The 114,828-nt window shown below is 71.7% G+C and carries 98 protein-coding genes and 5 pseudogenes (2 of these 103 running past the window's edge); 77 read left to right on the plus strand and 26 right to left on the minus strand.

The genetic code is table 11. The annotated features are described in order from the left end of the window. Positions 1-415, minus strand: partial view of a CAP domain-containing protein gene (locus ACWDD7_RS04140; RefSeq protein WP_450456228.1) — the start only. Its footprint begins 449 nt before the window's first position; 415 of the gene's 864 nt are visible here — the first part of the coding sequence; its start codon is at positions 413-415; its stop codon lies off the left edge, out of view. A 514-nt stretch (positions 416-929) separates the two neighbouring features. On the opposite strand from ACWDD7_RS04140, the gene ACWDD7_RS04145 reads away from it, so the two are divergent. From ACWDD7_RS04145 to ACWDD7_RS04175, 7 genes and pseudogenes are all read left to right on the plus strand, one after another. Further along, complete coding sequence (locus ACWDD7_RS04145; RefSeq protein ID WP_351868671.1) at positions 930-1,637, plus strand: response regulator transcription factor; 708 nt, start codon at positions 930-932, stop codon at positions 1,635-1,637. A 249-nt stretch (positions 1,638-1,886) separates the two neighbouring features. After that, positions 1,887-4,007, plus strand: a complete 2,121-nt coding sequence (locus ACWDD7_RS04150; RefSeq protein WP_450456230.1) for a glycosyltransferase — start codon at positions 1,887-1,889, stop codon at positions 4,005-4,007. A gap of 76 nt (positions 4,008-4,083) precedes the next feature. Continuing rightward, positions 4,084-6,180, plus strand: a complete 2,097-nt coding sequence (gene malQ / locus ACWDD7_RS04155) for a 4-alpha-glucanotransferase (RefSeq protein WP_450456232.1) — start codon at positions 4,084-4,086, stop codon at positions 6,178-6,180. Continuing rightward, the gene (locus ACWDD7_RS04160; protein ID WP_450456234.1) at positions 6,177-7,325 is read left to right on the plus strand and encodes a glucose-1-phosphate thymidylyltransferase; all 1,149 of its coding nucleotides are present in this window, start codon (positions 6,177-6,179) and stop codon (positions 7,323-7,325) included. Before malQ ends, ACWDD7_RS04160 begins: the two co-directional genes overlap by 4 nt. Beyond that, positions 7,322-8,296: pseudogene (gene rfbB / locus ACWDD7_RS04165) on the plus strand (dTDP-glucose 4,6-dehydratase); the annotation flags it as partial. The gene ACWDD7_RS04160 and the pseudogene rfbB, both read left to right, overlap by 4 nt. A gap of 159 nt (positions 8,297-8,455) precedes the next feature. Continuing rightward, a pseudogene (galT, locus tag ACWDD7_RS04170) lies at positions 8,456-9,403 on the plus strand (galactose-1-phosphate uridylyltransferase); the annotation flags it as partial. Then, complete coding sequence (locus ACWDD7_RS04175; protein WP_450456236.1) at positions 9,400-10,449, plus strand: GHMP family kinase ATP-binding protein; 1,050 nt, start codon at positions 9,400-9,402, stop codon at positions 10,447-10,449. The pseudogene galT and the gene ACWDD7_RS04175, both read left to right, overlap by 4 nt. A gap of 29 nt (positions 10,450-10,478) precedes the next feature. Here the strand turns inward: ACWDD7_RS04175 and ACWDD7_RS04180 are convergent, their stop codons facing one another. Further along, the gene (locus ACWDD7_RS04180; RefSeq protein WP_450456237.1) at positions 10,479-11,234 is read right to left on the minus strand and encodes an NAD-dependent epimerase/dehydratase family protein; all 756 of its coding nucleotides are present in this window, start codon (positions 11,232-11,234) and stop codon (positions 10,479-10,481) included. Between the two features lie 246 nt (positions 11,235-11,480). On the opposite strand from ACWDD7_RS04180, the gene ACWDD7_RS04185 reads away from it, so the two are divergent. Then, the gene (locus ACWDD7_RS04185; protein ID WP_450456239.1) at positions 11,481-12,152 is read left to right on the plus strand and encodes a D-glycero-alpha-D-manno-heptose-1,7-bisphosphate 7-phosphatase; all 672 of its coding nucleotides are present in this window, start codon (positions 11,481-11,483) and stop codon (positions 12,150-12,152) included. An 88-nt stretch (positions 12,153-12,240) separates the two neighbouring features. Further along, a complete protein-coding gene (locus tag ACWDD7_RS04190; RefSeq protein WP_392213812.1) occupies positions 12,241-13,155 on the plus strand; it encodes a HipA family kinase in 915 nt (304 codons plus the stop codon). A 72-nt stretch (positions 13,156-13,227) separates the two neighbouring features. On the opposite strand, the gene aceB is transcribed toward ACWDD7_RS04190, so the two are convergent. Beyond that, positions 13,228-14,853 carry a malate synthase A gene (gene aceB / locus ACWDD7_RS04195; protein ID WP_450456241.1) on the minus strand — a complete coding sequence of 542 codons (1,626 nt, stop codon included), beginning with the start codon at positions 14,851-14,853 and terminating at the stop codon, positions 13,228-13,230. 263 nt (positions 14,854-15,116) lie between these two features. Then, complete coding sequence (locus ACWDD7_RS04200; RefSeq protein ID WP_450456243.1) at positions 15,117-15,725, minus strand: nucleotidyltransferase family protein; 609 nt, start codon at positions 15,723-15,725, stop codon at positions 15,117-15,119. Between the two features lie 146 nt (positions 15,726-15,871). Here ACWDD7_RS04200 and ACWDD7_RS04205 point away from each other — a divergent pair. Beyond that, a pseudogene (locus ACWDD7_RS04205) lies at positions 15,872-16,156 on the plus strand (DUF5955 family protein); the annotation flags it as partial. Between the two features lie 126 nt (positions 16,157-16,282). Here ACWDD7_RS04205 and ACWDD7_RS04210 read toward each other — a convergent pair. After that, positions 16,283-17,077: an IclR family transcriptional regulator gene (locus tag ACWDD7_RS04210; RefSeq protein WP_351874335.1), complete on the minus strand. Its 795-nt coding sequence runs from the start codon at positions 17,075-17,077 to the stop codon at positions 16,283-16,285. 283 nt (positions 17,078-17,360) lie between these two features. On the opposite strand from ACWDD7_RS04210, the gene allB reads away from it, so the two are divergent. The 6 genes from allB to ACWDD7_RS04240 all read left to right on the plus strand — a co-directional run bounded on the left by allB (position 17,361) and on the right by ACWDD7_RS04240 (position 24,565). After that, on the plus strand, positions 17,361-18,698 hold the full coding sequence (allB, locus tag ACWDD7_RS04215) for an allantoinase AllB (protein ID WP_450456244.1): 1,338 nt from the start codon (positions 17,361-17,363) through the stop codon (positions 18,696-18,698). Positions 18,699-18,768: 70 nt separating this feature from the next. Then, a complete protein-coding gene (gene alc, locus ACWDD7_RS04220; protein WP_450456246.1) occupies positions 18,769-19,884 on the plus strand; it encodes an allantoicase in 1,116 nt (371 codons plus the stop codon). 424 nt (positions 19,885-20,308) lie between these two features. Next, positions 20,309-21,637, plus strand: coding sequence for a globin domain-containing protein (locus ACWDD7_RS04225; protein WP_351874327.1), 1,329 nt, complete (start codon positions 20,309-20,311; stop codon positions 21,635-21,637). A 94-nt stretch (positions 21,638-21,731) separates the two neighbouring features. Next, positions 21,732-22,547, plus strand: a complete 816-nt coding sequence (locus ACWDD7_RS04230; protein ID WP_392213807.1) for an AIM24 family protein — start codon at positions 21,732-21,734, stop codon at positions 22,545-22,547. A 164-nt stretch (positions 22,548-22,711) separates the two neighbouring features. Next, positions 22,712-23,125, plus strand: coding sequence for a ribonuclease domain-containing protein (locus ACWDD7_RS04235; RefSeq protein ID WP_450456249.1), 414 nt, complete (start codon positions 22,712-22,714; stop codon positions 23,123-23,125). 234 nt (positions 23,126-23,359) lie between these two features. Beyond that, positions 23,360-24,565, plus strand: coding sequence for a cytochrome P450 family protein (locus ACWDD7_RS04240; RefSeq protein WP_450456251.1), 1,206 nt, complete (start codon positions 23,360-23,362; stop codon positions 24,563-24,565). 79 nt (positions 24,566-24,644) lie between these two features. On the opposite strand, the gene ACWDD7_RS04245 is transcribed toward ACWDD7_RS04240, so the two are convergent. Continuing rightward, positions 24,645-25,667, minus strand: coding sequence for a Gfo/Idh/MocA family protein (locus ACWDD7_RS04245; protein ID WP_450456253.1), 1,023 nt, complete (start codon positions 25,665-25,667; stop codon positions 24,645-24,647). Positions 25,668-25,785: 118 nt separating this feature from the next. Here ACWDD7_RS04245 and ACWDD7_RS04250 point away from each other — a divergent pair, with 118 nt between their 5' ends. The 8 genes from ACWDD7_RS04250 (at position 25,786) to ACWDD7_RS04285 (ending at position 37,022) form a co-directional block, all read left to right on the plus strand. Further along, the gene (locus tag ACWDD7_RS04250; protein ID WP_450456353.1) at positions 25,786-26,535 is read left to right on the plus strand and encodes a GntR family transcriptional regulator; all 750 of its coding nucleotides are present in this window, start codon (positions 25,786-25,788) and stop codon (positions 26,533-26,535) included. A gap of 227 nt (positions 26,536-26,762) precedes the next feature. Beyond that, positions 26,763-27,767, plus strand: a complete 1,005-nt coding sequence (locus ACWDD7_RS04255) for a sugar ABC transporter substrate-binding protein (RefSeq protein WP_450456255.1) — start codon at positions 26,763-26,765, stop codon at positions 27,765-27,767. Next, complete coding sequence (locus tag ACWDD7_RS04260) at positions 27,764-28,849, plus strand: ABC transporter permease (RefSeq protein WP_450456257.1); 1,086 nt, start codon at positions 27,764-27,766, stop codon at positions 28,847-28,849. Before ACWDD7_RS04255 ends, ACWDD7_RS04260 begins: the two co-directional genes overlap by 4 nt. A 5-nt stretch (positions 28,850-28,854) precedes the next feature. Continuing rightward, the gene (locus tag ACWDD7_RS04265; RefSeq protein ID WP_450456354.1) at positions 28,855-29,655 is read left to right on the plus strand and encodes an ATP-binding cassette domain-containing protein; all 801 of its coding nucleotides are present in this window, start codon (positions 28,855-28,857) and stop codon (positions 29,653-29,655) included. 107 nt (positions 29,656-29,762) lie between these two features. Continuing rightward, positions 29,763-30,908: an ROK family glucokinase gene (locus ACWDD7_RS04270; protein WP_351874311.1), complete on the plus strand. Its 1,146-nt coding sequence runs from the start codon at positions 29,763-29,765 to the stop codon at positions 30,906-30,908. Continuing rightward, positions 30,905-31,486 (plus strand): sugar kinase, encoded by a 582-nt coding sequence (locus ACWDD7_RS04275; RefSeq protein ID WP_450456259.1) that lies wholly within the window; start codon positions 30,905-30,907, stop codon positions 31,484-31,486. Before ACWDD7_RS04270 ends, ACWDD7_RS04275 begins: the two co-directional genes overlap by 4 nt. An 83-nt stretch (positions 31,487-31,569) precedes the next feature. Next, a complete protein-coding gene (locus tag ACWDD7_RS04280; protein WP_450456261.1) occupies positions 31,570-34,407 on the plus strand; it encodes an SNF2-related protein in 2,838 nt (945 codons plus the stop codon). Positions 34,408-35,084: 677 nt separating this feature from the next. Next, positions 35,085-37,022 (plus strand): SWIM zinc finger family protein, encoded by a 1,938-nt coding sequence (locus ACWDD7_RS04285; protein ID WP_450456355.1) that lies wholly within the window; start codon positions 35,085-35,087, stop codon positions 37,020-37,022. Positions 37,023-37,114: 92 nt separating this feature from the next. Here ACWDD7_RS04285 and ACWDD7_RS04290 read toward each other — a convergent pair whose 3' ends face one another. Beyond that, on the minus strand, positions 37,115-37,621 hold the full coding sequence (locus ACWDD7_RS04290) for a transglycosylase SLT domain-containing protein (protein WP_351869442.1): 507 nt from the start codon (positions 37,619-37,621) through the stop codon (positions 37,115-37,117). 574 nt (positions 37,622-38,195) lie between these two features. Between ACWDD7_RS04290 and ACWDD7_RS04295 the strand changes: the two genes are divergently transcribed. Further along, a complete protein-coding gene (locus tag ACWDD7_RS04295) occupies positions 38,196-39,125 on the plus strand; it encodes a ketopantoate reductase family protein (RefSeq protein WP_450456264.1) in 930 nt (309 codons plus the stop codon). A gap of 25 nt (positions 39,126-39,150) precedes the next feature. Here the strand turns inward: ACWDD7_RS04295 and ACWDD7_RS04300 are convergent, their stop codons facing one another. The 3 genes from ACWDD7_RS04300 to ACWDD7_RS04310 all read right to left on the minus strand — a co-directional run bounded on the left by ACWDD7_RS04300 (position 39,151) and on the right by ACWDD7_RS04310 (position 42,417). Beyond that, a complete protein-coding gene (locus tag ACWDD7_RS04300; RefSeq protein ID WP_351869437.1) occupies positions 39,151-40,050 on the minus strand; it encodes a LysR family transcriptional regulator in 900 nt (299 codons plus the stop codon). Between the two features lie 118 nt (positions 40,051-40,168). Further along, the gene (locus ACWDD7_RS04305; RefSeq protein ID WP_450456266.1) at positions 40,169-41,425 is read right to left on the minus strand and encodes a glutamate synthase-related protein; all 1,257 of its coding nucleotides are present in this window, start codon (positions 41,423-41,425) and stop codon (positions 40,169-40,171) included. Next, on the minus strand, positions 41,422-42,417 hold the full coding sequence (locus tag ACWDD7_RS04310) for an asparagine synthetase A (RefSeq protein ID WP_392213796.1): 996 nt from the start codon (positions 42,415-42,417) through the stop codon (positions 41,422-41,424). The genes ACWDD7_RS04305 and ACWDD7_RS04310 overlap by 4 nt, the downstream gene beginning before the upstream one ends. Before the next feature lie 453 nt (positions 42,418-42,870). On the opposite strand from ACWDD7_RS04310, the gene ACWDD7_RS04315 reads away from it, so the two are divergent. The 21 genes from ACWDD7_RS04315 (at position 42,871) to ACWDD7_RS04415 (ending at position 66,723) form a co-directional block, all read left to right on the plus strand. Beyond that, positions 42,871-43,938 (plus strand): LLM class flavin-dependent oxidoreductase, encoded by a 1,068-nt coding sequence (locus tag ACWDD7_RS04315; RefSeq protein WP_351869428.1) that lies wholly within the window; start codon positions 42,871-42,873, stop codon positions 43,936-43,938. Continuing rightward, a complete protein-coding gene (locus ACWDD7_RS04320; protein ID WP_450456269.1) occupies positions 43,935-45,176 on the plus strand; it encodes an MFS transporter in 1,242 nt (413 codons plus the stop codon). Before ACWDD7_RS04315 ends, ACWDD7_RS04320 begins: the two co-directional genes overlap by 4 nt. Continuing rightward, on the plus strand, positions 45,173-45,661 hold the full coding sequence (locus tag ACWDD7_RS04325) for a cobalamin B12-binding domain-containing protein (RefSeq protein WP_450456270.1): 489 nt from the start codon (positions 45,173-45,175) through the stop codon (positions 45,659-45,661). The genes ACWDD7_RS04320 and ACWDD7_RS04325 overlap by 4 nt, the downstream gene beginning before the upstream one ends. After that, entirely contained in the window at positions 45,662-46,900 is a 1,239-nt protein-coding gene (locus ACWDD7_RS04330) for an ATP-grasp domain-containing protein (protein WP_450456272.1), read from the plus strand. It begins immediately after the preceding gene. Beyond that, positions 46,897-48,402 carry a PqqD family protein gene (locus tag ACWDD7_RS04335; RefSeq protein ID WP_450456274.1) on the plus strand — a complete coding sequence of 502 codons (1,506 nt, stop codon included), beginning with the start codon at positions 46,897-46,899 and terminating at the stop codon, positions 48,400-48,402. Before ACWDD7_RS04330 ends, ACWDD7_RS04335 begins: the two co-directional genes overlap by 4 nt. Beyond that, positions 48,399-49,664, plus strand: a complete 1,266-nt coding sequence (locus ACWDD7_RS04340) for a methylaspartate mutase (RefSeq protein WP_450456276.1) — start codon at positions 48,399-48,401, stop codon at positions 49,662-49,664. Before ACWDD7_RS04335 ends, ACWDD7_RS04340 begins: the two co-directional genes overlap by 4 nt. After that, the gene (locus ACWDD7_RS04345; RefSeq protein WP_450456278.1) at positions 49,661-50,917 is read left to right on the plus strand and encodes an ATP-grasp domain-containing protein; all 1,257 of its coding nucleotides are present in this window, start codon (positions 49,661-49,663) and stop codon (positions 50,915-50,917) included. Before ACWDD7_RS04340 ends, ACWDD7_RS04345 begins: the two co-directional genes overlap by 4 nt. A gap of 24 nt (positions 50,918-50,941) precedes the next feature. Next, positions 50,942-51,442, plus strand: coding sequence for a flavin reductase family protein (locus ACWDD7_RS04350; RefSeq protein WP_392213790.1), 501 nt, complete (start codon positions 50,942-50,944; stop codon positions 51,440-51,442). Between the two features lie 361 nt (positions 51,443-51,803). After that, a complete protein-coding gene (locus tag ACWDD7_RS04355) occupies positions 51,804-53,321 on the plus strand; it encodes an ATP-binding protein (protein ID WP_450456280.1) in 1,518 nt (505 codons plus the stop codon). Beyond that, positions 53,321-53,743 carry a roadblock/LC7 domain-containing protein gene (locus tag ACWDD7_RS04360; RefSeq protein ID WP_285552599.1) on the plus strand — a complete coding sequence of 141 codons (423 nt, stop codon included), beginning with the start codon at positions 53,321-53,323 and terminating at the stop codon, positions 53,741-53,743. Before ACWDD7_RS04355 ends, ACWDD7_RS04360 begins: the two co-directional genes overlap by 1 nt. Beyond that, complete coding sequence (locus ACWDD7_RS04365; RefSeq protein WP_285552597.1) at positions 53,740-54,099, plus strand: DUF742 domain-containing protein; 360 nt, start codon at positions 53,740-53,742, stop codon at positions 54,097-54,099. Before ACWDD7_RS04360 ends, ACWDD7_RS04365 begins: the two co-directional genes overlap by 4 nt. Beyond that, positions 54,074-54,739, plus strand: a complete 666-nt coding sequence (locus ACWDD7_RS04370) for a GTP-binding protein (protein WP_351869397.1) — start codon at positions 54,074-54,076, stop codon at positions 54,737-54,739. Before ACWDD7_RS04365 ends, ACWDD7_RS04370 begins: the two co-directional genes overlap by 26 nt. Then, positions 54,736-56,004 carry a cytochrome P450 family protein gene (locus tag ACWDD7_RS04375; protein WP_351869394.1) on the plus strand — a complete coding sequence of 423 codons (1,269 nt, stop codon included), beginning with the start codon at positions 54,736-54,738 and terminating at the stop codon, positions 56,002-56,004. The genes ACWDD7_RS04370 and ACWDD7_RS04375 overlap by 4 nt, the downstream gene beginning before the upstream one ends. Positions 56,005-56,006: 2 nt before the next feature. Then, entirely contained in the window at positions 56,007-57,242 is a 1,236-nt protein-coding gene (locus ACWDD7_RS04380; protein ID WP_450456282.1) for a cytochrome P450 family protein, read from the plus strand. 147 nt (positions 57,243-57,389) lie between these two features. Further along, positions 57,390-57,878 (plus strand): GNAT family N-acetyltransferase, encoded by a 489-nt coding sequence (locus ACWDD7_RS04385; RefSeq protein WP_351869388.1) that lies wholly within the window; start codon positions 57,390-57,392, stop codon positions 57,876-57,878. Positions 57,879-58,343: 465 nt separating this feature from the next. Next, on the plus strand, positions 58,344-60,044 hold the full coding sequence (locus tag ACWDD7_RS04390) for a carbohydrate-binding module family 20 domain-containing protein (RefSeq protein WP_450456285.1): 1,701 nt from the start codon (positions 58,344-58,346) through the stop codon (positions 60,042-60,044). A gap of 494 nt (positions 60,045-60,538) precedes the next feature. Continuing rightward, positions 60,539-61,831, plus strand: a complete 1,293-nt coding sequence (locus ACWDD7_RS04395; RefSeq protein ID WP_351869382.1) for an extracellular solute-binding protein — start codon at positions 60,539-60,541, stop codon at positions 61,829-61,831. Positions 61,832-61,959: 128 nt separating this feature from the next. After that, on the plus strand, positions 61,960-62,964 hold the full coding sequence (locus ACWDD7_RS04400) for a carbohydrate ABC transporter permease (RefSeq protein WP_351869378.1): 1,005 nt from the start codon (positions 61,960-61,962) through the stop codon (positions 62,962-62,964). Between the two features lie 12 nt (positions 62,965-62,976). Beyond that, positions 62,977-63,894 (plus strand): sugar ABC transporter permease, encoded by a 918-nt coding sequence (locus ACWDD7_RS04405; RefSeq protein WP_450456288.1) that lies wholly within the window; start codon positions 62,977-62,979, stop codon positions 63,892-63,894. Positions 63,895-63,977: 83 nt separating this feature from the next. Further along, complete coding sequence (locus ACWDD7_RS04410) at positions 63,978-65,642, plus strand: glycoside hydrolase family 13 protein (protein ID WP_450456290.1); 1,665 nt, start codon at positions 63,978-63,980, stop codon at positions 65,640-65,642. 25 nt (positions 65,643-65,667) lie between these two features. Next, on the plus strand, positions 65,668-66,723 hold the full coding sequence (locus ACWDD7_RS04415; protein WP_450456356.1) for a LacI family DNA-binding transcriptional regulator: 1,056 nt from the start codon (positions 65,668-65,670) through the stop codon (positions 66,721-66,723). Positions 66,724-67,547: 824 nt separating this feature from the next. Here ACWDD7_RS04415 and ACWDD7_RS04420 read toward each other — a convergent pair. After that, positions 67,548-68,600, minus strand: a complete 1,053-nt coding sequence (locus tag ACWDD7_RS04420) for a fatty acid desaturase family protein (protein ID WP_450456291.1) — start codon at positions 68,598-68,600, stop codon at positions 67,548-67,550. Positions 68,601-68,848: 248 nt separating this feature from the next. Between ACWDD7_RS04420 and ACWDD7_RS04425 the strand changes: the two genes are divergently transcribed. The 4 genes from ACWDD7_RS04425 to ACWDD7_RS04440 all read left to right on the plus strand — a co-directional run bounded on the left by ACWDD7_RS04425 (position 68,849) and on the right by ACWDD7_RS04440 (position 71,856). Then, on the plus strand, positions 68,849-69,826 hold the full coding sequence (locus ACWDD7_RS04425; RefSeq protein WP_450456293.1) for a magnesium transporter CorA family protein: 978 nt from the start codon (positions 68,849-68,851) through the stop codon (positions 69,824-69,826). 189 nt (positions 69,827-70,015) lie between these two features. Next, positions 70,016-70,552, plus strand: coding sequence for a DUF5994 family protein (locus ACWDD7_RS04430; protein WP_450456295.1), 537 nt, complete (start codon positions 70,016-70,018; stop codon positions 70,550-70,552). Between the two features lie 261 nt (positions 70,553-70,813). After that, entirely contained in the window at positions 70,814-71,086 is a 273-nt protein-coding gene (locus tag ACWDD7_RS04435; protein ID WP_388767786.1) for a hypothetical protein, read from the plus strand. A gap of 284 nt (positions 71,087-71,370) precedes the next feature. Then, on the plus strand, positions 71,371-71,856 hold the full coding sequence (locus tag ACWDD7_RS04440; protein WP_450456296.1) for a DUF5994 family protein: 486 nt from the start codon (positions 71,371-71,373) through the stop codon (positions 71,854-71,856). Positions 71,857-71,894: 38 nt separating this feature from the next. Here ACWDD7_RS04440 and ACWDD7_RS04445 read toward each other — a convergent pair whose 3' ends face one another. From ACWDD7_RS04445 to ACWDD7_RS04455, 3 genes are all read right to left on the minus strand, one after another. Next, positions 71,895-73,163, minus strand: coding sequence for an ATP-binding protein (locus ACWDD7_RS04445; RefSeq protein WP_450456298.1), 1,269 nt, complete (start codon positions 73,161-73,163; stop codon positions 71,895-71,897). A 119-nt stretch (positions 73,164-73,282) separates the two neighbouring features. Then, on the minus strand, positions 73,283-74,146 hold the full coding sequence (locus ACWDD7_RS04450) for a slipin family protein (RefSeq protein WP_385167944.1): 864 nt from the start codon (positions 74,144-74,146) through the stop codon (positions 73,283-73,285). A 123-nt stretch (positions 74,147-74,269) separates the two neighbouring features. Next, positions 74,270-74,962, minus strand: a complete 693-nt coding sequence (locus tag ACWDD7_RS04455) for a DUF5994 family protein (RefSeq protein WP_450456300.1) — start codon at positions 74,960-74,962, stop codon at positions 74,270-74,272. Between the two features lie 230 nt (positions 74,963-75,192). On the opposite strand from ACWDD7_RS04455, the pseudogene ACWDD7_RS04460 reads away from it, so the two are divergent. Beyond that, positions 75,193-75,336, plus strand: a pseudogene (locus tag ACWDD7_RS04460) (DUF5994 family protein); the annotation flags it as partial. Positions 75,337-75,457: 121 nt separating this feature from the next. Here the strand turns inward: ACWDD7_RS04460 and ACWDD7_RS04465 are convergent. The 6 genes from ACWDD7_RS04465 to ACWDD7_RS04490 form a co-directional block, all read right to left on the minus strand. Beyond that, entirely contained in the window at positions 75,458-75,613 is a 156-nt protein-coding gene (locus ACWDD7_RS04465; RefSeq protein ID WP_099054839.1) for a DUF6131 family protein, read from the minus strand. 85 nt (positions 75,614-75,698) lie between these two features. Continuing rightward, complete coding sequence (locus ACWDD7_RS04470) at positions 75,699-76,304, minus strand: alkaline shock response membrane anchor protein AmaP (protein WP_450456302.1); 606 nt, start codon at positions 76,302-76,304, stop codon at positions 75,699-75,701. Between the two features lie 29 nt (positions 76,305-76,333). Then, positions 76,334-76,960 carry a DUF6286 domain-containing protein gene (locus tag ACWDD7_RS04475; protein ID WP_450456304.1) on the minus strand — a complete coding sequence of 209 codons (627 nt, stop codon included), beginning with the start codon at positions 76,958-76,960 and terminating at the stop codon, positions 76,334-76,336. Positions 76,961-77,072: 112 nt separating this feature from the next. Beyond that, positions 77,073-77,480, minus strand: coding sequence for an Asp23/Gls24 family envelope stress response protein (locus tag ACWDD7_RS04480; protein WP_450456306.1), 408 nt, complete (start codon positions 77,478-77,480; stop codon positions 77,073-77,075). Continuing rightward, entirely contained in the window at positions 77,477-77,647 is a 171-nt protein-coding gene (locus ACWDD7_RS04485; protein WP_356679429.1) for a hypothetical protein, read from the minus strand. Before ACWDD7_RS04485 ends, ACWDD7_RS04480 begins: the two co-directional genes overlap by 4 nt. 73 nt (positions 77,648-77,720) lie before the next feature. Next, the gene (locus tag ACWDD7_RS04490) at positions 77,721-78,209 is read right to left on the minus strand and encodes an Asp23/Gls24 family envelope stress response protein (RefSeq protein ID WP_450456357.1); all 489 of its coding nucleotides are present in this window, start codon (positions 78,207-78,209) and stop codon (positions 77,721-77,723) included. A 154-nt stretch (positions 78,210-78,363) separates the two neighbouring features. Between ACWDD7_RS04490 and ACWDD7_RS04495 the strand changes: the two genes are divergently transcribed. The 5 genes and pseudogenes from ACWDD7_RS04495 (at position 78,364) to ACWDD7_RS04515 (ending at position 82,293) form a co-directional block, all read left to right on the plus strand. Then, the gene (locus ACWDD7_RS04495; protein ID WP_450456308.1) at positions 78,364-78,939 is read left to right on the plus strand and encodes an RNA polymerase sigma factor; all 576 of its coding nucleotides are present in this window, start codon (positions 78,364-78,366) and stop codon (positions 78,937-78,939) included. Beyond that, the gene (locus ACWDD7_RS04500; protein ID WP_450456310.1) at positions 78,930-79,571 is read left to right on the plus strand and encodes a hypothetical protein; all 642 of its coding nucleotides are present in this window, start codon (positions 78,930-78,932) and stop codon (positions 79,569-79,571) included. The genes ACWDD7_RS04495 and ACWDD7_RS04500 overlap by 10 nt, the downstream gene beginning before the upstream one ends. Further along, positions 79,571-79,933 (plus strand): hypothetical protein, encoded by a 363-nt coding sequence (locus tag ACWDD7_RS04505; RefSeq protein ID WP_450456312.1) that lies wholly within the window; start codon positions 79,571-79,573, stop codon positions 79,931-79,933. The genes ACWDD7_RS04500 and ACWDD7_RS04505 overlap by 1 nt, the downstream gene beginning before the upstream one ends. A 259-nt stretch (positions 79,934-80,192) precedes the next feature. After that, positions 80,193-80,779, plus strand: a pseudogene (locus ACWDD7_RS04510) (DUF5994 family protein). Positions 80,780-81,627: 848 nt separating this feature from the next. Continuing rightward, positions 81,628-82,293 (plus strand): hypothetical protein, encoded by a 666-nt coding sequence (locus tag ACWDD7_RS04515; protein WP_450456313.1) that lies wholly within the window; start codon positions 81,628-81,630, stop codon positions 82,291-82,293. Here ACWDD7_RS04515 and ACWDD7_RS04520 read toward each other — a convergent pair. After that, positions 82,290-83,864, minus strand: a complete 1,575-nt coding sequence (locus ACWDD7_RS04520; protein ID WP_450456315.1) for a Na+/H+ antiporter — start codon at positions 83,862-83,864, stop codon at positions 82,290-82,292. The genes ACWDD7_RS04515 and ACWDD7_RS04520 overlap by 4 nt on opposite strands. A 234-nt stretch (positions 83,865-84,098) precedes the next feature. Between ACWDD7_RS04520 and ACWDD7_RS04525 the strand changes: the two genes are divergently transcribed. Next, entirely contained in the window at positions 84,099-86,597 is a 2,499-nt protein-coding gene (locus tag ACWDD7_RS04525; RefSeq protein ID WP_351869367.1) for a sensor histidine kinase, read from the plus strand. Next, positions 86,594-87,391: a DUF4118 domain-containing protein gene (locus tag ACWDD7_RS04530; RefSeq protein ID WP_450456318.1), complete on the plus strand. Its 798-nt coding sequence runs from the start codon at positions 86,594-86,596 to the stop codon at positions 87,389-87,391. Before ACWDD7_RS04525 ends, ACWDD7_RS04530 begins: the two co-directional genes overlap by 4 nt. A gap of 284 nt (positions 87,392-87,675) precedes the next feature. Here ACWDD7_RS04530 and ACWDD7_RS04535 read toward each other — a convergent pair whose 3' ends face one another. Next, the gene (locus ACWDD7_RS04535; RefSeq protein ID WP_450456320.1) at positions 87,676-88,140 is read right to left on the minus strand and encodes a hypothetical protein; all 465 of its coding nucleotides are present in this window, start codon (positions 88,138-88,140) and stop codon (positions 87,676-87,678) included. Between the two features lie 304 nt (positions 88,141-88,444). Here ACWDD7_RS04535 and ACWDD7_RS04540 point away from each other — a divergent pair, with 304 nt between their 5' ends. The 7 genes from ACWDD7_RS04540 to ACWDD7_RS04570 all read left to right on the plus strand — a co-directional run bounded on the left by ACWDD7_RS04540 (position 88,445) and on the right by ACWDD7_RS04570 (position 98,460). Next, positions 88,445-90,286, plus strand: a complete 1,842-nt coding sequence (locus ACWDD7_RS04540; protein WP_450456322.1) for an APC family permease — start codon at positions 88,445-88,447, stop codon at positions 90,284-90,286. Positions 90,287-90,533: 247 nt separating this feature from the next. After that, on the plus strand, positions 90,534-90,623 hold the full coding sequence (gene kdpF, locus ACWDD7_RS04545) for a K(+)-transporting ATPase subunit F (RefSeq protein ID WP_037770757.1): 90 nt from the start codon (positions 90,534-90,536) through the stop codon (positions 90,621-90,623). A gap of 8 nt (positions 90,624-90,631) precedes the next feature. Next, positions 90,632-92,293, plus strand: a complete 1,662-nt coding sequence (gene kdpA / locus ACWDD7_RS04550; RefSeq protein WP_450456324.1) for a potassium-transporting ATPase subunit KdpA — start codon at positions 90,632-90,634, stop codon at positions 92,291-92,293. A gap of 32 nt (positions 92,294-92,325) precedes the next feature. Next, complete coding sequence (gene kdpB, locus ACWDD7_RS04555; protein ID WP_450456326.1) at positions 92,326-94,425, plus strand: potassium-transporting ATPase subunit KdpB; 2,100 nt, start codon at positions 92,326-92,328, stop codon at positions 94,423-94,425. 5 nt (positions 94,426-94,430) lie between these two features. Further along, entirely contained in the window at positions 94,431-95,099 is a 669-nt protein-coding gene (locus ACWDD7_RS04560; protein WP_351869354.1) for a potassium-transporting ATPase subunit C, read from the plus strand. 132 nt (positions 95,100-95,231) lie between these two features. Then, complete coding sequence (locus ACWDD7_RS04565; protein ID WP_450456328.1) at positions 95,232-95,915, plus strand: response regulator; 684 nt, start codon at positions 95,232-95,234, stop codon at positions 95,913-95,915. A gap of 1 nt (position 95,916) precedes the next feature. Continuing rightward, positions 95,917-98,460 (plus strand): DUF4118 domain-containing protein, encoded by a 2,544-nt coding sequence (locus ACWDD7_RS04570; RefSeq protein WP_450456330.1) that lies wholly within the window; start codon positions 95,917-95,919, stop codon positions 98,458-98,460. Positions 98,461-98,465: 5 nt separating this feature from the next. Here the strand turns inward: ACWDD7_RS04570 and ACWDD7_RS04575 are convergent, their stop codons facing one another. Further along, positions 98,466-99,032, minus strand: coding sequence for a universal stress protein (locus tag ACWDD7_RS04575; RefSeq protein WP_450456332.1), 567 nt, complete (start codon positions 99,030-99,032; stop codon positions 98,466-98,468). A gap of 320 nt (positions 99,033-99,352) precedes the next feature. On the opposite strand from ACWDD7_RS04575, the gene ACWDD7_RS04580 reads away from it, so the two are divergent. From ACWDD7_RS04580 to ACWDD7_RS04610, 7 genes are all read left to right on the plus strand, one after another. After that, the gene (locus ACWDD7_RS04580; RefSeq protein WP_450456334.1) at positions 99,353-99,679 is read left to right on the plus strand and encodes an SAV_915 family protein; all 327 of its coding nucleotides are present in this window, start codon (positions 99,353-99,355) and stop codon (positions 99,677-99,679) included. A gap of 14 nt (positions 99,680-99,693) precedes the next feature. After that, positions 99,694-101,022, plus strand: coding sequence for a diaminopimelate decarboxylase (gene lysA, locus ACWDD7_RS04585; RefSeq protein ID WP_450456335.1), 1,329 nt, complete (start codon positions 99,694-99,696; stop codon positions 101,020-101,022). Between the two features lie 171 nt (positions 101,023-101,193). Continuing rightward, the gene (locus ACWDD7_RS04590; protein WP_450456336.1) at positions 101,194-101,403 is read left to right on the plus strand and encodes a hypothetical protein; all 210 of its coding nucleotides are present in this window, start codon (positions 101,194-101,196) and stop codon (positions 101,401-101,403) included. Positions 101,404-101,747: 344 nt separating this feature from the next. After that, on the plus strand, positions 101,748-103,043 hold the full coding sequence (gene pcaDC / locus ACWDD7_RS04595) for a bifunctional 3-oxoadipate enol-lactonase/4-carboxymuconolactone decarboxylase PcaDC (protein WP_392211836.1): 1,296 nt from the start codon (positions 101,748-101,750) through the stop codon (positions 103,041-103,043). A 68-nt stretch (positions 103,044-103,111) separates the two neighbouring features. After that, a complete protein-coding gene (locus tag ACWDD7_RS04600) occupies positions 103,112-103,747 on the plus strand; it encodes an MBL fold metallo-hydrolase (RefSeq protein ID WP_392211837.1) in 636 nt (211 codons plus the stop codon). Positions 103,748-103,793: 46 nt separating this feature from the next. Beyond that, positions 103,794-104,573 (plus strand): exodeoxyribonuclease III, encoded by a 780-nt coding sequence (locus ACWDD7_RS04605; protein WP_450456337.1) that lies wholly within the window; start codon positions 103,794-103,796, stop codon positions 104,571-104,573. Between the two features lie 15 nt (positions 104,574-104,588). After that, positions 104,589-105,002: a DUF6278 family protein gene (locus tag ACWDD7_RS04610; protein ID WP_351881431.1), complete on the plus strand. Its 414-nt coding sequence runs from the start codon at positions 104,589-104,591 to the stop codon at positions 105,000-105,002. A 594-nt stretch (positions 105,003-105,596) separates the two neighbouring features. Here ACWDD7_RS04610 and ACWDD7_RS04615 read toward each other — a convergent pair. Beyond that, positions 105,597-106,337 carry a hypothetical protein gene (locus tag ACWDD7_RS04615; protein ID WP_450456338.1) on the minus strand — a complete coding sequence of 247 codons (741 nt, stop codon included), beginning with the start codon at positions 106,335-106,337 and terminating at the stop codon, positions 105,597-105,599. A gap of 142 nt (positions 106,338-106,479) precedes the next feature. Here ACWDD7_RS04615 and ggt point away from each other — a divergent pair, with 142 nt between their 5' ends. Further along, positions 106,480-108,285, plus strand: a complete 1,806-nt coding sequence (gene ggt, locus ACWDD7_RS04620) for a gamma-glutamyltransferase (RefSeq protein ID WP_450456339.1) — start codon at positions 106,480-106,482, stop codon at positions 108,283-108,285. 62 nt (positions 108,286-108,347) lie between these two features. Here the strand turns inward: ggt and ACWDD7_RS04625 are convergent, their stop codons facing one another. Further along, on the minus strand, positions 108,348-110,900 hold the full coding sequence (locus ACWDD7_RS04625) for an ATP-dependent Clp protease ATP-binding subunit (protein ID WP_450456340.1): 2,553 nt from the start codon (positions 110,898-110,900) through the stop codon (positions 108,348-108,350). 223 nt (positions 110,901-111,123) lie between these two features. Next, positions 111,124-111,900 (minus strand): type I methionyl aminopeptidase, encoded by a 777-nt coding sequence (gene map, locus ACWDD7_RS04630; protein ID WP_351878955.1) that lies wholly within the window; start codon positions 111,898-111,900, stop codon positions 111,124-111,126. Positions 111,901-111,979: 79 nt separating this feature from the next. Here map and ACWDD7_RS04635 point away from each other — a divergent pair, with 79 nt between their 5' ends. The 4 genes from ACWDD7_RS04635 to ACWDD7_RS04650 all read left to right on the plus strand — a co-directional run. After that, positions 111,980-112,231: a helix-turn-helix domain-containing protein gene (locus ACWDD7_RS04635; protein ID WP_450456341.1), complete on the plus strand. Its 252-nt coding sequence runs from the start codon at positions 111,980-111,982 to the stop codon at positions 112,229-112,231. A gap of 151 nt (positions 112,232-112,382) precedes the next feature. Next, complete coding sequence (locus ACWDD7_RS04640; RefSeq protein ID WP_450456342.1) at positions 112,383-113,225, plus strand: nitrilase-related carbon-nitrogen hydrolase; 843 nt, start codon at positions 112,383-112,385, stop codon at positions 113,223-113,225. A gap of 29 nt (positions 113,226-113,254) precedes the next feature. Next, positions 113,255-114,508, plus strand: coding sequence for an aspartate aminotransferase family protein (locus ACWDD7_RS04645; RefSeq protein WP_450456358.1), 1,254 nt, complete (start codon positions 113,255-113,257; stop codon positions 114,506-114,508). A gap of 59 nt (positions 114,509-114,567) precedes the next feature. Beyond that, a protein-coding gene (locus ACWDD7_RS04650) for a PucR family transcriptional regulator (RefSeq protein ID WP_450456343.1) crosses the window boundary here: on the plus strand, positions 114,568-114,828 show its beginning. The gene runs 1,317 nt beyond the window's last position; only the first 261 of its 1,578 coding nucleotides appear in the window; it begins with the start codon at positions 114,568-114,570; the stop codon falls past the right edge of the window.

Raw genomic sequence — 114,828 nt, forward strand, 5'->3', positions numbered from 1 at the left:
GCCGGGCGGCCGCGGTCGGACGCGCGGTGCCCGGGGTGTCGGCGGCCGCCTGGGGCGCGGACGGCGCGGACGGCGCGGTGCGCGGTGCGCCGGCGGCGCGGGCCTTCTGGAGGTGACGGAGGTGCGGGTGGTGCACCCGCTGCCGGGGGACCTCCTGCGGTATGCCCGGCTGCTGGGGTATCCCCTGCGGTATGCCCGCCTGCTGGGGTACGGCCGTCCCCAGGGGCGCGCCCGTGGGCGCGGGCGTGCCCGTCCGCGCGAGTGTGGCCGCGACGGTGGCGGCGGTGCCCTGGTCCGCCGTGCCGGACGGCCAGTCGGTGCAGGCCAGCGCGACGGACGGCACGCCCACGGCGCCGATCGCGACGGCGCCGATGACCATGCGCCGGAAGTGCTGCGTCTTGCGATGCTTGCCCATGTGTGAACCTCGCTCGGTGATCGCCGAGCGCCCAGTCTTCGCACGGGCTCATGAGGACCGCAAAGGGCCTTTCTACTACCGCGCCTCGTAGACGCGCGAGGCTCTTGCCAGGCGTGCCCGGAGATGCCGCCTTCGCGGACGCGACGTTTGCAATTGCTCGGTGCGCCGTCAGGAGGCCGTGCGTGCGGGGGAGTAGGCGCGGGTGTCGCGCGCGGCGAAAGCGGCCGCTCCCGGAGCGGCTCGCGCCCTCACCAAGACGGATAAATCCCATATGTCATCGGAGGGCGATCTACTATCCGGCATGCCTAGTGGCCGATTTCCGTGTGAGGGATATCACGTGGGTGGCCGGAATCTGCGCGGCGCCAATGGTTCGCGGACCCATTCCCGGCATTTCCGGGGAGCTACTGCAATTTTCTGCAAGGTCTTGCATCTAGATCACCTCGATGCTTGACTCGGGGACCGCCGAAAGCGTGCCGTTCAGGGACGGCGGGACATCGGAACAGGGGGCAGGGACATGGTGGTCGCCGAGACGGGAATCGCCCCGGAGGAAGGACCCGGAGCGACTCTCGATGTGGCCCTTCTTGTCGCGAGCGAAGTCGTCTGCGCGGGACTCGACGCTTTGCTGAGCAGAGTTCCGGCGGTCGGCGCGGTGCGGATCGTCGTGCCGGCGGTCGACGACCTGCCCGAGCGGATCGGGCCCGCCGACGTGCTGATCGTGGCCGCGGAGCAGTGGGGACTGCTGGACGGGTGCAAGGAGGTCCCGGGCCTGCCCCCGACCCTGGTACTGGGTGACGACCTGTACGAATGGTGGAACGGGGATCTCTCCACGCTGCCGGTGGACGGATTCCTCTCCCTCAAGGAACTGTCGGCGCAGACGCTCGACGACGCGTTGAGGCGGGTGATCGCGGGAGAAATGCCGATTCCGGCTTCGCTCGCCAAACGCCTGCTGACCGGCGGACGCAGCCGCGGAACGGCAACCACCCAAGGCGTCATTCCGCTGACTTCCCGTGAGAGCCAGGCCTTCGCACTGCTCGCCGACGGCATGAGCAACAAGCAGATCGCCCGATGCCTCGGCATATCCGTGCACGGAGCGAAGCGACTGGTCGGCTCCATTCTGCTCAAACTGGGCGCCTCCAACAGAACCTCGGCCGTGATCACCGGAATCAAATCCGGCCTTCTGGGACCGCCTTCTCCCGCGCCCTCGGACGCCGCGGGTGAGTGACCTCTGGGGACGCGCGGGACCGCGCCGGGGGCGGGCACGATGTCCTGCCGGTCATCGTGCCCGCCCCCGCCGGCGGCCGACAGGGCTCGTTGATCGCGCTCCCGGCGCGCTGGTCAGGCATGCTCCAAAGGGGAGGTCTACATCGGCGGCGCCGCGGCCCAGAATGTGAGGGCCCCGCCGGCCGCGGTGCCTGACGGCCCGCGGTCCCGGATCACCAGGACACGTAAGGCTGCGTAGACGATGCATGTGGTGACCTTCGCCTTCGAGTGCGGGGCCTTCGATCCGCGACTGATGCGGAGCGGTACCGCCACCCTGGTGTGGAACACCGCCACCGAACTCGCGGCACGCGGCCACACCGTCTCGATCGTCACCCCGGCCCACGGCCGCGGCGGCTATCTGTGCGAACGCTACGGAGCCAAGAGCACCGGATTCTCCGACGAGTTCCGGATGCCGCTGCTCCTCGACGCGTCCCGCTGGCCCGGATTCCCCGCCCGCGCCGACCTCTCCCTGCGCACCACGGCCCTGCACATGCGACGCCGGGGAGTGGACCTCTACTTCCTCTCCAACAGCCAGCTCGACCTGCTGGAGCGCACGTTCGTGCCGGAGGCCGGGATGGAGGGGCGGGACCTCGCGTACTTCAAGGAGCAGGTGTTCCAGGTCGCGGGGGTCAGATTCATCCGGCGGGCGCTGGCCGACGCCGACCTCGTCCAGGCGTACGAGCCCCACCAGCACTACCTGCTGCCGGCCGCCCTGCGCGCCGCGCCGGGTGTCCCGGTGGTGAGCACGGTCGCCACCAACGTGCCGATCAACCTCAAGGTCCACCGCCCCCAGCTGGAGGAGCTGCTGACCTTCCTCGGCGCGGAGACCGACCTCGACGGGTACGCGGACCCGCCCGAGGAACCCGGCGCGCTGCCCGAGGTCCTGCGCCGCTACCTGCCCGCCACCCTGCTGGAGCCGCCCGAACGACCCGGCGGCGTCGGCTGCCACTCCCTCGCCTTCGCGCACGCGGCGGCCGTCGACTTCCTGTCGCCGGGCCAGCGCGACCACTGCACCACCTTCGCGGACACCCCGTTCGAGGAGCGGTTCGGGCGGCTGACCGTCTCCCGGGTGCTCCGACGGGGCGCCGACAAGCTGTTCGTCGGCGGCTGCGGCATCTCCGACAGCTGGCTGCGCCGCGAGGTGCCGCAGGGGCACCGCCGGGAGTTCCTGACGGGCCTCGGTCTCGACCCCGAACTGCCGACCTTCTACCACGGCGCGCGCTACGCCCCGGACCACAAGGGCCAGTGGGAGCTGTTCCAGGCCCTCGCCCAGGTGCTCGGCGAGGGCCTGGAGGCCAACTTCCTCATCCGCTGCGCCCGGCCCGACGGCATGGAACTCCCGCCCGACCTCGCCGAGCTCGCGGACAAGTACCAGGACCGGGTGCGCGCCGACACGGAGTTGGTGGACGAGTCCACCCTGTTCGCCTACGCTGCCGCGGCCGACTTCTGTGTCTTCCCGTCCAAGTTCGAGATGGACACCTTCCTGATCGCCCAGGGCGAGGCCATGGCGTGCGGGGCGGTGCCGATCGCCACCGAGCAGGCCGGCACCCGCCACTTCGGGCACGCCTTCGACTGGCGCGAGCGGGCGGACGCCACCGGCTTCGCCCTGCCCCGCTCGTTCCGGCCCGACGACGACCTCCTCCAGGACCGGCTCGCCGGGCAACTCCGCGCGGCCGCCGACCTGTTCCGGCATGACGCCGACGCCTACGCGCGGTTGGCCGACCGCGCCCGCCGTACCGCGCGGAGCTTCACCTGGGGGGCCAGCGCCCGGCTGCGCGAGGAGCGGTTTTGCGACGTCCTGTCCGGCACGGTCGTCCCCACCGATGCCGAGACCCTGATCCACCGGGGCTGGTACGACGGCCTCGACGACGCGGCATGGGCGGAGCATCGCGAACGGATCGCCCTCACCGCCGCGGCGCGGGGCCGACCGCAGGAGTGCGTGCGCGCCTGCGCCGGCCGCCCCGACCTCGCGGCGGCCGCCTTCGGCACGGCGTACCGCGCCGCACGGTTCCGGGTCTGCGAGGCGCTGGACGGCGAACTCGCGTCGGCCACCCCGGACTTCCGGCGCAGGCTGCGCGTCCGGAACCGGTCGGACCGGGTCGAGGTCACCTACCACTTCCCGCACGCCGAGCGGGTCGAGCTGTTCGACCCCGAGGCCGACGGCCCCGCGGACGGCTTCGGACAACCGCTGCGCCGCTCCGGCGACACGTTCCGGGGCAGCCTTCCCGGCCCGCTCCGCGGCGACCGTCCCGACCGCCCGCTGGTGCTGCTGATCACCTTGCCCCGCGGACGCTTCGTCTGGGACGAGGTCCGCCCCTTCCCGGAGCACTGAGCCTGAGCCCCCTGCGCGCGCGGCTCCCCACGGGTGAGCCCGCCGTGCCGCGCAGGACCGAGAGGAGAAGACTCCCGTGACAGCAACCGACCGGCCGGAGCCCGCACCGGAAGCGCTCGCCGAACTCGCCCGCGCCAAAGGGGTGGACACCTGGTACCGCGCCGCGGACGGCACGGTCACACCCGTCTCCCGGACCACGCTCACCCGGGTGCTGGCCGCCCTCGACGTCGACGCCTCGACCCCCGACCAGGCCCGGACCGCGCTCGAAGAGCACCGGCGCGACCAGGCCGCACGTCCGCTGCCGCCCTGTGTGATCGCCCGCGCGGGCCGCCCGGTGCGGTTGGACGCGGCGGCGGACACCCGGCTCGTCGTGGACCTGGAGGACGGCGGCACCCGTGACATCCCCGCAGGCCAGGAGCTGCCCGCCGACCTCCCGCTCGGCTACCACACCCTGCGCGCCGCCACGGCCGACGGCTGGGCGAGCGCACCGCTGATCGTCGCCCCGGACCGCATCCCCGCACCGGAGCGCCGCGGCTGGGGCTTCGCCGCCCAGCTGTACTCGGTCCTCTCCGACGACTCCTGGGGCATGGGCGACCTGGGCGACCTCACCACTCTCGTCCAGTGGTCCGGCCGGACACTCGGCGCCGACTTCGCCCTGATCAACCCCCTGCACGCCATGCTCCCGGCCGCCCACGCCGACCACTCCCCGTACTGGCCCTCCAGCCGGCACTTCCCCGACCCGGTGCACCTGAGGGTCGACGCCCTGCCCGAGTACGCGGCGCTGACGGACGCGGACCGGGCGACCGTCCGTGAACTGCGCGCACGGGCCGACCGGTTGCGCACCCGGGTCCTGGACGGCGGGGCGCTGATCGACCGCGACACCGTATGGGCACTCAAACGCGCGGCCCTCGAACTCCTCCACCGGGTACCGCCGGCCCCCGAACGCCTGCGTTCCTACCGGGACTTCACCGTCCGAGAGGGCCAGGAACTGACCGACTTCGCGACCGCGCGCGCCCTCGCCGAGGCCCACGGTCCCGACTGGCGCGCCTGGCCCGCCGAACTGCGCCACCCCGCGTCCCCCGCCGTCCGCGAGGAGCGCGAACGGCTGGCCGCGGAGGTCGAGTTCCACCGCTGGCTCGCCTGGCTGGTCGACGGCCAGCTCGCGGACGCCCAGGCGGCGGCCGAGGAAGCCGGGATGGCGATCGGCGTCGTACACGATCTCGCGGTCGGGGTGCACCCGGGCGGCGCGGAGGCATGGGCCCTCCAGGACTGCCTGGCGACCGGGGTCGCCGCGGGCGCCCCGCCGGACGCGTTCAGCGCCCAGGGGCAGAACTGGCGGATACCCCCGTGGCGGCCGGACGCGCTGGCCGGGACCGGGTACGCGCCGTACGCCGCACTCCTGCGCCGCCTCTTCCGGCACGCGGGCGCCGTACGCCTCGACCACGTGATGGGCCTGTTCCGGCTGTGGTGGATCCCCGAGGGCTCGGGCATCGGCGAGGGGACGTACGTCCGGTACGACCGTGAGGCGATGCTCGGCGTGCTCGCCCTGGAGGCCCTGCGAGCGGGCGTGTACGTGATCGGCGAGGATCTCGGCACCGTCGAGTCCGGCGTGCGCGACGAACTCGCCGCCCGGGGCGTCCTCGGCACCTCCGTCCTCTGGCTGACCCGGGAGACCACGCCCTTCGGCGAGGAGGACCCGGGCGGCGCGATCGTGCCCGCCCACCGCTGGCGGCGCCCGTGCCTGGCCACCCTCACCACCCACGACCTGCCCAGCACCGCCTCCTGGCTCACCGGCGACCACGTCGAACCGCGCCACCGGCACGGCCTGTTGCCCGGGTCCCTCGCCGAAGAGCGGAAGGCGGCGGACGAGTTGCGCGCCACCTGGCTGGCCGAGGTCGCCCGCGCCGGATGCGCCACCGGTGACGACCTGTCCGCCCAACTGGTCGCACTGCACCGCTACTTGGCGCGTAGCCCGGCCCTGCTGCTCGCGGCCTGGCTGCCGGACCTCGTCGGCGACCTGCGCTCCCCGAACCTGCCCGGTACCTCGGACGCCCAGCCGAACTGGCAGCTGCCCGTCGCGGACGCCGACGGCAAGCCCGTCACCCTCGCCCGGTTGAGCACGGCACCCCTGGCCCGCGAAGTGGCCACCGCCCTCGCCGGTGGCCCCCGGTGAAGGCGCTCGTCCTGGCGGGCGGCACCGGCAGCCGGCTGCGGCCCCTCACCCACACCCTGGCCAAGCAGCTGATCCCGCTGGCGAACAAGCCCGTGGTCCGCTACGGCATCGAGGCGATCGTCGCCGCCGGGATCGGCGAGATCGGCGTGGTGGTCGGGGGAACGGCCCGCGAACTCAGGGACGCCCTCGGCGACGGATCGGGGCTCGGCGCCCGGCTCACCTACCTCGTCCAGGAACAGCCGCTGGGCCTCGCGCACGCCGTACGGGTGGCGCGCGACTGGCTCGGCGACGAGGACTTCCTGATGTACCTCGGGGACAACTACCTGTCGAACGGTGTCACGGACCTCATGGCCCGCTACCGGGCCGAGCGCCCCGACCGGCTCGCCGACGCCTGGCTGCTGCTGGCCAAGGTCGCCGACCCCACGGCGTTCGGCATCGCCGAGGTCGCCCCGGACGGCACGGTCGTACGGCTCGCGGAGAAACCGGCGAGGCCCCGCAGCGACCTGGCCGTGGCGGGCGTCTACCTGTTCACGCCCGCCGTGCACGAGGCCGTCGCGGCCATCGGGGTGTCCGCGCGCGGCGAGCTGGAGATCACCGACGCCGTGCAGCATCTGATCGACTCCGGCCGGACGGTGCGCGGTTCGCTGCTCACCGGCTACTGGAAGGACACCGGCACCCCCGACGACCTCCTGGAGGCCAACAACGCCGTCCTGGAGGACATCGAGCACTCGGTGCGCGGCGAGGTGGACGCGGACAGCGAGATCGTCGGACCGGTGCGGATCGCCGAGGGCGCCTCGGTCGTACGGTCACGGATCGTGGGCCCCGCCGTCATCGGCGCCGGCGCCCTCGTACGGGACTCGGTCGTCGGCCCGTTCGCCTCGGTGGCCGACGGCTGCCGGATCACCGGCAGCGCCGTACGCTCCTCCATTCTCCTGGACGGGGTACGACTCGACGGCGCGGGCCCGGTGGAGGGCTCGCTGCTCGGGCGGCACGCGAGCGTGACGGGGCCGGGCCCCGACGCGCGGGCGCGGCGGCTGGTGCTGGGTGACCACAGCGGCGTCACCGAGGCGCCCCGCCCGCCGGGCGACCGTCCCCGTCCCTCCCCCAAGGACCGACCTCAGGAAGGCCCGGTGGGCACCTCATGAGAATCCTCGTCACGGGCGGAGCCGGTTTCATCGGCTCGCACTTCGTCCGCTCCCTGCTCGCCCCGGACGACGACACGCACATACCGCCGGACAAGGTCACGGTCCTGGACGCCCTGACCTATGCGGGCAACCGGGCCAACCTCCGTTCGGTGGCGGACGATTCGCGCTTCACGTTCGTCCACGGGGACATCCTCGACGCGGGCCTGGCCGACCGGCTCGTGGCCGACCACGACGCCGTGGTGCACTTCGCCGCCGAGTCGCACGTGGACCGCTCGATCGCCGCGGGCCACGCCTTCGCCGCCACCAACGTCCTCGGCCCGCAGACCCTGTTGCAGGCCGCCGTGCAGCACGGGCCGCGCACCTTCGTGCACGTCTCGACCGACGAGGTGTACGGCACGATCCCCGCCGGGTCCTGGACGGAGGAGCAGCCCCTCGCTCCCAACTCCCCGTATTCCGCGTCGAAAGCGGGCGCCGACCTGCTCGCACTGGCGTACCACCGCACCCACGGCCTCGACGTGCGGATCACCCGCTGCTCCAACAACTACGGGACCCACCAGTACCCGGAGAAGCTGATCCCCCGCTTCATCACCCGCCTCCTCGACGGACGGAAGGTCCCGCTCTACGGCGACGGCCGCCATGTGCGCGACTGGCTGCACGTCGAGGACCACTGCCGTGCCGTCCGCCTCGTCCTGGAGGGCGGACGCCCGGGCGGCGTCTACAACGTCGGCGGCGGCCTCGAACTGTCCAACAGGCAGCTCACCGAACGGCTGCTGGAGCTGTGCGGCGCCGACTGGGACAGCGTGGAGCACGTGGCCGACCGCCTGGGCCACGACGCCCGCTACAGCGTCGACTGGTCGCGGATCCGGGACGAACTGGGGTACGCGCCACGGCGTTCCTTCGCCGAGGGGCTGGCCGAGACGGTGACCTGGTACCGGGAGAACCGCGACTGGTGGGAGCGGCCGCGGCCCCGGCGGACGACGGCGCCGCCGACCGCCGTCCACCGCACCAGCGCCACCCTCGGGGACGGACGGCACGTGCACTACTACGACGAACACCCCGGGCGCGCCCGAGCGGACGTACCGGCGGAGCCCGTACCGGCGGCCCCGGCCCCCGCGTCGTCGCTGCGCCGGGACCCGACGACGGGGGAGTGGGTCCTGATGGCCCCGCACCGGCGCCGCCGCTCCGCCACCGGGCCGCACTGCCCCCTGTGCCCCGACGCGCCGCACGAGGCGGCGGAGATCCCGGGCGGCGCCTACGACGTGGCGGTCTTCGACAACCGCTACCCCGCGCTCGGCGGTCCGGCCGCACCCGGGCCGGCGCACCACTTCGGGACGCTCGCCGACGCCCCGGCGCCCGGACGCTGCGAGGTGATCGCGTACAGCGGCGACCACCACACCCCGCTGGCCCGGCTGCCGCGCTCCCGGGTGCGCACCGTGATCGAGGCCTGGGCGGACCGCACGCGGGAACTCAACCGGCTCGCCGGCGTCGAACAGGTGGTGTGCTTCGAGAACCGGGGCGCGGAGGTCGGCGCCAGCCTCGACCACCCGCACGGGCAGATCTACGCCTACCCGTGGATCCCCGACCGGTTCGCCCGCATGCAGGAGACGGCCCGCCAGGCCCGGCTGCGCGGGGTGGACTGCCTGTTCTGCGCGGTCCTGGCGGCCGAGGAGCGCGCGGGGAGCCGGATCGTGACGCGCTCGGCGCACTGGTCGGCGTTCGTGCCGTTCGCCGCGCGCTGGCCCTTCGAGGTGCACCTGTACGCACGGCGGCACGTCCCGGACCTCGCCGCGCTCACCGAGGAGGAGCGCGCGGATCTCGCCGGGGTCTACCGGTCGGTGCTGCGGCGCTTCGAGACGGTGGCCGACCGGCCGTTGCCCTACATGGCGGTGTGGGTGCAGGCACCGGCCCGCGACGGCCGCGAACTCGCCCATCTGCGGGCCCAGGTGTTCTCCGACCACTGGGGCTCGGGCGCGGTCAAACGGATGGCCGCGGGCGAGCTGGGAGCGGGCGCGTTCGTGAGCGAGACGGAACCCGAACGGGCGGCCGAGGCGCTGCGACGGGCGGCGGTGCGGGTATGAGCGAAGGGATCGGGACGGCCGTGGAGACCCGCACGCAATCCGACACCGGCACAGGGACGAGCGGCGGCATGTGGGTGAGCAGCGCCCCGTTGCGCGTCTCCCTCGCCGGCGGCGGCACCGACCTGCCGGGATACGCCGCCCGCTTCGGCGGGGCGGTGTTCGGGGCCGGCACGGACCTGCGGGTCACGGTCGTCGGCCGACGCGCCCGCAGGGCGACCGGGATACGGGTGTGCCTGGACTCCTGCGGACACGCCGAGTCGGCCGAGGAGCTGGCCAACCCGTTCGCACGGGAGGCGATGCGCCGCCACTGGGACGGCACCCCGCTGGACCTCTTCTCCTCCGGGGACGTGCCGGGGGCCACCGGCATGGGCAGCTCGGCCGCGTTCTGCGTCTCCCTCGTCGCCGGGCTGTCCGCGGAGCCGCTGGACGCCCGTTCGCTGGCGTGGGCGGCGAGCGACATCGAGATCGAGGGCCTCGGGCGGCCCGTCGGCCGGCAGGACCACTACCTCTCCGCCCTGGGCGGCTTCCGGCTGCTCCACTTCCACCGGGACGGAAGCGTGGAGGTGGAGGACGTCGACGTGCCGGCCGAGCACGCGCGCGGCCTCGGCGCGGAACTCCTGCTCTTCCACACCGGCACCAGCCGCGACGCGGGCGCCGTCCTCAGCGACCAGGCCGGCGGCACCGAGCGCGGCGACCGGGACACCACCCGGCGGCTGCACGAGATCAAGGACCTCACCGCACCCCTCAAAGAGGCCGTGCTCCAGGGACGGTTCGGCGAGGTGGGGCGGCTGCTCGGCCGCCACTGGGAACTCAAACGCGGCCTCGGCGCCCGCGTCTCGCTGCCCCGGATCGACCGCGCCTACGACGACGCCCTCGCGGCCGGGGCCACCGGCGGCAAGCTGCTCGGCGCGGGCGGCGGCGGGTTCCTGCTGCTGCACGTCCCGCTCGCGGGGCAGGCTCGGGTGCGCGAGGTCCTGGCGGCCCACGGCATGCGGGAGCAGCCGTTCGCCTTCGACACGCGCGGAGCCGAACTGCACACGCTCTGATCCGGGGAGGGCGCGGAACCTGCCGCGGGTCAGAGAGCTGCCCGCACCCGCAGCAGGTCGCCGACGGACCGGTCCAGCACGCCCTTGTAGTAGTCCTCGGCGAACGTCCAGGGCCGGGACGACAGGGAGCGCAGCCGGTCGATCGAGACCGTGTGCCTGCTGCTCTCCTCGACGTAGTGCCGTACCGGATCCGTCCCGGTCAGCGCGGCGACATGGTCGACGATCGCGTCGACCTCCGTGGAGCGGCCGGACGCCACATTGACCGTCTCGCCCTCGACCCCGGCCCCGAGCAGCAGGTCCGTCATCGTCACGAAGTCGGTCACGTCGAGCAGATCGCGGCTCGCCGGGCGCAGGACCCGCACCCGCCCGTCGAGCGCCTGCGCCACCAGGGCCGGGACCAGTTGGTGGGGCCGCTGCCCCGGGCCCACGAGATGGGCGAGCCGCAGGATCAGCCAGCGGCAGCCGGAGCGCTTCACCAACCGCTCCATGGCCAGCTTGTGCCGGCCGTACGACGTGCGCGGGGCGTGCCGGCACTCTTCCGTGCCCGAACAGCCCGGGGCGCCGTACAGCGCGGCGGAAGCCGTCGAGAAGTAGAGGAGCGTGGCGCCGCGGGACGCGCAGCGGTGCGCCTGCTCGGTCACCAGGGCGGCCTCGCGGGCCAGATCATGGCGCGCGTACTCCGGGCGTATCCGGGACACCCCGGCCGCCAGCGCGACGACACCGGGATGGCGCGGGGCGATCGTCCGCAAGGCGCCGGCGATGAAGCCGCTTCCCACGATCTCCACGACGTGACTCCTCCGCTGAACCGGCCGCCCGCCGACCGGCCGTGCCCCGGGGCCCGACGCTAGGCGGGCGGGGGGCGCGGGGGAGGCGTCATCGGCGCGGACATGGCACCGGACCTGTTGACATACCCGACTGGCTCGCTTGTGAGGGCCGCCGGGCAGGGGCTATTCCTTGGCTGCCACGTGATTCCTCCGCCGGCTCCCGGCCACCACGTGGTCCCTTCCTCCTGCCGGAAAGTGGAGCGCGCCATGACATCCGTCCGCCCGTCGCGGGCCGGCCGCGAAAGCCCCGCGCCGCGGCCGGCGGTGTTCCTCGACCGGGACGGGACGCTCACCGAGGCCCGGCACTACCCGACCCGCCCCTCGGACCTCGTCCTCCAGCCCGGGATCGGCCCCTGGCTGCGGACCCTGCGGGAGACGCACGGCGCCGCCCTGGTCGTCGTCACCAATCAGTCCGGTCTGGCCCGCGCCCTGTTCACCGACCGGGACCTGGAAGCGATGCACCGCCATCTGCGCGACGAACTCGCCTGTGTGGGAGTGGAGTTGGACGGAATCTACACCTGTCCGCACCACGTCGACGGCGTCGTGCCGGAGCTGACGAGGCGCTGTCCCTGCCGTAAGCCCGAGCCCGGCATGCTGCTGCGCGCGGCGACGGACCTGCGCCTGGACCTGGCCCGGTCCTGGATGATCGGCGACTTCGCCACGGACGTCGAGGCGGGCCACCGGGCCGGCTGCCGCACCGCCTGGGTCGGCCCCCGTGCGACCGCCGCGGCGACCGGCGGCACCGACGCGGCGACCTGCGACGCCGCCCCGGCCGCGCCCGGCACGCCACCCGTGCCCGCCCCCGACCCGGCCGCCCCCACCCTGCGCGCCGCCACCACCGCCGAGGCCCTCCGGGAGATCTGCCGGCGCGGGGGATAATCGATCGGACCGGGGAGTCTCCCCGCCGACGCACCGCCTCGGAGCCGACCGTGGAAAGTAAGGCAGACAACCTGTGGGGCCTCGAAAGATGCTGAGAGAGGTCACCGCGACCCGCTATGTCGAACCGCTGCGCTCGGGCGGCTCGGTCCCCGGGATCGTCGAGGCCGACGACCTGGGCACGTACGTCGTCAAGTTCACCGCTTCGGCGCAGGGGCACAAGGCGCTGGTCGCGGAGGTGATCGTCGGGGAACTGGCCCGCGCGCTCGGGCTGCGGTTCCCCGAGCTGGTCCTGGTGCACTTCGACCCGGCCGTCGCCGACGCCGAGCCGCACCAGGAGGTGCGCGACCTGCACAGCGCGAGCGCGGGGGTGAACCTCGGCATGGACTATCTGCCGGGCGCCCGCGACTTCACCCCGGAGATCGCCCGCGTCTTCCCGGTGGACCCGCTGGAGGCGGGGCGCGTCGTCTGGCTGGACGCGCTGACCGTCAACGTCGACCGCACCGTGCACAGCTCCAACCTGATGGTCTGGCCCACGCGCGGCACCGTGCCGCCGCGGCTGTGGCTCATCGACCACGGCGCCGCCCTCGTCTTCCACCACCGCTGGGACACCACGACCCCGGGCAAGCGGTACGACTTCCGTCACCACGCCCTCGGCCAGTACGGCCCCGACGTCCGGGCCGCCGACGCCGAACTCGCCCCGCGCGTCACGGAGGAGCTGCTGCGCGCGATCGTCGCCGAGGTGCCGGACGCCTGGCTGGCCGAGGACGCCGGGTTCGCGCGCCCCGACGACGTACGGGACGCCTACGTCGGCTATCTGCTGGCCCGCGCCCGGCTGTCGGCCGAGTGGCTGCCCACCGACTTCCCGAGCCGGGAGCAGGTCGCCGCCGAGGAGGCGGCCCGCGCGGCACGGACCCGGGCGGGCCGCCCGGACTGGCTCAAGCAGGTTCCCGACCTGCACGGGAAGCCGGCGGTGGAGCACGACGGAGCGGTCCATCTGCGCTGAGCCGACCCGCGCCGGGACGGGGCGGCCCAGGGCGGGAAACCCTGCGCCGCGCCGGGCCCGCACCCTTCGGGGTCAGCCCTTGAGCTGCTCGTACGCCGGGAGCGTCAGGAAGTCGGCGTAGTCCTCGTCCAGGGACACCCGCAGCAGCAGGTCGTGCGCCTCCTGCCAGTGCCCGGCGGCGAAGGCCTCCTCGCCGATCTCCTCGCGGATGCTGTCGAGTTCCTCGGCGGCCACCCTGCGGGCCAGTTCGGGCGTCGCCCGGTCGCCGTTCTCGAACTCGACGCCCGCGTTGATCCACTGCCAGATCTGGGAGCGCGAGATCTCGGCGGTGGCCGCGTCCTCCATCAGGTTGAAGATGGCGACCGCGCCGAGCCCGCGCAGCCAGGCCTCGATGTAACGGATGCCCACCTGGACGGCGTTGACCAGACCCGCGTACGTCGGCTTCGCCTCCAGCGAGTCGACGGCGATCAGGTCGGCGGCCGCCACGTGCACGTCCTCGCGCAACCGGTCCTTCTGGTTCGGCTTGTCGCCGAGGACCCGGTCGAAGGACTCCATGGCGATCGGCACCAGGTCGGGGTGGGCGACCCAGGAGCCGTCGAAACCGTCGTTCGCCTCGCGGTCCTTGTCGGCGCGGACCTTCTCGAAGGCCACCTTGTTGACCTCCGCGTCCCGGCGCGAGGGGATGAAGGCCGCCATGCCGCCGATCGCGTGGGCGCCGCGCCTGTGGCAGGTGCGCACGAGGAGTTCGGTGTACGCCCGCATGAACGGGGCGGTCATCGTGATGGCGTTGCGGTCCGGAAGCACGAACGCGGGCCCGCCGTCCCGGAAGTTCTTCACGATGGAGAACAGGTAGTCCCAGCGACCGGCGTTCAACCCCGAGGCGTGGTCGCGCAGTTCGTAGAGGATCTCCTCCATCTCGTACGCCGCCGTGATGGTCTCGATCAGCACGGTGGCGCGGATGGTGCCCTGCGGGACGCCCACGTAGTCCTGGGCGAACACGAACACGTCGTTCCACAGCCGGGCTTCGAGGTGCGACTCGGTCTTCGGCAGATAGAAGTACGGGCCCTTGCCGAGGTCCAGCAGGCGCTGGGCGTTGTGGAAGAAGTACAGGCCGAAGTCCACGAGGGCGCCCGGGACCTGGCGTCCCTCGGCGTCGACGAGGTGCCGTTCGTTCAGGTGCCAGCCGCGCGGGCGCATGACGACGGTCGCCAGCTCCTCGTTCGGCCGCAGCGCGTACGACTTCCCGGACCCCGGGTCGGTGAAGTCGATGTCCCGGGTGTAGGCGGCGATCAGGTTGAGCTGGCCGAGGACGACGTTCTCCCAGGTGGGCGCGGAGGCGTCCTCGAAGTCGGCGAGCCAGACCTTCGCGCCCGAGTTGAGCGCGTTGACGGTCATCTTGCGGTCGGTGGGGCCGGTGATCTCGACGCGCCGGTCGTCCAGCGCGGCCGGGGCCGGGGCGACCTTCCAGGAGTCGTCCGCGCGGATCGCGGCGGTCTCCGGCAGGAAGTCGAGCGTGGAGGTGCGGGCGATCTCGGCGCGGCGCTCGGCGCGGCGGGCCAGGAGTTCGTCACGGCGCGGGGTGAACCGCCGGTGCAGCTCCGCCACGAAGGCGAGCGCCGCGTCCGTGAGGACCTCCTCCTGCCGGGGCAGGGGCTCGGCGTCGACGATGGCCAGCGGGGACGGCGCTGGTGCGGGCATGAGCTGTCACTTCCTTCAGCGGACTTCAGCGGACTTCAGTGAACTTCAGTGAACTTCAGCGGACTTCAGCGGTGGCACCACGTGCCGAGCGGCGGGAAAGGGATGAATCGCGCCCACTGTGCGGCATGTGCGGCCGGGTCCTTCTGATCAGTGGATACTAGTTTCCTCATTGTGGAACTTCAATCGTTTGTTGAAGTCGAGATTCTCCGGGTCGAGGAAGGCCGGCGCCCGGTGCCGCCCCGGCCCGCCCGGCGTCGCCCCGCTCATTCGAGGTGGCTCAGGTCGGCCTCGGTGTCGATGTCGTACGGCTCCGCCACATCCGCGCACTCCACCAGCCGGATGTCCCCCTCATGGGCCATCAAGTAGGCGCGGGCGCCCCGGTCTCCGGTGGCGGCGGCCGCGATCCCCGCCCAGTGGGCCGCCCCGAACAGCACGGGATGGCCGCGCGTCCCGTCGTACGCCGCCGAGACCAGGGTGTCCCCGCCGCCGTAGGCACTGAGCACCCGTGCCACCGCCTCGGGGCCGATGCCCGGCTGGTCGACCAGCGAGACCAGCGCCGCCCGTGCGTCCGTCCGGGCGAGCGAGGCGAGCCCCGCGCGCAGCGAGGAGCCCATGCCCTCGGCCCAGTCCGGGTTGTCCACGAGCACGCAGCCGCCGAGATCGGCCCGCGCGCGCACCTCCTCGGCGCCCGCCCCCAGCACGACATGGATCCGTCCGACCCCGGCCGTCCGCAGCACCCCCACCGCGTGTTCGACCAGCGGCCGCCCCCGGTGCGCCAGCAGTGCCTTGGGCCGCCCGCCGAGCCGTCTGCCGCCCCCGGCGGCCAGCACAAGGCCGGCGACCTCTCCGGTGCGGTCCTGGATGTCCGTCATGGGTCCTGCATACCCGACGTCGGAGCGGCTTCCGGGATTCCTTGGGCTGAATTTCGGCATGCCCTGTGGCGCTCGCCGGGCCGGGTGGCGTTTACTGACCCGCGCACGACGGCGTGGCATGCCTGGGGAGGGCTGCTTTGCGGAGCTTGGGGCAGAGGCCGGTGACCGGCAGCGACGAGGACCCGAGAGTGGCGGGGCTGCGCGTGGCGGTGGCCCGCTTACGCCGCGAACTGGCCGCCCTGCGCACGGACTTCCCCGATCGCGCGATAGCGGAGGACGAACTGGCGACGCTGGCCGCGATGGTCTCCGGCGGGATCCCGGAGACCGCTCGCCTGCGCGGCTCGCTGCTGCTGATAGCCGGCGCGCTGGGCTCGATGAGCGCGCTGACGAAACCCCTGCGGGAGGTCAGGGAGGCGGTGGACCTGTTCGGCGGAACCCGTGCGAAAGGGTTCGGGGGCGCCGACCCCCTGGGCGCGGGGAGCCGTGCGAGCGGCCACCACGCACCCGCTCGCGCCGAACCGCGACCCGACCCGCCCTCTCAGGCGCCCGCGGAACCCTCAAACACCTGAACTCGCCAGGGCCTGCGACAGCTCGGCGGCAACCTGCTGCAACACCGGCACGATCTTCTCCGTCGCGGCCTCGGTGACCCGGCCGGCCGGCCCGGAAATGGAGATCGCCGCGGCCGTCGGGGAGTCGGGAACGCAGACGGCGAGGCAGCGCACCCCCACCTCCTGCTCGTTGTCGTCCACGGCGTACCCGTCCCGGCGCACCTCCTCCAGCGCCGCGAGGAACCCCTCCGGCGTGGTGATGGTCCTGTCCGTCGCGGCGGGCATCCCCGTGCGGGACAGCAGGGCCCGCACCTCGTCGTCCGGCACCGCCGAGAGCAGCGCCTTGCCCACCCCGGTGGAGTGCGGCAGCACCCGCCGGCCGACCTCCGTGAACATCCGCATCGAGTGCTTGGACGGCACCTGCGCCACGTACACGATCTCGTCGCCGTCCAGCAGCGCCATGTTCGCCGTCTCGCCCGTCTCCTCGACCAGGCGGGCCAGGTAGGGCCGCGCCCACGTGCCGAGCAGCCGGGACGCGGACTCGCCGAGCCGGATGAGCCGGGGGCCGAGCGCGTACCGCCGGTTGGACTGCTGGCGCACATAGCCGCAGGCGACCAGCGTGCGCATCAGCCGGTGGATGGTGGGCAGCGGCAGCCCGCTGGTCGCGGACAACTCGCTGAGACCGACCTCGCCGCCCGCGTCCGCCATCCGTTCCAGCAGGTCGAAGGCGCGCTCAAGGGACTGGACCCCGCCACCACCGGAGGACTTGGCGGAGTCGGGGGTGCTGGCGCTCGACGTCGGCACGGCGCGTTCCTTTCGGGACGAACGGAGGGCAGCAGCCTACCCGGCGGATGGTTGACCCCCCGCTTGTGCGGAGCTACGTTCTGTTTGTCGGAACCTTAATTCCGCTTTGTGGAAATGGCCAGTGTGGCCGCCCTGCCGTCGCCGGATCGGGCGCCTCTTGACGGCGCGGAACCGGGAGTGAAGACTCCTTCAACAGAACGTTGAAATCCGTTTCGTGGCTGTACCTCCCGTTTTCCGGGCGCGAACGCACGGGCGTCCGACGGCGGTACAGAAAGGGGTTCGGGTGTCCGACGCTGAACTGGTGCTGCGCTCGACGCGCGTGATCACCCCGGAGGGGACGCGGGCCGCCGCGGTCGCCGTGTCCGCCGGGACGATCACGGCCGTCCTGCCGTACGACACCGGGGTCCCGGCCGGGGCGCGCCTGGAGGACGTCGGCGACCATGTGGTGCTGCCCGGTCTGGTCGACACCCACGTACACGTCAACGACCCCGGCCGCACCGAGTGGGAGGGCTTCTGGACCGCCACCCGCGCCGCGGCCGCCGGCGGCGTCACCACCCTGGTCGACATGCCGCTCAACTCCCTCCCGCCCACCACCACCGTCGAGCACCTGCGGATCAAGCGGGACGTGGCCCGGGACAAGGCGCACATCGACGTCGGCTTCTGGGGCGGCGCCCTGCCCGACAACGTCAAGGACCTGCGTCCCCTGCACGACGCCGGGGTCTTCGGCTTCAAGGCGTTCCTGTCCCCGTCCGGCGTGGACGAGTTCCCGCATCTCGACCAGGAGCGACTCGCCCGCTCCCTCGCGGAGATCGCCGGCTTCGGCGGCCTGCTGATCGTGCACGCCGAGGACCCGCGCCGCCTGGCCGCCGCCCCGCAGCACGGCGGCCCCCGCTACGCCGACTTCCTCGCCTCGCGCCCCCGCGACGCCGAGGACACCGCCATCGCCGCGCTGATCGCGCAGGCCCGCCGCCTGGACGCCCGGGTGCACGTGCTGCACCTGTCCTCCGCCGACGCCCTGCCGCTGATCCGCGCCGCCCGCGCCGACGGCGTCCGGATCACCGTGGAGACCTGCCCGCACTACCTCACCCTCACCGCCGAGGAAGTACCCGACGGGGCGAGCGAGTTCAAGTGCTGCCCGCCCATCCGTGAGGCCGCCAACCAGGACCTGCTGTGGGAGGCGCTGGCCGACGGCACCATCGACTGCGTCGTCACCGACCACTCGCCCTCCACGGCCGACCTGAAGACCGACGACTTCGCCACCGCCTGGGGCGGCATCTCCGGCCTCCAGCTCAGCCTCTCCGCCGTGTGGACGGCGGCCCGCGGGCGCGGTCACACCCTGGAGGACGTCGTGCGGTGGATGTCCGCCCGCACCGCCGCCCTCGTCGGCCTCGACGCCCGCAAGGGCGCCATCGCACCCGGCCGCGACGCCGACTTCGCGGTCCTCGCCCCAGACGAGAGCTTCACCGTCGACCCGGCCGGCCTCCAGCACCGCAACCGGGTCACCGCGTACGCCGGCCGCACCCTGCGCGGTGTCGTCAAGTCCACCTGGCTGCGCGGCGAACGCATCGTCGCCGACGGCGAGTTCACCTCGCCAAGGGGCGCGCTGCTCGACCGCTCGTGAGTCATTCCCCGCCCGCGAGCCACCCCCGGAGACCCATCCGGCCGACTTCCGAAAGGAACCCCTGATCACCGTGACGGCGACACCAGGTTTCACCGGCGACGCGAACCCGTACCAGGGCGGCGACCCGTACGCGGACTACCGCACCGCCGACTTCCCCTTCACCCGGTACGCGAACCTCGCCGACCGCCGCCTCGGCGCCGGTGTCGTCGCCGCCAACGACGAGTTCTTCGCCGAGCGCGAGAACCTGCTGGTGCCCGAGCGCGCCGAGTTCGACCCCGAGCGCTTCGGGCACAAGGGCAAGATCATGGACGGCTGGGAGACCCGCCGCCGGCGCGGCGCCCGCGCCGAGCACCCCTGGCCCACCGCCGAGGACCACGACTGGGCCCTGATCCGCCTCGGCGCCCCCGGAGTCGTCCGCGGCATCGTCGTGGACACCGCTCACTTCCGCGGCAACCACCCGCAGGCCGTCTCCGTCGAGGCCGCCTCGGTCCCGGGCTCGCCCTCGCCCGAGGAACTGCTCGGCGACGACGTGAAGTGGACGACCCTCGTCCCGCGCACCCCGGTCGGGGGCCACGCGGCCAACGGGTTCCCGGTCTCCCTGGAGCAGCGCTTCACCCACCTGCGCGTCAACCAGCACCCCGACGGCGGCATCGCCCGCCTGCGCGTGTACGGCGAAGTCGCCCCGGACCCCGCGTGGTTGGCGGCGCTCGGCACCTTCGACGTCGTCGCCCTGGAGAACGGCGGCAGCGTCGAGGACGCCTCGGACCTCTTCTACTCCCCGGCCACCAACACCATCCAGCCCGGCCGTTCCCGCACGATGGACGAGGGCTGGGAGACCCGGCGGCGCCGCGACCGGGGCCACGACTGGATCCGCTACCGGCTCGTCGCGCAGTCGCGGATCCGCGCCGTGGAGATCGACACGGCCTGCCTCAAGGGCAACAGCGCCGGCTGGGCCTCGGTCTCCGTGCGCGACGGCGAGGACGGCGAGTGGCGCGAGATCCTGCCCCGCACCAGCCTCCAGCCCGACACCGACCACCGGTTCGTCCTGCCGGAGCCGGCCGTCGGCACCCACGCGCGGATCGACATCTTCCCCGACGGCGGAATCTCCCGGCTGCGCCTGTACGGCTCCCCGACCGGGTCGGGAGCGGCACGACTGGCGTCGCGCCACACGGAACTGGGCGGCTGACGTGCCATCAGGCGGCAGCTGAACTCCGTCAGCCGGATGGAGGGGCGGGCACCGCGGGGAGGCGGGCGCCCGCCCCTCGTGCTGTCCGCGGTGCGTGCCGCTGTCACAGTGAATCAGCAGGTGGCGGGGGGTGGGCAGGGCCGAACGGCCCCCTCGGGCAGGGCCGGACGGCACCGGGACCGCGGTGCAATACTGGCTCGTCTTCCGGCCGGTCTCCGGCGCCGTGGGGCACGGGTCCACCGCCACCGTCTTCTGTCAGCGGTGAACCCGCCCACGGCGCCGGTGTGGTGCGAGGCGACCGTGACCACGGCGCAGCGTGCGGTGTACGCGAAGACCGCGCCGAAAGAGCGCGCCGACGACCGCCGGGTACGGGGCCGGGCCCGGGAGGGCGGCGCGCGACGTACCGCAGGGAGAGAGCGAGCCCGTGAACACCACCAGAAACGACGGCCACGACGACTACCACGCGCTCCTCGCCCGGCGGGACGCGATGCGGCTTCGCCAGCAACTCCTGTCCCCCTCCGGCCGTCCGGAGGCGGGCACGGGAGGCCCGTGGGCCGACGCGCGCAGGGGCCGTGAGGAGCCGTACGACGGCGCCGCCGACCAGCTGGTCATCACCCGCCATCTGCCGCTGGTCACGCCCTTCGCCGGGCTCATCGAGCACCTCTACGACGCCATGTTCGAGCGCCACCCCTACCTGCGTTCGCTCTTCCCCGACTCCATGGAGTTCCAGCGGGTCCATCTGGAGCGGGCCTTCTGGTACCTGATCGAGCACCTCGACCGGCCGCGGGAGGTGGCCGACTTCTGCGCCCGGCTCGGCCGCGACCACCGCAAACTCGGCGTCCAGCCCGTGCACTTCGAGGTCTTCGAGCGCGCGCTCGCCGAGGCGCTGCGGCGCAGCGCGGGCGCCCGGTGGACCGAGGAGATGGAACAGGCGTGGCTGCGCATGCTCCGGTTCGCGGTCGCGGCCATGGTGGACGGCGCCGCCGACGCGCTGGCCGAGCCGCCGTACTGGAACGGCACGGTGACCGCCCACGAACTGCGCGGACCCGACCTCGCGGTGCTCCGCGTCCGCACCGCAGAACCGTTTCCCTATGCGGCCGGGCAGTACACCCGCCTCCAGTCCCCGCTGCTGCCGCTGACCTGGCGGCCGTACTCGATCGCCTGCGCGCCCCGCCCGGACGGCGAACTGGAGTTCCATGTCCGCCGCACCGGCCCCGGCGGCGTCAGCGACGCGCTGGTCACCCGGACCCGCGTCGGCGACCCGCTCCGCCTCGGACCCGCCCAGGGCTCCATGACCCTGGACGGCGACCCCTCCCGCGACGTGCTGATCGTGGCCGGCGGCACCGGCTGGGCCACCGCCCGCGCCCTGATCGAGGAGCTGTCCCGGCGCCCCCTGCGCCGCAGCACCCACCTGTTCATCGGCGCCCGCACCCTGGACGAGCTGTACGACACCGCCGCCCTCTCCCGCCTGGAGAAGAACTGCTCCTGGCTGCGCGTCGTGCCGGTGATCGGCGAGGGCCCCGGCGCCGCCGACGACGCCTCGGTGGCCGACGCGGTGTCCCGGGCCGCCGACTGGTCCGGACACACCGCCTACGTCAGCGGCCCGCCCATGATGGTCACCGCCACGGTGTACGGCCTGACCGCGCTGGCCCTGCCGCCCGACCGCATCCACCACGACCCCGTCGACGGCACCCTGCCCCCGGCCGCGCGGCCGTCCCCGGCCGGGGCTCCGGTGGCGATCACCGGAGGGTGACCCGCACCACGGCCGGCCGTCCGCCGACGGCGAACGGGAGCCGGTTCCGGCCGCGGCCGGAACTCTTCGCCCCGCCTCCCGCGTTCTTCCGGACGTGACCCTTCAGCAAGAGATCGTCGGCAACGCCATGCAGATGGCGGTCGTCAACCTGCACCCCGGCCAGACCGTGTACTGCGAGGCCGGGAAGTTCCTGTTCAAGACCACGAACGTCACCATGGAGACCCGGCTGTCCGGCCCGTCCGGGGGCGGCGGGCAGCAGCAGGGCGGCGGGAGCGGGGGCATGGGCGGCCTGCTGCGCCAGGCCATGGGCACCGCCATGCAGGTGGGCCAGCGGATGCTCGCCGGGGAGTCGCTGGCCTTCCAGTACTTCACCGCACAGGGCGGCCAGGGCACGGTCGGCTTCGCGGGCGTGCTCCCCGGCGAGATGCGCGCGCTGGAACTCGACGGCCACCGCGCCTGGTTCGCCGAGAAGGACGCCTTCGTGGCCGCGGAGTCCTCGGTGGAGTTCGGCATCGCCTTCGCGGGCGGCCGCACCGGGATGAGCGGCGGCGAGGGCTTCGTCCTGGAGAAGTTCACCGGGCACGGCACCGTGATCATCGCGGGCGCGGGCAACTTCATCGACCTCGACCCGGCCGACTTCGGCGGCCGCATCGAGGTGGACACCGGCTGCGTCGTCGCCTTCGAGGAGGGCATCCGGTACGGCGTCCAGCGCGTGGGCGGCCTGAACCGGCAGGGGATCATGAACGCCGTCTTCGGCGGCGAGGGCCTGTCCCTGGCCACCCTGGAGGGCAGCGGCCGGGTCATCCTCCAGTCCCTGACCATCGAAAGCCTGGCCAACGCCCTGAAGAAGGCCCAGGGCGGCGACAAACAGGGCCCGACGGGGGGTCTGTTCTCCACCCACGCCGGCTGACTCCCGCCCGGGGGCGTCCCGCGTCCCCGCGGTGACCGCTCTGTGACCCTCCTGTGGGTGTTCCGAGGAGGAAGGTGAACTCGCTGAAAAACAGAGTGACTTGACGGGGAATTCTGGGGCGTATTCGTTGACATGTTCTTGTCTACGCGCGTCATCATGGCGTCATGCGAATCCCCCCACGCGCCGCTCGGATCGGCGCCGCAGCAGCAGTCCTGTCCGCCCTCCTCGTCGGCGGCACCGTCTCCGCCACCACGGCGGACGCGTCCACCGTCTCCACCGTCTCCGCCGCCTCCGTCGGCAGCATCTGCCACAGCGACCTGCCGCCGCAGGCCGACGACACCCTCGACCTCATCGCCCAGGGCGGCCCCTACCCCTACTCGCAGGACGGCACGGTCTTCTCCAACCGTGAGGGCGTCCTGCCCAGCCAGTCCTCCGGCTACTACCACGAGTACACCGTGGTGACCCCCGGCTCCCCCACCCGCGGTGCCCGCCGCATCGTCACCGGTGAGCGGGCCCAGGAGGACTACTACACCTCCGACCACTACGCGACGTTCGACCTGATCGACTTCGACTGCTGACCCACCGAGCCTCGCCCCGCGGCCTCCCCACCCCACCCGACGGCCGCGGGGCGAGTCACGTCCGGCGCTCCTGCCGCCGCGTCCGGCGCCCTCACGCCGACTCCGTGCTCCACCGGCCGTCTCCCGCGCCCCGCGTGCGATTCCCGCCCGACGGGCACCAAGCGGGCGCCGCGCGCGTTCTTCGGATACCGGGACACGCCCGGTCGGCCTCGGGGGGAGTCCGGAAGGGGAGCCATGGACAGGCGGCAGCGACAGGTTGTGGATCTGGGGGAGTTCGGGGACGCGTTCCGCCGCGACCCGCATCCCGTGTACGCCGAGCTTCGCGCGCGGGGGCCGGTGCACCGGATCCGGATGCCCGAGGCGGACGAGGACTACGAGACCTGGCTCGTTGTGGGGTATGAGGAGGCGCGCGCCGCCCTCGCCGATCCCCGGCTCGCCAAGGACGGCGCCAAGATCGGCGTGACCTTCGTCGACCAGGCGCTCGTCGGCCGGTACCTGCTGGTCACCGACCCGCCCCAGCACACCCGGCTGCGCAGCCTCGTCACCCGCGCCTTCACCATGCGCCGGGTCGAGCAACTGCGCCCGCGCGTCCGGCAGATCACCGACCTGCTGCTGGACGAGATGCTGTCGCCCGACCACGCGGGCCGCGCCGACCTCATCTCCTCCCTCGCCTACCCGCTGCCCCTCACCGTCATCTGCGAACTGCTCGGCGTCCCCGAGATGGACCGCACCGAGTTCCGCGAGATCTCCACCCAGGTGGTCGCCCCGACCGACCCGGACTCCGAGCGCGAGGCCACCGCCCGCCTCGGCGAGTACCTCACCGAACTGATCGAGGACAAGCGCTGCTCCGGGGTCACCGGCGACCTCCTCGGCGACCTGGTCCGCACCACCGCCGAGGACGGCGACCGCCTCTCGCCCGAGGAACTGCGCGGCATGGCCTTCCTGCTGCTCATCGCCGGCCACGAGACCACGGTCAACCTCATCGGCAACGGCGTCCTCGCCCTGCTCACCCACCCCGACCAACTCGCCGCCCTGCGTGCCGACATGAGCCTGATCGACGGCGTGGTGGAGGAGACCCTGCGCTGGGAGGGCCCGGTGGAGAACGCCACGTTCCGGTACGCGGCCGAGCCGCTGGAGATCGGGGGCGTCCGCATCGAGAAGGGCGAGCACGTGATGATCGGACTCACCGCCGCCCAGCGCGACGGCGCCCGCTTCCCCGCCCCCGACCGCTTCGACATCCGCCGTGACACCCGCGGCCACCTCGCCTTCGGCCACGGCCTCCACTACTGCCTGGGCGCGCCCCTGGCACGCCTGGAGGGCCGGACGGCCATCTCCACCCTGCTGGAGCGCGCCCCCGGCCTCGCCCTGGACGGGCCGCACGACGACTGGCTGCCGGGCATGCTCATGCGCGGACTGCGGGAGCTGCCGGTGCGCTGGTAGGCAGGGCGCGGGGCGGTCGTGCGGCCCGGGGGCGGCGGGCGCCGTGACGGCTCACGCGTGAGCGCCGTACGACCCGCTCTCAGTCGTTCCCCGGTGGGGCCGCCGAGGGGATCTCCGCCATGGCCACCGCCCGCCGCTCCCGTCGCGAGACCTCGCACGCCTCCGCGATCCGCAGGGCCTGGAGGGCCTCGTGACCGTCGCAGGGGTTGGCGCGCCGGCCCAGCAGCACTTCCACGAAGGCGCACAGCTCGGCCTCGTAGGCGGGGGCGAAGCGGTCCAGGAAGCCGGTCCACGGCTTGTCCGCGGGCGGCGGTCCGGTCGGTTCGGTGGAGGCGAGCGGCGTACGGTCGTCCAGCCCGACCACGACCGTGTCGCGCTCCCCGGCCAGCTCCATGCGGACGTCGTAACCGGCGCCGTTCACGCGGGCCGCGGACGCGGTGGCGAGGGTGCCGTCGTCCAGCGTGAGCAGCGCCGCGCCCGTGCCCACGTCGCCGGCCTCGCGGAACATCGCGGGTCCCGCGTCCGAACCGGCGGCGTAGACGTCGCGCACCTCGTGGCCGGTCACCCAGCGCAGGATGTCGAAGTCATGGATGAGCGTGTCCCGGAACAGGCCGCCGGACAGCGGCAGCCAGTCGGCCGGGGGAGGGGACTGGTCGCAGGTCAGGGCGCGCACGGTGTGCAGCCGGCCGAGCCGCCCGGCGCGCACGGCCTCGCGGGCCCCCGTGTACCCCGCGTCGAACCGGCGCTGGAATCCCATCTGCAGCACCGTCCCGGCGGCCGCCACCTCGGCGAGCGCCTGGAGCGTGCCCGGCAGGTCCAGGGCGATCGGCTTCTCGCAGAAGACCGGCAGGCCCGAGCGCGCCGCCCGGCCGATCAGCTCGGCGTGGGCGGGGGTCGCCGTGGTGATCACCACTGCGTCCACGCCCCACCGGAAGATCTCGTCCACCCCCGGCGCCGCCGTCTCGCCGAGCCGGTGCGCGAGCCGCTGCGCCCGCGCGGGATCGGCGTCCGTCAGGATCAGCGACCCGACCTCGCGGTGACGGCTGAGCGTGTTCGCATGGACGGTGCCGATGCGGCCTGTACCGATGACCCCGATGCGCATGGAAACAAAGTGGCGGCGAGTCCCCGCCCCTGTCAATTCGTATGTCAGGACAACCGGACTTCACAACTTCCCGTCAACCCCTCACACGGCTACGCTCAAGCCCGTGCCGAAACCAGTTGTGGACCCGACCGTCACGCTCGAACTCCGCGTGGACCGCAGTTCGCCGGTGCCGTTGTACTTCCAGCTGTCCCAGCAGCTGGAGGCCGCGATCGAGCGCGGGAGCCTTCCCCCCGGCAGCCTGCTGGGCAACGAGATCGACCTGGCGGCTCGGCTCGGCCTGTCCCGTCCCACCGTCCGCCAGGCCATCCAGTCCCTGGTCGACAAGGGTCTCCTGGTGCGCCGCCGGGGCGTCGGCACCCAGGTCGTGCACAGCCAGGTCAAGCGCCCGCTGGAACTGAGCAGCCTCTACGACGACCTGGAGGCGGCGGGACAGCGCCCCGCGACCAAGGTCCTGGTCAACACGGTCGTCCCGGCCTCCGCGGAGATCGCCGCCGCGCTGGGGGTCGCCGAGGGCAGTGACGTCCACCGCGTCGAACGGCTCCGGCTCGCGCACGGCGAACCGATGGCCTACCTGGTCAACCACCTGCCGCCCGGCCTGTTCGACCTGGACACCGCCCAGCTGGAGGCGACCGGCCTGTACCGGCTGATGCGCGGCGCCGGGATCACCCTGCACAGCGCCCGCCAGTCGATCGGCGCCCGCGGGGCCACCGCCATGGAGGCGGAGCGGCTCGGCGAGGCCGACGGCGCCCCGCTGCTCACCATGCGGCGCACCACCTACGACGACACCGGCCGCGCGGTCGAGCACGGCGACCACACCTACCGGCCGAGCCGCTACTCCTTCGAGTTCCAACTGCTCGTCCGGCCCTGACGGCCGGCCCCGCGCGCCGCCGCCGGGAACGTCTCATTGTCCGGACAAGGTGACCGGGATCTCCGCCCCGGCCGTCCCCCCGCCGCCACCGGTGACCGATACTGAAGTGTTTGGGGCTGGTGAGGTCGCCGCCGGGACACACCGACGGTGAGGTCGCCCGCCCCTCACGCACGTCGGAGCAAGGACAGCTGAGAGTCAGCTGGAGACAGCGAGAAGGGCACGGCCTCGTGGCACGGTTTCGGACCTGGGCAGTCATGGCGCTCGCGGGGGCACTCTCGGTGTGCCTCGCGGGGTGCAGCAGCACCGGCGGGAAGCGGGCCGAGGACGCCCGCAAGGCCGCCGTCGCCCAGGGCAGGGCCGCGGTGAACACCCCCCGCTGGACCTTCGCGATGATCACGCACTCGGGAGACGGCGACACCTTCTGGGACATCGTGCAGAGCGGCGCCAAGCAGGCAGCCGTCAAGGACAACATCAACTTCCTGTACTCGCACGACGACGACGCCCAGCAGCAGGCGCAGCTGGTGGACGCGGCGGTCGACAAGAAGGTCGACGGCATCATCGTCACCCTGGCCAAGCCGGACGCCATGAAGGCCGCCGTCCGGCGCGCCGAGAAGGCCGGCATCCCGGTGATCACGGTGAACTCCGGCTCGGAGGAGTCCAAGGCCTTCGGCGCGCTCACCCACATCGGCCAGGACGAGACCATCGCCGGCGAGGCCGTCGGCGACGAGCTGAACAAGCGGGGCAGGAAGAAGGCCCTGTGCGTGCTGCACGAGCAGGGCAACGTCGGCCACGAGCAGCGCTGCGACGGCGTCGCCAAGACCTTCCGCGGCACCCTGCAGAAGCTCTACGTCAACGGCACCAACATGCCTGACGTGCAGTCCGCGATCGAGGCCAAGCTCCAGGCCGACAAGTCCGTGGACAGCGTCGTCACCCTCGGCGCGCCCTACGCCGACACCGCCGTGAAGGCGAAGGACGACGCGGGCAGCAGGGCCGAGGTGGACACCTTCGACCTCAACGCGCAGGTCGCGGCCTCGCTGCGGAACGGCACCCTCGGCTTCGCGGTGGACCAGCAGCCGTACCTCCAGGGCTACGAGGCGGTCGACCTGCTGTGGGCCTACCGGTACAACGGGGACGTCCTCGGCGGCGGCAAGCCGGTGCTGACCGGCCCGCAGATCATCACCAAGGACCAGGCGGCCACGCTGGCGGCGTACACCGAGCGGGGCACCCGATGAGCGCGACCGCCGAACGCGGGACCGGCGAACAGCCCACCGGTGGGCAGGCCCCCGACGGACGGGCCGCCGACGAAAGGCTCCTGCGGACCTCTGCGCTGAAGAAGCTCCTCGCCCGCCCGGAACTGGGCTCGGTCGTCGGCGCCCTCGCCGTCTTCGTCTTCTTCGCCGTCGTCGCCGACGGCTTCCTGCGCGCCTCCAGCCTCAGCACGGTCCTGTACGCCTCCTCGACCATCGGGATCATGGCCGTACCGGTCGCCCTGCTGATGATCGGCGGCGAGTTCGACCTGTCGGCCGGCGTCCTCGTGACGTCCTCGGCGCTGATCTCCTCGATGTTCAGCTACCAGATGACGGCGAACACCTGGGTCGGTGTCGGGGTGTCCCTCCTGGTCACCCTCGCCATCGGCGCCTTCAACGGCTTCATGCTCACCCGCACGAGGCTGCCCAGCTTCATCATCACCCTGGGCACCTTCCTGATGCTGTGCGGCATGAACCTCGGCTTCACCAAGCTGATCGACGGCACGGTCTCCACCAAGACCATCGCGGACATGGAGGGCTTCTCCAGCGCCCGCGCCGTGTTCGCGTCCACCGTGACCATCGGCGGCGTCGACTTCAAGATCACCATCCTGTGGTGGCTCGCCCTGGTCGCCCTCGGCTCCTGGGTCCTGCTGCGCACCCGCGCCGGCAACTGGATCTTCGCGGTCGGCGGCAACGAGGACGCGGCCCGCGCGGTCGGCGTGCCGGTGGCCAAGACCAAGATCGCCCTCTACATGGGCGTCGCGTTCGGCGCCTGGATCTCCGGCCAGCACCTGCTCTTCTCCTTCGACGCGGTCCAGTCCGGCGAGGGCGTCGGCAACGAGCTGATCTACATCATCGCGGCCGTCATCGGCGGCTGCCTGATCACCGGCGGCTACGGCAGCGCGGTCGGCTCCGCCGTCGGCGCCCTGATCTTCGGCATGACCAGCAAGGGCATCGTGTTCGCCGAGTGGAACCCGGACTGGTTCAAGTTCTTCCTCGGAGCGATGCTGCTCCTCGCGACCCTGCTCAACGCCTGGGTCCGCAAGCGCGCGGAGGCGACCACGTGACCGACATGACCGACGACACGACGCGGACGACGCCGCCCGCCCTGGTCGAGCTCAGCGGCGTCGGCAAGCGCTACGGCAACGTCCGCGCCCTCGACGGCGTCTCCCTGGAGGTGCACGCGGGCGAGATCACCTGCGTCCTCGGCGACAACGGCGCGGGCAAGTCCACCCTGATCAAGATGATCGCCGGACTGCACCAGCACGACGGCGGCACGCTGCGCATCGAGGGCGAGGAGACCCGACTCGCCTCGCCGCGCGACGCCCTGGACCGGGGCATCGCCACCGTCTACCAGGACCTGGCCGTCGTGCCCCTGATGCCGGTCTGGCGGAACTTCTTCCTCGGGTCCGAGCCCCGCAGGGGCACCGGCCCCTTCAAGCGCCTCGACATCGCCCTGATGCGCCGCACCACCCGCGAGGCGCTGCTGCGCATGGGCATCGACCTCCGGGACGTCGACCAGCCCATCGGCACCCTCTCCGGCGGCGAGCGCCAGTGCGTGGCCATCGCCCGCGCCGTCCACTTCGGCGCCAAGGTCCTCGTCCTGGACGAGCCGACCGCGGCCCTCGGCGTCAAGCAGTCCGGCGTGGTCCTCAAGTACGTCGCCGCGGCCCGCGACGAGGGCCTGGGCGTGGTCCTGATCACCCACAACCCGCACCACGCGTACCTCGTGGGGGACCGGTTCGTGCTGCTGCGCCGTGGCACGATGGTGGGCAATCACACACGGGACGAGATCACCCTGGACGAGCTGACCCGGCAGATGGCCGGCGGCTCCGACCTGGACGTCCTGCGCCACGAACTCCGGCGCGACTGAGGGCCCCGAGGGGCGCCGCGGTCAACCGGAAGCACTCCGGGATCGCCCGCCCCTCACCCCCGGGCCATGCGGCACCCTTACCGTCGTTGAGGCACAATCGACCAACGATGAGCACCTATCGCGACCTCACGGCCCCCATCGGCTCCCGCCGGGCCCCCGTCCTGCGCACGGTCGGCACCCGGGAGCGTCGGTCCCATCTGACGGCCCCCCGTGTCCCCACCGTCGGCATCGACATCGGCGGCACGAAGGTGATGGCGGGCGTCGTGGACGCCGACGGCAACATCCTGGAGAAGCTCCGCACGGAGACCCCGGACAAGTCCAAGAGCCCCAAGGTCGTCGAGGACACCATCGTCGAACTGGTGCTGGACCTCTCCGACCGGCACGACGTGCACGCGGTCGGCATCGGCGCCGCGGGCTGGGTCGACGCCGACCGCAACCGCGTCCTGTTCGCCCCCCACCTGTCCTGGCGCAACGAACCCCTGCGCGACCGGCTCAGCGGCCGCCTCTCGGTGCCCGTCCTCGTGGACAACGACGCCAACACCGCCGCCTGGGCCGAGTGGCGCTTCGGCGCGGGGCGCGGCGAGGACCACCTGGTGATGATCACGCTGGGCACCGGCATCGGCGGCGCGATCCTGGAGGACGGCCAGGTCAAGCGCGGCAAGTTCGGCGTCGCCGGGGAGTTCGGCCATATGCAGGTCGTGCCGGGCGGCCACCGCTGCCCGTGCGGCAACCGCGGCTGCTGGGAGCAGTACAGCTCCGGCAACGCCCTGGTCCGCGAGGCGCGCGAGCTGGCCGTGGCCGACTCGCCGGTCGCCTACGGGATCATCGAGCACGTCAAGGGCAACGTCGGCGACATCACCGGGCCGATGATCACCGAGCTGGCCCGCGAGGGCGACGCGATGTGCGTGGAGCTGCTCCAGGACATCGGCCAGTGGCTCGGCGTCGGCATCGCCAACCTGGCCGCCGCCCTCGACCCCTCCTGCTTCGTCATCGGCGGCGGCGTCTCGGCCGCCGACGATCTGCTCATCGGCCCCGCCAGGGACGCCTTCAAGCGCCATCTCACCGGCCGCGGCTACCGCCCCGAGGCCCGTATCACCCGCGCCCAGCTCGGCCCCGAGGCCGGCATGGTGGGCGCCGCCGACCTGGCCCGCCTGGTCGCCCGCCGGTTCCGGCGCGCCAAGCGCCGCCGGGTGGAGCGGTACGAGCGCTACGAGCGGTACGCCCAGGCCCGCCGCGAACGGGACACCGCATGACCACCTCCCTGCCCCGCCAGGCCGCCCCGCCGGACCCGGCCCGCCGGCCCGCCGAGGACCCGAGCCACAAGGCCAGGCGCCGGGGGCTCACCCTGCTGATCATCGTGCTGCTCATCGGCGTACCGGCCGGTTACCTGGTGATCTCGGCCAACCAGAGCCGCAACAGCGGCAAGGACAAGGAGGCGAGGTACTCCGCGACCGGCCTCACCCCGGGCTGGCCGTCGAAGGTGCAGCGCCGCCTCTACCAGGTGAACGTGCCCCGCCCGGCCGACCGCATCGCCTCGTACGAGACCAACAACTGGAAGACCAGCCGCCTGTACGTGCAGTTCCGGACCAACCCGGCCGGCCTCGACACCTTCCTGCAGTCCATGGGCACCCGCCGCGACGAGCTGAAGAAGGGCGACATCGCCGTCGGCTCCCGCGACCGCGAGGTCAGCGGCTGGGCCTTCGGCGGCTCCGGTTCCTGGTACGGCCTCACCCACACGCAGAAGAACCCGGCACCCACCCAGGACGTGGTCGTGAACCTGGCCGACCCGGCTTTCCCGACGGTGTACGTGGTGTCGCGGACGGTACCGTAGCGGCCGTCGGGGCCGGTTGTCAGACCCCGCCCGTAGAGTCGGAGACGACTGATCCGATGTGCGGGCGGGAGGTGGCAGAACGTATGAGTGGTGTGGCGGTGACGGCCGGGCGGACGGCGGTCGACGGGGACGCGGTGCCGGTGCGCCTCGCCGCCGTCTACCTGCCCGCGCCGCTCCCGCGCCAAGGGCGTGTCGCCTTCTGGGACCCCGCCGGTGAGCCCCTGCCCGCCGAGGCCGGTGATCCCGAGGAGATCACGGTCGTACGACGGCACGGTGCCGGAGTGCGCCGTCGGCAGGTGCCCGCGCTGGGCCTGCCGCTCGCGCACGCCCTGCCCCTGCTGGTCCGCGCCCGCCGGCACCCGGCCGCGCATCCGGCCACGGCCTGCTGGGGCGCCGCCGCGCTGCACGCGCTGCGCCTCGTCGCGCGGGGGCGGCTGCTGCCCGGCCTCACCCCGAGCGGCCATGACGCCTGGCGGGCCGGTCCGCTGGAGCCCGACGACATCGCCCACCTGCGCGCGATCGCCGCCGCCCTGCCCCCGGAGGGCCACGCCGTGCCGCTGCCGGACCCCGGGCCGTTGCGGCTGCCCGAGCCGGAGGCGCTGGTCCGCTCCTTCCTGGACGCGGTCGCCGACACCCTGCCCCGCACCCCCGCGGCCCCCCACGCCTGCGGCCGCCCCTTCGCCGCACGCGCGCCCCAGGCCCTGCCGGGGGCGCGCGAATGGGCCGCCGAGGTCGCCGCCGGGATGGACGCGGGCGTACGCGTCTCGCTGCGCCTGGACCTGTCCGCGTACGACGCCTTCGACGCCGGCGCGAGCGCGGGCGTCCGCGCCGCCGGAGCGGCGATCGTGCAGGTCCACAGCCTCGCCGACCCCACCCTCGTGGCCGACGCGGCCGCCCTGTGGGCCGGTGAGGCGGACACCGCCTTCGGCCCCCGCGCCCGCGTGGACGCGGCCCTCGCCGTGCGCCGCGCCGGGCGCGTATGGCCGCCCCTGGACCGGCTCGCCGAACAGGACGTGCCCGACGTCCTCGCCCTGTCCGAGGAGGAACTGGGCGACCTGCTCGGTGTCGCGGCCACCAGGCTGGCCGCCGCCGGGGTCGCCGTGCACTGGCCCCGGGACCTCGCCCGTGACCTCACCGCCACCGCGGAGGTCCGGCCCGCGCCCGGCGCCGCGACCGACGGCACCGGCTTCTTCGAGAGCGAGGACCTGCTGCGCTTCTGCTGGCAGCTCGCCCTCGGCGGGGACCCGCTGGACGAGGCGGAGATGGACGCCCTCGCCGAGGCCCACCGCCCCGTCGTACGCCTGAGGGACCGCTGGGTCCTGGTCGACCCCGCCCTCGTCCGCAAGGCCCGCAAGCGGGAACTGGGCCTGCTCGACCCGGTCGACGCGCTGTCCGTGGCGCTCACCGGCACCGCCGAGATCGACGGCGAGACGGTCGAGGCGGTGCCCGTCGGCGCCCTCGCCACCCTGCGCGACCGGCTCACCGCGGGCCTGCGCCCCGCCGAGGCGCCCGCCGGGCTCGCCGCCACCCTGCGCGACTACCAGCTGCGCGGCCTCGCCTGGCTCGACCTGATGACCTCCCTCGGCCTCGGCGGCTGCCTCGCCGACGACATGGGCCTCGGCAAGACCGTCACCCTCATCGCCCTGCACCTGAAACGAGGGCGCGGCGAACCCACCCTCGTCGTCTGCCCCGCCTCCCTGCTGGGCAACTGGCAGCGGGAGATCACCCGGTTCGCGCCCGGCGTCCCCGTCCGCCGCTTCCACGGCACGGAGCGCACCCTGGCCGGCCTCGACGGCGGCTTCGTCCTCACCACGTACGGCACCATGCGCTCCGCCGCCGCCCAACTCGCCGAGCAGGACTGGGGGATGGTCGTCGCGGACGAGGCGCAGCATGTGAAGAACCCCTACTCGGCCACCGCCAAGGCGCTGCGCACCATCCCGGCCCCCGCGCGCGTGGCGCTCACCGGCACCCCGGTGGAGAACAACCTCTCCGAGCTGTGGGCCCTGCTCGACTGGACCACCCCCGGACTCCTCGGCCCGCTGAAGTCCTTCCGCGCCCGGCACGCCCGCGCGGTGGAGAACGGCGAGGACCAGGAGGCCGTGGACCGGCTCGCCCGCCTCGTCCGGCCTTTTCTGCTGCGGCGCAAGAAGTCCGACCCCGGCATCGTGCCCGAGCTGCCGCCGAAGACCGAGACCGACCACCCGGTGCCGCTCACCCGCGAACAGGCCGCGTTGTACGAGGCGGTGGTACGCGAGTCGATGCTGGCCATCGAGACCGCCGAGGGCATCGCCCGCAGGGGACTGGTCCTGAAGCTGCTCGGCGCGCTGAAGCAGATCTGCGACCACCCCGCGCTCTACCTGAAGGAGGACGGCCCCACCGACCGTCTGGTCCACCGCTCGGGCAAACTCGCCCTGCTGGACGAGCTGTTGGACACGGTCCTCGCCGAGGACGGCTCGGTGCTCGTCTTCACCCAGTACGTCGGCATGGCCCGCCTCATCACCGCGCATCTGTCCGCCCGCGCGATCCCCGTGGAGCTGCTGCACGGCGGTACCCCGGTGCCGGAGCGCGAGCGCATGGTCGACCGGTTCCAGGACGGCGGGACGCCGGTCCTCGTCCTGTCCCTGAAGGCCGCGGGCACCGGCCTCAACCTCACCCGCGCCGGGCATGTCGTGCACTTCGACCGCTGGTGGAACCCGGCCGTCGAGGAACAGGCCACCGACCGCGCCTACCGCATCGGCCAGACCCAGCCCGTCCAGGTCCACCGGCTGGTCACCGAGGGCACGGTCGAGGACCGGATCGCCGAGATGCTCGCCGCCAAGCGCGCGCTGGCCGACGCCGTCCTCGGCTCCGGCGAGGCCGCCCTCACCGAACTCACCGACCGCGAACTGACCGACCTCGTCTCCCTGCGGAGCACGCCATGACCCCCGCCGACCCCGCCCGCCCGGCCGATCTGGCCCGCCAGGCCCTGCGCGCGGCACGGCGACGGGCACAGCCCCTGCCGGGGGTGGAGCCGAGGCCGGAGTCGGAGCGGGCGACGGCGGAGGGCGTGGTCGGCGGGGCCGAGGAGATCCAGGGGGCGGATGCGGGGGTCCGCGGGGAGCGGGTGGCAGCGGAACGGGCCTGTCCGACGGCGGAGCCGGGAGCGCGGACCGAGGACGGCGCGGCAGGAGCCGGGTCGGCTGAAGGCGGGCTGACCGGAGCCGGGTGGGCTGGAGGCGCGTCGGCCGGAGACCGGCCGGGCCGCCGGTCCGCGGAGGCCGGGGCGGTCGTCGAGGGCGGCGCGGTCGGCCTCCGTGCGCGGGCGGACCGCGATGGCGGGGCGGGCCGGGCGGGTGAGCCGGGGCCCGATGGTGCCGCGAGGCCCGGTGGTACCGCGAGGCCCGGTGGTACCGCGAGGCCCGGTGGTACCGCGAGGCCCGATGACGGTGAGCGGGTTGATGACGCCGAGGAACTCGACGGCACCAGGGGGCCCGGTGGTGCCGAGGGCCCCGCTGGCGCCGGGGGCCGGGCAGGCGCCGAACGGCTCGATCGCGCCGAGGGCGTCGAAGGCCGTACCGCCGCGCCTGCGCCGAGGCCCGGGGATGCCGCGAGGGCGGCTCTGCGGGCGGCTGTCGCCGGCGGTCACCGCGTCGAGCGCTCCGGACACCGGGAGGAAGGACACGCGCCGGAGGCCGATCCCCGCCCAGGCCGCGCCGCCGATCCCGATGGTGATCCGAACCCGGGCCGTGACCTCGACCCCGGCCGTGCCTCCCACTCTCGCCCTACCCCTACCCCTACCCCTACCCCTACCCCTACCCCTGCCCCTGCCCCTGCCCCTGCCTCTGCCTCTGCCTCTGCCTCTGCCCCTGTCTCTGTCTCTGTTTCTGTCCCTGTCCCTGCCCCCGACTCCGGCCCGCCTTCCGACCCCGGTCCCGCCCCCGGTCCCCGCCCCGGCGACATCGCGCGGGAGGCGCTGCGGGCCGCGCGGCGGGAGGCGTTGCGGGGGGAGGCGGAGGCCGAGCGCGGTGGGCGGCGTGACCCCGACCGTTCGTCGGGGGCCGGCACCGAGGCCCGGACCGGAGGTGCGCCCTCCTCCGCGCGTCCCTCCGGCCCCGCCGCCGACGCCTCCCGCGCCGCGCGGCTCAAGGCTGCCGGTGAGATGCGGCAGTTCCTCAGGACCGCCTTTCGGATGCCGCCGGAGACCGATGCCGCGCCGGAGCCGGACGAGCCCGCCGAGGCGGCCGCCCTCCCCGGGGCCGAGCCCGCCGTCCCGCACGCGCCGCCGACCATGGCCACGCCTCACCGGGACGGTGAACTCAGGCGCACGTTCCCGGCGTTCGCGCCCCGCGGTGCCCGCACCGAGGACGGTCCGTTCGCCGGGACCTGGTGGGGCAACGCCTGGGTGCAGGCGCTGGAGCGGGGCGCGCTGGACGCCAGGCGGGTGGCGCGCGGGCGGGGCTACGCCGACCAGGGGCATGTGGACGCGATCACCGTGACCCCCGGGCTGGTCCTCGCCTACGTGCGGGGGAGCAGGCCCCGCCCCTACCGGGTCCAGGTGCGGGTGCGGGCACTGGAGGACGCGGAGTGGGAGCGGTTCCTGGAGGCGGCCGTCGACCGGCCGGGCCATATCGCCGCGCTGCTCGACAAGGAGCTGCCCCAGTCCCTCGCCGACTGCGGGGTCCCCCTGCTGCCCGGCCCCGGCGACCTCGCTCCGCGCTGCAGCTGCCCCGACTCCGGCCACCCCTGCAAGCACGCGGCCGCCCTGTGTTACCAGACGGCGCGGCTGCTCGACGCCGACCCCTTCGTCCTGCTGCTCCTGCGCGGCCGGGGCGAGAAGGAACTGCTCGACGAGCTCTCCCGGCGCAGCGCCGCCCGCGCGGCCCGCGACGGACGTGAACGGCGGCCCTCGTCACTGCCCGGCATACGCGCCACCGAGGCCCTGGCCCCGCGCCGACTTCCGCCCCCGCCCCCGCCGTTGCCGGTCCCGGCGCATCCCGAGCAGCCCCCGGCGTATCCCGCCGCGCCCGGCGGCCCGGACCCGTTCGCGCTGGACCAGTTGGCGACCGACGCCGCGGCCCGCGCGCACGCGCTGCTCGGCACCGGGCGCGACCCGGTCGGCGAACTGTCCCTGTGGCAGGACGCGGTACGGCTCGCCGCGGGCCGCCCCGGTGCCGGCCTGACCGCGACCACCCGCGCGCTCTACGCGACGCTCGCCCAGGCCACCGACCGCACCCCGGGCGACCTCGCGCGGGCCGTCGCCGCCTGGCGGCAGGGCGGGGTGGAGGGGCTGGCCGTCCTGGAGGAACCGTGGGACCCGCCCGCCGGCCGCTTCGACCGGGCCAGGCCGCTGCTGCTCGCCGCCGACCTGCCCGCGTTCCGGCCCTGGCGCAACCGGCTCACCCATCCGCTCGGCCATGTCCAGCTCCGCCTGGGCCGCGACGGCCTCTGGTACGTCTACGAGTCCGAGCCCGGCGCGGACGACTGGTGGCCCCGGGGCACCCCCGACCTGGACCCGGTCGGCGCGCTCACCGGACTCGGCACCCCGGGCGGCACCTGACCGACGCCCCACGGACGCGCGGAAGTTGAAAAGGCCGGTGCCGGCAGCGTGGAAGCTGCCGGCACCGGCCTTCGGCGCGGGGACCGCGTCGATCAGTACGCGGAGTTCACGTTGTCGATCGAACCGTAGCGGTGGGCGGCGTAGTTGGCGGCCGCGGTGATGTTCGCCACCGGGTCGGTGATGTTCTGGGCGGTGCCGGCCACGTGGTAGGCGTTGAACGTGGGGGAGATCACCTGGAGCAGGCCCTTGGACGGGACGCCGTTCTTGGCGTTGATGTCCCAGTTGTTCTGAGCGTTGGGGTTACCGCCGGACTCACGCATGATGTTGCGCTTCAGACCGTCGTAGCTGCCGGGGATGCCCTTGGCCTTCATGATGGCCAGCGACTGCTTGATCCAGCCGTCCAGGTTGTTGCCGGAGCCGGTCTTGGCGGCGCTGGTGTTCGAGGCCTTGACCACAGAGGCGTGCACCTGCGGCATCTCGGCGGCCTGCGCGTTGGCCGGCATCAGGGTCAGGGCCGCGGCCGCGGCCCCGGTGGTGGCGAGACCGGTGACGGCGAGGGTGCGCAGGCGGGCGATGCGGGTGCGGGTGGCCATGGTCATGCGATAGGACTCTTCCTCTGGGGGACAAGGTCGTGCCGGCCGCGAGGTTCGCGGTGGCGGTGGGGCGGTGTGCCCCGTGCTGCGGGTGGGACCGGGCGGTTGGTTCCGGCGGAGATCCGCTCGGTCCGGCCCGTTGCTTCCCGGCAACGACAGCAATGTTTAGCCAGGCCCGAAGCGCCTGGCAAGGATGTGACGTACTACCGGACTTCGGAGCAATGCCCGATATGAGCCGATATGGAGATGTCTGGGCAGCTCAGGGTGTTCTGCTCCTACGACCCGCCCTAGGACGTGATCTGGCTCCTATGGGTGGCGTCACAGGAGGAGGCCCCGAAACGGCCCGGAACGGGCCGGATCCGGGGGCGGGGAAAGCGTCGGAAGGGGAGGTCTGGAGGGTCGCTTTCGCGGACCGGCCGTAAGGGGACGGTGACGTCCTGTGCGAGGAACCAAGGCTTCGCTTCGGCCTCCCCAGAGATCGCTGGGGTTGACTGGGCCCCCGGCGCGAACTGATGATCTTGCCGGACACCATGACGATCCCCTTGTCGCTGTCGCGACCCAAGGAGAGGGCACCCCTTCTATGGACACCGCGCCGGACACCGCACCCGTATCGCCCTGGACCATTGCCGTGCTCGGGCCCGGAGGCGTTGGCGGCCTTCTCGCGGCCCTGCTCTCCCGTGCCGGACACCGCGTGATCTGCCTGGCGGGCGAGGACACCGCACGGACCCTGTCCCGGGACGGCATCCGGGTCTCCAGCGGCAGGCACGGCGACTTCACCGCCCGGGTGGAGGCCGACACCGAACTGCGCGAGCCGGTGGACCTGTGCCTGGTCACGGTCAAGCACACCGCGCTCGACGCGGCCCTCGACCGGGTGCCGCCCCGGTTCACCCGGGGATTCGTGCTGCCGCTGCTCAACGGCGTCGAGCACGTCGCCGCGCTGCGGGCGCGCTACGGCACGGAGCAGGTCGTACCGGCCGTGATCCGGGTGGAGTCCACCCGCACGTCCGCGGGCGTCATCGAGCACGGCAGCCCCTTCACCGAGATCGACGTGGCGGGCGCGGACACGGACCGGCTCGCGCCGCTGGCCGCCGTGCTCGACGCCGCCGGGGTGAAGACCCGTACCGTCGCGGACGAGAACGCCGCGCTCTGGGCGAAGCTGGCCTTCCTGGCACCGTTCGCCCTGCTCACGACGCGTTACAGGCGGTCGATCGGCGGCATCCGGGAGGAGTACCCGAAGGAGCTGGCGGCGCTGGTGGAGGAGACCACCGCGGTGAGCCGGGCCTGCGGGGGACCGGGCGACGCCGCCCAGATCCTCGCGCGCTACGACGCCTTCCCGGCGCAGAGCAAGTCCTCGATGCTGCGGGACGCGGAGGCCGGCCGGCCGCTGGAACTGGACGCGATCGGCGGCGCCGTACTGCGGGCGGCCGGGCGGCACGGCATCGATGTGCCGCTCGCCACCCGACTGGTCGCGGAACTGGGGGACGGGACGACGGCGGCCTCCTCCGGCTGACCGCCGCCGCTCGGGGCGGCGGCGCTCAGGACACTTCCCGCCGCTCGGCGGCGCCGCCCCGCGCGTCGAGGTGGGCGATCACGGTGTCGGCGAAGGCGTTCGCCGCCGGGGACAGCGCCGACCACTGACGGGCCGCCCAGCCGACCTTGAGCGGCACCAGTCCGCGCACCGGGACCAGACACAGCGGGTCCGGGTGCGAGGTCACCCCTGGGACGGCGGGCACGAGCGCGTGGCCCAGGCCCAGTTCGGCCAGCAGCAGGGCCGTGTCCCAGTCGGTGGCGCCGGTGGGGCCGTGCCCCAGCCGCTCGTCCACCTGCCGGCCGGAGCTGGTGCCGGCCGGCGGCCGGATCAGCTGGGTGCGGGAGAGGTCCGCGAGGGACAGGACGGGTTCCGCGGCGAGGGGGTCGTCGCGGTGCACGGCGAGCACCCAGTCCAGGTCGATCACCGGCCGCTGCTCCAGGCCGTGGACGTCCGGCGTGACGGTGACCCAGGCCAGCTCCACGAGGCCCTTGCGCAGCGCGTCCAGACAGCGCTCACTGGAGCGTTCGGTGTGGAACTCCAGACGGACGTCGGGAAAGGCGTGCCGGAACTCCTTGACCGAGGCACCCATGAAATGGCGGATCGTGGTGCTGCCCGTGGCGATCGCCACACTCCCGTGCCGGCCCGTGCGCAGCTCGTCCAGCAGCCGCAGGGCGTCGTTCAGCGCGGTGAGCCCGTCCTGCACGGCCCGGTGCAGGATCAGCCCCGCCCGCGTCGGCACCACACCCCGGGGCCGGCGCTCGACCAGCGGAAGGCCGGTCTCCTTCTCCAGCCGTCTGATGTGCTGGCTCACGGCGGACTGGGTGCACTTCATCTCGCGGGCCACCGTGCTGAGGTTGTGCGCCTCGCACACGGCCGCGAACACCTTCAGGTCTTCCAGGGTCACCACGGAATCTTAGGGATGAAACCAAAGGGATCGCTTGGGCTTTCGTCTTCGTGAGGAGCCGCCCGGTCCGGGGATACGATCGCCCGGCGCGGGCGGCGCCTTCACGTCCCGGGCCCCGTCAGCGAAGCCCCGGCCGCTCCTCGGACCAGAGGTCCTCCCGGCTCAGCTCCGAGACCTCGTACTTGCCGAGCGAGCTGAGCAGCATCCGCAGCTCCAGCGCCAGGCACTCGACCAGGTTCACCAGACCGTTCTCGGCGTCCTCGTCCACCGCCGCGAGCGCGGCGCGGCCCAGCCCGACGGCCCGTGCGCCGAGCGCGAGGCACTTGGTCGCGCGCGCCCCCTCCCAGATCCGTCCGGTCACGAGCAGACAGTGGTCCTGGGGGTCGACCCGGTCCAGGCATTCCGCGAGCGGCAGGCCGACATGGCCGAGGAACGCCTCGGGCGCCCAGCCGGTGCCGCCCTCGGCGCCGTCCACGCCGACCGCGTCCGCCCCGGCCGCCCAGGCGACCGCCGCCGCCTCGCCGACATCGCGGGCCGGCGGCAGCTTCACCCACACCCGGCAGCGCGGGTAGTTGTTGCGCATCAGCCGGATCTGGTGCCGCAGGATCTCGTCGGTGAAGGTGCCCGGACTGCTGCACCGCAGCACCGCGTCGCTGTCCGCGCCGAACACGTCCATGAGGTCGTACTGCGCGGACAGCGCCGTGGCCTTCTCCCGCGGTACGAGCGTCATGCCGCCCATGCCCGGCTTGGCGCCCTGACCCACCTTCAACTCGAAGGCGAGGCGCCCCGATTCGAGCAGGGGCTGCACCGCGGGATCGCTGTAGACGAGGTTCCACACCTCGGCGTCGGCGTCCTCGGTGCTCTGCTGGACGACGACACCGCCCTGTCCGTCCGGGACGGCGGCGGCGTACTCCGTGATCCTTTGCAGCAGCGAGCTGGGAGCCGTCTGCGCCATGCGGCCGTAGCCGGCGACGGGGACGATGTTCTCGCCAATGATCATCGGAATGCCCAGCCGGCCCGCCTGCCGTGCCACGGCCTGCCCGAGGTCGCCGCTGGCGACCCGGGTCGAGCCGAACGCGGAGACGTAGACCGGCAGGGGAGAGCTGAACCCCCCGATGGTGGTGGCGAGTTCGGCGTCCCCCACCACGGGCTCGCGACCCAGGTCGATCAGCCGTTCGAGACGTCGGGGCACGAAGACCGGGGGCACCAGCCGGGTCCGGTCGATCGCGTCCCGGGGCGCGCCGGGGTCCGGGGCCTGCTGCCCGAACATGGTCGTGCCGTAGCCGGCGGCGTCGGGGAACGCCATCGCGGTGCCGCGCCGGGCGCGCTCCGCCACCTGCGACCGCGGGAATCCGGGGGCGTGGAGATCGGTCATGGCCGCGGGTCCCCCGGGAGCTTCGGGTAGCCGGACGCCTGCCAGGCCGCGTCCAGCCCGCACAGGAACCGCGTGAAGCGCTCCACGCCCAGACCGAAACCGGCGCTGGACGGAAGGCCCTCGCGGGCGAGCGTCAGGTACCAGTCATACTTGGCGGGGTTCTCACCGGTTTCCCGGATGCGCATGACGAGATTGCGATAGTCGGACTCGCGTTCGCTTCCGCTCATCATCTCGCCGAAACCGCCCGGGAAGATGAGATCGAAGTTGCGCAGCACCCCCGGCTCCGTCGGGCTCTCCTTGTCGTAGAAGCCGCGGGAACCCTTGGGGTAGTCGGTGATGAAGAAGGGGTGGGCGGCGGCCCGGGAGATGATCTCCTCGCCCTCCCAGTCGACCTCCGCGCCGGCCTCCTGCGCGTGCCCGCGCTCCCGCAGGTCCGCGACGACCTCGGCGTGGCCGCGGCGGCCGTAGGGACCGGCGAGTATCTGCTTGAAGTCCTCCAGGTCACGGCCGAGCACGGCCAGTTCGGACTGCGCGTGCACGAGGACGTACTCCACCACGTACTTGGTCAACCGCTCGGCGATGTCCAGGGCGTCCTCGCGGGAGCCGTCGCCGATCTCGACATCGAGCTGGTGGAACTCCACCAGGTGACGGTGGGTGACCGCGGTCTCCAGCGGTTCGAGCCGCACGTTCGGAGCCACGTGGAAGATCTTGTCGAAGCTGAGCAACGAGGCCTGCTTGTACAGGATCCCGCTGGTCATCAGCTTGTAGCGGTGTCCGTAGTAGTCGATGTCGACCTGCTTGGCGCCGCGCGCGCCGGGGTCGGTCACCGGTCCGATGGTGGGCGGCAGCAGCTCCTGGAAGCCCTCGCCGACCAGGAACTCCCTGGCTCCGGTGAGAAACTTGCTTTGTACGGCCAGCGTGGCGCGGGTCCTGTCCGACGTCAGGTGGGCGCGTGGGGTGGGTAGTTGGACCCGACCCGTCTCCTGGGACAACCTCGTAACCTTTCATGTCCGTCGGTCGTGTCGGCCGTCGATCCGGGGCGAATCATTCCGCTCACCTCAGGCTCGACCGACGTTTGGAAATCATTTGCCTTTGCTCTGACCTATTTCGTAAGCGAACGCAAGCCAGCCGCAACCTTTGCGTGTGAGATGAAGCACAGTCCGACACGTTGCCGCCGTCTCCAGAGTGAATGGCGGCGGTTTACTCTCGACGCAAGCAGCGCCGTGATCTTGACGTAACGTCAGGAGACGTGTCAAGGTCGGACACAAGTCTGAGGACACCGAGAAGGTGTCCGTAATCTCCATCCATGTGGAGGTATGGCTGTGCGAGAAGTGCCTTCTTTGTAATCCTGCACCGTGTCTTGATCCGAGTTCCACAGTTCGTCATTTATTCGTTGTTCGGCTGTCGACTGTCACGCTCGACCGAGTTTTTCCAGGTGGGTAGGTATGGACGATCTGAAGTTGCACTGGTGTTCACCTCTGGACAGTGGCCAGCAGAAGGCCACGGACAAGTATCAGGCGGGCGAGCTCGACTTTGCCGGGATAGTTGATTTCGCTCGTGAGGCAGATGAACTCGGGGTTGATTCCCTACTCATGGGAATCAGTTACCACATGCCCGATCCCCTTCCGATGATCGGTGCTCTCGTCCGGGAAACCGAACGCGTCAAGTTCATCCTCGCCTACCGCCCCGGGCTGCTTTCGCCGACGCTGTTCACCCAGATCGTGAACACCGTCTCCTGGATGTCCGACGGGCGTATCGCGCTGAATCTGGTGGCCGGCATCTCGCCCGCCGAGCAGGCGTTTTACGGAGATTTCCTCGCGCATGACCAGCGGTACGCCAGATCCGAGGAGTTCCTCGACGTCTGCCACCGCTTCTGGCGCGGTGAGACGCCCCTGACCTACAAGGGCGAGCACTACACGATCGAGGAGGCGCAGCTCGGCCTCGGGTACAAGGGCGGCGGCCGCCCGCACATCTACATCAGCGGTGCCTCCGCCGTGGCGCAGAAGACCGCGATCACGTACGCGGACTGCTGGCTGCGCTATGGCGACACCCCCGAGGGCATCGCGGCCGTCACCGAGCCGCTGCTGTCCCAGGGCTGCAAGGTCGGCATCCGCATGCACGTCCTCGCCCGCGAGACGCGCGCCGAGGCGCTCGCCGCGGTCGACGAGATGATGCGCGACCCCGACGAGCAACACCGCGCCTGGGTCACCGACTTCGTCGGCAAGTCCGACTCGGAGGCCGTCAAGACCTCGTTCCGGCTCGCCGACTCGGCCTCCGACGACTGGCTGTCGCCGATGCTGTGGTCCGGCGCCGTCGCCTACCGGGGCGGCCCCGCGCTGTGCGTGGTCGGCAGCTACGCGGAGGTCGCCGAGTACCTGTACGCCTACAAGGCCGCGGGCGTCAGCGAGTTCATCTTCTCGGGCTGGCCGACGCGCGACGAGATGCGGATCTTCTACACGCACGTCGCCCCGCTGATCCGCGAGCACGAGCGAAACGCGGCGGCGGGTTCGTGACCTCTCAACCCCGCTTCGGCCGCGGCCTGTTCGGCGCGGGCGTGCTGCTCGGCCTGATGGCCGAGCAGGTCGTGATGTTCGCGGTGCCGCTGCTCCTCTTCCAGGACACCAAGCAGGTCTCCACGCTCGGCTTCGCGTTCGCGCTGGAGTGGCTGCCGGGCCTGATCGCCTACCCCTTCGCCGGCCTCGTCGCCGACCGGGACGGCGGCGCCCGGCTGTTCTCCCTCGTCACCGGCTCCCGCGCGGTCGTGCTCGCCGTGGTCGTGGCGGTCTGCCTGACCCGGCCGGGCTGGACCACCCCCGCCCTGATGACCAGCGGCGCGATCCTCTCGGTGCTGGTCGCGCCGACCCGCATGTCCGTCGAGAAGATGGTGCCCCAGCTGGCCGCGGGCGAGGCCCTGGCGCGCACCCAGGCGCTCGTGCAGAACATGGAACTGCTCGCGATGGCCCTCGGGCCCGCGCTCGCGACGCTCGCCGCGGCGCTGATCGGCAAGGTGTGGCTGCTCGTCGTCGCCGCCTCGGTGTTCGCCCTCGCCGCCGCCTGCTGGCTGCCGCTGCCGCGCGGCGAGCGGCCGACCGCACCGGTGACCGCGCGGGCCACCGTGCGGGAACTGGGCCTGGGCTGGAAGCTGATGACCGGCAACCGCCCCGTGCTGCTGCTCGGCGTCCTCAACTTCGGCATCAACCTCGTGGTCGCCTCGGTGCTCAGCGCCAACGCGGCCCTGGTGACCGGCGTCTTCGCCGCGCCCGACTGGTCGTTCGCGCTGCTCAACACCTGCGTCGGCGTCGTCGGACTGGTCAACCTGCTGGTGATCCCGCTCCTCCTCAAGCGGTTCGAGGTCGGACTGCTCGGCGCGCTCGGCTTCACGGTGCTGTGCCTGGCGCTGCTGCTGATCGGCATCGCCGGCACGTTCCCGGTCTACGCCGTGCTGTTCATCGCGGTGCTCACGGGAACGGCGTACTACAACGTCTTCAACCGCACCCAGCGGGTGAAGGTGATCCCCAGGGAGCACCTCGGGAAGGTGATGGGGCCCTTCTACCTGCTCAACCTGCTGTCGTATCCCATCGCGGGCCTGCTGGTGGGCAGCGTCGGGGCCGCGTACGGTCCGCAGCGGCTGGTGGGCGTGCTCGCCGTCGTGCTCAGCGCCTTCGGAGCCGTCCTCCTGCCCCTGACCATGCGCAGTTTCCGCCGGACGCTCACGGACCGCGAACGAGTTCCCGTAGGAGTGCAGTCTTGAGTACGTCCTTCCGGTGCGTCGTGAGCACCGTCGAGTCGGATTCCCACATCTGGAACCTGGTCTATCTGCAGAAGCTCCTGGAGGAGCACGGCGGCCTGGTGCGCAACCTCGGCAGCTGCACCCCGGTGACCGAGGTGCTGCGCGGCATCGAGGAGCACCGGCCGGACCTGCTCGTGGTCTCCAGCGTCAACGGCCACGGCCACCACGGCGCCCGGGTCCTGCTCGGCGAGATCCAGCGCCGGGGCCTCGAACTGCCCTGTGTCGTGGGCGGAAAGCTCACCACCTCGGAGTCGGACAACGACCGGGTGCGCCGCGACCTGATCGCCCAGGGCTGGACCGACGTGTTCACCGGCGAGGACGCCGTCCCCCGCTTCCGGGACTTCCTCCAGTGCGGCGAGCGGGACGGCTTCGCCGCCTGGCAGCCGCAGTCCGCCCCCGTACCGCCGTGGGACCACCCGGAACTCTTGACCGCAGGAGCAGTCTGAATGCACATCGTCATCGTCAACCGCTGGCCGCGCTTCTCCGACGGAGTGCGCTGGGACAACGAGCTCACGCGCTACGAGGAGTTCATCGACCACGACGCCCACCAGGTCAGCTATGTGGTGGACCCGCTCGGCGCCGAGGGCGTGCTCGCCGATCCCGCGAAGATCGCCGCGCAGGTCCAGGTGGACGACGTCAACGACTTCGAGGCGCTGCGTGACGCCGTCGCCGAGATCACCGACCGGGTCGGCCCGGTGGACCAGCTCGTCGCGCTGTCCGAGTTCACCCTGGAGATCGCCGCCCGGGTCCGCCGGGACCTCGGCATCCCCGGTCCGACCCCGGACGAGGTCGCGGTCTACCGCGACAAGGTGCGGATGAAGGAGATCCTCGCCCTCAAGGGCGTCCGGGTCCCGCGCTTCGGCGGCTGCGAAACCCCCGAAGCCGCCGTGGAGTTCGCGCGCGCCACCGGCTACCCGGTGATCCTCAAGCCGGTCGACGGCGCTGCCAGCATCGGGGTGCACCGCGTCGAGGACGAGCAGGCGCTCCGGGAGCTGCTGCCCACCCTGGACCTGTCCCGGTACGAGATCGAGGAGTTCGTCACCGGGCGCATCTTCCACATCGACGGCTACGCGGACGACCACGCGGAGATCCCCTTCCAGGTCGTCTCCCGCTATGTGAACGACTGCCTGGCCTTCGGCCTCGGCGCACCGCTCGGCTCGGTCGTGGTCCAGCACAGCGAACTGCGCGAGCGCATCGAGGCGTTCAGCCGGGAGTGCGTCGCGGCCCTCGGCATCCGCACCACCCCCTTCCACCTGGAGGTCTTCGTCACACCGGCCGACGAGCTGGTGTTTCTGGAGATCGGCGGCCGGGTGGGCGGCAGCGAGGTGCCGCACCTGCTGAACAAGCTGTTCGGGGTCAACCTCTTCGAGGTGTGGCTGCGCGCCGTGGGCGGCGAGCCCACCGGGATCACCGCCAAGACCGGCGACCCGTCCGGCGGTTGGCTGTGCGTGCCGAAGCCGGCCGACCTGCCCGCGCGCGTGACCAAGGCCGTCTCCCTGCGCGCGAGCGTGCCCACGATCTGGCGGGAACTGCTGCCCCCGGTCGGCGAGGTGCTGCAGCCGGGCGGCTCCTACGACGCCCTGCACAGCGGCCGCTTCATCCTCCTGGACGACGACGAGTCCCAGGTGGAGGCCGACATCCACCGCATCATCGACACCTTCGAATTCGAGGCTACGAAGATATGAACCAGCACACGGGGGAGCCCGCGAACGAGCGGTACCCGACGTTGTACACCCGCCTGACCGGTTTCCTCAGCGACGGGGAGCTCGAAGGCGTCAAGGCGACCGGGGAACGGCTCGTCGAGGCCGCGGGCGGCGTCGACGCCCTGCCCGGCTACAAGGTCATGGTGGCCTACGGCGGCGGCAAGGACAGCACGTACGTCGTCGCCTTCGTGCGCGCGGTGCAGCTGCACCTCGCGCTGAACTTCGGCCGCACCTTCACCCTGCGCGTCGCCAACATGCGGCACGCGGGTGTGCCCCGGGCCGTCATGGAGAACATCGACCGCGTCTACCGGGCGCTCGGCCTCCTCGACGACGAGCGGGCGGAACTGCTGACCATCGACCACACGCTGGTGCGCCCCTTCCACGTCGACCTGCCGCTGCCCGAGCAGCTGGTCGCCATCAACCGCGTCGACGTCCTGATGAACGGCCACCGCGCCGCCGGTGACGGCCGGCCGACCTTCTGCAACAGCTGCAACCTGGCCGTCGCCGACTTCTACGGGCGCGCGGCCTGGTTCGACGGCGGCGTCGACGTGGTGATGACCGGCGACTCCCGGCGCGAGCAACTCCTCTACTCCGCCTGGATCATGCGGCTCGCCAAGGCGTCCGGCGTGGATGTCGAGGAGTGCCGCACGATGGGCTTCAGGGGCATCCTCCTGGCCCTGCGCGGCATCGGGGACACCTACTTCCGCGAGCTGTTCGGCGACGACAGCGAGCACGAACTCGCCGAGCGCGAGGTGTCGACGGGCGACCGCTCGATGCAGCCGCAGTTCATCTCGGTCTACGACCTGGTGAGTTACCGGGTGCACGACCACTGGGACCTCATCGTCGACTTCCTCGGGTTCCAGTTCGACGACCTCGCCTTCAGCTTCAGTGAGTCCGACTGCGCCAACCCCGGCCTGATGGCCCATCTACGCGCGCTGCGGAGCGAGTTCGTGCAGGGACGGTCGTACGACGAGGGCCTGGCCGAGTACCTGGAACTCGCCGAGGAGCTGATGCACAAGAAGGAGATGCCGCAGAACCTCATCGAACTCGCCCTGAGCCGCTACGACTCGCCGGACAAGCGGCTCCACCGGCGCAAGCTCGCCGACGAGTTCGCGCAGGAGGCGTTCGGGCTGTCCGAAGAGGCGCTCGTGGCCATGGTGTTCTCCCCGTTCACCGACCGCGGCGAGCGGCTGGCCGCCTTCCTCGAACGCTGCCACCCGGCACGGGCCGGCCAGGCGGACCGCATCCACGCGGCGCTCGCCGCCGAGGGCGACACGGACGGCGAGATCGCGGCCTGGCTGGAGGACGTCTCCGGCCTCGGCCTCGCCCACCTGCGCACGCTCTACACGAGCAGTCTGGTCGACTTCGGCACCCCGGGGACGATCATCTCCCGCGTCCGGGCCGGCGACCCGCACAAGTACCACGTGGCCACCATCGACCCGGCCAGCGGCGCCCCCGCCACCGAACTGATCTCAGGACGGTGACCGGCTACCTCGACCGGTTCGTGGCCGGCCGCCGGGCCGAGCACACCCTGGTCGTGCAGCCGCGCATGGGCTTCGGCAGGATCGACGCGATGGCGGCCGGGCTGCGCGAGGTGGCCGCCCTCGACTTCCCCGTGGTCGGCACCCTCACCCTCGACAGCTACACCCGGGTCGGCGACCACACCACCCCGCTGGAGCGGCTGGCCGCGGACGAGGAGCTGAACGGATATCCGCTCGTCTCCCACCCCGCGGCCGCCACCCGGCGCATGCTGGAGGGCCTGTACGGACCGTCGTTCCCCGTGCAGGTCCGGCACGGTACGGCGCTGCCGCTGGCCGTCTTCCGCAGACTGGTCGAAGTCGGTCTGGACGCGACGGAGGGCGGGCCGGTCTCCTACTGCCTGCCCTACAGCAGGCTCCCGCTCGCCGACGCGGTCCGCGCCTGGTCGGAGAGCTGCCTGCTGCTGGCGGGGGAGACCGAGCACGGTCACATCGAGAGCTTCGGCGGCTGTCTGCTCGGTCAGCTCTGCCCGCCGTCGCTGCTGGTGGCCGTCGCGGTGCTGGAGGGCTGCTTCTTCCAGGCCCACGGGCTGCGCCACATGTCCTTCAGCTACGCCCAGGGCACGCACCCTGCGCAGGACCGCGGGGCCGTACGGGCCCTGCGCACCCTCGCCACCGAACTGCTGGGGAACGTCTCGTGGCACGTGGTCCTGTACACGTACATGGGCCTGTTCCCGCGCACTCCGGCGGGCGCCGGCGCGCTCATCGAGGACAGTGCGCGCCTGGCCCGGGACGCGGGCTGCGAGCGGCTGATCGTCAAGACGGTCTCCGAGGCGTGGCAGATCCCGAGCGTGTCGGAGAACCTCTCCGCGCTGCGGCTCGCCGCGGCCGCCGCGCGCGGCCCGGTGAGCCCCGGAACGGCCGAGGAGGACGCGTACTTCGAGGAGACGCTCACCGAGGCGCGGGCCATCGTGGAGGCGGTGCTCGACCTCGACGCGGACATCGGCACCGCGCTGACCGAGGCGTTCCGGCGCGGCCTGCTCGACATCCCCTACTGCCTCCACCCCGACAACAGGTCGGCGGCGACCTGCGTCATCGACGGACGCGGCGCGCTGGCCTGGGGGTCCACCGGAAACCTGCCGTTCGGCACCCCCACGTCCCGTAAGGCCGACCGGCTCACCTCCGACGACCTCTACGGCATGCTCAACCACGTCGCGGAGCGCTACGACAGCGAATCGTCCGAGCCCAGATTGGTTCCCCACTCATGACTGTCCCGCAAGACCGCCCGGACCGTCCCGTCCTGGTCCTGGTGGACGCGTTCTCCACCGGGTCGATGCTGGCCCGGGAGGCGGCCGAGACCCACCGCGTCCTGCATGTGCGCTCCCGTGCCCTGGCGTCCGACACCTTCGGCGCGAGCCTGCCGAGCGCGCTCCTGGCCGAGGACCTCACCTATCCCGGTCACGAGGCCGAGGTACTGGCGCACGTGGCGGCGCGGCAGCCCGTGGGGGTCGTCGCGGCGAGCGAGTTCGGCGTCGAGGTGGCGGACGAACTGGCGCACCGGCTCGGCCTGCGCGGCAACGACCCGGCGCTGTCCGCTGCCCGCCGCGACAAGTCCCTGATGATGGAGGCCCTTTCCCGGGCGGGCGTGCCCACGGCACGGCAGTGCCGCTCCGGCGACGTCGCCGAACTGCTCGACTGGTGGCGCGGCCGCCCGGACATCGCGCGTGTCGTGGTCAAGCCGCTCGACAGCGCGGGCTCCGACGACGTCTACACCTGCGACACCGAGCAGGGGGTCGCGGATGCCTGCCGGGCCGTCCTCGGCAAGACCAACATCATGCTGCGGGTGAACGAGGAGGTGCTCGTCCAGGAGTACCTGGCCGGGGACGAGTACATCGTCAACACCGTGAGCCGGGACGGCGGTCACTGGTTCACCGACGCCTGGATCAGCCGCAAGCAGGTACGGGAGGGCGGCCGCAGGATCTACGAGGCGGAGGACCTGCTCACACCCGACGATCCCGTGCTCGACATCATCCTCCCTTACACAGCAAGGGCGTTGGACGCCCTCGGGATCACCGACGGCCCCGCGCACAGCGAGCTGATCCTCACCGCGCGCGGCCCGCTGCTCCTGGAGACCGGGGCGCGTATCTCCGGTCTGGCCAACCCCGCCGCGCTCGACCTGTGCACCGGCGCCAACCAGGTGAGCCTCACCCTCGACTGCCACGCGCGCGGCGGCGTGTCACTCGCCGCGCGCCCGGCCCGTTACCCGGTGCTCCGGCGGGCGCGCTGCGTCAATCTCATGGCCCGTCGTGCCGTACCGCTGCCGATGGAGGCCATCAGGACCGCGCTGGAGCGGATCCCCGCCTTCGAGAGCGTCCGGTTCCGGATCGCCGACGGCGCGCCCACCCGGCCGACCGTGGACCTCAACTCCTCTCCCGGCGCCGTGTTCCTGGTGCATCCCGACCCCACCGAGATCGACTACGCACACAAGGTGATCCGCGAGCTTGAGCACGAACTGCTCTGAATCCGAAAGCATGGTGAGATCCACATGTCCCTAGACAGCGAGCGGTTCCGCAAGATCTTCGGTTCCTTCCCGACGGCCGTCGCCATCGTCACCGCGCTGGACGAGCAGGGCCGGCCGCGCGGCTTCACCTGCAACGCGGTCTGCTCGGTCTCCGCCGCCACGCCGAGGCTGCTCGTCGGGGTCGGCAAGAGCTCCCAGACGTTCCCGGCGCTGGCGTCCTCCGGCGCCTTCGTGGTCAACTTCCTCGCCGACTCGGGCGAACAGGCGTCCCGCACCTTCGCCGACAAGGGGCCGGACAAGTTCGCGGGCCTCGTGTGGGAACCGTCCGCGCACGCCGCGGGCGCCCCGATCCTCACCGAGATCGCGCTCGCCTACGCCGAGTGCCGCACCGTGCAGACCGTGGACGCCGGGGACCACTGGCTGCTCATCGCCGACGTCCACGGGGGAGAGGCGTACGACCGGGAGCCGCTGCTGTACTGCCGGGGCGCGTACAGCACGTGGCCGGCCACGGCGGGCAGCCGCTGACCGGCGGATGTGACGCGGACGCGAGGAGGCCCGGCGATCCGCCGGGCCTCTTCGGCAGGGGCGGGCACACCCGTGCCCGGTTCGTGGTTTTCGCGCCACCCGACCCCCTTGGGAGGGAAGCCGCCACTTCTGTACGGGATTCGAAAATGCCTGTAGGTGACACTCACCCGCAACTCCGGTCACAGAGCGGAGGTTGGTGAACCGTCAAATGGGCAATCGGCGTCCAAGTCGGGTCAAATACCAGATGCAATCGACAGCCAACAGTGTGTAGTTTGCCAACTGCTTCCACGGACGCCCCGTACGCAGACGCCCGGACGTCTCAGACGCCCAGACGTATCCGAGATCCCCGAGGTCCCCATCCATGATCGAGATACCGGAGCTGGCCTTCGGCGGCCTGGCTGCCGGGACGGTGTCGGCCCTAGCTCTGGGCGGCGGCCTCTGGCGCTCCAGACGTGAACGCGCCCGGCTACGGCAGGAGATGACCGGTCTGCGCCACCAGGCCGAGCAGTCCGCCCGCGCCGGTGCCGAGGAGGCCGACCGCGTCCGGCAGGCGTTCATCGCCGAGTTGGAGCACCTCGTCACCCGGCGCATGCCGGCCGAGGCGTCCCGCATCGCACACCCGCACGTACCGGTGCCCGGCCCGGCCGGTCCCGAGGGCGCGGTGACGGAGCCGGTGCTGGAGGCCCTGCGCACCGCGATCCTCCAGGAGCGCAAGCGGGTCGACGCCGCCGCCCGCGCCGGCATGCGCGGCACCACCCGGGAGATCCAGGCCAGCCTCTACCGCCTCCAGGACATCCTGCACGGACTCCAGCAGCGGTACGACGACCCGGAGCTGGCGCAGGACCTCTACACCCTGGACCACGAGAACGAGCAGTCGCTGCGCCGCGCCCAGGTCGCCGCGGTGGTCTGCGGTGCGTGGGTCGGCCTGGCCCGCGAGGAGTCGCACCTCGTCGACGCCGTCACCGGCGGACAGGCCCGGCTGGCCGGCTACCGGCGGGTCAAGCTCCACAACCACCTCGAACCGGGCACCGCCCTGGTCTCGCACGCCGTGGAGCCCGTCGCGATCATCGCCGCCGAACTCCTCGACAACGCGCTGCGGCACTCCTCCCCGGACACCTCGGTCGTGGTCAACCTCGAAGCCGTCCACAACGGTGTCGCCGTGACCGTCGACGACGCGGGTGTCGGCATGGCGCCCGACGAACGGGCCGCCGCGCAGCGGGTGGTCGCGGGCACCGACCCGATCATGTTCTCCGACCTCGGCGACCCGCCCCGGATGGGCCTCGCGGCGATCGGCCAGCTCACCCGGCAGTTCGACCTGTCGGTGGACCTGTCCACGCCGTCGCCGTACGGGGGCGTGCGGGCGGTCCTGCTGGTCCAGAAGCATCTGCTGAGCCACATCGACCCGGCGCTGCGCCCCGCCGCCGCGAGTGCGTCCCCCTCCACCCGCACCGGGGAGGTGCCCAGGCCGGAACCGTGGGCCGAGCACGCCCACACGCCGGCCCCGGGGGTTTCCCTGCCGGGGACGGAACCGGTCCGCGCATCCCGGTCCGAGGCCACCGCGGGCGGATCGGCGGAACCGGACACCCGTCAGCCGGTGCCCGACCCCGAACCGCCGGCGGCCGGTCCCGACCAGCCGGCGCCCGACGTCGGTCGGCCGGCGGCCGGTCCCGATCAGCCGGTGGCGGCGGACGTCGACGACCTCCCTCGCCGCCGCCGCCGTCGGGTGTCGCCGGACCAGGCGGCGATGATCCGGCCGAGCGCGGCCAAGGCCGCCTCCCCCGCCCGCTCGCCCGAGGAGGCCGCCGCGGCCCTCGGCGCCCTGCAGTCGGCGACCGCCGCTGCCCGTGATGCAGCTCGATCCGAAGGGACCGCTCCCTGATGACCAACCGCGAGACCGGTGACACTGCGTGGGTTCTCGACCCGATCCTCGACGTCCCGCATGTGAAGGCCGCCGTCCTGCTCACCAGGGACGGACTGGTATCCGGCTTCTCGGAGGCGCTCACCCAGGCCTCGGCCGAGCGGGTCGCTGCGATCACCTCCACCGTCCAGGGCGCCTGCCGTACCGCCGCCGCCGCGTTCGCCGACATGCCGGCCGCCCAGCTCCGGCAGGTCGTGATCGAGTCCGACCACGGCTACATCCTGGTCGCCCCGACCGACCACGGCACCTGCGTCGCCGCCTACGGCGACCCGGAGGTCCGGCTCGACCTGCTCGGCCACCGCGTGCACTCCCAGGTCGCGCGGCTCGGCGAGAAGGCGATGGCCGCCGCACCCCGCGCGGCCGAGGGTGGCGCTTTGCTGTGAGGGGCCACCGGTCCGGCCGTCCGCTGGTACCCGCCTACCTCGCCACCTCGGGGGTCGCGCGGCCCAGCCGTAACAGCCTGGAGCGCCTGTCGGTGCTCACCTCTGCCGCCGGGCCGGTCCCCGGCGACCTGCCCGCGGCCCAGCAGGCGCTGCTGCAGTCGCTGGACGGCGGCTCCCTGACCGTCGTGGAGGCGGCGGCGCTGCTGCGGCTGCCGGTCTCCGCCGTCCGGGTCCTCGCCGCCGCCCTGATCGACCAGGGGCTGGTGACGGCACGCCCGCCCGTCCCGTCCGCCGCCCTGCCCGACCATGACCTGCTGAAGAGAGTCGCCGATGGCCTCCGCGCCCTCAAGCTCTGAACGTTCACCGGCCGAAGCCCGGCCCGACGGCTCCGGCGTCCGGGCCGGGGAGCTGCACCTTCCCGCCACCGCACGGGAGCTGGTGAAGATCGTCGTCGTCGGCCCGTTCGGCGTCGGCAAGACCACACTGATCGACTCGGTGTCCGAGATCCGCCCCCTGCACACCGAGGAACACCTCACCCAGGCCTCCACCGCCGTCGACGACCTCGACGGCGTGCGGGACAAGAAGACCACCACCGTCGCCATCGACTTCGGCCGGATCACCCTCGGTGAGGAGATCGTCCTCTACCTCTTCGGCACCCCGGGGCAGGAACGCTTCCGCGCGCTGTGGGCCGACATCGCCTACGGAGCGCTCGGCGCCCTCGTCCTCGTCGACAGCCGCCGCCTCGACGCCTCCTTCGACGTCCTCGGCCTGGTCGAGGAGTCGGGGCTGACGTACGCGGTCGCCGTCAACACCTTCCCGGACTCCCGCCGTTATCCCGAGGAACAGCTGCGGGAGTCCCTGGACCTGGCTCCGGACACCCCGTTGGTGGAGTGCGACGCCCGGGACACCCACTCCTCCGTCGACGCGCTGCTCGCCCTGGTGGAGCACCTGATCGACCTCAACGCCCGCGCGGTGGCCGGGGAGGTGCGCTCATGACGGCGTACCCCGCGCCCCCGGAGTCCTTCAACCGCTCCACCCCCGTGCGGCTGTGGGAGGACGGATTCGCCGTCGACCCGCGCCGCTACTACGACGCGCTGCGCGCCCAGGGCCCGGTCGGCTGGGCCGAACTCGCCCCGGGCGTACCGGCGTACGTGGTCACCGACCGCAGGGCCGCGCTCGACATGCTGCACGACGACGCGACCTGGTCCCGTGACCCGCGCCCCTGGCAGGCGACCGTCCCCGAGGACCTCCCGATCCTCGGCATGATGCGCTGGCGGCCCAACACCCTCTTCTCCGACGGCGAGGAGCACGTCCGCTACCGGACCGCCCTGCTCCAGGCCTTCGACCTGGTCGAGCCGCACGACCTGCGCGAGCGGGTGCTGCGGGCGGTGCACATCCTGGTCTCCCGGTTCGGCCCGCGCGGCGAGGCGGACCTGGTGAACGACTTCGCCCGCCCGTTGATGACGCTGATCTTCAACAGCATCTTCGGCTTCCCCGACGGCGAGGCCGACCGCCTCAACGACGCGCTCGGCGCGCTGATGGAGGGCGGTGAGGCGTCCGTCCAGGGCGAGGCCGAGTACGGCAGGTACGTGATGGACCTGATCGGCGCCAAGACGGCGAGACGCGGCGACGACCTCACGAGCCGGCTGCTCGACCACCCGCTGGGCCTGACCACCGAGGAGGTCACCTGGCAGGTCTTCCTCACCCTGGGCGCGGGCCACGAGCCGTCCACCAACCTGGTCAGCAACGCGCTCTCCCGCATCCTCGGCAACCCGGCGTACTACTCCACCCTCACCAGCGGTTCGCGAACCGTGCGGGACGCGGTGCTGGAGGTGCTCCGCTACGAGACCCCGCTCACCAACTACGGGGTGCTCTACGCCCGCAAGCCGGTCAGTTTCCACGGCGTGTGGGTGCAGGCCGCGGTGCCGGTCGTCGTCTCGTACGGGGCCCTCGCGCTGTTCGCGGACGAGGAGCACGGCGGTGCGCACCACCCGCGGGACGCCTCCCATCTGTCGTTCGGCGCGGGCCCGCACACCTGCCCGGTCAAGCACCAGGGGCTGCTGATCGCCACGGAGGCCATCGAGCGCCTCACCCAGTGGCTGCCCGACATGGAGCCCATGGTGGCCCGCGACCGGCTCACCTGGCGCCCGGGCCCGTTCCACCGCTCCCTCGTCGCCCTGCCGGTCCGGTTCACCCCCGTCACCCCCGACCGGCCCGCCGGGCTGCCGGCGGATTCCGCGTCCTTCCAGACTGGAGTGTGAGTATGACCACCACGCCCGCCCGCGTGCCCATCGATCCCTTCGGGTCCGACATCGTCGCGGAGAGCGCCCGGCTGCGCGCCCTGGGACCGGTCGTCCCCGTGGAACTGCCCGGCGGGATACCGGCCTGGGCACCCACCGGGTACGACGCCCTGCGGACCCTGATCCTCGACCCTCAGGTCAGCAAGGACCCGCGCAGGCACTGGCGGCTGTGGCCGGAGGTCGGCGAACACCCGGAGTGGGGCTGGGTGCTGGGCTGGATCGGCGTGGTCAACATGCTGTCCACCTACGGTGCCGACCACACCCGGCTGCGCCGCCTGGTCGCGCCCAGCTTCACCGCCCGGCGCACCGAGGTGTTGCGCGAGCGGGTCGAGGCCGTCGCGACGGAACTCCTCGACCGGATGGCCGAGGCGGGGGAGGACGGCGCCGTCGTCGACCTCAAGGAGGCGTTCGCCCTCCCGCTGCCGATGCAGATCATCTGCGAGCTGTTCGGGGTGCCCGACCATCTGCGCCAGGACGTGGCCGAGCTGGTCGCGGCGATCATGGACACCACCGACCAGAGCGCCGAGCACGCGGCCTTCGTGCAGCAGCAGATCGTCACGGTGATCCCCGCGCAGATCGCCTACCGCGCCGAGAACCCGGGCGACGACCTCACCACCGAGCTGATCCGGGTCCGCGACGACGAGGGCGACCGGCTCAGCACCGAGGAGCTGATGTTCACCCTCCTCCTGGTCATCGGCGCCGGCTTCGAGACGACGGTGAACCTGATCGCCAACGCGGTGGTCGAACTCCTGAACCACCCCGAGCAGCTGGCCGAGGTCCGTTCCGGGAAGCTGGACTGGGACCAGGTCATCGACGAGGTCCTGCGCGCCAGGCCCTCCATCGCCTCCCTGCCGCTCCGGTTCGCCGTCTCGGACGTCACGGTGGAGGGCGTCACCATCCCCGCGGGCGACGCGATCCTCACCACCTTCGGCGCGGCGGGCTCGGACCCGGCGCACTACGGGGAGACCGCCGAGGCCTTCGACGCCGCGCGCGCCGCCGACGACCACCTCTCCTTCGGTATCGGCGTCCACCGCTGCATCGGCGCCCCGCTGGCCCGCATGGAGGCCCGCACCGCCCTCGCCGCCCTCTTCGACCGCTTCCCCGGCCTGACCCCCGCCTTCACGGCCGACTCCCTCACACAGGTCCCGTCCTTCATCGCCTACGGCTGGCAGACGGTCCCGGTGCGACTGGGCGGCTGACGTACGGCTGACGCACGGCAGGCATCCGCCGGGGGTGCCACCTCTTCCAGCGCGAGGGGTGGCATCCCCGGCGCCGCGTCCCCCGGCACCGAGCGGAGCGGCCGACCCGCCGCACGAAGCCGCCCCCCGGTGCGACATACTCTCCCGATGAGTGCACGCACCTCCCCGGTCAGCCAGTCGATCACGATACGGAGGACCGTCGCGCGGGATGCCAAGCGGCTCACGCGGATCGTGCGCGGCTCAAGGGCCTACGCGGGCAAGTACGCGGCCGCGGTCGCGGGCTACCGGATCGGCCCCGACTACATCGAGGCCAACCGCGCCTTCGTGGCCGTCGGAGCCGAGGAGGACGGCGGCCGGGTCCTCGGGTTCTACTCGCTCGTCCTCGCCCCACCGGAGCTCGACCTGCTGTTCGTCGCCGACGAAGCGCAAGGACGGGGCATCGGACGACTGCTCGTCGCGCACATGCGCTCCGAGGCCCGTGCCGCCGGGCTCGACCGGGTCAAGGTCGTGTCGCACCTTCCCGCCGCGGAGTTCTACCACCGCGTCGGTGCGGTGCGGGTCGGGACCGCGCTCGCGAACCCGCCCGCCGTGCCGTGGGACCGTCCCGAATTCGAGTTCCGCATCCCCGCGGAATGACCGGTCGCCGTGGGATTGGCTCCCGGTCGGGCGGCGGATCGCCCAGCGGCTGGCCGAGCTGATCGCCCCTGTGTCCGACCTGGTCGTGGTGGGAGCCGTTGCTCGCAGCGTGACCGGTGACAGGACGCGAAGGGGATGGCCCTGACGTCCTGAAGATGTCGGCGTGGACACTCCGGCCCGTACGACCGGGCGCGTCGGGATGCGGCATGCGAACCCCGCGGCCGCGGGCCGGAGCTCGTTGAAGGTAACACCGCCGAAACGCTTGCGAAAGAGATTTCACAACTCCCCTCCGCCTCCTGCTGGGAGAACTACCTCTTCAACGCGAGGGGTTGACCCATCGTGAGCAGCGCCGTACGGTCTCGACCGAAATTTCTTGCAGCAAGAATCAACGAACGGCTGTCTCTGGCACGGCGCGTTGTCAATGAGCTGTTCTCCGGATCACCCCACTTCCGAACTGGAGACACCATGGCCAGAAGGACCGTGGCCGCTGCACTCGCCATGCTGGCGGGAGCCGCTGTGGCCGTCACGGCACCGACGCCGGCGCAGGCAAGCGCGCCCGGCGGCAAGGACGTCACCGCGGTGATGTTCGAGTGGAACTTCGCGTCCGTCGCGAAGGCGTGCACGGACGAACTGGGCCCCGACGGGTACGGGTACGTCCAGGTCTCCCCGCCCAACGAACACATCCAGGGCAGCTCCTGGTGGACCGCCTACCAGCCCGTCAGCTACAAGATCGGCACCAAGCTGGGTGACCGCTCGGCCTTCAAGAGCATGGTGGACACCTGTCACGCGGCGGGCGTGAAGGTGGTCGCCGACACCGTGATCAACCACATGGCGAACGCCTCCGGCACGGGTACCGCCGGCTCGTCCTTCAGCAAGTACGACTACCCCGGCACGTACTCCGCGGCGGACATGGACGACTGCACCACGACCATCACCGACTACACGGACCGCTGGCAGGTCCAGCACTGCGAGATGGGCGGCCTGCCCGACCTCGACACGGGGGAGGAGTACGTCCGCGCGACCATCGCGGGCTACATGAACGACCTTCTCTCCCTCGGCGTCGACGGCTTCCGCATCGACGCCGCCAAGCACATCGCCGAGGACGACCTGGCCAACATCAAGTCCCGGCTCACCGACCCGAACGTCTACTGGAAGCAGGAGACCATCGGGGCCGCGGGTGAGGCGGTCCAGCCGTCCGAGTACTACAACACCGGTGACGTCCAGGAGTTCCACTACGCCTACGACCTCAAGCGGGTCTTCAACAGCGAGAAGCTCGCGGAGCTGAAGAACTTCGGCGAGGCCTGGGGCTACGTCTCCAGCGACAAGGCGTCCGTCTTCGTCACCAATCACGACACCGAGCGCAACGGAGGCACCCTCACCTACAAGGACGGCGCCAACTACACCCTCGCGCACGTCTTCATGCTGGCCTGGCCCTATGGCTCACCCGACGTGCACTCCGGCTACGAGTTCACCGACAACAACGCGGGCGGACCCGACAACGGCCAGGTGAACGCCTGTTACACCGACGGCTGGAAGTGCCAGCACGCCTGGCGCGAGATCGCGAGCATGGTCAAGTTCCGCAACACGGCCGCCGGCGCGGCGGTGACCGACTGGTGGGACGACGGCAACAACGCGATCGCCTTCGGCCGTGGTGACAAGGCGTACGTCGTCATCAACCACGAGGGGTCCACGCTGACCCGCACCTTCCAGACCTCCCTGCCGGCCGGCAGCTACTGCGACGTGCAGAGCGGCAAGGGCGTCACGGTCGACTCAAGCGGGCAGTTCACCGCGACGCTGGGAGCCAACTCGGCCCTCGCCCTGCACGTGGGGGCGATGAACTGCGACGCCACCTCCCCGGGCGACCCGGCTCCGGCCACCGGGGCCTCGTTCAGCGTCAACGCCACGACGCAGTGGGGCGAGAACATCTACGTCGTCGGCGACAACCCCGCCCTGGGCGGTTGGAACACCTCCGACGCCCTCAAGCTGGACCCGGCGAGCTACCCCGTGTGGAAGCTCGATGTGTCCCTGCCCGCAGGGACGTCGTTCGCGTACAAGTACATCCGCAAGGACGCCTCGGGCAACGTCACCTGGGAGAGCGGTGACAACCGTACGGCCACCGTTCCCTCCAGCGGCGAGGTCACGCTGAACGACACCTGGCGCAACTGACCTCCGTCCCCGACGACCGCCGAAGAAGGACCGCCCGGCCCGCACCCCCGGTGCCGGGCGGTCCCGCGCCCTGCCGAACGGCGGAGCGGTCGACTTGCAGCAACATTTTTGAAAGTACCGGCAAGATACTCCAGTTCGTCCGTCGGTGACATCCGGAACGCAGAGGATGTGCCGACCCGGACTGCTGCCCGCTTTCCGTGTGAGAGCCCCGTCCGCCGCGTCCCGCGGGGACGGGATCGGTCGATCTCCGATGTGCTTCGCTACCTCAAGTCACGTGCAGATGGGACCACTTGACCCCTCGGTATTACATCACGACACGCACAGGTAACGAGAACGTCACGCTCACGGGGTTGGGCGCAAAACTTCTTGCAATCTCTTACGCAAGAGATTTCAGTCTTGTTATGTTCAGCTCGCGCCCGGCGGCCGTCGGTTGGGACAGACGGCACCCCGGCCCTCTCAAGGGATGAACCGGGCATCCACCTCAAGGAGTTCCTATGCGACGTGGCGTATCGATCGCCGCCGTTGTCACCGCGGTCGTCCTCACCGCCTCGGCCTGCGGCGGCTCGTCGAGCAGCGATTCGTCGGGCAAACCGAAGGACCCCAAGGACATCTCCGGGACGATCACCTACTGGGACACCTCGGACGCCGCGACCGAAGCCCCTACGTACAAGGCCCTGGTCAAGCAGTTCGAGGCCAAGTACCCGAAGATCAAGGTCAACTACCAGAACGTCCCGTTCACCGATGTCGAGCAGAAGTTCAAGTCGGCCGCCAAGAGCGGCAAGGGCGCACCCGATGTCGTACGCACCGACGTGGGACTGATGGCCGAGTACGCCGAGCTGGGCTACATCGCCCCGCTCGACGGCACCCCGGCGCTGAAGGACACCGGTGACTTCAACCCCGTCCCGATGAACACGGCCAGGTACAAGGGCAAGACCTACGGCGTTCCGTCGGTCACCGACACACTGGGCCTGCTGTACAACAAGAAGCTCCTGAAGCAGGCCGGCATCGCCAAGGCGCCGACCACGTGGGACGAGTTCATCGCCGACTCGAAGACCATCAAGCAGAAGACCGGGGCCTTCGGTACCTACCTCAACCCCGATTCGTACTTCCTGCTCCCGCTGCTCTACAGCAACGGCGCGGACCTCGCGGACCCCGCGGCCAAGAAGATCACCATCAGCGGCCCCGCCGCCGTCCAGGCGCTCACCACGGCGAAGAAGATCAACGACGAGGCGTCGATGAAGGTCGACTTCGCCAACGCCTACCAGAACATGCAGACCGCCTTCAAGAACGGCAAGGTCGCCATGCTGATCCAGGGGCCCTGGTCGGTCAGCGACGACCTGACCGGCACCGCGTTCAAGGGTGACGAGGGGAACCTCGGCTTCGCGCCCGTGCCGGCCGGTGCCGGAGGCAAGGCCCAGTCCCCGACCGGTGGTCACGACCTCACGGTCTACCAGGGCTCCACGAACCTGCCGGCCAGCTACCTGTTCACGCAGTTCATGACGTCCACCCAGAGCCAGATCGCGATCGCCAAGGGCACCGGCACGCTGCCGACCCGCAAGTCGGCCTACACCAGTGAGGTCACCGCGGACGCCAAGATCGCCGGCTTCAAGCCGGTCCTGGAGCAGACGGCGCGAGCGCGTGTGGCCCTCCCGCAGGTCGGGTCCCTCTTCACCCCCCTCGCGCAGAACTACGTGAAGATCCTTCAGGGCGACGAGTCGGTCAAGGCCGGTCTGGATGCCACCGCCAAGCAGTTCCAGCAGCTCCTGCCCGGCTACTCCCTCGGCTGACCCGCGGCACAGCTCAGCCCGAAGGTAACCCCAGGACACGCAGCCCCGGGGGCCGATTTCCCCGCTGCCGCCCCGACCGGGGCTCCCCGGGGCTGCGGCACCACCCGACTTCGTCAGCGAAAGAGCCGATGAGTATGACGACCGCAACGAGCACCGGAAAGACCGACGAGACGGCACGCGGCCACGAGACGCCACGCCGCGCACGTGGTACGGCACTCCGGCGTGCGTGGGACAAGTACTGGTACGCGTGGGCCATGGTGGCCCCCGTCGCCATCGTCATCACCCTGCTGGTCCTGTATCCGCTGGGATACGGCTTCTACCAGTCGCTGACCAATGCCAACGAGTCGAACGTGGCCACGACCATCGGTGCCTTCCACCGCCCCGCCACGTACGACTTCGTCGGTCTCCACAACTACTGGTACATCCTGTCGGGCGCGGACGGCGACTTCTATCCGCGCCTGTGGTGGACGATCGTGTGGACGGTCTCCTGCGTCGTCCTCCAGGTCGGCCTCGGCATGGCGCTCGCGATCCTCCTCAACCGGAAGATGCGCCTGCGCGGCTTCTACCGCGCGATGCTGGTCCTGCCCTGGGCCGTACCCTCCTTCATCGGCGTCTTCGCCTGGCGCCTGGTGCTCAACTCCCAGTACGGCGTCCTCAACGACCTCCTCCAGGCGGTCGGCCTGCCCGCGCAGAACTGGCTCGGCACCCCCCTCGCCCAGAAGATCGCCGTCATCATGGTGAACGTCTGGATCGGCATCCCCTTCAACATGGTGGCCCTCCTCGGCGGACTCCAGTCCATCCCCAAGGAGCTCTACGAGGCCGCCGAGATGGACGGCGCGTCGCCCCGGCAGAGATTCACCAACGTGACGCTGCCCGGACTGCGACCGGTGTCGAACACCGTGGTCCTGCTGGGCTGCATCTGGACGTTCAACATGTTCAACGTCATCTATCTGCTCCTGGGCAACAACACGACCGGCGACACCGACATCCTCGTCACCTTCGCCTTCCACAAGGCGTTCAACGGCATCTCGGACTACGCGGGAGCAGCCACCTACGGCATCATCATCCTCGCTCTCCTGCTGGCCTTCTCGACCTTCTACCGCCGCAACACCCTGAAGTCCGAGCAGGCGTAAGGAGCCCATGCCATGACCGCAGCAACGCACGAGACCGCCGCAGCTCCGAGCGGCACCCCACGACTTCCCGTCCCGGACACCTCCCGGCCCCGCAGGGTCCGCGGCCGGGACGAGCGCAGCCCCGGGGCCTCCATCGCCCTGCACGCCACGATGGCCACGGCCACCTTGGTCGCGGCCTTCCCCGTGGTGTGGATCCTGTTCATCTCGCTGGGCCCGAAGAACGCCTGGCAGCAGCCGAGCGAGGTGCTGAAGAACCTCAGCCTCCACAACTACCACGACGTGCTGGCCCACTCGGACCTGTTGCGGTGGTTCCTGAACACCGTCATCGTGGCCGCCGGCACGACGGCGCTCGGCGTCTTCCTCGCGGCGACCGCCGGGTATGCCGTGTCCCGGATGAGCTTCCCGGGAAGCCGGCAGCTGATGTGGACCTTCCTGGTCACCCAGATGTTCCCCAGCATCGTGCTGATCGTGCCGCTGTACCTGCTGATGTCCGAACTGCATCTGCTCGACAACTACCTCGGGCTCATCCTGGCCTACGCGACCACGGCGGTGCCGTTCTGCGCCTGGATGATGAAGGGCTATTTCGACACCATTCCCAAGGAGATCGACGAGGCCGGCAGGGTGGACGGCCTCACCCCCTTCGGCACCTTCTGGCGGTTGATCGTGCCCCTGGCCAAGCCGGGACTCGCGGTGACAGCCTTCTACAGCTTCCTCACCGCCTGGGGCGAGGTCGCCTACGCGACGCAGTTCATGCAGTCCGACCACTACACACTCGCCGTCGGCATCCGCACCTTCGCCCAGGACCAGCGGCCCGACTGGGCATGGACCTCGGCCACCGCGATCATCATCACCATCCCGGCCGCCCTCGTGTTCATGCTGGTGCAGCGCAGTCTCGTCTCCGGACTGACGGCCGGCGGCACCAAGTCATGACCGGCGGGACACCGGCCGGAGACCGGCCCCTGTCCACCGGGCGAGCGTTCTCGTCGTACCCCTCGCACTCCTCAAGGGAATCCATGACCCAGCATGTCACCGGCACCGTTCCGACCGAATCCTCCCTCGCGGCCTCGGGGCACCGGGAGTGGTGGCGCGACGCGGTCATCTACCAGGTGTATCCGCGCAGCTTCGCCGACAGCGACGGTGACGGAATCGGCGACCTGCCCGGCATCCGCGCACGCCTTCCCTACCTGAAGAAGCTCGGTGTCGACGCGGTCTGGCTCTCGCCGTTCTACGCCTCTCCGCAGGCGGACGGGGGCTACGACGTCGCCGACTACCGGGCCGTGGACCCGATGTTCGGCACCCTCACCGACGCCGACGACCTGATCCGTGACGCCCACACGCTGGGCCTCAGGATCATCGTCGACCTCGTGCCCAACCACTGCTCCGACCAGCACGAGTGGTTCAAACAGGCACTGCGCGAGGGCCCCGGCTCACCTCTGCGGGGCCGCTTCCACTTCCGTCCGGGCAAAGGCGCCGACGGCGAACTGCCGCCGAACGACTGGGAGTCCATCTTCGGCGGCCCCGCCTGGACACGGGTGACCGAACCGGACGGCACCCCCGGCGAGTGGTACCTGCACCTTTTCGCGCCCGAACAGCCCGACTTCAACTGGGACCATCCGGCCGTCCACGACGAGTTCCGCTCCATACTGCGTTTCTGGCTCGACATGGGCGTCGACGGCTTCCGCGTGGACGTCGCCCACGGCCTGGTCAAGGCGGCCGGGCTGCCGGACGTCGGCCACGACGAGCAGGTCAAGCTCCTCGGGACGCGGGCCGTGCCGTACTTCGACCAGGATGGCGTCCACGACGTCTACCGCAGTTGGCGGCGCATCCTCGACGAGTACCCGGGCGAACGGATAGCCGTCGCCGAGGCATGGACACCGACCGTGGAGCGCAGCGCCCTGTACCTGCGTCCGGACGAGCTGCACCAGGCCTTCAACTTCGACTACCTGGGCACTGGTTGGAACGCGACAGAGTTGCGTGATGTCGTCGACCGCTCGCTGCGCGCCATGAACGCGGTGCACGCGCCGACGACCTGGGTGCTGTCCAACCACGACGTGGTACGCCACTCCACGCGTCTCGCGGAGGGAGACCCGGCGCGTGGTCTGCGCCGGGCACGCGCCGCCACCCTGCTGATGCTCGCGCTGCCGGGCTCGGCCTACCTCTACCAGGGCGAGGAACTCGGTCTGCCCGAGGTCGTCGACCTCCCCGACGAGGTCCGTCAGGACCCCGCCTTCTTCCGCAGCACGGGCCAGGACGGCACCCGCGACGGTTGCAGGGTGCCCATCCCGTGGTCCGGACAGGCGCCGCCCTTCGGTTTCGGCATCGCCGAGAGCGGGCCCAGCTGGCTGCCGCAACCGACGGACTGGGGCCACCTGACCGTCCAGGCCCAGGAAGGCGATGCGGCCTCCACCCTTGAGTTCTACCGAAGCGCGCTCGCCATCCGCCGGGAGCACCCGGCCCTGGGCGCGGGCCGGCGGATCACCTGGCTGGACAGCCCGGACGGGACGCTGGCCTTCCGCCGCGACAGCGAAAGCGGCTCCTTCGTCTGCACGGTCAACCTCACCCGAACCTCCGTCACGCTGGCTACCCCGGGCACACTGCTGCTGGCGACCGCCGACGTGGAACCGGGCACCGAGACGACGGAACTGCCGGGGGACTGCGCCGTCTGGTGGTCCGTCTGACATGCGTCCGGTGCAGTTACTTCCCGTGACCATCCGGCTCGCCGACATCGCCGTGCAGGCAGGGGTGAGCGAGGCGACGGTCAGCCGTGTGCTCAACGGGAAGCCCAGCGTCGCTGCCGGGACCCGCCAGTCCGTTCTGGCCGCCCTGGACGTGCTGGGTTACGAGCGCCCGCTGCGACTGCGGCAGCGCAGCGAGGGCTTGGTCGGTCTCATCACCCCGGAACTGGAGAACCCCATTTTCCCCGCGCTCGCCCAGGTCATCGGGCAGGCACTGACCCGGCAGGGCTACACCCCGGTGCTGGCCACCCAGACCCCCGGTGGGTCCACGGAGGACGAGCTGACGGAGATGCTGGTCGACCGGGCGGTGGCGGGCATCATCTACGTCTCCGGACTGCACGCGGACACCACCGCCGACATGGCGCGGTACGGGCGCCTGCGCAGCCAGGGCGTGCCGTTCGTCCTCGTGGACGGCTTCTCGCCGAAGGTGCAGGCCCCGTTCATCTCGCCCGACGACCGCGCGGCGATGGCTCTGGCGGTCGCCCACCTGGTGTCGCTGGGCCACACCGGCATCGGCCTCGCCCTGGGCCCCCGGCGTTTCGTCCCGGTGCAGCGCAAGATCGAGGGTTTCGTACGGGCCATGAAGGATCAGCTCAGCATGTCCGCGGGCGCCGTCGAGACGCAGCTGATCCAGCACTCGCTCTACAGCCTGGAAGGGGGGCAGGCCGCCGCGGCGGCGCTTCTCGCGCGGGGCTGCACCGCGGTGGTCTGCGCCAGCGACATGATGGCGCTGGGAGCGATCAGGGCGGCCCGGGAGCGGGGCCTCAGGGTCCCCCGGGACTTCTCCGTCGTCGGTTTCGACGACTCGCCTCTCGTCGCGTTCACCGATCCGCCGCTGACCACGATCCGCAAGCCGGTGCCCGCGATGGGCCAAGCCGCGGTGCGCACGCTGCTGGAGGAGATCGGCGGGACGCCGGCGCCGCACAGTGAATTCGTCTTCATGCCGGAGCTGGTGGTTCGCGGGTCCACGGCGTCGGCCCCCAGGAGGCGTCACAAGCCGACCGAGCCGGACCGCGTGAGCTGAGGGCGTACCCCGAAGGGGGGCTGGAACTTCTCCGGGACCGGCCTGAACCGGGCGCGGTCCGCCCGCTGCCCGCCGGTGACCACCACGGGCGGCGGGCGGCAGGGCGGGTCACGCCGAGAGGGGGCGAGCACCGCCGGGTTCCCCCGGCCGTGTGAGATCTCGTGACACGTGAGAGGGTCTGGTGCGTGAGTGAGACACAACCGAACACCCTGCAATACCGCTTCGACGGACCCGAAGACGCCCCCGTCCTGATCCTGGCTCCCTCACTGGGCACGACCTGGCACAGGTCGTAACGATCGTCCATGGGTGTCCAGCCGCTCCGGGGCGCGCACAAAATTGCAGGTCAGGTCCCTATGGTTCGCGGGTGTCCGCTCAGTTCGTGACAGCGATGTGAGAGAGGGCGAAGCAGTGAAGCCCTTCCGGGAACCATCCCCCGACGGGGCTTCTGCTCGGAGCCATGAGACGAAGCCCCGCCGGAGCGCTCCGGCGGGGCTTCGCCGTGATCTCGACTGTGCTTGCGCGCATGACCGCGTTCGGCTCCGCACACAGTGCGCGCTCCCGCGATGCTCGCGGGACGCTGGATTTGCGATTGCGCCCATCTGGGAGGGGAGCCGTAAGACGACGCAGCCGCGCCGGGAAGCCGACGGGGCTGTTCCAGCCGCTGGGTCTCACCGGATCACTCCAGCCGGGCACCGGGACAAGGCGCTGGAGTACGGCACGGGCATCTGGATGCGTTACAGCTGCCGACTCATGCAAGCGGTTCGACGGGATTGCCTCCTGGTTCAGACAGGGCGGTGAGATCATCTACCGTCGGCGCCGGTGCGTCATGCTCGGGCGCTGCTGATACGGGCTCGCCGCAGTGGCGCTCCTGCTCGGTGGAGACTGGCGAGCGCTTGCCGGTAGGAGGCGATCAGTCCGGTTTCCAGATAGTCGACTCCCAAGTCCTGGCAGTAGCAGCGGACGATGGGCCGGGCCCTGCGCAGGTGCGGGCTGGGCATGCTGGGGAACAGGTGGTGTTCGATCTGGTGGTTCAGGCCGCCCAGGGCGAGGTCGGTGAACCAGCTGCCGCGTACGTTGCGTGCGGTGAGGACCTGGCGGCGCAGGAAGTCGGGGCGGTCCTTGCCGGTCAGGATCGGCATGCCCTTGTGGTTGGGGGCGAACAGACAACCGAGGTACAGGCCGAACAGGCACTGGTGGACGGCCAGGAACGCGATCGCCATGCCGGGTGGGAGGACGAGGAACACTGCGGTCAGGTAGGCGGCGGTGTGCCCGTAGAGCAGCGTGCCGTCCAGGGCGCGGTTCTTCAGGGTGCGGTTGCCCAGTGCTCGCGCGCTGGAGACATGAAGGTTGACCCCTTCGAGCAGGAGCAGGGGAAAGAAGAGGAACGCCTGCCGACGGCCGATGATCCTCGGCAGTCCGGTCGCGGCGCGGGCCTGGTCCTGGGACCACACCAGCAGGTCCGGGGCGATGTCGGGGTCGAGGTCCTCGTGGTTGGGGTTGGCGTGGTGGCGGGTGTGTTTGTCCTGCCACCATCCGTAACCCATCCCGATCGCGGCCCCGGCGACGCGGCCGGCCGTCTCGCTGGGCCGGCGCCGGCGGAAGACCTGGCGGTGCGCGACGTCGTGGGCGAGCAGAGCCACCTGCCCGAACATCACGGCGAGGAACGCGGCGAGCGCCAGGGTCCACCACCCGGCGCCGATGACGACGAACGCGCTCCAGCCCCCGGCGTAGGCGACGGCCACGACGATGGACCGGACGGTGTAGTAGCCGGGGCACCGGTTCATCAGGCCGGCCTCGGCGATCTTCTTCGACAGGCGGGCGAAATCACTGCCACCTGCGGGGGGAGGCGGGCGACGGCGCGGGGTATGCGTGGTCATGGTCTCGGAGTGTCCTTCCCGGCTGACGTGCCGCATCCGGTCGTGCGGTGTAGGCCGGATGCGACGCGGCAGCCGGGTACCCACATCCCTGCCTTCGGACCGGCACCCGATGCTCGTCGGTCGGAGCTCCGGATGTCGCGGGCTTTGACGTAAGGCCCCCACGGAGGGTGGCTGCTGTCGATGAACCTGCCGCGCTGGCAATCGGGGCGAAGCGGCATGACAGGGGTATAAGACACTAGCCTCGGGCCATGGTGACGCGTACCCGGCTGTATCGCGACGGCACTCTGGTCCTGGAGGGTTTTCCCGCCAGTGACGTCTCTGCGCATCTCGCTGATCCGGCGTCGGTCCTGTGGCTGGACCTGCACCGGCCCGGAGCCGCTGAACTCACCATGCTCGGTCAGGAGTTCGGCATCCACGAACTGGCTCTGGAGGATGCCGCTCACCATGGACAGCGGCCGAAACTCGACCGCTATCGCACCCACGAGTTCCTCAGCGCCTACGCCGTGACCGTCAGCCCGGACGGTGCGCAACTGACGTACAGCGAGATCGCCGTATTCCTCACCAGCCAGGCCATGATCACCGTCCGCAAGGACGACGGCCTCGACATCGAGGACGTCGTCGCCCGCTGGGACGAGAGCCCGGACCTGGCCGGCCACGGCGTCGGATTCCTGCTGCACGGTCTGCTCGACCATCTCGTGGACGGACATTTCGCCGCGGTCCAGCAGTTGGACGACAGCATCGAGGACCTGGAGGGTCTGCTCTTCGCGGCCGGGCGCCGTGAGATCGAAGCCGTGCAGCGCCGGGTTTTCGCACTGCGTAAGTCGCTCGTCCAGCTGCGCCGCGTCGTGCTCCCGATGCGTGAGGTGGTCAACACCCTCATGCGCCCCGGCCTGCACCTGATCAACGATCCTCTCGCCCCGTACTACCAGGACGTCTACGACCACGTGCTGCGTGCCACCGAGTGGACGGAATCACTGCGGGACCTGGTGGCCTCGGTCATGGAGACGAACCTCTCGGTCCAGGCCAACCGCATGAACCTGATCATGAAGAAGGTGACGAGCTGGGCCGCGATCATCGCCGTACCCACCGCGATCACCGGCTACTACGGCCAGAACCTCCCCTATCCCGGTTTCGGCCGCGAGTCGGGATTCGTCACCTCCGCCGCCGTCATCGTGCTCCTGTCCGCATTGCTGTATCTGACGTTCAAGCGCAAGGACTGGCTCTGACCGGCATCGGCACCGGCGACCAGGTCCCGAAGGCAGGAAACTGCCTGGTCATCCCGGGCTTTTCGGACCGGTGAGCGGAGTAGTGTGAAGACACCGGGAGTTCTTCGCGCACCGGCTCCGCTGCGGGTGCCGTTCCCGGTGATCGACAGCGCCGGGCCGCACCCACGAGCCCGGGGGCAGGTTCGCGCCATGGCCGTGACCATTGACCGTACGACATCGAGCAGATGTGCGCCGCCGCAGCCGGCCCGGCTGTCCCTGACGCCCGCGCCGGGCGGGCTGGACGGTATGTGGTGGCCTCGCTCCCGTGCCTTCACCCGTGAGCTGCCGTCGTTGACGGCCGCATTGGGTGATCTCTGGGGTCGTATCACGAGTGTCACCGTGCACCCGGCCTACTGGCCCGTCCTGCCGCATTGGGTGTCCTACGCCGGGCGCACCGTGCAGGTGGGCTGGTCCACCGAGGAGCAGGATCCCCACCGACTCACTCTTTTCTCCGCTGACGGCCGCCGGGACGTGCTGGTGATTCCGCCGGAAACCGGTGCGGATGCCGCCGCGCAGTTGATGGTCGGCGACGGCGTCGATGCCTCGGCCCGGGAGCAAGCAGCAGACAGGATCGATGCACGAAACAGGGAAGAAGCCTGGGAGGACGACGGCGGAGCAGGTCGACCGTCGTCCCGGCCCCGGCCCATCGGCTCGGCAGGGCCTTCGCCCGCCGGTCGACGGAGGTGAGATCCCATGCTCGTCATCGCCGTGGCCGTGCTGCTCGTCCTGATCGCCGTCGGAGTCGTTCTGATCCACCAGCTCAATGGTCAGCACGCCGAACGGATCACTGCCTTCCACTACAGCGATGTTCTGCCGGGGATCGGGCGTCGGCCCCGGAGACACCGTCGGTCGGCGGTGGACGCGACCGTTCCGACGCGCCCCACCGCGACGGCGACCGCGGATGACATCGACTTCGGCCCGACCGTGGGCGGTAGAGGAAGGCGCGTCATGGCGATGTTGCGAGACCGAAAGACGTACCGCGAGAGGATCATGCAGGCTCTGTACCAAGCCGCCGAGGGCAATCGCCTCCTGGGCGTCGACGGGGCGAAGCTCCGCACCGACCTGGGTATCCCTGAGCAGGACATGGCCGCTGCCTGTATGTACCTGGCAGGTGAAGGCTGGGTCGTCGTGGACTGGGAGAGGGGCAACACGCCCGCGATGATCACGCTGACGCACCAGGGGATCCGGCAGATGGAGATGGAAGAGGAAGGGCGTGGCTGAGCCGCCGCGTCGGCTTCTCGGACCGAAGTGAACCCTCGCAAGGATTGCTTACGACGGATTAATCCCTTTGACGTAACCTGGAAAGCGGGTCGGCGCACGCTCACGTGCAATGACCCGGAAGGGCGGCTCCGGCGGGTATACGCCGGAGCCGTTGCCTGTTTTCGCAACCGCGCCCTGCGGCGAAGCGCTCGCGGGCGCGTCGTGCGGAGTACCGTGAGGTAGCAGGGTCGTATCGTGGTAGCACGCCCTGCGGTCGCACTGCTCTCTGCGGACGGGCGGACACCATGGCCGACTCAGACACCCCCGACCTCCCCAGGCTCCTGCCGGACGCCGTCCACCGGTCGGTGCACCCCGGGACGGCCCTGCTGCGGCTGGAGACGACACACGCACGCGAGGGAATCCTGGACGGCGCATGGTGGCCGCGGTCCCGGAACATCGGTGCGGAGCTGCCCTCGCTGATCTCCGCGTTGACCGAGCACCTCGGACCTGTCACCCGGGTCGGTCTGGACGGCAGCGCCTGGGACGAACTGCCGACCCGGGTGATGGTCGACGACCGGATCGTGCACATCGACTCCTTCCCGGTCGGTGACGACACCGTCCTCATCACCCGGGGCGACCGGGACCACTTCTCCCTGATGCTGGTCCCTCCGGACACGTCGCCCGACGCGGCACGCGCCGCGATGGCCAGGGCCGTACGGGCCGACAACGTCACCGAGGCCAGGCAGATCCTCATCGATACGGGCAGCGACACGCCACCTACGCCGGCCTGACACGTCCGTCGCAGATCGACTCTCCACCGGCCCGGACGCTAGATGCGGGCGAACTCCTCCGTCTGCTGGGCGAAGTCCTGGGCCATGGCGGCGCTGACCGTGGGCTTGGTGTCGCGGATCGTGTCCAGGTAGTCGTCGGTGGTGGGGGTGGTCCGGGTTCCCGTGTCGAAGGTGCGCTCGAACTGGGCCTGGGAGACGGTGCGCGCCGCATGGGCGATGTCGGCGGGGGTGAACCCCTCGCTGGCGGACGCGAGTGCCGTGCTGTCGGCCCGCGCGCCCGCTCGGGCCAGGTAGCTCTCCCACAGCGCGGTCCTGGCGGTGTGGTCGGGAGGGCCGATCGGCAGCACGTAGTCGAAGCGGCCGTGCCGCAGGAACGCGGAGTCGAGCGTGGTCACGTTGTTCGTGGCGCAGACGAGCAGCCGTCCGTCCTGGCTGCGGAACCGGACGATCGCCTTGAGCAGTTCGTTGACGACGCCGACAGCGGTCGCGTCCGCGCCGCCGCGTTCGCCGGCGATCTCCTCGACCTCGTCGATGAAGACGAGGACGTGGTCGAGCCGGGAGATCTCGTCGAAGCGTCGGTTCAGCCCGGTCGCCAGGCCGTACTCGGCGGCCAGACGGGCGGGGAACAGTTCGACGAAGGGCCATCCCAGGCGGCTGGCGATCGCGTGCGCGAACGTGCTCTTGCCGGTCCCGGGCGGGCCGAACAGCATCACCGCCCGTGGCAGTTCCACTCCGTGCTGGGCGGCCAGTTCGGGATGGGCCAGTGGCAGGACCAGGCGCCGCTCGATGAGCTGCTTCTCCCGTTGCATGCCCGCGACCTTCTGCCACAGCCCCCCTGGCGGCAGCTCCGCTCCGAGCGAGGACAGCGTGCCGGCCGACTGCGGGGTCACCGGTCCGCGTTTCTCGAAGAAGACCAGGCCGGGGTGGGCCGCGAAGTCGCAGTTGCGCAGGGCGGTGGCACCGGTCTCGCCCTCGGGCAGGGCGGCGTGCACCGCGCGGACGCCGACGGCGAAGAGCCGTTGCTCAAGGGCGGTGATCAGGGCACTGCCCAGCCCGCGCTGCCGCCAGCCGGGCGCCATGCAGATGCGCAGGATCCATGCCCGTTCGCCCTCCACCCTGCTCACCGCGGCGCCGATCAGCACGTCGCCGGCCGTGGCCACCACGGCCGGGTGGCGGGTCTGGAGGGCCGTCACGGCGTCCGAGAGTGGGAAGAGCGGCGGCTCCTCGGTCGTGCCGCTCTGCATGTCGACACGGATCACCGCTTCGAGATCGTCCTGGGTGTAGTCCCTGACCCGCCAACCCGTCATGAGCAGCTCCGCGTGTTCGGCCGTACCCCCATCATCAGCCGGTGCCCGGAGGACGCGCGCGACAGGCGACGGTCACGAATCCTCCCTGGTGCCACGGATCGCTCGGGCCGTAGTCGGCTTCACGCCGCGGTGCCGGGCGCGCTGCCTGCCGGGCTGAGGGACGTGTCGGTGCGGCCGGTGCCGGCCGGTGGCGCTGCCGCGGCGGGTGCGGCGGCCGCGGTTTCCCGGGCGAGGAAGGAGCCGAGCTCGCCGATCGTGCTCATGAGGGGGGCCGGGAAGACGACGGTGGTGTTCTGGTCGACACCGATCTCCACCAGGCTCTGGAGATTGCGCAGTTGAAGCGCCAGGGGGTGGGCCATCATGGTGTCCGAGGCGTCGCCGAGCGCGGCTGCGGCCAGGGACTCGCCCTCCGCGTTGATGATCTTCGCTCGCTTCTCCCGCTCGGCCTCGGCCTGGCGGGCCATGGCGCGCTTCATGGTGTCGGGCAGCTGGATGTCCTTGAGCTCGACCAGCGTGACCTGCACACCCCAGTCGACGGTGGTGACGTCGAGGATCTGGCGGATGTCCAGGTTGATACGGTCCGTCTCCGACAGCGTCTCGTCGAGCGTGTGCCGGCCGACGACCTTCCGCAGGGTGGTCTGGGCGATCTGGTTGATCGCCGCGTTGACGTTCTCCACGGCGACGACCGACTTCACGGCGTCGACGACCCGGAAGTAGGCGACCGCCGACACGTCCACGCTCACGTTGTCCCGGGTGATGATGCCCTGGGACTGGATCGGCATGGTGACGACCCGCAGCGACACCCGGTGCAGGGTGTCGACGAACGGGATGATGAACCGCAGTCCCGGGGAGCGTGTTCCGACGAGTCGGCCGAAGCGGAACAGCACTCCCTTCTCGTACTGCTTGACGACCTTCACGGACAGGGCGAGGGCCAGGACGGCCAGAAGGCCGATCACGACGATGAGAACGATCAGGGCTTGCATGTACTGCTCCTCGGGACGAGGACCACGGGGGCGGGGATCCGCCGGTCGAGACCCCTGCATGTGCCTGCGCCGGTTCGCGAGGCAGGGCCGAAACCCGGGAAGGCACCGGCCGGGGCGGCCGTCTCACATGCCGATGACCAGGCGACTGGCGCGATCCGTCCCTGCCGGAACGGCCGCTGAGGCGGGGCCGTCCTCCCCGTACTTCCCTGCCTCGTCGGGTTCGAGTGGCCGGTCGGCGGCGGAGACGGCGTGCCGGGTCTCGTCCGCGGCCATGAGAGCGCTTGCGGTCAGCGGTGGGCCGGCGTAGTCGGACGCGGCCGCCATCAGGCGGGCCGCCGACTTCGTCTCGGTCTCGGGTGGGATGACCAGCAGGTCCCAGCGGCCGGTGCCGTAGGAGAGCAGCAGCAGCTTGTGCGGGTCGATCTCCGGGGTGAACCATCCGACCTTGACGACATGACCGCCCACGGGGATCTCGTGCGGGATGACCGGCCAGTACTTCGGGTTGACGGCGATGCGGGTGATGCGGCCCCACAGAGGGTCCAGCACATCGGTCAGTGCGGGCAGCTCGCTCAGCAGGTCCCGGGAGCGGGGCCACCAGGCACCGTCCAGGAGGCCGCGCGACGGGCCGTCGGTCTTCAGCGCGAGACGCGCGGCCGGGGCTGCGGCGGGCTCGTGGTGGGGCAGGAGTTGGTGCAAGGTCGCCGACATGATGCGGACCCGTCTCCGGGCCGCCTTGGCGGCGCCCCGGGTTTCGTCTCTCGCCGAGAACGACCCGGCGTGGAAGCCGGTGTGCGAAATGCCCTCGGTGCTGTCCACGGTACTCCGCACACGCCGGGGCGGTTGTGGAGGCGCCGCCGCGTTCCGTGAAGCGGCTGTCGATACCGGCGGGAAGCGGGCTCAGGGCGCCGGGGGCACGTCGCGCGCCGGCTACCGGACCGGTCTCACGCCCGACGGCTCGCATGCCCTGGCCGGCACTCCAGAAGCGGCCCGGCCTCCGACTGCGGGTGTGAACGGAATGGTCGCGGTCAACCGGCGCCCCTGCGGCCCTGATCGACGGTGCCTGGTGGCCCCGTTCACGCAACCTGACGGAGCAGCTCCCGGCGCTCGTCGAATGTCTCGACCGGCTGTGGGGGCGGATCACCCGGGCGCCCCGCGTCCGAGCCGCGGCGGCTGACCGGCACCGGCGGCGGCCTCAGGCGGATCGACCTCTCCGCCGTCGTCGTCCGCCGCCGCGGCCGTCTGGGAGGGGTCCGCGACGTCTGCCGGCCTGCCCGCAGCCTGGATCACTGCCCTGCAGGGCAACGATCCCGACTACCAGTAGTGGCGTCGGCCGGCGACGGCGTGTCCCATCGCGCCGAGGATCCACAGGATGGCTCCGACGACCAGCAGGATGATCCCGATGGTCCACAGGATGGACAGGCCCGTGAGGAAGCCGACGACGAGCAGAATGACGCCCAGGATGATCATGATCTCTCCTTCGGGGAGTGGTGCCGGCGCGCCCGCGAACTGCTATGGGCCGCAAGGGCGTCGGCGGGAACGGCCGATCCGCTCCTTACTCCACGCGGTGTGGTCCGTGGCGGCTGACCTCCAGGCGGACCTCGGCGGGCATGTCGGTGAGGCCGGTGGACCGACGCGCGGTGCCGATCGGGCCTTCGCACAGGGCACCGAGAGTGGCGCCGGGCGTGCCCTCGGGGGTGAGGGTGAGCTTGATGCGGGTGCGGTGGCGGCCCGGTCGGCCGGTGATGAGTACGGCCGCATGGTCTACCCCTGGCAGGGCACCGGCCTCGTTCGCGATCGCTTCGCTGAGTGCGCGGTCGCGCAGTTCGACGCCCTCCTGCGGGGGTGTGCCGCCGACGGGTAGTGAGCCGGGGCGGTGTCGGCTCAGCTGGGCGAGCAGCCACCACAGGGCGAGCAGGGCGGTGAGGACGAGGGCGGCGATGACCGCGGGCCACCACCACCCTTGGCTGCTCCAGCGGGCCCGGTCGGCCGAGCCGAGCAGGACGTCGTCCGGGGCGGTCAGGGGCCAGCCGGCGGGCGGGACCAGATCGTGCCGCCGGTAGAGGTCGAGCCCGGCGAAGAGGATCAGCAGTCCGCCGCCGAGCAGGACCAGTCCGGCGAGGGCCAGCAGGCTGCGGTTGAGCGCGGGTCGCGGCGTCATGGTGTGGGCTCCGGTGCTGCGGGTTTCGGTCAGTCGGTGCGTCGCCGCAGGCGTGCGACGATGCGGGGAGGACGGGCGAGGGCCAGCCGGTCGCGTTCCTCGTCGAGGGCGGCGGTGAGGTCGTCCTTCACCTGTCGGGGGTCTCGGAAGCGGACGTCCGCGCGGGCTTTGATGCGGTGGCGGCCCACCAGGACGTGCGCCGCGCCGACTCCGGGGACCCGCATGGCGGCGTCGCGCAGCAGGACGGCGGCGCTGTTGCGGTCCACGAAGGCCCGCAATCGCGGGCAGCCGGCGGGTGAGCGCAGGGGCAGCCAGCGTCGCTGACCGGGGGTGAGGGCCAGGACGATCAGCCAGACGCCGACGGCGGCGGCCACGGCGGCTCCCGTGAGCATCCACACGTCGTCCACGGGGCGGGTGGCCAGTTCGTCGGCCAGATGCCGTCGCCAGGCCGCCGCCGGGCGTCCCACTCGTACGGCGATGACATCGACCAGCGCCGCGACCGCCGCCACGAGGATCACCGAGGCGACCAGCGCGGCCGGGATGCGGCGCGCGGACCACGGCCTGCGGGTTCGGTGCTCGCCGTCGCGCTCACCGGCCGTGAGGTCACGGCCGGACACGTCGCGTCCGGACGGATCGGGCTCCTTCGTCAGCGGCACCGCGGCACGGTGCGCGGACGGCGCGGAGCCGCGCCCGGGAGGACCGGGGTCGGGTGTCATCGCGCTCCCCCTTCCCGCGCGGCGTGCCCGGCGCCCCGTGTCGCGGGGCCGCTCACCGGACCCGCCCCCGGCTCGCTCCGACGGCGGTCACCAGCCGTCGGACGGTGAGGGTGACCTCCCCGACACGCAAGCCGGTCAGCTGGGCCACCCGTTCGGCGACGTCCTGCTGGATCCGCTCACAGACTTGGGGGATGTCGGTGGGGTAGGGCAGGTCCAGGGCCAGGTGCAGGCGCACCGACCCGGTACGGACGGCGGCGGAGGCGCTGGGTGCCGTCGGCCCGCCCCGGTCCGGCGGTACGGCTGCACGCCGCGACTGGGCCGTACGGGCCGCCTGCGTGGCGATACGGGCGACCACCCTGTCCGGGATGACGGTGGCGCCCCGCTCGGCCGGGGGCGGCAGGCCGGCGGCCGGCGCCGGTGGGCCCGACGCCTCGCCGGCGGAACCGGGCCGGGCCTTCACCGCCGCCTCCGTGGCCGGACGTCGAGGTCGCCCTGCAGGGCGAGTCCGGCGATCAGGCCCGCCGTACCCAGGACCAGAACCAGTAGGAATGCCCAGAAGCCGCCGAAATACCCGGCGAAGCCCAGGGCCATGCCCGCCGCGAGGCCCGTCGTTGCTGCGTTCATCATGCACTCACCCGTCTCGCGCACGTACGTCACCGTGCGCGCGATCTACCGAGCCCGTGGGGGGCCCGGCGGTGGATCACCTCACGCGGCCCTCGTCCGGTGCGGCCTCTTCCTCCTCGTCGGGCAGGTGGACGTCGTCGACGGCGATGTTCACCTCGACGACCTCCAGACCCGTCATCCGCTCCACGGCGCTGATGACATTGGTGCGGACGCCGCCGGCGACGTCGACGATGGGGACGCCGTACTCGACGACGACGTCCAGGTCGACAGCGGCCTGACGCTCGCCGACCTCGACCTTCACTCCTCGCGCGACGCCTCCGCCTCCTCCACCGGGAACGCGTTCCCGCATGGCGCCGAAGGCGCGGGCCATCCCCCCGCCCAGACTGTAGATGCCCGGTACCTCGCGGGCGGCCATGCCCGCGATCTTGGCCACTACGCCGTCCGCGATGGTGGTCTTCCCCCGCGTCTCGGGCGGAGTCCCGGCTCCGGTACGGCCCTTCAGTGCGCTCACGCCCGCGTCGGCGGGCCTGCCGCCCCCGCCGACGCTGGTGATGTTCTCCGTCATGGCGGTCGCCTCGATCGGTCGGTCGGACACCGGTGTGGCGCCCGTCGAAGGGTTGGACATGTCGGACGCCACATTCCTCACGCGTGCGACATGTGATGTGAGTCACAGAAGCCGGGGGGTACATGGGTGGTCCGAAGCCTTGTGCGGGGGCGTCATGATCGAACACGCTGTCCCATCATCGCCGGAACGTGACCTGCCGGACGCGCTGCTGGCCGTCCAGGCGGCCGAGGGGGACGAGGACTCTTTCGCCGTCCTCGTCCGGCGGCACGGCTCGTCCCTCCTCACCCTGGCCCGCTGCATGCTCGTCAATCCGCAGGATGCCGAGGAGGCCGTTCAGGACGCCTTCGTCAGCGCCTGGCGGCGACTGCCGGAATACCGCCACAGCGCGGAGTTCGGCACCTGGATGTACCGGATCACCGTCAACCGCTGCCTGACCCTGCGCCGGCGCCGACCGCCGCCCCTCTCGCTGGACGCCGTCGCCGAGCCCGCGGCGGGAGACGCCTGGAGCCAGCCCGCCCGGTGCGCCGAACAGAACGCGGCCACCGACGCCCTGTCCCGAGCGCTCCGCGATCTGGACGCCGGGCAGCGGCTCTGCTGGGTCCTGCGGGAGGTGCAGGGCCTGTCGTACAAGGAGATCGCCCACGTGGCGCGGGCCACTGAGCCGACCGTGCGCGGCAGGCTGTTCAGGGCACGCCGATCCCTGCAGGAGGCGATGGGCCCATGGCGCTAGACGACCCGCACCCGCGGCCCTCAGACCCGCCCGAAGCCGACGGGCCCCCGTTCGAGGGCGATGAGGTACTCCCTTGCGGCCGCCTGCTCAGCCGGGTCTGGGAACAGGAGTATGACGCGCTGCCGGCCACGGACCCGCACACCGTCTCCTGTCCTCACTGCCGCGAGGCAGTCGAGGCACTGGCCACGGTGAACGCGGCTACCCGCGCGCTGCGCGCCGAGCACGCACCCCGCCTGCACGCCCTCACCGACCGCGTCATGAACATCGTCCGGGCAGAGGTACGGCTCGGGCGGCTACTGCCTTTGGCGGACCCGGACCGGGACCTGCGGATCGCCGAGAGCGCCGCGGCGAAGGTCCTGCGGCGGGCCACGGACACGGTCCCCGGTGCCAGGGCGGCGGGCTGCCGTCTCGCACCCGAGGGGGAGGGCACCGACGTACGGGTGACCATGACCCTGGCCGCCGCTCTCGACCGTCCGCTGCCCGACCGGGTCCACCAGGTACGCCGAGCAGTCCTCCACTCGGCCGGACAGGACCTGGGTCTCGCCGTGTCGGCCGTCGACATCACCGTGGTCGACGTACTGGAGCCGTGGCCGCCCCTCGGCCCCGGTCTCGCGACCGGCGGGGGCGCGTGATGACCGCCACCGGCACCACCGCGCTCCTCGGCGTCGCGGCCGAGGCGGCCCTCGCGGTCCCTGGCGTGGCAGCCCTGCAACCCCGTCTCGCCCACCGCCTCGCGGCAGCCGCCGCGCCTGCTCGGGCGAACACCGCGCCCCACCGCACGCCGCCCGAGGCCGGCGTTCGCGCCGACCGGGCGCCGGGCGGTTCGGGGTGGCACATCGAGGTGCGCTGCGTGTTGACCGAGGGACGGCGGGCGCTGGACATCGCCCGGAACGTCCACGACCGGGTGGCTGCCGCCGTCATCGCCCACCTCGCCACCCACGGTGTAGCGGAGCCGGTCACCGTCTCAGTCACGGTGACCGGTGTCGCCGCCTGACACGACGCGGCATGAGCAAAGGCGCGGGCACGGACCCCGCGAACCGTCGCTCCGCCGCCTCCTGCGCTGACTGCGGCGACGGGCGGTCGGCGCCTCGTGCTCCGTTCGGCCCATAGCCGCAACGGTCCGTCGGTCCCAGACGAGGAGTACCCAGGTGATTACCGAGAGCATTCCGTGCACCGGCTTCCACGCTGACGTCGTTCTCGGCGATTCACGACAACCGGGTCGGCCACGGTCGGCCCGGGGTTGGGTCCGTGCCATGACCGCGACTGTTCTGCTGGCGCCCGCGGACGAGGACCGGACTCCTTGTTCGTCGCCCCTCCGACTCGTCCTGGCACCCCTCGGAACCGCTCCGGCACTGATCGACGGTGCTTGGTGGCCCCGCTCCCGCGACCTGACGGCGGAGCTTCCGGCACTCATCGCGGTCCTCGACCCACTGTGGGGCCGGATCACCCGGGTAACGGTGAATCCCACGTTCTGGCCCGTCATCCCGCGAAAGGTGCCCGTTCACGGGCACGTGGTGCACGTCGGCTGGTTCGAGGCCGAACAAGACCCGCACAAGCTGCTGTTGCTGCTTTCCTACACCGTCGGCCGCTGGGACCTGCTGGTCATACCGCCGGACACAGAACCGGCCACCGCGGCCCGGCTCATGGCCACCGACCCTCGCGGACCCTCACGGCGACCGGCCTGATCCAGGAGGGCGAGCGCTTCCGGACCGTGGCAGAGGAAGCGGCCGACCGGGACTCGCTCCGGGAGGCGGTCTGGGACTCCGAAGGCGGACATGCCGCACGCACCCCTGCCGCAGAGGTCATCGAGCACGTGCCCACCCCGGTAGTAGGGATGTGACAGGCAGGGAGAACGTCACCACGGTGGGCATGCTGGACGCCGCGTAGGGCGAGCGGAATCAGCGCCACGAAGATCAGGCCGCCGTCAACGTGCCGTCAAACAAAGCTGATTCGCCATCAGCGAGCCGTCGAGGCGGGACATGGGTGGCTGAATCCGCTCGCAGACTGATCGGCAACGGGGGACGGGCGACCGTCCGTGGCGGTGACGTTGGAGGGACCGTGGCTCTCACGGCCGGATCAGCGCAGGGTTCTCGGACCGAGCAAGGAGCACCGCCACGAAGAGTGGTCACCCACCCCGGGGGCAGCCCCGGACTGCGAAGACGAGGGTATTCGCGGACGGCCGGACCGGGTCCGGGGCTGCGCCCGGAGCGGCGAGCCGTGGCCGCGCGGGCCGCTCTGCGCCGCCGCTTGTGGGCCACCGCGCCCGCGCGGCTGCGCCTTCTGCGCGCGGCCACGCTCCTGCTCACCATCGTCGTGACCGTGCTGCTGCTCGTGGCGGGGCTCGCCGTGAACAGCACCTGGAAAGATCGGCCACGACCTGCGGACCCTCGCCGTCGCGGTCCAGGGCGACCGGTCCGACGAGAAGACCGTCGAGAACCTGACCGACGACTTCGCCGAGTACCAGGAGCCGATCGGCCGCGCTCTGGAGAACGACCGACATGCCGGCGGCAGGCCGGCCGCCCTGGCCGACTACCGCAAGGCCACCGACCTGCTGCAAGGCAAGCTGCTGCCCGAGTCCCGCACGCTGGTGTCCGCCGACGACCGCGCCTTCGAGGCCGAGTACAGCGCCGCCCGCTCCACGCTGTCCGCACAGCTCGCCGCCGCGACCGTCCGTGCGCCCTGCTCGCAGTGATCCTCGGCACCCAGATGCTGACCTCGTCGTCAGGGAACCTGCGCGGCGCCCGCCGCGACGCCTTCGACTCCGTCGTCGCCCTCTCCCACGCCCGCGCCATCGCCTACGACGCCGCCGACGAAAGCCGCTACCTCCTCGACCCGCAGCGCCGCGACCAGTACGCCCAGTCGTTCCTCACCAAGTCGCGGAAGCTGTACGGCATCCAGGACGCCACACTCGACACGTACGACGACGGGCTGACCACCAGCTGGCGGGCGTACCGGTCCGACCACCACGATCTGCGCTTCACCGGCGAGTCCCGGCGCGAGCTGGACAACGTCACCTGCCCCGGGGAACGCGCTGCGGCCGAGCAGACCGTGGAGACGTACGCCGTCTACCAGCGCGACGACCGCAGGATCCGCGCGCTGCCGGCTGCCGGGAAGGAACGCGAGGCGGTGGAGTTCTGCATGGACCGGAAGCCGGGCACCTCCAACGCGCACATCGGCGCCTGGACGGACGCCCTGGGCAAGGTGACGGACATCAACCGCGCCCACTTCGCCTCCTCGGTGCGAAACGGCCGCTCGGCGGTGAGCGGCCTGCTTCCCTGGGCGGGCGGCCTGCTGCTCGCGGCGATGGTCCTCACCGTGCTGGGACTGCGGCCACGGCTGGCGGAGTTCCGCTAGGCATCCGCCAGCCGTGCTTCCTCCAGATCAAGGGACCGCTGGAGCCGTCTTCGGGTCGTGTCGCTGATCCGGTGCGAGTCGTAGAGGCGCTGCAGTTCCGCGGTCTCCACGGTGATCAGGTCGCGGCGCAGCTGGCGGTACACCAGGTCGGCGGACTCGGTGGCGGCAGCGGTGCCGTTGTGCTCGGCGAGGCGGTCGCGGGCGTCGTCCAGACGCGCTGTCAGACCGCGGCGGAGCCGGTCGAGGACGATGTCGGGTACGGCTTCCAGCTCGGCGAGCTCCTCAAGGCGGGCGAGTCCGGCGTGGGCGAGGTGGGAGCGGGCCTCGACCTCCTCGCGTTCGGTGTGGGCGGGCTCCAGGGCGATGCCGGAGGCGCGGACGACCGGGGCGAGAGTGAAACCCTGGACGACCAGCGTCATGACCACCACGGACGTGGTCAGGACGAGGACCAGGGGGCGGTCCGCCAGGCCGGTGCCGTCCTTGGCAACCTCGGGGATGGACAGCGCGGCCGCCAGCGGCATGACGCCGCGTGTGCCGGCCCAGGTCAGGACGACCGGCACCCGCCAGTTCATGCGGCTGATCCCGCCCTTGCGCTGCACGACCGCCGACAGGGGAGCGAGCCACAGCAGACGGACGGCGATCACCGTGGCGGCGACGGCGAGGGCATACACCGGCCAGGCCCGGTCACCGTCGGCCAGCGCCCGCACCTGCGCGGGCAGCGCCAGCCCTATCAGCGAGAACACCACGCTCTCCAGCAGGAACACCACCGTGCCGTACACCGCGTGCAGTTGGAGACGGATGCGGGCGTTGGTGAGCCGGTCGCCCCGGCCGCCCAGGATCACCCCGGCCACCACACAGGACGTCACCCCGGAGGTGTGCGCCGCCTCCGCCAGCAGATAGGACGCGTACGGCGTGACCAAGGCGATCACCGTCTCCAGCACCGGTTCCTCGGTATGGCGCCGGATCAGCGCCACCACACCGGCCACGGCCGCGCCGATCACCGTGCCGCCGCCCGCCAGCAACAGGAACTCGCCCCCTGCCGCACCCCAGTTCGCCGCCGCCGACGCCACCGCGATGCCCGCCGCCACCCGGACCAGCACCAGGGAGGTCGCGTCGTTGAACAGGCTCTCCGCCTGCACGAGCACCTGCACCCTCGGCGGGAGAGCGAGCCGACGGCCGAGCGCGGTGACCGCCACCGGATCAGTGCTGGCCAGTACCGCGCCCAGCACGAACGCCATCTGCCACGACAGGGGCGTGAACAGCGCCGCCACCGCGGCGACGGCCGCCGCAGAGGCGAGCACGAGGCCGATGGCGAGGATCCCGACCGGCTTCCACACCGCGCGCAGCTCCCGCCAGGGCATGTCCTCCGCGCTCGCGTACAGCAGCGGTGGCAGCACGACCAGCCCGATGACCTCGGGGCTGATCTCGATCTGCGGAGTGCCCGGCAGCAGCGCCACCGCGAGACCGGCGACCACTAGCAGCGAGGGGGCGGGCATCCGCCAGCGGCGCGCGAAGGTCGCCACCACGGTGGCCAGAACGACCAAGGCGAGAACCGTACCGACGCTCCGCATGCCGCCCCCTGGGCTGAGAAGAGGAGCCGCCCTGGCTCCCCTGCCGACCAGACTTCCCGGCACACCGCGGTCACCCTATCGGCCCAGGTCACCTCAAGACAGCGTCAATGTCCTCGGGGCAGGCGCTAAGGATTCGCCAACACGCACCCCACCCGGCCCGCGGAAGGACTTTCTTAGGAGCAGTCCCCTTGACCATGGGGGAGTTGAGCCAGTGAGCGGAGCGCGTCGGCGGCGATGAGTGATGTAGGGCCCGGACGACTGAAGGTCTACCTCGGGGCGGCCCCGGGGGTCGGCAAGACCTACCGGATGCTCGACGAGGGGCGGCGCCGTGCCTCGCGCGGGGCGGACGTGGTGGTGGGCTTCGTGGAGTGCCACGGGCGCCCGCACACGGAGGCCATGATCGACGGCCTTGAGGTCGTCCCTCGCACATCCTGCACCTATCGCGGCGGGGGCTTCGAGGAGATGGACCTGGCTGCGGTGCTGGCGCGCCACCCGCAGGTGGCGATCGTGGACGAGTTCGCCCACAGCAACGTCCCCGGTGACGGCCGCAACCCCAAGCGGTGGCAGGACATAGAGGAACTCCTCGTCGCCGGCATCGACGTCATCACCGCGGTGAACATCCAACACCTGGAATCCCTCAACGACGTGGTCGAGAAGATCACCCGCGTCCCGCAGCACGAGACCGTGCCCGACGAGGTCGTACGCCGGGCCTGGCAGATCGAGCTGGTGGACATGCCGCCCGAGGGGCTGCGCCGCCGGATGGCGCACGGCAACATCTACGCCCCGGAGAAGATCGACGCGGCCCTCGCCAACTACTTCCGGCCCGGCAACCTCACCGCGCTGCGGCAGCTGGCCCTGCTGTGGGTGGCCGACCGGGTGGACGAGGCGCTGCAGGAGTACCGCTCGCAGCACGGCATCGGCGGGGTGTGGGAGACCCGGGAGCGGGTCGTCGTCGCCCTGACCGGCGGCCCTGAGGGCGACACGCTCGTCAGGCGGGCCGCCCGGATCGCCGCCCGGTCCGCAGGAGGCGACCTGCTCGCCGTGCACGTGGCCCGCAGCGACGGCCTGGCCGGGGGCGTCTCGGCCGCCTCCCTCGCCCGGCAGCGCCGGCTCGCGGAGGACCTCGGCGGCAGCTACCACTCCGTCGTCGGCGACGACGTGGCCACCAGCCTGGTGGAGTTCGCCCGCGCCGAGAACGCCACCCAGCTCGTCCTCGGCACGAGCAGACGCGGCCGTCTTCAACGTTTCCTGACCGGGCCCGGCACGGGGGAGACCGTGACCGAGCTGTCCGGCGACATCGACGTCCACCGCGTCACCCACGAGCGGGCCGGACGCGGCACCCTCCTGCCCTCCCGGCGCCGCACGCTCTCCACCGCCCGGCTGATCGCCGGACCGGTGGCCGGGCTCGTTCTGCCGATGCTGCTCACTGCTGTGCTGGCGCAGGTGCGCGGGACGCTGGACCTGACCAGTGAGGCGCTGTTGTTCCTGCTCGCCGTGGTGGGAGTGGCCTGCATAGGCGGGGTCGCCTCGGCGGTGATCGCGTCGGTGACGGCGTCTTTGCTGCTGAACTACTGGTTCATCCCGCCTATCGGCGCTTTCACCCTGGGCGACCCGAACGCGCTGCTCGCCCTCGGGGTGTTCGCGGTCGTCGCGGCCACCGTGGCCTGCGTTGTCGACCGCTCGCTGCGGCTGTCCAGGCGCTCGGCGCGGGCCACCGCCGAAGCCGAGACCATGTCGTCCCTCGCCGGGACGATCGTGCGGGGCGAGGCGACGATTCCGGCTCTGCTGGAGCGGACGCGGGAGACCTTCGGCATGGAGTCGGCGGAGCTGGCGGACGAACCGCTGGATATGGAAGGGACCACATCGGTGCCGGCCGGTCCGGGCGCGTACCTGGTGCTGCGGGGCCGTACCCTCTCCTCCTCAGAGCGGCGGGTGCTGGCCGCGTTCGCCGCGCACGTCGGCTCGGCGGTGGAGCGGGCCCGGCTGGCCGAGGCGGCGGCCGAGGTGGAGCCGGTGAAGGCCGCCGACCGGCTGCGCACGGCCCTCCTGAGGGCCGTCGGCCACGACCTGCGTACCCCGCTCGCCGCGGGCTGGGCCGCCGTCACCTCCCTGCGCAGCCAGGACGTCGAGTTCACACCGGAGGACCGCGGCGAACTCCTCGCCACCGCCGACGAGTCCATGGCCAAGCTGAACCGCCTCGTGGAGAACCTCCTCGACCTCAGCCGCCTGGAGGCCGGCGCCCTCACCCTGAACCTGCGCCCGACCTCCCTGGACGAGGTCCTGCCCATGGCACTCGCGGACGTGCCGGAGGCCGAGGTGGCGGACGTGGAGGAGATCCCGGCGGTCCTCGCCGACCCGCCGCTGCTGGAGCGGGTGATCGCCAACCTCGCCTCCAACGCCGTCCGCCACACCCCGCCGGGGCAGAAAGTGCTGGTCACCGCTAGTGCCCTGGCGGGACGCGTGGAGCTGCGCGTGGTCGACCGGGGCCCCGGACTCCCGCAGACCGGCCGGGAACGGATCTTCGAACCATTCCAGCGACTCGGCGACACCGACAACACCACCGGCCTCGGCCTCGGCCTGGCCCTCGCCCGTGGCCTGGCCGAGGCGATGAACGGCACCCTCACCCCCGAGGACACCCCCGGCGGCGGTCTCACGATGGTCGTATCGCTGCCGTTCGCGGAGCAGCCCGTGGGGGCCGGACCCACCGAGCAGAGCGCAGGAGGTGCGCGATGAGCACGCACGCAGGCCCCTGGAGACTGCACCGCCCACACACCCAGGGCCGCACCTGGCCCCTTCGGGACCGGCTCGCCCTGACCGCGGGACTGGCCGCCCCCTTCCTGGTGGCACTCGCCCTCGTCCCGCTCCGCCCCAGCCTGTCGCACACGAACGCGGCCCTCGTCCTCGTCGTGGTCGTGGTCGCGGTGTCCGCGCCGGGCAGCCGTGCGGCGGGCGTGGTCGCGGCACTGTCGGCGGCGGCCTGGTTCGACTTCTTTCTGACCCGGCCGTACGAGACCTTCGACATCAACGGCACGGCGGACATCGAGACCGCGGTGCTGTTGCTGGTCGTCGGCGTGATTGTCCCCCAGCTCGCGGTCCACGCCCGCCGACTGGAGGCCATGACGGTGACGGACGCCGCCCATCTGGCGCGCATCCACCGCACGGCCGGGCTCGTGCATTCCGCCAACTCGGCGGACACCGTGGTCGACCATGTCCGGACCGAGCTGACCGACCTGCTCGGACTGCGCGCCTGCCGTTTCGAGTACGGCACGCTCATGGGCCGACCGCCACGGTTGGAGAAGGACGGCAGCGTGACGGTGGGCCGGCGCCCGTGGAACCCGGACACGGACGGCTGGCCCGAGGGCGAGATCGAGCTGCGCGCGTACGGCAACGGCCACTACCTCGGCCGCTTCATGCTCGTCCCTGACCCCGGTGCCGCACCCTCGCTCCAGGCCCGGCTGGTCGCGGTGACGCTGGCCGACCAGACGGGGGCGGCCCTGGACACGTCGGGACCCGTGCGCGGGTGGTGAGGCCGAGCGCGACGGATCAGATCTGGTCTCCCGTGGGACGGCGCTGCCCGTCCTGCCGTTCCGTTCGACGTGACGTCAACTCTGCGTTTGCCGACGGGACGTGGCCAACGGGCTCAGCACACGGTGGTCTGCGGCGACGACGGGCTCGCGCACCGGCTTCGTGACTGGACGCGGCGTGCGACGAGGTCGTCACCGTGGTGCTGCCCTCCCGGGATGGGCCGCGTGTGCTGGGCGTGATGCCGGTGGAGCGGGGCTCACTGCAATCGGCGTAAGCGTCACTCCCGTCACTCCAGTCCGGATGCCTTGAACACGGCCAGCGCGGTCTCACGGTCCACGCGGGCAGAGAGACGCCGCACAGCGGTCTGCCCGCACAGCAACAGACCGTCGGCCACCGCCTTCCGGGCGCCCACCTCGAAGCGGTGCCACAAGCCCGGGTTGTTCACCAGAACGTCTGGGTCGATCGCGACGCGCGCGCCGAACGCGTCACGCAGCAGGAGCCGTTGGGAGACGCCCTCCAGGCAGCGAACGGAGACCAGCAGGTCGGTCCGGACCCGGCGCTCGCGCAGCAGCCACCGTGAGGCGAGCCAGTCCTCACCGGCCGTGACCCGGGCCGGCGACAGCACCAGGAACAGCAGCAGAGCGAGCGTGAGACACAACAGGCCCCGCCACAGCGTGAACCGGCCCGACCCCCAGTCGATGAGCAGGAGCAGGGCGAGCAGCACCCCGGCGCACCGGACGGCATCCCTCACATCTCGCGCCCAGCCGCGGTCGTGCGCCGCGACCCCGGACGATTCTGCGCCAGCGCAGGCCGGTGACCTGCGCGCCTTCTCGCGGCGTCCCATACCGGTGACGGTAGAGGCGCGGAGGACGGGAACCACGCGCTTTGATGCGGATCTGATGGCGCAGGCCCGTCAAGGTCCCGTCAAGGTCGGGCCGGTCAGCGCGAAGATGCCGCAAGGAAGGGCCGGACACTGTCGGAAACGGTCAGAACCTGAGTGCACCGCGCACATGTCGACGTAGCTGCGCGGCTTTCGCCGAAGGAGTACCGCCCTCATGACCGGACTGACCACCGAGCCGGATGCCGTCCCCGCCGGCGAGGAGCCACCTGATGCCGGTGAACGCCACCGGCTGACCGCCGTCACGGGGCTTGCGGCGCTGTCCCTGGACGCGATGGCGTCGGTGGCGTACGGCCCCGAGGCGATCGTGCTGGTCCTTGCCGCCGCCGGCGCGCACGGCCTCGGCTTCACCCTGCCGGTCACGCTGGCCATCGCCGCCCTGCTGGCGGTGCTGGTCGCCTCGTACCGGCAAGTGATCGCGGCCTTTCCGGACGGTGGCGGCTCGTACGCCGTGGCGAGGGCCCACCTGGGCGCGCGCACCGGCCTGGTGGCGGCGGCCTCGCTGATCCTGGACTACGTCCTCAACGCCGCCGTCGCCGTGACGGCGGGCGTGGCCGCGCTGACGTCCGCCTTCCCGGCCCTGTACGGCGACCGGCTGTGGCTGTGCCTGGCGGTGCTGGCGCTGATCACCGGGGTGAACCTGCGGGGGATCGTGGAGTCGGCGAAGGCGTTCATCGTGCCGACGGCCGTCTTCGTGGGTGCGATCTTCGTGCTGATCGGCGTCGGTCTGTTCCGCTCCGAGCCGGTCAGTACGGCGACGGCGGCCGGGCACGCCTCGGTCGTCGCCGGCAACGCGACCGGTGTCGGCGTCCTGCTCCTGCTCAAGGCTTTCGCTTCAGGGTGTTCCGCCCTGACCGGCGTTGAGGCCATCGCCAACGCCGTCCCCTCCTTCCGCGTACCGCGCGTGCGGCGGGCCCAGCGTGCGGAGATCGCCCTGGGCGCCGTACTCGGCCTCATGCTCATCGGCCTGGCGGTGCTGATCGGACGCTTCCACCTCCAGCCGGTGGCGGGCGTCACGGTGCTGGCGCAGCTCGCGGATGCCTCGCTCGGCCACAACTGGGCTTTCTACGTCATCCAGTTCGCGACGATGATCCTGCTGGCGCTGTCGGCGAACACGTCCTTCGGCGGGCTGCCGGTGCTGCTGAAGCTGCTGGCGCGTGACAACTATCTGCCGCATGTGTTCGCGTTGAAGGCCGACCGTCAGGTGCACCGGCACGGCGTGCTGGCGCTCGCCGTCGTCTCGGCCGCGCTGCTGGTCTTCTCCGGCGGGGACACCAACACCCTGGTGCCGATGTTCGCGATCGGTGTCTTCGTCGGCTTCACGATCGCCCAGGTGGGCATGGTCCGGCACTGGCGGCTGGAGCGGGGCCGTGGCTGGCGTGGGAAGGCGCTGCTGAACGGCTTCGGGGCGCTGCTCACCGGCGTCTCGACGATCGTCGTGACGGCGAGCAAGTTCGCGGAGGGGGCCTGGCTGATCGTGGTGGCGCTGCCGCTGCTGATCGCCGCCTTCGTCGCCGTCCACCGTGCCTACGACCGCATCGCCGAGCAACTCGGCCTGGGCCGCGTCCCCGAGCCCCCGCACCGCGACCGCTCCCTGGTGATCGTGCCGGTGTCCTCGCTGTCCCGGCTGACCTCCGAGGCCCTGACGGCCGCTGCCTCCCTCGGCGACGAGGTCCGGGCCGTCACCGTCGGCTACCCGGACCCGGAGGACCACGCACAGCTGCACGCCCTGGAGCGAGCCTGGACCGAGTGGGACCCGGGCGTGCCCCTGGTGCGGCTGTCCTGCGAGAGGCGCAGCCTGGGCGGCCCCATCGCCGCGTACGTCCGTGAGGTGGCCGCTGCCGAGCCGGCCAGGCGGGTCACGGTGCTGATCCCGGAGGCCGAGCCGGAGCGGCTGTGGCAGCGACTGCTGCAGAACCAGCGGGGTGCGGTGGTCGCACACGCCGTACGGCGGGAGACGGACGCGGTGATCTGCCGGCTGCGGTTTCGGCTGCTCTGAAGAGAAACGCTCTGTTACTGGCCGGTAGGGACCGGTGGTCGTAAGAGTCCCGTCAAAGCCGTGGGTGAGGCCGTAAGAGGGCCGTCAACGAGTGTCCAGATCCGGCCAGGGAGGGGGTTTCCTCTAACCGTCCTTGTTCCAACCCCGAACCTCTTCAGGAGTTCACGATGGCCGATCTGGCCTTCGTCGTCACCGTGCTCGCGGGCTTCGCGCTGGTGGCTCTCGTCGCCCGGGGGGTGACGAAGCTGTGACCGTGGAGAACGTCGTCGGCCTGGTCGTGGCCGTCGCCCTGCTGGGCTATCTCGTCCTCGCCCTGATCTTCCCGGAGAGGTTCTGAGCACAGACATGAGTCCAGAACTCGCGGGCTTTCTCCAGCTGCTCGCCCTCATGGGCGCACTGGCACTCGCCTACATCCCGCTTGGCACCTACATGGCCAAGGTCTACTCCTCCAAGAAGCACATGCGGGTGGAGAAGTGGATCTACCGGGCCATCGGTGCCAACCCCGACGCCGAGATGACCTGGCCCGCGTACCTGCGCGGTGTGCTGGCCTTCTCCGCCGTCGGCGTCCTCTTCCTCTACCTGCTGCAGCGCCTGCAGGGCGTGCTGCCCGGCTCGCTGCACTTCTCTTCGGTCAGCCCGGCGCAGTCGTTCAACACGGCTGTCTCGTTCGTGACCAACACCAACTGGCAGTCGTACTACGGCGAGCAGACCATGGGTCATGTCGTGCAGACCGCCGGGCTGGCCGTGCAGAACTTCGTCTCCGCCGCCGTCGGCATCGCCGTCGCCGTGGCGCTCGTGCGCGGCTTCGCGCGCTCGCGCACCGGTGAGCTGGGCAACTTCTGGGCCGACCTGGTGCGCGGCACGCTGCGCATCCTGGTGCCGATCGCCGCGGTCGCCGCGGTCGTGCTGGTGGCCTGCGGCGCGATCCAGAACTTCTCCGGCATCCACGAGGTCGGCCAGTTCATGGGCGGCACGCAGCAGTGGAACGGCGGCGCGGTCGCCTCCCAAGAGGCGATCAAGGAGCTGGGCACCAACGGCGGCGGCTACTTCAACGCCAACTCCGCCCACCCCTTCGAGAACCCCACCCCGCTCACCAACCTCCTTGAGATCTTCCTGATCCTGGTGATCCCGTTCTCGCTGACCCGCACCTTCGGCGTGATGGTCGGCAACGTGAAGCAGGGCTACGCGATCCTCGCCACGATGTTCACCATCTGGCTCGGCTTCGTCGCGCTGATGATGTGGACCGAGTTCGCCCACCACGGCCCGGCGCTGCAGGCCGCGGGCGGGGCGATGGAGGGCAAGGAGACCCGGTTCGGAGTCGGAGCCTCCTCGATCTTCGCGGTGTCCACGACCCTGACCTCGACCGGCGCGGTGGACTCCTTCCACTCCTCCTTCACCGGCCTGGGCGGCGGCATCACGATGCTGAGCATGATGCTGGGCGAGATCGCGCCAGGCGGCACCGGCTCCGGGCTGTACGGCATCCTGATCATGGCCGTGATCGCGGTGTTCATCGCCGGCCTGATGGTGGGCCGTACGCCGGAGTACCTGGGCAAGAAGATCGGCGGCCGCGAGATGAAGCTCGCCGCCTGCTACATCCTCATCACCCCTGCCCTGGTGCTGGTCTTCACGGCGGCTTCCATGGCGCTGCCGACCCCGCCGCACTCCATGCTCAACTCCGGCGCGCACGGCTTCTCCGAGGTGCTGTACGCGTTCACCTCCGCGGCGAACAACAACGGTTCGGCCTTCGCCGGCCTGAACGCGAACACCGACTGGTTCAACACCATGACCGGGCTCGCGATGCTGCTCGGCCGCTTCCTGCCGATGGTGTTCGTGCTGGCGCTGGCGGGCTCGCTCGCCGAGCAGAAGCCGGTCCCGGTGACCGCGGGCACCCTGCGCACCGAGAAGCCGCTGTTCACCGGCCTGCTGGTGGGCGCGATCCTGATCATCACCGGTCTCACGTACTTCCCGGCCCTCGCGCTGGGCCCGCTCGCGGAAGGGCTGGCGTGATGACCACCCGCATAGAGAAGTCAGAGGACTCGATGTCCACAGCCACTCCCACCAGGGCGCCGCACAGCGATGTCCCCACCGGGCACAAGCCCGCCGAGAGCCGCGTCGGAGCGGGCCTCTTCGAACCCAAGGCGCTCGTCAAGTCCCTGCCGGACGCTCTGCGCAAGCTCGATCCGCGGGTGATGGTCAAGTCGCCCGTGATGTTCGTGGTGTGGATCGGCTCGGTGCTCACCACGGTGTTCTCCGTCAAGGACCCGACCGACTGGTTCGGCTGGACCATCAGCGCCTGGCTGTGGCTGACGGTGATCTTCGCCAACCTGGCGGAGGCCGTGGCCGAGGGCCGCGGCAAGGCCCAGGCCGACACCCTGCGCAGGGCCAAGACCGACACCGTCGCCCGCCGGCTGGCGGGCGGCGCCGAGGAACACGTCCCCGGCACCGCGCTGACCATCGGCGACCTGGTGGTCTGCGAGGCCGGCGACATCATCCCCGGTGACGGCGACGTCGTCGAGGGCGTCGCCTCGGTGGACGAGTCGGCCATCACCGGCGAGTCCGCCCCGGTCATCCGCGAGTCCGGCGGCGACCGCAGCGCCGTCACGGGCGGTACGAAGGTGCTGTCCGACCGGATCGTCGTCCAGATCACGACGAAGCCCGGTGAGACCTTCATCGACCGGATGATCAGCCTGGTCGAGGGCGCGGCCCGGCAGAAGACGCCCAACGAGATCGCGCTGAACATCCTGCTCGCCTCGCTGACCATCGTCTTCCTGCTGGCCTGCGCCACCCTGCCGCCGTTCGCCGACTACGCGGGCACGCACCTGACCATGGTCGTGCTGGTCGCCCTGCTGGTCTGCCTGATCCCGACCACCATCGGCGCCCTGCTGTCCGCGATCGGCATCGCCGGCATGGACCGCCTGGTGCAGCGCAATGTGCTCGCCATGTCCGGCCGCGCGGTCGAGGCGGCCGGTGATGTCTCCACGCTGCTGCTGGACAAGACCGGCACCATCACCCTCGGCAACCGGCAGGCCGCCGAGTTCGTGCCGGTGCGCGGGACGACGGAGGCCGAGGTCGCGGACGCGGCCCAGCTGTCCTCGCTGGCCGACGAGACCCCCGAGGGCCGCTCCGTCGTCGTCCTGGCGAAGGAGAGGTACGGGCTGCGCGAGCGGCACCAGGGCGAGCTGGCCGGCGCCGAGTGGATCGGGTTCACCGCCCAGACCCGCATGTCGGGCGTGGACGTCGACGGCCGGAAGATCCGCAAGGGCGCCACCGCCTCGGTCATCGCCTGGGTCGAGGAGCAGGGCGGCACGGTCGCCAGGGACGCGGACGCCATGGCCAACCGCATCTCCGAGGCCGGCGGCACGCCGCTGCTGGTCGCCGTCCACGACGACCGGGGCGCCCGTGTGCTTGGCGTCATCCACCTCAAGGACGTCGTCAAGGACGGTATGCGGGAGCGGTTCGAGGAACTGCGCCGCATGGGCATCAAGACGGTCATGATCACGGGTGACAACCCGCTGACCGCGAAGGCGATCGCCGAGGAGGCGGGTGTCGACGACTTCCTCGCCGAGGCCACTCCCGAGGACAAGATGGCCCTCATCAAGCGGGAGCAGGCCGGCGGCAAGCTGGTCGCGATGACCGGTGACGGCACCAACGACGCGCCGGCGCTCGCGCAGGCGGACGTCGGCGTGGCGATGAACACCGGTACGTCGGCCGCCAAGGAGGCCGGCAACATGGTCGACCTCGACTCCAACCCCACCAAGCTCATCGAGATCGTGGAGATCGGCAAGCAACTCCTCATCACCCGCGGCGCGTTGACCACGTTCTCCATAGCCAACGACGTCGCGAAGTACTTCGCGATCATCCCGGCGCTGTTCGCGGCGGTCTACCCGGGCCTGGACAAGCTGAACATCATGCACCTGTCCTCGCCCGACTCCGCGATCCTCTCCGCGGTCATCTTCAACGCGCTGATCATCATCGCACTCGTGCCGCTGTCCCTGAAGGGCGTGCGGTACAAGCCGGTGAGCGCGGACAAGATGCTGCGGCGCAACCTCGGGATCTACGGCATCGGCGGCCTGGTCGCGCCTTTCATCGGCATCAAGCTCATCGACCTGCTCATCTCCCTCATCCCCGGAATCGGCTGATCGCCATGAACAACTCCGTTACGAACACCGTCCGGTTGCTCGGGGCGGCCCTCAGGGCCCTGCTCGTGCTGACCCTGGTGACGGGCGTCATCTACCCGCTGGTCGTGACCGGCATCGCACAGGGGCTGTTCCACGACAAGGCGAACGGCTCCGAGACCAAGGCGGACGGCAAGGTCGTCGGCTCGTCCCTGATCGGGCAGTCGTACAACCTGCCGCTGCACAAGGGGCAGCAGACACCGGACGCGGACCTGAAGTGGTTCCAGGGACGTCCGTCGAACGGCCTCGGCACGAACAGCGTGAACACGCAGTACGAACTGATCCTGTCCGGAGCCACCAACCTGTCCGCAGACAGCAAGGTGCTGATCAAGCAGGTGCAGGACGCCAAGGCCGCGGTCGTCAAGGACAACTCGGTGCCCGGCTACACGGTCGGCCCCTCGGACGTCCCCGCGGACGCGGTGACCTCCTCCGGCTCCGGCCTGGACCCGGACATCTCCCCGGCCTACGCCGAACTCCAGGTCCACCGCGTCGCCGCGAAGAACAACCTGCCGCTCGCACAGGTGGAGAAGCTGGTCGAGGACCACACCGAGGGCCGCACCCTGGGCTTCATGGGCGAGCCTCGGGTGAACGTCCTGAAACTCAACATCGCGCTCAAGGACCTTGTGGCGAAGCACTGATGGGATTACGCGATACACGCGGGAGTCGGCGGCCGGGAGACATCCTGGTTCCGCCGACTCCCTTGGTCGTGACGTCGGTTGCCTCGCGTCCGGCGCCCCAGGCCCGACGTACGAGAGGAAAGGCACACACCCATGACCCGGGTGCTCGTGGTGGAGGACGACCCGCAGCTCGTACGGGCCCTCGTCATCAACCTGCAGGCACGTCACTACGGCGTGGACGCCGCCCCCGACGGCGCCACGGCGCTCCGGCTCGCCGCCGCCCGTCAGCCCGACGTGGTCCTGCTGGACCTCGGCCTGCCCGACATGGACGGTGTCGACATCATCAAGGGCGTGCGGGGCTGGAGCCGCGTGCCGATCCTGGTCCTGTCCGCCCGTCAGGCGTCCGACGAGAAGGTCGCCGCGCTCGACGCCGGCGCCGACGACTACATCACCAAGCCGTTCAGCATGGACGAGTTGCTTGCCCGGCTGCGCGCCGCCGTCCGCCGGACCGAGGACACACCGCTGATCCCCGAGACGACCCTGGTCGAGACGGAGCACTTCACCCTCGACCTGCTCGCCAAGAAGGCCGTACGGGACGGGCGGGACGTACGGCTGACCCCGACCGAGTGGCATCTGCTGGAGATCCTGGTGACGAACCCCGGTCGGCTGATCACGCAGAAGCAGCTGCTCCAAGAGGTCTGGGGCGTCTCGCGGAGCAACAAGACCAACTATCTGCGGGTCTACATGGCGCAGTTGCGCAGGAAGCTGGAGACGGACCCCTCCCACCCCCGCTATCTGATCACCGAGCCCGGCATGGGCTATCGCTTCGAAGGATGACATGGCACGCGGCAAGCTCCGGATCTACCTTGGCGCGGCACCCGGCGTCGGCAAGACCTACGCCATGCTGTCGGAGGCACACCGACGTATCGAGCGGGGCACCGACTGCGTGGTCGCCTTCGTCGAACACCATCACCGGCCGCGCACCGAGGTGATGCTGCACGGCCTGGAGCAGGTGCCGCGCAGACAGCTGGAGTACCGAGGCTCCACGTTCGGCGAGATGGACGTCGACGCCGTCCTGCGTCGGGCGCCCGCCGTCGCCCTGGTGGACGAACTCGCCCACACCAACGTGCCCGGCTCCCGCAACGCCAAGCGCTGGCAGGACGTCGAGGAACTGCTCGCCGCCGGCATCGACGTGATCTCCACCGTCAACATCCAGCACCTGGAGTCGCTGGGCGACGTGGTCGAGTCGATTACCGGGGTGCGGCAGCGTGAGACGGTCCCGGACGAGGTGGTCCGGCGGGCCGACCAGATCGAGCTGGTCGACATGTCCCCCGAGGCCCTTCGCCGCCGTATGGCGCACGGGAACGTCTACAAGCCCGACAAGGTCGACGCGGCCCTGTCCAACTACTTCCGGCCCGGAAACCTGACCGCCCTGCGCGAGCTGGCCCTGCTGTGGGTGGCGGACCGGGTCGACGAGTACCTGACCGAGTACCGCAGCGAGCACCGTGTCTCGAAGATCTGGGGCTCCCGTGAGCGGATCGTCGTCGGGCTGACGGGCGGTCCCGAGGGGCGCACCCTGATCCGGCGCGCCGCGCGCCTCGCCGAGAAGGGCGCGGGCGGCGAGGTGCTGGCCGTCTACATATCCCGCAGCGACGGCCTCACTGCGGCCTCCCCGAAGGAACTGGCCGTACAGCGCACGTTGGTCGAGGACCTCGGTGGCACCTTCCACCATGTCGTCGGCGACGACATAGCGGCCGCCCTGCTCGACTTCGCCCGCGGCGTCAACGCCACCCAGATCGTGCTGGGCGTCTCGCGCCGCCGCAGCTGGCAGTACGTCTTCGGGCCCGGGGTCGGCGCCACGGTGGCCGTGGAGTCCGGTCCCGACCTCGACGTCCACCTCATCACGCACGACGAGGCGGGCAGGGGGCGTGGACTGCCGGTGGCGCACGGCGCCCGCCTCGGACGCTCCCGGGTCATCTGGGGCTGGGCCGTGGGAGTGCTCGGCCCCGCCGTGCTCACCTGGCTCCTCACCAGTGTCGTGCCCGATGTCGGGCTCGCCAACGACATGCTGCTGTTCCTGACGCTGACGGTGGCGGCGGCCCTGCTGGGCGGCCTCTTCCCCGCGCTGGCCTCCGCGGTGGTCGGCTCCCTGCTGCTCAACTGGTACTTCAGCCCGCCCGTCCACACCCTGACGATCGCCGACCCGAAGAACATCGTCGCCATCGCGATCTTCGTCGGGGTCGCCGTGTCCGTGGCCTCGGTCGTGGACCTCGCCGCCCGGCGCACCCACCAGGCCGCCCGGCTCCGCGCCGAGTCGGAGATCCTCTCCTTCCTCGCGGGCAACGTCCTGCGCGGTGAGACCACTCTGGAGGCGCTGCTGGAACGGGTCCGGGAAACCTTCGGCATGGAGTCGGTGGCCCTGTTGGAGCGGACCAGTGAGACGGAACCCTGGACCTGCGCCGGCAGTGTGGGACCGCAGCCCGCCGAGGTTCCGGAGGACGCGGACGTCGACGTCCCCGTCGGCGACCACATGGCCCTCTCCCTGCGCGGCCGCGTCCTGCCCGCCGCCGACCGCCGCGTGCTGGCCGCGTTCGCCGCACAGGCCGCCGTCGTCCTGGACCGCCAGCGGCTACAGCGCGAAGCCGACCGCGCCAAGGAACTGGCCGAGGGCAACCGCATCCGCACCGCCCTGCTCGCCGCCGTCAGCCACGACCTGCGCACTCCGCTCGCCGGCATCAAGGCCGCGGTCACCTCGCTCAGGTCGGACGATGTCGAGTGGTCCGAACAGGACCGGGCGGAGCTGCTGCAGGCCATCGAGGAGGGGGCCGACCGCCTCGATGGCCTCGTCGGCAACCTCCTCGACATGTCCCGCCTGCAGACCGGCACCGTCACCCCCATCATCCGCGAGAGCGACCTCGACGAGGTCGTGCCCATGGCGCTCGGCGGGGTGCCGGAGGACAGCGTGGACCTGGACATCCCCGAGACCCTGCCCATGGTGTGGGTCGACCGGGGCCTGCTGGAGCGGGCTGTCGCCAACGTCGTTGAGAACGCCGTCAAGCACAGTCCGCCGGGGGAGAGGGTGCTGGTGTTCGCGAGTGCCCTGGCCGACCGGGTCGAACTGCGGGTCGTGGACCGTGGGCCCGGTGTTCCGGACGAGGCCAAGGACCGCATCTTCGAGCCCTTCCAGCGGTACGGCGACTCGCCGCGCGGTGTCGGCGTCGGCCTCGGACTCGCCGTCGCCCGCGGCTTCGCCGAGGCCGTCGGCGGCACCCTGCACGCCGAGGACACCCCCGGAGGCGGGCTCACCATGGTGCTCGCCGTACCGACGGCCCCGGCACCGCGTCCGGAGCAGCCGGACCTGCCCGCCACCGCTGCCCCCTGAGGAGATCAGGCGTCGGGCGGCACGGTCTCGAACGCCCGCTGCAGGCGCCCGGTGTCCAGCGACAGCCGCAAGGCGTTCCGCCGGCGCACGGCTGCCAGCACTGCCTGCAGCGGTGACGGCGGCACCGCGAGAACGGGGCACGTGGCGCGGGCGAGGCAGTAGCGGCTGACCGACGGCCACAGCGCCCGGTGCAGTCGGCCACGCCTGCCGGCACCGACCACGAGGATGTCGTCCTCCCCGCCGGCTGTCCGTACCAGAGCGGGCCCGGGGGCGCCTCGTACGACGTGCGCCTGCCCGGCCACCCCGGTGTCCGTGCTGCCGAACACGTCATACAGCGCCTTGAGCAACCGCTCCCGCGCCAGCCGGTCCCACTCCTCGACCATGACGGTAGCGGCAGGGAACCTCCGGGCGGCAGCATCCCCGCCGGGCGGCTCCCAGGCCAGCACCGGCCAGAGCTCCGCCCCTCGGCGCCGGGCCTCGTCGGCCGCGCGGACCAAGGCGGTGAGACTGCCCGGTGAACCGCTCACTCCCACCACGAAACGAGCTGCTGCGGACGGACGGGACTCGGACATCGCTTTCACCGTTCTGCACGCGTCGGCCCTGGCTTCCGGGCCGGCGATTCTTCTCGGAAACGTTTCCCATCCCACCTCTGCCCGAGGCTTTCGAACAGTCCGTACGCCAGTTCCTGGCACCCTTCTGACGGCCCTTTCCACGCTCTCTCCCCAGCGGCGTCAGCATCCCGTCAAGGTCGCCCGAATTACTGTCAGCGTCCCATCAGGGCACGTCCGGAACCCGGGAGCACCGGGCATAGCGTCGAGGGCGAGCCCCGGTCCGCCTCCCCGCGTCCGGGGCACCCCAGACCCCACACTCCCTGCCTTCTTGGAGGCACCCCATGGCAGGACTCCACTACGGCGAAGACCCCGAGCCCTCCGATCCGTCCCCGGCCGGACCCCTCTACGTCCCGGTCCGGCCGGGCCCCTCCGGCTGTGCGGCCCGGCTCTTCCGCACCCCGCTCGGCGACCGCACGGCCGTCGGCTTCACCTCCGCACTCCGCCTGACCACCACCCTCGGCGCCGACCAGGCGTGGATCCGCCTCGCCGAGCCCGCACTGCGGGCGCTGGCGGCTCCGCTCGGTGTCACCACCGTCACGGTGGACCCGCAGCTCACCGCCCCGGCCCCAAGGCCGATGCCCGCGCCGGCACCGGCGTTCGCCACCTGAAAGGGGAGGCCACGATGACCACGGTTCACGAACCCGTCACTGCATTGGCTGAGTTGGCGGTATGGCCCGCGTCCGCCACCGAGCCCCGCCCGGGCGACCTCGCCGTGGGCGGCGTACCGCTCGCCGAGGTCGCCGACCGCTTCGGCACCCCCGTCTACGTCCTGGACGAGGCCGAGGTCCGCGACCGCTGCCGCACCTACCGGGACGCCTTCCCCGACGCCGACATCGTGTACGCGGCCAAGGCGTTCCTGTGCCGGGCCATGGCCCACTGGACGGACGAGGAGGGCCTCGGCCTCGACGTCTGCTCCGCCGGTGAACTGGAACTCGCCGTCACCACCGGCTTTCCGGCCGAGCGGATCGTGGTGCACGGCAACGCCAAGTCGCCGCGCGACCTGGACACCGCGCTGCGCCTCGGCGTCGGCCGGATCGTGATCGACAGCCCCTCGGAGATCGCGAGGCTGGCCGCCGCCGTCGGGCCGGACGGGCACCAGAAGGTGATGGTGCGTGTGGTGCCCGGAATCAACGCGGGCGGTCACGAGAAGATCCGCACCGGAACGGACGACCAGAAGTTCGGCCTGTCGATCGCGGACGGCTATGCCCAGCACGCCATCGCCCGCATCCTCGACCAGCCCCAGCTGGAACTCACCGGCCTGCACTGCCACCTCGGCTCTCAGATCACGAGTGTCAAGCCGTACCTCGTGGCCGTGCGCCGCCTGGTCGGCCTGATGGCCCGCCTGCACGAGCAGCACGGACTGGTCCTGCCCGAACTCGACCTCGGCGGTGGCCACGGCATCGCCTACCGCCCCGGTGAGCCCGCCCTGGACCTGACGGCGCTGGCCCGCAAGGTCCGCGCGGAACTCGCCGACGCCTGCACGGCGGCCGGACTGCCCGTTCCCCGGATGATCATCGAGCCGGGACGGGCGATCGTCGGACCCGCCGGGATCGCCGTCTACCGCGTCCTGTCCGTGAAGCACACCGCCGAGCACGTGTTCGTGGCCGTCGACGGCGGAATGAGCGACAACCCGCGCCCGGCCCTGTACGGCGTCCGGTACATGCCGCGTCTGATCGGCCGGCACGGCACGGCGGACCGCGCCCGGCTCACCGTGGTCGGCCGGCACTGCGAGGCGGGCGACGTTCTGGCCGCCGACGCGGATCTCCCTGCCGACGTACGCCCCGGAGACCTGCTCGCCGTCCCCGTGGCCGGCGCCTACCACCTGTCCATGGCCTCCGGCTACAACCTGGTCGGCCGTCCGCCGGTGGTGGCCGTCCGCGACGGATCCGCCCGCCTCCTCGTACGCCGCGAATCCCTGGAGGACATCCGCAGCCGTGACGTCGGCCTGTAGCCCCGGACGGCTTCCGGGCGGGCCGGGCGAACCGGCGATCCCGCGCTGTGTTGCTTCGCTTCGAAGCTATGCCTGTGCGTCCACTCGTGCAGTCGGCTGTTTCTGCGCTGGCTCCTCCGCCACCGCTCCGGTCTTCCACTGCGAGGGAGTTGGGGGCCTCTGGTGATCGGATTGAAGATCCCGGAGATCTACTGGGACGGCGAGAACGCCGTGCACCTCCTTGCCGACAACGGTGTGCCGGATCACATCCTCGCCCGGTGGGCCGGGCACGCGACCGTGAAGACCACGAAGAAGTGGTACGTGAGGCCAGACGGGGAAGACCTCCGCGAAGCCGCCACCACATGGGATGGCCCGCACGGTGAGGTGAACGGTCGCGCGTGAGGCCGGCGGCGTATCCCAAGGGGTGGTTATCAGGTGCTGACCGGAGTGGACAGAACGGTTTCCCGCTACGTCGTCCCGACCTTCGGGACGGTGCCACCCGCTTTGCTGCAAACTCAGCACGGCTGGCAGCTGTGCTGAGGAAGGAAGCAGCGCGTCGACGTGAGGACCGGGCGAGAGCGCGGCCAGCAGGCCACGCTGCGTCAGGGGCGCGCGTGCACGCTGAGAGGCTCACACTCGATCGACGAGGCCGTCGGCAGTGCCCGACGAGTCGAGCCGCGGATGCATCGGGTCACAGGATTCCCCCGGCCGTGTGAGATTTCGTGAGACGTGAGAGGGTCTGGGGCGTGAGTGAGACACCCCCGAACACCCTGCAATACCGCTTTGACGGGCCAGAAGACGCTCCGGTCCTGATCCTGGGTCCCTCACTGGGTACCACATGGCACATGTGGGACCGGCAGGTCCCGGAGCTGGCCGAGCAGTGGCGGGTCTTCCGGTTCGACCTGCCCGGCCACGGCGGGGCGCCCGCCCATCCGGCCGGTTCCGTGGCGGAGCTGAGCGCCCGCCTGCTGGCGACCCTGGACTCGCTGGGCGTGCAGCGCTTCGGCTACGCGGGCTGTGCGCTGGGCGGCGCGATCGGCATCGAGCTGGCGCTGCGGCACCCGGAGCGGGTGGCCTCGCTCGCGCTGGTGGCGGCCTCGCCCCGGTTCGGCACGGCGGACGAGTTCCGGCAGCGCGGAGTGATCGTACGCACCAACGGTCTCGACCCGATCGCGCGGACCTCCCCCGACCGCTGGTTCACCGGCGGGTTCGCGGCGGCGCAGCCCGCGATCACGGAGTGGGCGGTGCAGATGGTGCGCACCACGGACCCCGGCTGCTACATCGCGTCCTGCGAGGCCCTCGCCGCGTTCGACGTGCGGGCCGAGCTGGGGCGGGTGGGCGTGCCGACGCTGGTCCTGGTCGGCTCCGAGGACCAGGTCACCGGCCCGGCCGAGGCCCGCACGCTGGTCGCGGGCATCCCGGACGCGCGGCTCGCGGTCGTCCCGGGCGCCTCGCACCTGGTGCCGGTCGAGCAGCCGGCGGCCGTGACCGACCTGCTGGTCCACCACTTCTCGACCGCCTGGCAGCAGCCGTACGACACCGGGCAGATCGCGCTGCCGGGCGCCTCGGGCACGGCGCCGCTGCCGGTGGTGCCGCCGCAGGCGGTGGTCCCGGTCGCGGAGATCGCGCCCGCCGCGGTGACGGAGCCGCTCGCGGACCGCGCGGACCGGTACGACACCGGGCTCAAGATCCGGCGGGAGGTGCTCGGCGACGCGCACGTGGACCAGGAGCTGGCCGGGGCGGACCGGTTCTCCGAGGACTTCCAGGAGTTCGTCACCCGCTACGCCTGGGGCGAGATCTGGGACCGGCCGGGCCTGGACCGCCGCACCCGCAGCTGTGTCACGCTCACCGCGCTGATCGCCGGCGGCCACCTGGAGGAACTCGCCTCCCACACCCGCGCCGCCCTCCGCAACGGCCTCACCCCCGACGAGATCCGCGAGATCCTCCTCCACACCTCCCTCTACTGCGGTCTCCCCGCGGCGGGCAGCGCCTTCCGGATCGCCCAGCAGATCATCCAGGAGGAGACGACCCCGGCGGAGTGAGGGGCGGCCCACGGCGGCCGCCCCCGTCCCCACGCGTCCCACCACCCCCTCCGGCAGGATGGTGAGCCATGAAGCTCACCAAGAAGTCCCATGCCTGTGTCCGGGTCGAGAAGGACGGGCAGGTGCTCGTCATCGATCCCGGAGGGTTCAGCGAGCAGGACGCCGCGCTCGGGGCGGACGCGATCCTCGTGACGCACGAGCACGCGGACCACTTCGACGAGCCCCGGCTGCGGGCGGCGATGGAGGGCAACCCGGCCGCACGGATCTGGACGCTGCGGTCCGTCGCGGAGCGGATCGCAGCGGCCTTCCCCGGGCGCGTGCACACCGTCGGGCACGGTGACACCTTCACCGCCGCCGGCTTCGAGGTGCAGGTGCACGGCGAGCTGCACGCCGTGATCCACCCGGACATCCCGCGCATCACCAACGTCGGGTACCTGCTCGACGGCGGAAAGGTCTTCCACCCCGGTGACGCCCTCACGGTTCCGGACCAGCCCGTGGAGACGCTGATGCTCCCCGTCATGGCACCCTGGAACAAGATCGCCGAGGTGATCGACTACGTCCGCGAGGTGCGCCCGCGGCGCGCCTACGACATCCACGACGCCCTGCTCACCGACCTGGCCCGGCCGATCTACGACCACCAGATCGGCGCGCTGGGCGGCACCGACCACCAGCGGCTCGCCCCAGGGGTGTCCGCCCAGGTCTGAGGCGGGCGGGACCGGGTTGTCGTACCCGCCGGGTAGGTTGTGGGACATGCGCATCGCGACCTGGAACGTGAACTCGATCACCGCCCGCCTCCCGCGCCTGCTGGCCTGGCTGGAGAGCAGCGGCACCGACGTGCTCTGCCTCCAGGAGGCCAAGGTCGCCGAGGAGCAGTTCCCCGCCGAGCCGCTGCGCGAGCTGGGCTACGAGGCCGCCGTGCACGCCACCGGCCGGTGGAACGGCGTGGCGGTGCTCTCCCGCGTCGGCCTGGCGGACGTGGTCAAGGGGCTGCCCGGCGACCCCGGGTACGAGGGCGCGACCGAGCCCCGCGCCATCTCCGCCACCTGCGGCCCCGTCCGCGTCTGGTCGGTGTACGTGCCCAACGGCCGCGAGGTGGGCCACCCGCACTACGCCTACAAGCTCCAGTGGTTCGAGGCCCTGCGCGCCGCCGTCCTCGGCGACGCGCAGGGCAGCCGCCCCTTCGCCGTCCTCGGCGACTACAACGTGGCGCCGACCGACGACGACGTCTACGACACGGCCGCCTTCGAGGGCGCCACCCACGTCACCCCCGCCGAGCGCGCCGCCCTCACCTCCCTGCGCGAGGCGGGCCTCAGCGACGTCGTCCCGCGCCCGCTCAAGTACGAGCACCCCTTCACCTACTGGGACTACCGCCAGCTCTGCTTCCCCAAGAACCGCGGCATGCGCATCGACCTGGTGTACGGCAACGCGCCCTTCGCCAAGGCCGTCAAGGACGCCTACGTGGACCGCGAGGAGCGCAAGGGCAAGGGCGCCTCCGATCACGCGCCCGTGGTGGTCGACCTCGACGTGTGATGCCACGCTGGGTCCATGAACCCTCCGTTCCTGGGCCCACGGCACAAGAAGCACCCCGCGCTGCCCGCCGACCCCGAGTCGGTCGCCGCGCTGCTGTCCGAGTGCGAGCTGCTGCGCGCCCAGGCGCTCCGGGGCGGCGTCCGCCTGGACGACTCCCCGGCCTCCCTGGAGGCCCTGGACCAGATGGTCCCGCGCTGGCGCGACGACGCCGAGACGCTGACCTCGCTGGGCCATGACGCCGGGCTGTACCTCGGCACCGTCGTGGTGCGCACCGTACCCGGCGCGGTCTGGCGGATCAGCGCCGGCGGCGAGCCCGTCCTGCGGCTCGCCTCCGGCCGCGAGGTGGAGGTCGTGGACGCCGGGCGCCAGTGGGCCGCGACCGGCGTGCCCGAGCTGTCCCAGCTGTACGGGGAGATCGCCGAGGTCTGAACCCGGCACCACCTGTCCCGTCTCCCCAACGCGGCCTTAAATACGGCTAATGCCGGAAAGGTGCGTGTCGCCCCTCGACTCCCCGGCCGGCTGGATAGTTTGCGGCAACCACCACCCAGCGGAGAGTGGAGTAGGGCTGCGTATGGCCGTCGATCCGTTGATCGAACCGAGGAACGGCGACTGGAAGAAGGCGTACCAGGCAACGCGCACCGGCCGGTTCACCCGGCGCCCCGTCGGTCCCCGTCCGTCACACCCCCTCGCGGCCCGCCCGTTACCCGGGTTCGCGGGAACGTCCGGCACCTGGCCCCGGCGGCAGCCCGAGGGCCCTACCATCATGCCGGGATCCCCGGCTCCCGACGTCTCGACTACGATGGTGCGTTCCGCCCCGTGGTGAGGTGATCAAGCCGCGCCGCACCGGGACGGAGGCACTGCCGCCGGACGGGTACCCCATGGTTCCCGCGCCGTGAGAGGGGCGGCAGTTCACACGGGCCAGGCTCGTCCGGCGGCAGCCGGAGATCACTGCTCGCACGGGCGAGGAGAAGGTCAGCTGCGCCGGACGAGTTGCGCTCGACGGTCCGTCACCGCCGCCCGGCGTCAAGCGGTCCCGGCGGTCTCCGGCTCCGGCATCGGACTGCGCGCCGCCCGGGTCACGTCCGCCACCAGCTCCACCACGTCCGGCCCGTACGCGGCCGAGTTGAGGACCTTCAGCAGCAGTACGAAGGTGTCGTCGCGGTACGTGCGGGCCAGCCGCTCGTGATGGCGGGCCAGATAGCGGGTCGCGGCCTGGTTGGTGATCGCGCTCTGGCCGCAGAACAGGAACACCGGGCGTGCCCGGTCCCCGGTGGTGACCCGCGCGAGCAGCACATGCTCCGACAGACCCCGCTCCATCGTGTAGTGCTCCCCGCCGATCCGGAAGGCGGACCGCTCGGCGGCCGGTTCGGGCTCGGTGTTGACCCGCAGGCCCGGCAGCATCGCGGACAGGTGCGCGGCCATACGGCGGTTCGACGCAGGCCCGCCCACACAGAACTCGGTGCGCTCGCCGAAGCCCTGACGGACCGCGTCCTGCGTGACCACCTCGGCGTGCGCCCCGCACTCCTTGATGAGCGCGGACAGCTCCAGCAGCGCGAACACGTCGTAGCGGTGCACCGCGGGTTCGGTCGCGGCCGGGTCGCGGTTGACGACGAGCAGTGACTCCGCGTGCTCCGGCAGCCCGAAGAACGCCTGCTTGCGCCGGAGTTTGCGGCGCCACAGATACGTACGGGCGAGCCAGCCGAGCGAGGCGGAGATGGCGGTGGCCACCAGCCCCAGGACGATGTTGCGCACGTCGTCGTTCATGGCCGCGCATGCTAGCGGGCCGAGACGCCCCGGGCGTACCGGTGTTCGAACTGTGACGGTCGTGTGGCAGGGGACCGAGGCGTACTGTCGTTGGTGTGACAATCTGGCTACGCTGCGCTGACTGTCCCGACGGGAGGTACGGATGGGTCGTCCAGGCATGCGGAGGCTGGCGGTTCTGACGGTGGTCTCGGCCGCCGTGATGACGGTGGGGGCCGCGGCGCCACCCGCCCCGCAGACGAGCGAACCGGCCGGCAAGACACCGGTGGCCGTGGGCTACGGCGGTGCCGTCGCCAGCGTCGACAAGGACGCCACCGCAGCCGGCATCGAGGTACTCAGGCACGGCGGCAACGCGGTGGACGCCGCCGTCGCCACCGCCGCCGCGCTCGGCGTCACCGAGCCCTACTCGTCCGGCATCGGCGGGGGCGGCTACTTCGTCTACTACGACGCGAGGACGCGCACGGTCCACACCATCGACGGCCGCGAGACGGCACCGCAGTCCGCCGACTCCGGCCTGTTCGTGGAGAACGGCAAGCCGCTCTCCTTCAACGACGCGGTCAGCAGCGGCCTCAGCGTCGGCACCCCGGGCACGCCCGCCACCTGGCAGACGGCCCTCGACCAGTGGGGCAGCCGGACGCTCGGCAGCGTCCTGAAGCCCGCCGAGCGCCTCGCCCGCGACGGCTTCACCGTGGACGACACCTTCCGCTCGCAGACCGCCGCCAACGAGACGCGGTTCCGCTACTTCCCGGACACCGCCGCGCTGTTCCTGCCCGGCGGCAAGCTGCCCGCCGTCGGATCCACCTTCAAGAACCCCGAACTCGCCCGCACCTACGAGGAGCTGGCGAGGAAGGGCATGGGCGCGATCTACCGGGGCGACATAGGCGACGACATCGTCGACACGGTCGAGCACCCGCGCGTGGACCCGGCGTCCGGCTGGAACGCCCGCCCCGGCAAGCTCGCCGAGAAGGACCTCGCCGTCTACCGCGCCAAGGCGCAGGCGCCCACCAGGACGTCGTACCGCGGGCTGAACGTGTACTCCATCGCCCCGTCCTCCTCGGGCGGCACCACGGTCGGCGAGGCGCTCAACATCCTGGAGAACTCCGACCTGTCCAAGATGAGCGAGGCGCAGTACCTGCACCACTTCATCGAGGCCAGCCGGATCGCGTTCGCCGACCGCGGCCGCTGGGTCGGCGACCCCGCCTTCGAGGACGTCCCCACCGGTCAGCTGCTGTCGCAGCGGTTCGCGGACTCGCGGGCCTGCCTGATCAAGGACGACGCGGTCCTCACCAGCCCGCTCGCCCCCGGCGACCCGTACCACCCGAAGGACTGCGACCGGGGCGGCGAGGCGGCCCCGACGACGTACGAGGGCCAGAACACCACCCATCTGACGGTGGCCGACAAGTGGGGCGACGTCGTCTCGTACACGCTCACCATCGAGCAGACCGGCGGCAGCGCGATGACCGTGCCCGGCCGGGGCTTCCTGCTCAACAACGAGCTGACGGACTTCTCCTTCACCCCGGCGAGCCCGTCGGTGCCCGACCCGAACCTGCCCGGTCCGGGCAAGCGCCCGCGCTCCTCGATCTCGCCGACGATCGTCCTCGACGCCCACAACCGGCCCGTGGTGGCGCTGGGTTCGCCCGGCGGCGCGACCATCATCACCACCGTGCTGCAGACCCTCACCGAGTTCCTCGACCGGCGGCTGCCGCTGGTCGACGCCATCGCCGCGCCCCGCGCCAGCCAGCGCAACGCGGCCCGGACGGACCTGGAACCGGCCCTGTACGACAGCTCGTTGAGGTCCCAGCTGGAGGCCATCGGCCACCACTTCACCCTCAACCCGGAGATCGGCGCCGCGACCGGTGTGCAGCGGCTGCCCGACGGCAGGTGGCTGGCCGCGGCCGAGAAGGTACGACGCGGCGGCGGCTCGGCGATGGTCGTGGACCCGGCCCCGTAGGACCCGCGGACACGACGAAGGCGCCGGAGACGGTTCGTCCCCGGCGCCTTCGCACACGGTTCTCACGCCCGCCGCGGTCCCGCGGCGGCCGCCGGCTGCTCGGGCGTCCGGAACTCCAGCCGCCCGTCCCTGACGTCCACCGTGACCCGGTCGCCCTCGGAGATCGTGCCGTTCAGCAGCAGCCGCGACAGCCGGTTGTCCACCTCGCGCTGGATGGTGCGGCGCAACGGCCGGGCGCCGTACTCCGGTTGGTAGCCGCGCTCGGCGATCCAGTCGACCGCCGCGTCCGTGAACTCCACGCCCACGCCCTGGCCGTCCAGCAGCCGCCGGGTGCTCTCCAGCAACAGGTGGGTGATGCGCCGCAGTTGCTCGCCGGTGAGCTGCCGGAAGACCACGATCTCGTCGATGCGGTTGAGGAACTCGGGCCGGAAGTGCTCGCGCAGCGGACGCAGGATCTGCTCGCGCCGGGCCTCCTCGTCGGCCTCCGCGCCGCCCGGCCCGAACCCGATCCCGGCACCGCGCCGGGTGATCGCCTCGGAGCCGAGGTTGCTGGTCATCACGATGACCGTGTTGGTGAAGTCCACGGTGCGGCCCTGGGAGTCGGTGAGCCGGCCGTCGTCCAGCACCTGGAGCAGGATGTTGAAGACGTCCGGGTGTGCCTTCTCCACCTCGTCGAGCAGGAGCAGCGAGTACGGGTGCCGGCGCACCACCTCGGTGAGCTGGCCGGCCTCCTCGTGGCCGACGTAGCCGGGCGGGGCGCCGACCAGCCGGGAGACGGTGTGCCGCTCCTGGTACTCGCTCATGTCCAGGCGGACCATGCGGTCCTCGCTGCCGAACAGCGCCTCGGCGAGCGCGCGGGCCAGCTCGGTCTTGCCGACACCGGTCGGACCGAGGAAGAGGAAGCTGCCGATCGGGCGCCTCGGGCTGCCGAGCCCGGCGCGCGAGCGCAGCACCGCCTCGGCCACCACGGCGACGGCCTCCTCCTGGCCGACGACCCGCTGGTGGAGGTGTTCCTCCAGGCCGAGCAGCCGTTCCTTCTCCTCCTGGGTGAGCCGGCTGACCGGGATGCCGGTCTGCCGGGAGACCACCTCGGCGATGGACTCCGCCGTCACCTCCAGCTGGCCCTCGTCGGCCTGCTCGCCCCCGGACGCCTCGCTGATGCGCCCCTTCAGCTCCGCGATCCGGTCGCGCAGATGCTTGGCCTCTTCGTAGTCCTCGTCGGCGACCGCCTGGTCCTTGTCCCGGACCAGCTGGTCCAGCTCGCGCTCCATCGTGCGCACGTCGGTGCCCTTGGTGCGGGCACCGAGCCGGACCCGGGCGCCCGCCTGGTCGATCAGGTCGATCGCCTTGTCCGGCAGCCGCCGGTCGGTGAGGTACCGGTCGGACAGCTCCACGGCGGCGACGAGCGCCTCGTCGGTGTAGCGGACCTGGTGGTGGGCCTCGTAGCGGTCGCGCAGCCCGCGGAGGATCTCGATCGTGTCCTGCGCGGTCGGCTCGGGCACCAGGACCGGCTGGAAGCGGCGGGCCAGCGCCGCGTCCTTCTCGATCCGGCGGAACTCCTCCAGGGTGGTCGCGCCCACGATGTGCAGCTCGCCCCGGGCGAGCGCGGGCTTGAGGATGTTGCCCGCGTCCAGCGAGCCGCCCTCGCCGCCGGAGCCCGCGCCGACGACGGTGTGCAGCTCGTCGATGAACACGATCAGCCGGTCGGAGTTGGCGCGGATCTCCTCCACGATGTTGTTCAGGCGTTCCTCGAAGTCGCCCCGGTAGCGGGTGCCGGCCACCACTGCGGTCAGGTCGAGGGCGACCACCCGCCGCCCGGCCAGCTGGTCCGGCACGTCGCCGTCGGCGATCCGCTGCGCGAGCCCCTCCACGATGGCCGTCTTGCCGACGCCCGCGTCGCCGATCAGCACCGGGTTGTTCTTGCCGCGCCGGGACAGCACCTCGATGGTCTGCTCGATCTCGGTGTCCCGCCCGATCACCGGGTCGATCCGGCCCTGCCCGGCCAGGTCGGTCAGGTCGCGGCCGTACTTGTCCAGCGTGGGCGTGGTGGTGGGCCGCTGCCGCTCCACGCGCACCGGGGTGCCCTCCGGTGCCTCCGGCGGCAGCGCGCCGGCCGAGAACCGGGCCGCGTGCAGGATGTGCCCCGCCGCCGAGTCCGGGTTCGCGGCCAGCGCGCTGAGCACGTGCTCCGGGCCGATGTACCCCGCGCCGCTGGAGCGCGCCATGTCGTGCGCGTCCAGCAGGGCCCGCTTCACGGCGGGCGTCAGGGACAGCGAGGTCGGCGCCGGGATCTCGCCCGGCGGGTGCTGCGCCGGGCCCGCCCGGCCGTCGATCTCCGTCGCGAGCGAGTCCGGATCGGCCCCCGCCCGGGTCAGCAGGCTCCGGGTGGGCTCGGTGGCCGCGGCCGCGCGCAGCAGGTGCTGGGTGTCCAGGTCCCGGCTGCCGTGCTCGGCCGCGTACTGTGCCGCCCCTTTGACCAGCTCCCGGGCCGGCTGGCTCAGCAGCCGGCCGATGTCGATGTGCCGGGGGCCGGGCGTGCCGGTACCTCCGGCGGCGCCGCTGAAGAAGCGGGCGAGGAATTCGCCGAAGGGGTCAGGAGGGTAGCCGTGGGTCATGGCGTTGCGTTCCTTCGCTGACGGTGGCTCCGCCGGGTAACCGGGGTGGGGCTGCTCATGCCCACGATGGCATGAAGTGTGGGCGTGGGCATGTTCGCCCAAGCGGGGGGCGGGCGCGCCGGGGCGGCGGAGTGCGGTCCGTGGTGGGGCGGCGGTGTGCGGGTCCGTGGTGGGCGGCCGCGCCCACGCGGCGGAGCCGCACACCGATACGCCTCCGCACCCCTCAGGCCGTCTCCCTCGCCGTCAGGATCCGGGGACCGCTCTCCGTGATCGCCACCGTGTGTTCCACGTGGGCGGCGCGGGAGCCGTCGTTCGTGCGCAGGGTCCAGCCGTCGGGGGCGGGGTGGTAGTCGTCGCGGCCGCCCGCGATCAGCATCGGCTCGATGGCGAGGACCAGGCCGGGGCGCAGCGGGAGGCCGCGGCCGGGCCGGCCCTCGTTGGGGACGCCGGGGTCCTCGTGCATACGGCGGCCGATGCCGTGGCCGCCGAAGTCCTGCGGGACGCCGTAGCCGGCCGCACGGCACACCCGGCCGACGGCGTGCGCGATGTCGCCGATGCGGTTGCCCACCACGGCCGCCTCGATGCCGGCCGCCAGCGCCCGCTCCGCGGTGTCGATCAGCCGGACGTCCGCCGGGCGCGGGCGGCCCACCGTGAAGCTGATCGCCGAGTCGCCGGCCCAGCCGTCCAGCAGCGCCCCGCAGTCGATGGAGACCAGGTCGCCGTCGCGCAGCCGGTACCCGTTGGGGACGCCGTGCACGATCGCGTCGTTGACCGAGGCGCAGATCACCGCGGGAAAGGGGGTCGGGGCGAAGGAGGGCCGGTACCCGAGGAACGGCGAGGAGGCCCCCGCCGCCCGCAGCACCTCCCGCGCCACCTCGTCGAGGTCCAGCAGGGAGACCCCGACCCCCGCGGCCTCCCGTACGGCACTCAGGGCCCGGCCGACGACCTGGCCCGCGGCATGCATCGCGTCGATCGACGCGTCCGTCTTCAGTTCCACCATGGCCAATTACTATACCGGTATTTGAATTGGGTGCACGCGTGTGGGCGGTATTTGAATGGGGAGCGGGCACAATGGACGCATGGTGCGCACCCCCCTCACTCCCGAAGAGCACGAGCGCGGTGAGCGGCTCGGGCGGCTGCTGCGCGAGGCGCGCGGCGACCGGAGCATGGCCGACGTCGCCGCCGCGGCGGGCGTCTCGGCCGAGACCCTGCGCAAGATCGAGACGGGGCGCGCCCCGACCCCGGCGTTCTTCACGGTGGCCGCGCTGGCCGGCGTACTGGGCCTGTCGATGGACGAGCTGGCGACGCACTGCACCCCGGCGGCCGTCTAGCAGGCCCGGGGCCCCGGCTCACCCACCGGAGTGTGAATCGGCGGGTTGGCGGCGATGGTCTTGGCAAGGCGCCTCGGGAGGCTTACGTTCGTGCCTCTACGGTCTGCTCTACGGGCGTAGAGGCTCTGACGTCGTGTCGAAGGAGCACCTCATGGCCAACGTCGTCCGCGCCGCGCTGGTCCAGGCCACCTGGACCGGCGACACCGGGTCCATGGTGGCGAAACACGAGGAGCACGCCCGCGAGGCGGCCCGGCGGGGCGCGCGGATCATCGGGTTCCAGGAGCTGTTCAACGCCCCCTACTTCTGCCAGGTCCAGGACAAGGAACACTTCCGGTGGGCCGAGCCCGTGCCCGACGGGCCGACCGTGCGGCGGATGAGGGACCTCGCGCGGGAGACCGGCATGGTGATCGTCGCGCCGGTGTTCGAGATCGAGCAGCCCGGGTTCTACTACAACACCGCCGCCGTGATCGACGCCGACGGCAGCTACCTCGGCAAGTACCGCAAGCACCACATCCCCCAGATCGAGGGCTTCTGGGAGAAGTACTACTTCCGCCCCGGCAACCTCGGCTGGCCCGTCTTCGACACCGCCGTCGGCAAGGTCGGCGTCTCCATCTGCTACGACCGCCACTTCCCGGAGGGCTGGCGGCAACTCGGGCTCAACGGAGCCAGGTTGGTCTACAACCCCTCCGCCACCCACCGGGGCCTGTCCGCCCACCTGTGGCAGCTGGAGCAGCCCGCCGCGGCCGTGGCCAACGAGTACTTCGTCGCCGCCATCAACCGGGTGGGGCAGGAGGAGTACGGGGACGACGACTTCTACGGGACGTCGTACTTCGTGGACCCCACGGGCCGGTTCGTCGGCGACGTCGCGGGCGACAAGGCCGAGGAACTCCTCGTCCGCGACCTGGACTTCGCACTCATCGACGACGTACGGCAGCAGTGGGCCTTCTACCGCGACCGCCGTCCCGACGCCTACGAAGGGCTGGTGCAGCCGTGAGCGACCTCTACTCCCGCCACCGCAGGGTGATGCCCGACTGGCTCGCCCTCTACTACGACGACCCGATCGAGATCACCCACGGCGAGGGCCGCCACGTCTGGGACTCCGACGGCAACCGCTACCTGGACTTCTTCGGCGGCATCCTCACCACGATGACCGCGCACGCGCTGCCCGAGGTCACCAAGGCGGTCAGCGAGCAGGCCGGACGCATCCTGCACTCCTCGACCCTCTACCTCAACCGCCCGATGGTCGAACTCGCCGAGCGCGTCGCCCAGGTGAGCGGTATCCCCGACGCCCGCGTCTTCTTCACCACCTCCGGCACCGAGGCCAACGACACCGCGCTGCTGCTCGCCACCACGTACCGGCGCACCAACAGCGTCCTGGCCATGCGCAACAGCTACCACGGCCGCTCCTTCTCCACCGTCGGCGTCACCGGCAACCGCGGCTGGTCCCCGACGTCCCTGTCCCCGCTGGGGACCCTGTACGTGCACGGCGGCGTCCGCACCCGGGGACCCTTCGCCCACCTCGACGACCGCGCCTTCATCGACGCCTGTGTCGCCGACCTGAAGGACGTCCTCGGCCACACCCGGCCCCCGGCCGCGCTGATCGCCGAACCCATCCAGGGCGTCGGCGGGTTCACCTCCCCGCCCGACGGCCTGTACGCCGCCTTCCGCGAGGTGCTGAACGCCCACGGCATCCTGTGGATCTCCGACGAGGTGCAGACCGGCTGGGGCCGCACCGGCGACCACTTCTGGGGCTGGCAGGCGCACGCCCGCAGCGGCCCCCCGGACATCGTCACCTTCGCCAAGGGCCTCGGCAACGGCGCCTCCATCGGCGGGGTCATCGCCCGCGCCGAGATCATGAACTGCCTGGACGCCAACAGCATCTCCACCTTCGGCGGCACCCAGCTCACCATGGCGGCCGGCCTCGCCAACCTCGCCTACCTCCTCGACCACGACCTCCAGGGCAACGCCCGCCGGGTCGGCGGCCTGCTCATCGAGCGGCTGCGCGCCGTCACCGCCCAGCTGCCCGGGGTACGGGAGATCCGCGGGCGCGGCCTGATGATCGGCATCGAGCTGGCGAAACCGGACACCGGAGAGGCCGACCCGCAGGCGGCCGCCACCGTCCTGGAGGCGGCCCGCGCGGGCGGCCTGCTCATCGGCAAGGGCGGCGGCCACGACACCAGCGCCCTGCGTGTCGCCCCGCCGCTGTCGCTGACCGTCGCGGAGGCCGAGGAGGGCGCCGCCATCCTGGAGGACGCGCTCCGGAGCGCTTACTCGTAACAAACACGTACTACACCAAGGGGACACCTGGCACTGCCGAGCACCAAGGGGATACGGCCATGACCACCACCTCCGAGTCCCGTCCCGCGGCCCCGCCGGAACCCGCCCTCTCCGTGCGCCAGGTGCTGACGCTGGAGCGGGTGCTCGCCGGGGAGCCGGAGGTGGTGGCCGGTGCCGGCGGTCTCGACCGGCCGGTGCGCTGGGTGCACGTCGCCGAGGCCGCCGACGTGGGCGTGATGCTCACCGGCGGCGAGATGGTGCTCACCACCGGCGTGCTCCTCGCCGGTGACGAGGCCAAGCAGGCCGATTACGTCCAGTCC

The organism is Streptomyces sp. NPDC001056 (assembly GCF_053598955.1).

Bases quoted from the DNA above. Each gene is read 5' to 3' on its own strand.
- ACWDD7_RS04145 (WP_351868671.1), top strand. From the start codon at position 930: ATGGTGGTCGCCGAGACGGGAATCGCCCCGGAGGAAGGACCCGGAGCG.
- ACWDD7_RS04175 (WP_450456236.1), top strand. From the start codon at position 9,400: ATGAGCGAAGGGATCGGGACGGCCGTGGAGACCCGCACGCAATCCGAC.
- ACWDD7_RS04185 (WP_450456239.1), top strand. From the start codon at position 11,481: ATGACATCCGTCCGCCCGTCGCGGGCCGGCCGCGAAAGCCCCGCGCCG.
- ACWDD7_RS04190 (WP_392213812.1), top strand. From the start codon at position 12,241: ATGCTGAGAGAGGTCACCGCGACCCGCTATGTCGAACCGCTGCGCTCG.
- aceB (WP_450456241.1), bottom strand. From the start codon at position 14,853: ATGCCCGCACCAGCGCCGTCCCCGCTGGCCATCGTCGACGCCGAGCCC.
- ACWDD7_RS04200 (WP_450456243.1), bottom strand. From the start codon at position 15,725: ATGACGGACATCCAGGACCGCACCGGAGAGGTCGCCGGCCTTGTGCTG.
- ACWDD7_RS04235 (WP_450456249.1), top strand. From the start codon at position 22,712: ATGCGAATCCCCCCACGCGCCGCTCGGATCGGCGCCGCAGCAGCAGTC.
- ACWDD7_RS04240 (WP_450456251.1), top strand. From the start codon at position 23,360: ATGGACAGGCGGCAGCGACAGGTTGTGGATCTGGGGGAGTTCGGGGAC.
- ACWDD7_RS04245 (WP_450456253.1), bottom strand. From the start codon at position 25,667: ATGCGCATCGGGGTCATCGGTACAGGCCGCATCGGCACCGTCCATGCG.
- ACWDD7_RS04260 (WP_450456257.1), top strand. From the start codon at position 27,764: ATGAGCGCGACCGCCGAACGCGGGACCGGCGAACAGCCCACCGGTGGG.
- ACWDD7_RS04265 (WP_450456354.1), top strand. From the start codon at position 28,855: ATGACCGACGACACGACGCGGACGACGCCGCCCGCCCTGGTCGAGCTC.
- ACWDD7_RS04270 (WP_351874311.1), top strand. From the start codon at position 29,763: ATGAGCACCTATCGCGACCTCACGGCCCCCATCGGCTCCCGCCGGGCC.
- ACWDD7_RS04275 (WP_450456259.1), top strand. From the start codon at position 30,905: ATGACCACCTCCCTGCCCCGCCAGGCCGCCCCGCCGGACCCGGCCCGC.
- ACWDD7_RS04280 (WP_450456261.1), top strand. From the start codon at position 31,570: ATGAGTGGTGTGGCGGTGACGGCCGGGCGGACGGCGGTCGACGGGGAC.
- ACWDD7_RS04290 (WP_351869442.1), bottom strand. From the start codon at position 37,621: ATGACCATGGCCACCCGCACCCGCATCGCCCGCCTGCGCACCCTCGCC.
- ACWDD7_RS04295 (WP_450456264.1), top strand. From the start codon at position 38,196: ATGGACACCGCGCCGGACACCGCACCCGTATCGCCCTGGACCATTGCC.
- ACWDD7_RS04305 (WP_450456266.1), bottom strand. From the start codon at position 41,425: ATGACCGATCTCCACGCCCCCGGATTCCCGCGGTCGCAGGTGGCGGAG.
- ACWDD7_RS04315 (WP_351869428.1), top strand. From the start codon at position 42,871: ATGGACGATCTGAAGTTGCACTGGTGTTCACCTCTGGACAGTGGCCAG.
- ACWDD7_RS04330 (WP_450456272.1), top strand. From the start codon at position 45,662: ATGCACATCGTCATCGTCAACCGCTGGCCGCGCTTCTCCGACGGAGTG.
- ACWDD7_RS04335 (WP_450456274.1), top strand. From the start codon at position 46,897: ATGAACCAGCACACGGGGGAGCCCGCGAACGAGCGGTACCCGACGTTG.
- ACWDD7_RS04345 (WP_450456278.1), top strand. From the start codon at position 49,661: ATGACTGTCCCGCAAGACCGCCCGGACCGTCCCGTCCTGGTCCTGGTG.
- ACWDD7_RS04350 (WP_392213790.1), top strand. From the start codon at position 50,942: ATGTCCCTAGACAGCGAGCGGTTCCGCAAGATCTTCGGTTCCTTCCCG.
- ACWDD7_RS04355 (WP_450456280.1), top strand. From the start codon at position 51,804: ATGATCGAGATACCGGAGCTGGCCTTCGGCGGCCTGGCTGCCGGGACG.
- ACWDD7_RS04360 (WP_285552599.1), top strand. From the start codon at position 53,321: ATGACCAACCGCGAGACCGGTGACACTGCGTGGGTTCTCGACCCGATC.
- ACWDD7_RS04370 (WP_351869397.1), top strand. From the start codon at position 54,074: ATGGCCTCCGCGCCCTCAAGCTCTGAACGTTCACCGGCCGAAGCCCGG.
- ACWDD7_RS04375 (WP_351869394.1), top strand. From the start codon at position 54,736: ATGACGGCGTACCCCGCGCCCCCGGAGTCCTTCAACCGCTCCACCCCC.
- ACWDD7_RS04380 (WP_450456282.1), top strand. From the start codon at position 56,007: ATGACCACCACGCCCGCCCGCGTGCCCATCGATCCCTTCGGGTCCGAC.
- ACWDD7_RS04385 (WP_351869388.1), top strand. From the start codon at position 57,390: ATGAGTGCACGCACCTCCCCGGTCAGCCAGTCGATCACGATACGGAGG.
- ACWDD7_RS04390 (WP_450456285.1), top strand. From the start codon at position 58,344: ATGGCCAGAAGGACCGTGGCCGCTGCACTCGCCATGCTGGCGGGAGCC.
- ACWDD7_RS04395 (WP_351869382.1), top strand. From the start codon at position 60,539: ATGCGACGTGGCGTATCGATCGCCGCCGTTGTCACCGCGGTCGTCCTC.
- ACWDD7_RS04400 (WP_351869378.1), top strand. From the start codon at position 61,960: ATGAGTATGACGACCGCAACGAGCACCGGAAAGACCGACGAGACGGCA.
- ACWDD7_RS04405 (WP_450456288.1), top strand. From the start codon at position 62,977: ATGACCGCAGCAACGCACGAGACCGCCGCAGCTCCGAGCGGCACCCCA.
- ACWDD7_RS04410 (WP_450456290.1), top strand. From the start codon at position 63,978: ATGACCCAGCATGTCACCGGCACCGTTCCGACCGAATCCTCCCTCGCG.
- ACWDD7_RS04420 (WP_450456291.1), bottom strand. From the start codon at position 68,600: ATGACCACGCATACCCCGCGCCGTCGCCCGCCTCCCCCCGCAGGTGGC.
- ACWDD7_RS04425 (WP_450456293.1), top strand. From the start codon at position 68,849: ATGGTGACGCGTACCCGGCTGTATCGCGACGGCACTCTGGTCCTGGAG.
- ACWDD7_RS04430 (WP_450456295.1), top strand. From the start codon at position 70,016: ATGGCCGTGACCATTGACCGTACGACATCGAGCAGATGTGCGCCGCCG.
- ACWDD7_RS04435 (WP_388767786.1), top strand. From the start codon at position 70,814: ATGGCGATGTTGCGAGACCGAAAGACGTACCGCGAGAGGATCATGCAG.
- ACWDD7_RS04440 (WP_450456296.1), top strand. From the start codon at position 71,371: ATGGCCGACTCAGACACCCCCGACCTCCCCAGGCTCCTGCCGGACGCC.
- ACWDD7_RS04445 (WP_450456298.1), bottom strand. From the start codon at position 73,163: ATGACGGGTTGGCGGGTCAGGGACTACACCCAGGACGATCTCGAAGCG.
- ACWDD7_RS04450 (WP_385167944.1), bottom strand. From the start codon at position 74,146: ATGCAAGCCCTGATCGTTCTCATCGTCGTGATCGGCCTTCTGGCCGTC.
- ACWDD7_RS04465 (WP_099054839.1), bottom strand. From the start codon at position 75,613: ATGATCATCCTGGGCGTCATTCTGCTCGTCGTCGGCTTCCTCACGGGC.
- ACWDD7_RS04470 (WP_450456302.1), bottom strand. From the start codon at position 76,304: ATGACGCCGCGACCCGCGCTCAACCGCAGCCTGCTGGCCCTCGCCGGA.
- ACWDD7_RS04485 (WP_356679429.1), bottom strand. From the start codon at position 77,647: ATGATGAACGCAGCAACGACGGGCCTCGCGGCGGGCATGGCCCTGGGC.
- ACWDD7_RS04490 (WP_450456357.1), bottom strand. From the start codon at position 78,209: ATGACGGAGAACATCACCAGCGTCGGCGGGGGCGGCAGGCCCGCCGAC.
- ACWDD7_RS04495 (WP_450456308.1), top strand. From the start codon at position 78,364: ATGATCGAACACGCTGTCCCATCATCGCCGGAACGTGACCTGCCGGAC.
- ACWDD7_RS04500 (WP_450456310.1), top strand. From the start codon at position 78,930: ATGGCGCTAGACGACCCGCACCCGCGGCCCTCAGACCCGCCCGAAGCC.
- ACWDD7_RS04505 (WP_450456312.1), top strand. From the start codon at position 79,571: ATGACCGCCACCGGCACCACCGCGCTCCTCGGCGTCGCGGCCGAGGCG.
- ACWDD7_RS04520 (WP_450456315.1), bottom strand. From the start codon at position 83,864: ATGCGGAGCGTCGGTACGGTTCTCGCCTTGGTCGTTCTGGCCACCGTG.
- ACWDD7_RS04525 (WP_351869367.1), top strand. From the start codon at position 84,099: ATGAGTGATGTAGGGCCCGGACGACTGAAGGTCTACCTCGGGGCGGCC.
- ACWDD7_RS04530 (WP_450456318.1), top strand. From the start codon at position 86,594: ATGAGCACGCACGCAGGCCCCTGGAGACTGCACCGCCCACACACCCAG.
- ACWDD7_RS04540 (WP_450456322.1), top strand. From the start codon at position 88,445: ATGACCGGACTGACCACCGAGCCGGATGCCGTCCCCGCCGGCGAGGAG.
- kdpA (WP_450456324.1), top strand. From the start codon at position 90,632: ATGAGTCCAGAACTCGCGGGCTTTCTCCAGCTGCTCGCCCTCATGGGC.
- kdpB (WP_450456326.1), top strand. From the start codon at position 92,326: ATGTCCACAGCCACTCCCACCAGGGCGCCGCACAGCGATGTCCCCACC.
- ACWDD7_RS04560 (WP_351869354.1), top strand. From the start codon at position 94,431: ATGAACAACTCCGTTACGAACACCGTCCGGTTGCTCGGGGCGGCCCTC.
- ACWDD7_RS04565 (WP_450456328.1), top strand. From the start codon at position 95,232: ATGACCCGGGTGCTCGTGGTGGAGGACGACCCGCAGCTCGTACGGGCC.
- ACWDD7_RS04570 (WP_450456330.1), top strand. From the start codon at position 95,917: ATGGCACGCGGCAAGCTCCGGATCTACCTTGGCGCGGCACCCGGCGTC.
- ACWDD7_RS04575 (WP_450456332.1), bottom strand. From the start codon at position 99,032: ATGTCCGAGTCCCGTCCGTCCGCAGCAGCTCGTTTCGTGGTGGGAGTG.
- ACWDD7_RS04580 (WP_450456334.1), top strand. From the start codon at position 99,353: ATGGCAGGACTCCACTACGGCGAAGACCCCGAGCCCTCCGATCCGTCC.
- lysA (WP_450456335.1), top strand. From the start codon at position 99,694: ATGACCACGGTTCACGAACCCGTCACTGCATTGGCTGAGTTGGCGGTA.
- ACWDD7_RS04600 (WP_392211837.1), top strand. From the start codon at position 103,112: ATGAAGCTCACCAAGAAGTCCCATGCCTGTGTCCGGGTCGAGAAGGAC.
- ACWDD7_RS04605 (WP_450456337.1), top strand. From the start codon at position 103,794: ATGCGCATCGCGACCTGGAACGTGAACTCGATCACCGCCCGCCTCCCG.
- ACWDD7_RS04610 (WP_351881431.1), top strand. From the start codon at position 104,589: ATGAACCCTCCGTTCCTGGGCCCACGGCACAAGAAGCACCCCGCGCTG.
- ACWDD7_RS04615 (WP_450456338.1), bottom strand. From the start codon at position 106,337: ATGAACGACGACGTGCGCAACATCGTCCTGGGGCTGGTGGCCACCGCC.
- ggt (WP_450456339.1), top strand. From the start codon at position 106,480: ATGGGTCGTCCAGGCATGCGGAGGCTGGCGGTTCTGACGGTGGTCTCG.
- ACWDD7_RS04625 (WP_450456340.1), bottom strand. From the start codon at position 110,900: ATGACCCACGGCTACCCTCCTGACCCCTTCGGCGAATTCCTCGCCCGC.
- map (WP_351878955.1), bottom strand. From the start codon at position 111,900: ATGGTGGAACTGAAGACGGACGCGTCGATCGACGCGATGCATGCCGCG.
- ACWDD7_RS04635 (WP_450456341.1), top strand. From the start codon at position 111,980: ATGGTGCGCACCCCCCTCACTCCCGAAGAGCACGAGCGCGGTGAGCGG.
- ACWDD7_RS04640 (WP_450456342.1), top strand. From the start codon at position 112,383: ATGGCCAACGTCGTCCGCGCCGCGCTGGTCCAGGCCACCTGGACCGGC.
- ACWDD7_RS04645 (WP_450456358.1), top strand. From the start codon at position 113,255: ATGCCCGACTGGCTCGCCCTCTACTACGACGACCCGATCGAGATCACC.